Below are 113,684 nucleotides of genomic sequence, written 5' to 3'. Positions count from 1 at the left end.
CCGGCGTCGGCGGGTCTGCTGCGCGAGATGGCGCCGCATCTGGTCGAGATCCACGGGCAGCATGACGAGCGCGGGCTGCTGAATGCGCGCGGGCACCGGGCGTTGCTGGATATTTTCGGGCGGACCGAGCCTGGGGCTACGGGCAAGGCGTATGCGGGTTTTCGTGCTGCCGAGGCCGAACTGGCCGCCGCCCGCGCGGATATCGAGACGGCGGCGCGGGATCGCGAGTGGCTCGAGCATACGGTTGCCGAACTGACCGCGCTGGCGCCTGTCGCGGGCGAGGAGGAGACGCTGGCGGATACGCGGCGGTCGATGCAACGCGCGGAGAAGATTGCGGACGATCTCGCCGCGATCGACGATTTCCTCGAGGGCAAGGACGGCGGGATGGCGAAGCTGCGCCAGGCCGCGCGCGTGCTGGAGCGGATCGCGGAGGACCATGTTGCGCTCGGCAATGCGTTGGCGGCGGTCGATCGCGCGGTGATCGAGGCGTCGGTTGCGGAGGAAAGCCTGCGCGATGCGCGGGCCGAGATGGCGTATGATCCGCGGGCGCTGGAGGACGACGAGGCGCGGTTGTTCGAGCTTCGGGCGATGGCGCGCAAACACCGCGTGCAGCCGGACGACCTTGCGGCGCTGGCAGACGAGATGCGCGCGCGGCTGGAGCGGCTGGATGCGGGCGAAGGCGGGATCGCGGTGATCGAGGCGCGTTTGGTGGCGGCGCGGAAGGCGTTTGATACGGCGTCCGATGCTCTGACGAAGCGGCGGCTGGCGGCGGCGAAACGCCTCGACGTGGCGGTGGCGGGTGAGTTGGCGCCGTTGAAGCTGGATGCGGCTCGGTTCCAGACCGTCGTTGCGCCGCTGGGTGAAGAGGGCTGGTCGGCGGCGGGCAAGGACCGCGTCGAGTTCGAGATCTCGACCAATCCGGGTGCGCCATTCGCCGCGCTGACCAAGATCGCGTCGGGCGGCGAGTTGTCGCGCTTTATCCTCGCGCTGAAGGTCGCGCTGGCGGAAGAGGGCGGCGCGTCGACGATGGTGTTCGACGAGATCGACCGCGGCGTCGGCGGCGCGGTGGCGAGCGCGATCGGCGAACGACTCGCGCGGCTGGCGCTGAGCACGCAGCTGCTGGTGGTGACGCACAGCCCGCAGGTCGCGGCGCGGGGGGCGAAGCACCTGTTGATCGCGAAAAGTAGCGACGGCACGGTCACGCGGACCGGCGTGCGGGCTTTGAGCGAGGAAGAGCGGCGGGAGGAGATCGCTCGGATGCTGTCGGGCGCGCAGATTACCGATGAGGCGCGGGCTCAGGCGGAGCGGTTGCTGGAGCGGGCCTGAGGTTTACGGCTCCAGGCTCGACTCGCGAAGCTAATACCGTTCCCCTGTAAAGGCGGGGGTCCAGGGTATCACCCGCAGCGACCATGGCCCTGGACTCCCGCGTTCGCAGGAGAACGGTGCAGCGAAGGGCTGACTTCAGGGCATCGCCTGCCGCGGGTGACCCAAATGGATCTTCAGCACCGGCACGACGATGTAATCGCCGCCGACTTTGCGGAGGCCGTGGAGCGCGCGACTGCCGAACGCGCCGTCTTCGTGGATCGCGGCGCGGACCGGCGCCTGCTCGGCGTGAATCATGTCGTCGAGGCCTGCCGCGCTGGCATCCGACCGTGGCCATAGGGGCTGCTGGACCCGGTCGTCGGCGGAGGAGTCGTCGTTCCAGTCGTAGCCGATCGCCGGGGCGGGCTCAGGCGTGACGTGCGTCTGCTGTGCTGCGGCTGGCGCCGTGCAGAGTAGGACTGACACTAGAGCTGCTATTTTCATCGCACCCTCCCCACTTCCGCCCCGGCGAAGGCCGGGGCTCAGTTGGGAAACGATAGTTGGTGAAGGCGGCGCCTTAATACAACGACCTTGCCAACTGGGCCCCGGCCTTCGCCGGGGTGGTGTTGGGGGAGAGTTACAAAACCCCGCTGCCGCCGGTCGCCGCAAAGGCGCTGCCGCTGGTGAAGCTCGTCGCCGTCTCCGCGAGCGTCACGAACAGCGACGCCAGTTCCGCCGGCTGACCCGCGCGACCCAGTGGCGTGTCCTGCCCGAACTCGCCCATCTTGCCCGGCAGCTGACCGCCCGCGACCTGGAGCGGCGTCCATACCGGGCCCGGCGCGATCATGTTGACGCGGATGCCCTTCTTGCCGAGCTGTTTCGCCAGCCCCTTGGTGAAGATCAGGATCGCGCCCTTGGTGGTCGCGTAGTCGAGCAGTTCCTCGCCCGGATCGACCGAGTTGACCGAGCCCGTGTTGATGATCGACGCACCCGGCTTCATCAGCGGGATCGCCGCCTTGCAAAGGTGGAACATCGCATAGACGTTGGTCTTCATCGTCCGGTCGAACTGCTCGAGGCTGATCTCGGCGATCGACGCCTTCGACTGCTGGTAGGCAGCGTTGTTGACCAGGATGTCGAGCCCGCCGAGTTCGCGTGCGGCGCGCGCGATAAGGTCGGTGCAGAATTTCGCATCGGTCAGGTCGCCGGGGATCAGCACGACTTTCCGCCCCTCGGCGCGGAGCAGCTTGGCGACGTCCTGCGCGTCGGGTTCCTCGGTCGGGTAATAGTTGATCGCGACGTCGGCGCCTTCGCGCGAGAAGGCGATCACCGCAGCGCGACCGATGCCCGAGTCGCCGCCGGTGACCAGCGCCTTGCGACCCTGGAGACGACCGGAACCACGGTAGCTGGTCTCGCCGCAATCGGGGACGGGGCGCATGTCGCGCTGAAGCGCGGGCCATTTCTGGCGCTGTTCCGGGAACGGCGTCGAGACGAAACGCGTCTGCGGATCGGCGAGCGCCGCCTGCCCTTGCGCGAAGGCAGGTGCGGCGGCGGCGGCGAGGCCGGTGACGGCGGCGCCCTTGAACAGGTCTCGGCGGCTGGTGTCGGTCATGATGGCGTGTCCTTGGGAAAAATTCTCTTGGGATGTCAGCGCGCAAGTCGGGCGAATGTTCACCGAGAGTTGATCCAGGTCTTGTCGAATGACGCCCCCCTCCCCTAACCCAACGCGATGACCGACCTTCCCGCGATCGAGACCGAAGCCGCCGCCGAGCTGGAGACGCTCGCCGCGCAGATCGCGTATCATAACGCGCGCTATCACACCGACGACGCGCCCGAGATCAGCGACGCAGACTATGACGCGCTGGTGCGGCGCAATGCGGCGATCGAAGCGGCATTTCCGGCGGCGGTGCGGAACGATTCGCCGAGCCACACCGTCGGTGCTGCACCCGCGGGGCACCTCGCGAAGGTCGCGCATGCCAAGGCGATGATGAGCCTCGACAACGCGTTCGCGGACGAGGAGGTCGAGGAGTTCGTCGCGCGCGTGCGCCGGTTCCTGAAGCTGGCGGACGACGCGCCGGTCGCGCTGACCGCGGAGCCAAAGATCGACGGGCTGTCGTGTTCGCTGCGGTATGAGGACGGGCGGCTGGTCCAGGCCCTCACGCGCGGCGACGGGCAGGTCGGCGAGGACGTCACGGCCAACGTCCGCACCATTGCCGATATCCCTCAAACCTTGTTCCCCCGCGAAGGCGGGGGCCCAGACTGGGCCCCCGCCTTCGCGGGGGAACATAGTGAAGCAGGCATCCCCGCAATCTTCGAGGTTCGCGGCGAGGTCTATATGGCGAAGGACGACTTCGCCGCCTTGAACGCGCGCCTGCTCGCCGAGGCCGAGGAGACCGGCAAAGACGCGCGGCAGTTCGCCAATCCGCGCAATGCCGCCGCGGGATCGCTGCGGCAGAAGGACGCGAGCGTAACCGCAAGCAGGACGCTACGGTTCCTCGCGCATGGCTGGGGCGAGGCGAGCGTCGTGCCGGGCGAAACGCAGGCCGAGGTCGTCGACACGTTGCGCGGCTGGGGTTTTCCGATCGCCGACGGGTTCGCGCGGGTCGAAGGAACGGCCGCGGCGCTCGACGTGTACCGCAAGATCGAAGCCGAGCGCGCCGACCTCCCGTTCGACATCGACGGCGTGGTCTACAAGGTCGACCGGCTCGACTGGCAGGCGCGACTCGGCCAAGTCGCCAAGGCGCCACGCTGGGCGATCGCGCACAAATTCCCCGCCGAGCGTGCGCAGACACTGCTGGAACGGATCGACATCCAGGTTGGCCGCACCGGCGCGATGACCCCGGTCGCGCGGCTGTCGCCCGTCACGGTGGGCGGCGTCGTCGTGACCAACGCGACGCTGCACAATGCCGACGAGATCGAGCGACTCGGCGTGCGCCCCGGCGACCGCGTGCTGGTGCAGCGCGCCGGCGACGTGATCCCGCAGATCGTCGAGAACCTGACCCCCGACGCCGAGCGCGAAACCTATGTCTTCCCGCATGTCTGCCCCGAATGCGGGTCCGCGGCCGAACGCGAGGAAGGCGAGGTCGTCTATCGCTGCACCGGCGGGCTGATCTGCCCGGCGCAGCGAGTCGAGCGGCTGATCCACTTCGCCTCGCGTCACGCGTTCGACATCGGCGGGCTCGGCCAGACGCTGATCGAGGCGTTCTTCCGCGATGGGCTGATCGAATCGCCCGCCGACATCTTCCGCCTGACCGAGGAACAACTCGCGGCGCGGAAGAAAGACGGGCGGGTCTGGGCGGCAAAGGTCATCGCGGCGATCGGGACCAAACGGACGATCCCGCTCGACCGGTTCCTGTTCTCGCTCGGCATCCGCCACGTCGGAGAGATTACCGCGCGCGACCTTGCGCGACGCTATGTGTCCGCACGCGCGCTCGGCACGGTGCTCCGCCACGCGGTCTTCCTGCGCAGCCAGATCGAGCCCGTCATCGGCGAACCCGAGCGGAAATTCATCCTCCGCCGCGACAAGCTGCTGGTCGGCGCGATCGAGACCGCGGGGATCGGCCCCGAGGTCGCGAGCGCCCTCGTCGGCTTCTGCGCCGAGCCGCACAATCGCCGCGTCGTGTTCGACCTATTGCGCGAAGTGAAGCCCGCGGATGTCGTCCACGAAACCCGCGAGTCACCCGTGACGGGCCAGATCCTCGTCTTCACCGGCAGCCTCGAAACGCTGAGCCGCGACGAAGCCAAGGCGCAGGCCGAAGCACTCGGCGCCCGCGTCGCCGCGTCGGTGTCGAGCAAGACCGGCCTCGTCATCGCTGGCCCCGGCGCGGGATCGAAGCTCAAGAAAGCCACCGACCTCGGCATCCGCGTGATCACCGAAGCCGAATGGGCCGAGATCGTCGCCGCCAGTTGAGGCGCGGACCACACTCCCCACATTGGTTCCGGCTGCCCCGAAAGGGTTCGATTGCGTGGCTTTTTTGCAACGCACCATGACCGAGTGTGTCTGTGACACTTCCCGACTCGCCAATGTCACAGAACCGAAATATCCCGCGTGCAGGGGCACGGATGTCCGGTGGGAAAGCCGACATCCAGAGCTACGGGCTCTAAGGGGACATTATTCAGATGCGTACCATGCTTGCTTGCGGCGTTGCATTCGCCGCGCTCATGATTCCGGCTGCGGCCTTCGCTCAGTCGACCGCCACGATCGAAGCAGAAAACCCGGAAATCGTCGTCAGCGGCCAGCGCGGCACGCCAAGCGTCAACGGTATCCAGACGCCCGACACGCCTAAAGCCAAGGCCGTCCTGACGCAGGAACTCATCGAGCGTCGCACGCCCGGCCAGACCATCCTCGATACGATCAACCTCGTCCCCGGCGTGAGCTTCACCAACAGCGACCCTTACGGCGGTTCGGGTGGCCAGTTGCGTATTCGCGGTTTCAGTGGTGATCGCGTTTCGCTGACGTTCGACGGTATCCCGCTGAACGATTCGGGCAACTATTCGATCTACTCGAACCAGCAGCTCGATCCGGAATTGATCCAGGAGGTCAACGTCAACTTCGGCGCGACCGACGTCGACTCGCCGACCGCCAGTGCTTCGGGCGGCACGGTCAACTATCGTTCGCTTACGCCGACCGACAAGATCAGCGCGGCTGGCGCATTCTCGCACGGCACGAACGACATGAACCGTGCGTTCGTGCTGCTGAACACCGGTACCTTCACGTCTTTCGGCACCAAGGCATGGCTGTCGGCCAGCACGCAGACCTATGACCAGTTCCGTGGTTACGGGAAGATCAACAAGCAGCAGTTCAACGGTAAGATCTATCAGCCGATAGGCAGCGGCCGCGACTTCATCTCGGTCGCGGCGCATTACAACCAGAACCGCAACAGCTCGTACAGCAACCCGACGATCGCGAACATCCGCACCCGGCTCGCCGCTGGCGGAACGACGATCCCAGCCGCCACCGCGATCACGGCTGCAAACCCGTACACGCTCGACCTTAGCAATTCGCAGTACGATTATGTGTTCGACGACACGTCGCCCACGTATCTGTACGACCGCAGCTGCAACCTGGCATCGGCTGCCGGCGTTCGCGGCACGGTGCAGAACGATCGTAACTCGTGCAACAATGTCGCCGGCACCGCGATCAACCCGTCGAACACCGGCAACGTCCGTGTCAATTCGCGCTTCGGCATCACCGACAAGCTGACCTTCACGTTCGACGGTGCGTACAGCTTCACGCGCGCGAACGGCGGCGGATCGACGCTGATGGCCGAGAGCAACGCCGGGGCAACGACCGCCAACGGCACCTATGCGCAGCAGTACCAGCGCGTCGGCGCCGGCATCGCAACGGGTGCGGATCTGAATGGCGATGGCGACCAGCTCGATTTCGTCCGCGTCTACTGGCCATCGAACACGCGTACGCAGCGTTTCACCGCGATCGCCAATCTGCGCTACGAGTTCGACTCGCATCACGCGGTCCGCCTCGCCTACACCTGGGATCGCGCCCGTCACCGCCAGACCGGCGAAGCTAGCTTGCTCGACCCGTTTGGCCGCCCCTATGAAGTGTTCAGCGCTCTGGACGGCGAAGGTCCCTATGCGGTCAATGACGCCGCCGGGAACGTCCTGAACAAGCGCAACCGTCTGTCCTACGCGATCCTTCACCAGGTGTCGGGTGAGTATCGCGGCACGTTCTTCGAGGACAAGCTGGACCTGACGCTCGGTGTCCGCGCACCGTTCTTCCGTCGCAACCTGTCGAACTATTGCTACACCATCCCCGGCAACTCGAGCGACGCGTACTGCACGTCGCAGACCGCCGCTCAGGTTGCCGCAACCCCGGCAACCGCCGGGTTCGGCCTGCCGTACAAGAACCGCATCAAGGCCTATAATGCGGTGCTTCCGAACGTCGGCTTTACCTACAACATCTTCGACCATCTCGGCATGTTCGGCAGCTATGCGAAGGGCGTTTCGGTTCCCAAGACCGACAACCTCTACTCGTTCGACGACGTGAAGATCGCGCCGGTCGCCGAAGTGAAGCCGGAAAAGACCGACTCGTTCGATCTTGGTCTTCGCTACAGCTCGCGGATCATCCAGGCACAGGTCGCCGCCTGGTACATCTCGTACAAGAACCGCATCATCAGCTCGACCGTGCAGCTCGAGGGTGGCGGCACGCAGAGCCTCGATCGCAACGTCGGCAAGGTCGAGAGCAAGGGCATCGACGCCAGCCTCGGCATCCAGCCGATAAAGCACATCTCGCTGTACGGGTTCGTCTCGTACCTCGACTCGGAACTGAAGAACGACGCAACCGATCCGATCACGGGTGCGATCATCGTTGCGACGAAGGGCAAGTTCGTCGTCGAGACGCCTGAGTGGCAATATGGCGGTCGTGCCCAGGTTTCGTTCGAGCCTGTCTCGGTCGGCGTGCAGGTCAAGCGGACCGGCAGCCGCTGGGTCACCGACGTCAACGACCTGAAGTCGGCGGGTTACACGATCGTCGATCTCGACGCGCGCTTCGACATGAAGCGGTTCGGCCTCGACAACACGTTCTTCCAGCTGAACGTGTCGAACCTGCTGAACGAGCGCTATTTCGGCAACCTGAGCACGAACACCATCGCATCGAACAACCCGCGCTTCACCTTCGGTGCACCGCGTACGTTCATCGGATCGGTGCACTTCGGCTTCTAAAATATAATTAAACTAGTCGATCGAATTGGCCGCCGCTTCCTTCGGGATGCGGCGGTCTTTTCGTTTTGCGGCCTAGCGCTCTGCCAGACCGTTCGGCTTTTGCGTGTGCCTTGCGCGGCGTGTAAGACGGTGGGCCAATGGCTAATTCTTCCGTCCCGCCCCCCGGCTCGTCCGCCTTGAACTCGACTCGGCGCCTGCCCTTCACCGCGCGGCCGTTCTTCGAGAACAAGGCGCGGGCGTTCTGGATCCTGCAGGCGGTCGGGTGGAGCGGGTATCTGCTGCTGCGCGGCGTGGTGTCGATCTCGAACGGGCTGTCGCTCGACGGGGTGATCCCGGTGATCGTCGAGGCGATCGTGGGGTATTGCATCACGCTGCTGCTCTCGACGATGTACGGCCAGTATCGGCGGATGAACCGGCTTGTCGGCATTTTCCTGACGATCGCGACGCTCGCCGCCGCGACGTTCCTGTACGCGGTGCTCGACGCGTTCACCTTCTCGTTCATCGCGACCGCAACGCCGGGGGTGACCCTCACGCGGCTGCTCGGGTCGGTTTATGTCACGTTCACGGTGCTGTTCGGGTGGTCGGCGCTGTATTTCGGGATCAACTTCTACCTGATCGTCGAGCAGCAGATCGACCAGATGGAGCATCTCGAGAACCAGGCGTCGTCGGCGCAGTTGGCGATGCTGCGCTATCAGCTCAATCCGCATTTCCTGTTCAACACGCTGAACTCGATCTCGACTCTAGTGCTGCTCAAGCAGACCGAGCGGGCGAATGCGATGCTCAGCCGGCTGTCGTCGTTCCTGCGCTATACGCTGGCGAACGAGCCAACCGCGCACGTCACCGTCGCGCAGGAGGTCGACCAGCTGAAGCTGTATCTCGAGATCGAGAAGATGCGCTTCGAAGATCGGATGCGACCGAAGTTCGACATCGATCCGCGCGCCGAACGGGCCCGACTGCCGTCGCTGCTGCTGCAACCGCTCGTCGAAAACGCGATCAAATATGCCGTCACGCCGCAGGAGGAAGGCGCCGAAATCTGCGTCGAAGTGCGGCTCGCCGGGGAACGCGTGCAGATCGCCGTATCCGATACCGGTCCGGGCTTGATCGAGGGCCGGATCGGTTCAAGCCAATCCACAGGCGTGGGGCTCGCTAATATTAGAGACAGGTTGGCTCAGGCATATGGGCCCGACCACCGTTTCGAAACCCGCTCCACGCCCGCTGGCGGCTTCTCGGTCGAGATCGAGATTCCGTATCAGCTTGAAGACGTGAACAGAGAGGCCGCATGACCATCCGTACCATTCTCGTCGACGACGAGCCGCTGGCGATCCAGGGGCTGGAACTCCGACTCCAGGCCCATGAAGACGTCGAGATCATCGAAAAATGCTCGAACGGCCGCGAGGCTATCCGCGCGATCAAGACGCACAAGCCCGACCTGGTCTTTCTCGATATCCAGATGCCGGGGTTCGACGGGTTCTCCGTCGTGCAGGGGCTGATGGAGGTCGAGCCACCTTTGTTCGTGTTCGTCACCGCCTATTCGGACCATGCGTTGCGCGCGTTCGAGGCTCAAGCGGTCGATTACCTGATGAAGCCGGTCGAGGAATCGCGGCTGGCGGATACGATCGAGCGGGTTCGGCAGCGTCTGTCCGAAAAGCGCGGCGTCGAGGAAGTCGATCGGTTGCGCGAAGTGCTCGCCGATGTCGCGCCGGATGCGGCGGCGGACATGCCGGATGGGGATGCCGTGTCGGCGAACCGGTTCGAGAAGCTCATCAACATCAAGGATCGCGGGCAGATTTTTCGCGTCGATGTAGACACGATCGAGCGGATCGATGCGGCGGGCGATTACATGTGCATCTATACCGGCGATAATACGCTGATTTTGCGCGAGACTATGAAGGATCTGGAGAAGCGGCTCGATCCGCGCAGGTTCCAGCGGGTGCATCGGTCGACGATCGTGAACCTGGATCTGGTGAAGCAGGTTAAGCCGCATACCAATGGCGAGTGTTTCCTGGTGTTGAATTCTGGTGCGAGCGTGAAGGTTTCGCGGTCTTATCGTGATGTGGTGGCGCGGTTCGTTCACTGAGTTCGAGCCCGTCGTCCTAGCCGCGTCCCCGTCATCCTGACGAACGTCAGGATCCAGAGTCATTGAGGGCAACGCTTGTTACCCTGGATCCTGACTTTCGTCAGGATGACGGACGCGGGGGGTTTGGTCGGGGCGAACTTTCGGGAGCGCGCTCTTCCCCATCTGTCCTTGCCGATCGAGGTCCCGACTTTCGTCGGATAACGGGGGTGCGCTTCGTTAGCGAGCGCTTCCCCCGCTTCCCGTGGCCATTAACCAGTCCCTAAACCCCGCGGCCTAGAGCGGGGGGATGAAGACGTCGGGTTACGGCCTTTATCCGCATGCGCTGATCAGCCTGCCCGCTCTGGTGATGGCGACGTCGTGCGTGCCGGCGGATCGGCCGGCGGCGATCGCCCGGGTCCAGCCGGAGCGGAACTCGCGAGCCTTGCTGAGCCGGATGGCGTTGCATGTGCCCGACGACATCTCGGCGAAGATCGCGACGGCAGCGCCGGATGCGCCGTTTGCCGCTGCTACGCCGTTCGTGGCTCCGCCGTTTTTGACCTCGAACTTCGTCGATGACGCTAGCCGTGCCGCCGACTGCCTGACTGCGGCGGTGTATTACGAGGCGCGGTCGCAGTCCGAGGATGGGCAGCGGGCGGTGGCGCAGGTAGTGTTGAACCGGGTGCGCGACCGGGCTTTTCCGAACAGCGTTTGCGGGGTCGTGTACCAGGGGGCCGAGCGGCGGACCGGATGCCAGTTCAGCTTTACCTGCGACGGTTCGATGAACCGCGCGCGGGAGCCGGGGGCTTGGGATCGCGCGCGGGCGGTGGCGAGCGCGGCGCTTGGCGGGAGCGTGTATGCGCCGGTCGGGGCGGCGACGTCGTTTCATACTACCAGTATCCTGCCTTGGTGGGCGTCTAGTCTTGCGCGGATCACGACGGTCGGGGCGCACGTGTTCTATCGCTGGCAGGGGGCGCTGGAGCGGGCGCTGACGTTTCGGCAGGCTTATGCCGGGGTCGAGCCTGGGGTTCGGGGTGTTGGTTTTTCCGGTGGTGTTGTGACGGCGGTTGCGGCGCAGGTTTCTGGGGTTTCGGTGCATTATGGCAATCGGGACGATGTTGCGGAATCGGGTGCGGAGCCGGCCGATGCGCTGCATGGGGTGACGGTGCACCGGGGGGTGTTGCGTTCTGGCTCGGCGATGGCGGGCGCGGCGGTTGTGCCGACGCGGTTGGTTTCGGGGGTGCGGGTTCACGTTGGTGGGCGGGCGGCTGCGATGATCGGCAGTGGTACCGCGGACGACGCGGTGGTGTCGGACGAAACCTAACCACTCCAAGGACACCACCCCGGCGGAGGCCGGGGCCCAATTGGGAAACGTTGCTAACGGCGGATGGCGTTCCCTTACGACCACCTTTCCACTTGGGCCCCGGCCTTCGCCGGGGTGGGAGTAATGCGGGATAGTTTTGGGGGCGAGACTGCCCCTTCTTGTTCCCCCGCGGAGGCGGGGGGCCAGGGTATCGCGCGGTGGCGTTTGTGATCCTGGGCCCCGCCTTCGCGGGGGAACTAGCCCCGCTCGATCGGAGGCTTCGGCCCCCGGAAGGCCTAAACCCCTCCCCTCGCAAAACCATGCTGCATCTGCTAACGGGACGCGCATGCTGAACCTGAACAATATCACGGTGCGCCTGGGCGGACGCGTTATCCTCGATGGCGCCACGGCCGCGTTGCCGCCGGGCTCGCGCGTCGGGCTGATCGGGCGCAACGGCGCCGGCAAGTCGACGATGGTGCGCGTGATCGCAGGGCAGTTGGAGCCCGACGACGGCTCGGCGGACATGCCCAAGGGCGCACGGATCGGCTACCTCGCGCAGGAAGCGCCGCACGGCGTGAAGACCCCGTTCGAAACCGTGCTCGAAGCCGATCTGGAGCGCGCCGCGCTGATGATCGAGAGCGAGACGAGCGAGGATCCCGACCGGCTCGGCGACGTGTACGAGCGGCTGATCGCGATCGACGCCTATACCGCGCCCGCCCGCGCGGCGCAGATCCTGCTCGGTCTCGGGTTCGACGAGGACATGCAGGCGCGCACGCTCGACAGCTTCTCGGGTGGCTGGAAGATGCGCGTTGCGCTTGCCGCGCTGCTGTTCTCGCAGCCGGACCTGCTGCTGCTCGACGAGCCTTCGAACCATCTCGATCTCGAAGCGGTGATGTGGCTGGAGGACTTCCTCAAGGGCTACAAGGCGACGATCGTGGTGGTCAGCCACGAGCGCGATTTCCTCAACAACGTGGTCGATCACATCCTGCATCTGCAGGGCGGCAAGATCACGCTGTATCCGGGCGGCTACGACGCGTTCGAGCGCCAGCGCGCCGAGCGTCTTGCGCAGATCGAGGCGGCACGCGCCAACCAGGCGGTGCAGCGCGAGAAGCTGCAGGAATATATCGCCAAGAATTCCGCGCGCGCGTCGACCGCGAAGCAGGCGCAGTCGCGGCAGAAGATGCTGTCGAAGATGCAGCCGATCGCCGAGAGCTATAACGATCCGACGCTGTCGTTCGGCTTCCCCAACCCGACCGAGCTGCGGCCGCCACTGATCACGCTCGACATGGCGACGGTGGGCTATGCCGACGTGCCGATCCTGAAGCGGCTCAACATGCGGCTCGATCCCGACGACCGTGTCGCGCTGCTAGGGCGCAACGGCAACGGCAAGACTACGCTCGCGCGGCTGCTGGCGGCGCAGCTGACGCCGATGGACGGCGAGATGTCGTCGTCGGGCAAGATGAAGGTCGGGTATTTCACCCAGTATCAGGTCGAGGAACTCGATCCGACCGATTCGCCGATCGAGCATATGTCGCATCTGATGAAGGGCGCGACCCCGGCCGCCGTCCGCGCGCAGTTGGGGCGGTTCGGATTCTCGGGCGACAAGGCGACGACGCGGGTCGGCAAGCTGTCGGGTGGCGAGCGGGCGCGTCTGGCGCTGGCGCTGATCACGCGCGATGCGCCGCATCTGCTGATCCTCGATGAGCCTACCAACCATCTGGACGTCGATGCGCGTGAGGCGCTCGTGCAGGCGCTCAACGCGTATACTGGCGCCGTGGTGCTGGTCAGCCATGATCGGCATATGCTGGAGCTTACCGCGGATCGGCTGGTGCTGGTCGACGACGGGACGGCGAAGGAATTCGACGGCAGCCTCGACGATTACATCGCGTTCGTCCTGAAAGGCGATGGCGGCAAGGGCGATGCGGCGTCGAAGGCCGACAAGAAGGCCGGGAAGAAGGCTGCGGCCGAGGCGAAGAGCAACGACGCGGCGTTGCGGAAGGCGCTGCGCGAGATCGAGGAGCAGACCGCGAAGTTCACCAAGGAGCGCAATGCTCTGGACCGCGCGATGGTCGATCCGGCGACTGCGGAGCCGCGGTTCTCGCGGATGTCGATGGGGGATCTGAGCAAGCGTCGCGCCGAGGTGCATGCGAAGCTCGAGGCTAGCGAGGCGAAGTGGCTTGAGGCTAGCGAGGCTTTGGAGGGAGTCGAAGCTTAAGCTTCTCCTTACGCCCCTCCCTGGAAGGGAGGGGTTGGGGGTGGGTCGGGTTCCGCGTGTTCAGGCGGTTGCGGCTCAAGCTGGCCTACCCGCCCCCGACCCCTCCCTTTCAGGGAGGGGGGAAGATCGGGTCAGCCCTCGTCGGTATCCGCGCCTGCTGCAGGCCGCTCGAACCAGGCCTCGACCGGGCCGACCAGCTTCAGCGTCAGCGCGTTGCCGTTGCGGTCGACCTTCTTGCCGAGCGCGACTCGGATCCAGCCTTCCGAGATGCAATATTCCTCGACGTCGTGGCGGACTTTGTCCTTAAAGCGGATGCCGATGCCGCGTTCGAGCAGGTCCTGCTGGAAGAACGGGCTGCGCTGGTTGATCGACAGGCGATCGGGGGGCGTGTCGCCGGTTGCGGCCGGGGTGGCGGCGGCTTCGGTCTCGGGGGTGTTTGGCGTGTCGGTCATGGTCGCGCGTCTAGCGGCAAGCACCGGGCACGCGCCAGAAAAAAGGCACCGGACGCAAAAGAGGCGCCGGGATTGCTCCCGACGCCTCCATGCAACCATTCGATCGGATCAGCTGCAGACCTGCACCGAGACCCGGTCGCCATAATAGGGGTCGACGCGCCACTCGTTCCAGCACCGCGGGCGGTAATCCTCGCGGTAGTAGGTGCGGACCGGCGGGCTGTAATACGCCACCGGTGGCTGCGCGTAATAGCCGCCATTGTAATACCCGCGGTCGTAGTACCGATTGCGGTTGTTGCTGCTGGCGATCGCCGCGCCGACACCCAGGCCGAGGATGCCGCCGAGCACTGCTGCGCCGGCCGCATTGCCGCCGCCACGATGGCCGTGCCAGCCGCCGCCGTAGCCGCGCCCATAGCCGCCGCGCCCCCAACGCTGCGCGTCGGCCGGTGCTGCTGCCGTCAGAGCCGTTGCGGCAAGTGCCACGCTAAGGCCCGCTTTCTTGAAAAATCCGTTCATCTCTTCCGAACTCCGTTACTAGTTACGCCCGGTCCGCTTGGGACAAACGCATAAGTGTCCGACCGTGTTTCAGGATTTAGGCGATTCGGCCTGAACTGGTTCGGAACGGCTTGTTAACCCACGGTATAGCTGGCGGAGGTGGTCCCGTGCGGGGACACGGGCGGCGCGGCACTGCTGGGCAATGTTTACGAATATCGGATAGGGTGCGGCGATGCGCAGGATGATGACGACGCGAGCGATCGCCTTTGCCGTGCTCGGCGGGAGTGCGGTGCTGATCGGTGGACTGGCCTTGTCCGGGTCGCCGGTGAAGGTACGGGCGGTCGAGGCGCCTGCTCGGGTGGCCAAGGCTCCGGTGGCGCCGCTGGTTGCGAAGGCGGCGCCGAAGCCGGTTGCGGTCGCTGCGGAGGAACCGGCCGATGCGTATGTCGTGAAGCGGGTGCTGAACGTGCCGGAGCCTTTGCGGCATGGGGCGTATTACTGGGATACCGCGGGCGTGCCGGAGGGGCCGATCGTCATCACGGTCGACCTGGTGGCGCAGACCTTGTCGATCTTTCGCAGCGGGTACGAGATCGGGACGGCGGCGGTGATCTATGGCGCGGATGAGAAGCCGACTCCGCTGGGGGTGTTCAAGATCACGCAGAAGGACGCGCATCATGTGTCGAACCTGTACGGCGCACCGATGCCGTATATGATGCGGCTGACCAATGATGGGGTTTCGATCCATGGTAGCGCGTTGATGGATGGGAAGTACGCGACGCATGGGTGTGTCGGGGTGCCGACTGCGTTTGCGAAGCTGATTTTCGAGCAGGTTAAGCTTGGGGATCGGGTGATCGTTACGAGTGGGGAGATGTTGTCTCGGGGTGGGCGGATTACTGCTGCTTGAGGGTGGGGGCGGCAGTGAGCGGTAGCGCTCCGTGCCCTCACCTTTCGCCGCCTTTGGCGTCTCTTCCTCTCCCGACGGGAGAGGAATTTGGGAACGCCTCTGAGTCTCAGCAGCAGGCACCTCCCCGGCGTAGGCCGGGGTCCAGTTGGGGGACGTCGCTAACGAAGGGCAGCGCCGAGTTACTGCGACCTTTCCACCTGGGCCCCGGCCTTCGCCGGGGAGGTGCACCTATTAAGTCCTGACCGCTTGCGTTGCCGCCAGCATGAATGCTGCCCTCGGGCCTTCTCGCACAAAGAAAAAGGCCGGAGGTTTCCCTCCGGCCCTTCTTCATTTCCGAACCAGCGCGACACGGCAAAGCCGCGTCGTCGGACCTCGCTTGAGCGAGGCCGGCCGAGCGCCTGAGGCTCAGCCGGCTTCGCCTTTGCTGGCCTCAGGCGCTCTGCTTAGCCCGGCTAGCCCGCTTGCGCTCGTTCGCATCGAGGAAGCGCTTGCGCAGGCGGATCGACTTTGGCGTGACTTCGACCATCTCGTCGTCGTCGATGTACGCGATCGCCTGCTCCAGCGTCGCGCGCTTCGGCGGGGACAGGCGGACCTGGTCGTCCTTGCCGCCCGAGGCGCGGAAGTTGGTCAGCGCCTTGGTCTTCATCGGGTTGACCTCGAGGTCGTCCGGCTTGGCGTTCTCGCCGACGATCATGCCCTCGTAGAGCGCCTCGCCGTGGCCCACGAACAGGATGCCGCGCTCTTCGAGCGGACCCAGTGCGTAGTTGTTCGCCTCGCCCGAACCGTTCGAGATCAGCACGCCATTCTTGCGGCCCTCGATCGCGCCCTTGTGCGGACCGTACTTCTCGAACAGCCGGTTCATGATCCCCGTGCCGCGCGTGTCGGACAGGAACTCGCCATGATAGCCGATCATCCCGCGCGACGGCGCCGAGAAGGTGATGCGGGTCTTGCCGCCGGTCGACGGACGCATGTCGGTCAGCTCGGCCTTACGCGTGTTCATCTTCTCGACAACGGTGCCCGAATGCTCCTCGTCGACGTCGATGATGACGGTCTCGTACGGCTCGGTCTTCTTGCCGTTCTCGTCTTCGCCGAACAGCACGCGGGGACGCGAGATGCCCAGCTCGAAGCCTTCGCGGCGCATCGTCTCGATCAGCACGCCCAGCTGAAGCTCGCCGCGACCGGCGACTTCGAAGCTGTCCTTGTCGGCCGCCTCGGTCACCTTCACGGCAACGTTCGACTCGGCTTCGCGGAACAGGCGCTCGCGGATCATGCGCGACGTCACCTTGCTGCCCTCACGGCCCGCCATCGGCGAATCGTTCACGGCAAAACGCATCGACAGCGTGGGGGGATCGATCGGCTGCGCGTGCAGCGGCTCAGTCACCGTGATGTCGGCGATCGTGTCGGCAACCGTAGCGACCGAGAGACCTGCCAGCGAGATGATGTCGCCGGCCTTGGCTTCGTCGACGGGAACACGCTCGAGACCACGGAACGACATGATCTTGGACGCACGACCGGTCTCGATGATCTTGCCGTCGTTATCGAGCGCGTGGATCGCCTGGTTGGTCTTCACGGTACCCGAATTGACGCGACCGGTGAGGACGCGGCCGAGGAACGGATCGCGATCGAGCAGCGTGACGAGGAAGGTGAACGGCACGCCGGCGACTTCCACTGCCGGAGGTGGCACGTGCTTCACGATCGTCTCGAACATCGGGATCAGCGTGCCTTCGCGCGCGTCCATGTCGGTCGAGGCATAGCCGTTGCGACCCGATGCGTAGAGCACGGGGAAGTCGAGCTGGTCGTCGTTCGCGTCGAGCGACACGAACAGGTCGAACACTTCGTCGAGCACTTCCTGGATGCGCGCGTCGTTGCGATCGACCTTGTTGACGACGACGATCGGCTTCAGGCCGAGTGCCAGCGCCTTGCCGGTGACGAACTTGGTCTGCGGCATCGCGCCTTCCGACGAATCGACCAGCAGGACGACGCCGTCGACCATCGACAGGATGCGCTCGACTTCGCCGCCGAAATCGGCGTGGCCGGGTGTGTCGACGATGTTGATGCGGATGCTCTCTGACTCGCCGGGAGGGGTCCAGTCGACCGAGGTCGGCTTGGCGAGAATGGTGATGCCACGCTCTTTTTCGAGGTCGTTCGAATCCATTGCGCGCTCTTCGACGCGCTGGTTGTCGCGGAAGGTGCCGGACTGGCGGAAGAGCTGGTCGACCAGCGTCGTCTTGCCGTGATCGACGTGCGCAATGATCGCCACGTTGCGGAGGCTCATGAATGTATTCTCTTGATCGAGGAACGGGGTTGGCGCGCGCCATAGCGTAATTGTTGCGCCGCGGGAAGATGCAGCGGGATTTCGTCGCCTTTAGAGGGAACCTCCGCGGCGCTTGTATGTTCCGGCGGCGAGAATAGCACGGGGATCGCGGACCGCCAGCATTGCCCTCAGCGCGGCGTGTTTGTCGGGTGCGGCGGCATAGTAACGCTGCCAGATCCGCAGCCCCATCCAATAGCCGAGTTCGGGCGGCCAGCCGGCGGGCGGCGTGGAGTAGTTGCCGATCCAGCGGGCATAGGCCTTGGCTTCGGGCGAGCCTTCCTCGGGGTCGTCCTTGTCGGTGAGCTTGCGGGTGAGCGCGATGTCGGCCTGCATCTGGCGCCAGAGTTCCCCTTCGCGCGGGGTGGCCCAGGCGGCGCGGGCGGCGTCGGGCTCCTCGCCGGTGACGATCTGCGCGATGAAGTCTGCGGCGCCCTCGACGAGGATCGCGGTGAGCAGGGGGTCGCGGGCGAGCGTCATGCCGGCGTCCTGCTGGAAGGAATGCACCGTCTCGTGCGCGAAGAAATGGCGGAATGTCTGGCGGAGTTTCTCGGGCGTGGGTGACATGCGGCAGAGGACTTCGAGCCCGAGCACCTGCGCGCCGGGCTTGGCGGTGCCGCCGGAGGTGTTCGCGCCGAAGACTATATAGACCTGCGGGAGCTTCACGTCGGGGAGCGCGCCATGCAGGCCGAGATAGATCGAGCGCAGATCGGTGGTCGCGGCCTTGGCGGCGGGGAGGCAGGTCTTGATCACCTGTGCGTAGCGGGTGGGGTTGGCGGCGATGGCGCGCGCGAGATTGTCCGCGTCGACGATCCGGCCGGGGGTGAAGACGCCGATCCCGAAACTGCCCTTGTCGAGATAGTCGCGCTTGAGTTGCGCGGCGGTGGGCTTGCCCTTGGTCCTGGCGAACAACGCGGCGAAGCGGTCGGCGTCTTCGGTGTGGATAGTTGCGGTGAGCGGGTCGGCTGGTGGAGGACGATTCGTGGCGGCCGCGGGGAGGAGAGCGAGCGCGAGGATCAGCGGGCGGAGCATGGTGCAGAGTATCGCGTGTTTGCGGGGGCGTCAGTCTCATTCGGCTAGTGATGTGCCCAGCGCGTCACCCAAGCCGTTCCCCCGCGAACGCGGGGGCCCAGGGTCACGAGCGGTGACGTCCCTGGCTCCTGGGCCCCCGCGTTCGCGAGGGAACAAGAAGAAGCGCCCTGCCCTCCAATCCCTCCACCCCGGCGAAGGCCGGGGCCCAATTGGAAAGGTGCCAATAATGGAGCACCGCCATCCGTCAGCAACGTCCCCCAATTGGGCCCCGGCCTTCGCCGGGGTGGTGGCCTAGGTTAACGGCATAATCCCGGCATGGCGGGTGCGTCAGAACCCCTCCAGCACGATCTTCCCCTTGGCCGTGTGACTCTCGATCCGCTCATGCGCCTTGCGCAGGTTCGCCGCATCGATCCTCCCGAAATTCTCCGCCAGCGTCGTCCGGATCGTCCCCGCATCCACCAGCCGCGCGACCTCGTCGAGCAGCCTGCCCTGCTCGCCCATGTCCGCGGTCTGGAACAGCGAGCGCGTGTACATCAGTTCCCAGTGCACCGAGATCGACTTCTGCTTGAGCGGCACGATGTCGAGCGCCTTCGGATCGTCGATCAGCGCTAGCCGGCCCTGCGGCGCCAGCAGCTCGCCGATCTCGGCGATGTGCTCGTCGGTATGCGTGGTCGAGAACACGAACCCCGGCGCGCCGAGCCCCAGCGCCTCGACCTGCGCGGCGAGCGGCTTGCGGTGGTCGATCACGTGATGCGCGCCGAGCTCCTCGACCCAGCCACGCGTCTCGTCGCGCGACGCGGTGGCGATCACGGTCAGGTCGGTGAGCTGCCGCGCGAGCTGGATCGTGATCGAGCCGACCCCGCCTGCCCCGCCGATGATCAGGATCGCGTTCGCTGCGCCGGGGACGGGTTTGCGCACGTCGAGCCGGTCGAACAGCGTCTCCCACGCGGTGACCGAGGTCAGCGGCAGCGCTGCCGCCTGCGCCCAGTCGAGCGACGCCGGCTTGTGGCCGACGATGCGTTCGTCGACGAGGTGATACTCCGAGTTGGTACCCGGCCGGTCGATCGCGCCTGCGTAGAACACGTCGTCGCCGACCTTGAACCCGGTCACGTCCGGACCGACCGCGACGACGACGCCCGATGCGTCCCAGCCGAGCACCTGCGGCGTGCCGTCCGAATCTTCGCGACGCTGGCGGATCTTGGTGTCGACCGGGTTGACCGACACCGCCTTCACCTCGACCAGCAGGTCGCGCCCCGCCGCTTCGGGCTTGGGGAGGTCGAGGTCGACGAGCGACTGCGGATCGTCGATCGGGAGCGACTTGGTATAGCCGATGGCGCGCATGCTGGAACTCCTGTGATGTCGCCGACAAGCTGTCCACGCGCGCGCCAGGTTTCAAGGAGAGCGGTTGGCAAGCCTGAGTGTATTATCTATATACGCCACTTGAACGCGGGGCGGGTTGCAGCCACGATGCCCCACCGAACGGAGAGACAAGCATGGCGACGACCCCGAACACGCTGACGGAAGAGCCGGGCCTGGTGCTGACCCCGCCCGATCCGGTGCCCACGGTCGCGGCCGCAAAGGCGTCCGGCCTCGTGCCCGTCGATGCCGGAGTGAAGTCGCAGCTCGAGGAGCGCGTGTTGGGCTTCGTCACCGATCTCGTCGCGCAGGACGTTAATTCGCCCGAATTCGGCAAGCGGGTCGACGCGATCACCGCGATGGGCGCGAAGGAAATCCGCGACGCCGCCGGCCAGTCGAACCGCTTCCTCGATCGCCCGGTCAAGGCGATGGATCAGGAGACCGGCGTCGGCAAGGACCTCGCCGAACTGCGCCGCGTCGTCGAGGACCTCGATCCGGGCAAGAAGGGCAATCTCACCGCGCCGCAGAAGCTGTTCGGGATCATCCCGTTCGGTGGCAAGATGCGCAATTATTTCGACGGCTATAAGTCGTCGCAGACGCACATCGCGCAGATCCTGAAGAGCCTCGGCTCAGGCAAGGACGAGCTGCTGATGGACAATGCCGCGATCGATACCGAGCGCGCCAATTTGTGGGCGGCGATGGGCCGGCTCGAGCAGATGATCCATCTGTCGAAGACGATGGACGCCAAGCTGGAGGACGTCGCGAACGATCTCGACCACACCGATCCCGCCAAGGCAAAGGCGATCCGCGAGACGGCGTTGTTCTACACGCGCCAGCGTACGCAGGACCTGCTAACCCAGATGGCGGTGACCGTGCAGGGCTATCTCGCGCTCGATCTGGTCAAGAAGAACAATGTCGAGCTGGTGAAGGGCGTCGATCGCGCCTCGACCACGACCGTCTCGGCGCTGCGGACCGCAGTGACGGTGGCGCAGGCGCTGACCAACCAGAAGCTGGTGCTGGAGCAGATCACCGCGCTCAACACGACGACCGCGAACATCATCGATTCGACCGGCAAGCTGCTCAAATCGCAGACCGCGCAGATCCATGAACAGGCCGCGTCGGCGACGATCCCGCTGGAGACGCTGCAACGCGCGTTCCAGAATATCTACGACACGATGGACGCGATCGACGTGTTCAAGCTCAAGGCGCTCGACTCGATGAAGACGACGGTCGGCGCGCTGTCGAACGAGGTCGATAAATCCCGTGGCTATATCGCGCGGGCTGAAGGCGCGACGCAGGGTCAAGGTGGGGGCCAGCTGGGCGGACCGTCCGCCAGCCCGTTCAAGCTGGAGGCGATGTAACCCTCGTGAGCGAAGTCGACGACGCCATCGCCAGCGCCCGCGCCTCCTGGTCGCGCATTTCCGACGACCGGACGGGCACCGTCATCGCACGCTCGCCATCGCGGGGACGGGCGCGGCAGACGCAGGCGATCGGCAAGCGGCTGACCCGGATCGCGGTCGCCGACGTGTCGATCCTGATCGCGGCGATGGTGATCGGCTGGATCGTGCCGCTCGGGATCGGCGGCGCGATGTTGGTGATGGCGCTGCTGGTCGCCGCCACGGTGTTGTTCGCGGTCTGGCCTGCGGAACGCGCGCCCACGCCCGAGCGCCTCGCGGCGGTCGACATCCGTGCCCTCCCCGCGCAGACCGAACGCTGGCTGGAAGCGCAACGCCCCGCCCTCCCCGCACCCGCGATGAACTTGGTCGACAAGATCGGCCTGCGCCTCGAAACGCTGACCCCGCAACTCGCGACGCTCGACGCGAACACGCAGGAAGCGGTCGACGTGCGGAAGCTGATCGGCGAACAGCTCCCCGCCTTCGTCAAGGATTACGAGAAGGTGCCGGCATCGCTGCGCACCACGCCGCGCAATGGACGCTCGCCCGATGCCGAACTGGTCGACGGCCTGAAACTAATCGAGCAAGAGATCGGCGAGATGACCGCCCGCCTCGCACAGAGCGACCTCGACAACCTCTCCACCCGCGGTCGATTCCTGGAGATGAAATACAAGGATTGAGGCGGTGAAGCGCACCCGGCTCAGCGTCTGCCGCAGGAAGGCGCGCTTCGTCGCCGAAGCCGACGCGCTCTTGGTCGCGCAAACCGGCCGTGTGCCACTCCGGGCCTATCGCTGCGACCGGTGCCTGCACTTTCACCTGACCAGCCGGACGAAGGGCAAACGTGCGTTACAAACCGGGTCGATGATTCCGCGCGAAAGCTCGAGTTAGAACATGCTCACACGGCCTTTTGGTCAATGCGTGGTGACGGGAACGTCGTTCCCGCTCAAGCCGGTACCGAGAATACTGACTTTGCAGGAGATCATATGATTGACAGGCGTCTGATGATTGGCGGTTTGATGGCCTCAGGTGCAATGTCGGCTGTCGCGTCGAAAGCCGCGGGGCGAACCAGTACTGGCCGCTTGATGTCGGTCAGAGGCACCAGGTTGTGGGTCGATGACAGCGGGCCAAGAAATGCTCCCGCGCTCGTCTACATGCACGGCGGCCCCGGCGTCGGCGCGCTCGACTTTGAAACATACATGAAGCCCGTGCTGGCGGATCGCATTCGCCTGATCAGTATCGATCAACGCGGCGTGCTACGTTCCGACGCGCTGGCGAAAGACTTGAAAGTCAGTCCCGAGGACATCGTGGCCGATTTTGAAGATGTTCGGAAGCAATTGGGAGTAGAACGTTGGCAAGTGCTCGGCCACAGCTTCGGCGGCCTTCTTGCCGTCCGCTATGCTCTTGCGCATCCCGCTCGTGTAACGCGACTTTCGCTTGAAAATCCGGCCTACGACGCGACCGCGACATCACACTGGTTAGCCGCCGCCGCAGCGCAGGCATTGAATGGTATTGCGCCGGAAGCCGCTGTTACGGCCGATCGATTGGCGAATCCGACGACCGTCGTCGATGCAAGCTTCTTTGATAAGCTTGGATCAGTGATGGCGGCGCTAGGCCCTCGCAGGCAGGATCTTTTCATCGCTCAATCAAAAAAACCGCGACATGTTTTCACGCTTGGCCAAGGCATCCGGCTTGACCGACGCTCGCTGGGAACAGGGACAGGTTCCCGGCCTGGCGCTTTTGCGCTCACCGGATTTCTACGCACCGATGATTCCGCGGATCAAGGAGATCGAGTGCCCGATGCTTTACGTTCGGGGCAGCGGCGATCACACGACCAGCCCGAACGAGATTGCAGCGCTTCTGGCAGCGAAGGCAAAGATGGTGACCGTTCCAAATGCCGGTCATTTCATCCATGTAGAGGAACCCGAGGCGCTAGCCGAATTACTGGTCTCGTAGTGGCAAAGCCATGCCACTACGGTTGACACCGATAAGTGTCGTACCGAGACGAGCGATATTTGGGCATCATCCCTCTGACGGGACTTGCGGCAATGTACAATTACCGGCCACCGCGAATATGGACATAGTGCATCAGACTATAGTTTGGGCGTTATTGGGCCACCTACCCAGCTGAACGAACGATCCTGTACGCCGATCACCGCCCCAAAGCGGCCGTTCAGCATTTCATCTAATTCCAAATATTCATTTCAGCAGGTTTTGGGCGCGATCAGCGAGGCGCTCGACTGCGTAGCCGTGTATTCCGGGCGCAGACGTCAACACACCGAACGCCTGGGGCCGCGGCTTGTTGAATACCAGCGGTGCACCCAGTGCGTCGCTAACCACCGCACCCGCTTCGCTCGCGACGAGGATAGCGGCGGCGATGTCCCATTCGTTGCCCCAGCGGAGCGTCGCGACGAGGTCAGCTTCGTCGGCGGCTACCATGGCTATGCGTAGGGCGATCGAATTGGGTTTGTGGACCATGACGAGGTCTCGGTCGGCTTTGGGGAGGGCATCGACGGGCGTGCGGCTGCCGGCAAAGTCGGTGCGGTCGCCGGCCTTGAGCGGCACGCCGTTGCGCGTCGCACCCTGCCCCATGACCGCGTGCCAGCGTTCGTCGCGGGACGGCGCTTCGAGGATGCCGATCACTGGGCGGCCACGGTCGACCAGCGCGACCGAGACGCACCAGCCGGGACGGGCGCGGATATAGTCGCGCGTTCCGTCGATCGGGTCGACCACCCAGAGCAGGTCGTGGGCGAGGCGGTCGGCGTTGTCGGCGGTTTCCTCGGACAGCCAGCCGGCCTCGGGGAGAAGAGTCGACAGGCGGGACTTGAGCATCCGGTCGATCGCGATGTCGAGTTCGCAGACCGGGCTGCCGGGGGTCTTTTCCCAGCGCTGGAAGTCGGTGTCGAAACGGTCGAGCGCCATCGCGCCAGCCGCCGCGGCGATCTTAGCGACCGCATCCGCCATCGCGCGCAGCCATGCCGGCGACCGCTCCGGGGATCGCCCAGAACTGGGCCGCCGCTCAGCCACTCGCCACCGTCATGCCCTCCACGCGCAACGTCGGCACGTTGACGCCGTAGCGGAATTCGAGGTCGTTGGCGGGCGTCATCGCGAGGAACATGTCCTTGACGTTGCCGGCGATCGTGAACTCGGCGACGGGCGTGGTGATCTGGCCGTTCTCGATGCGGAAGCCCGCTGCGCCGCGGCTGTAATCGCCGGTCACGCCGTTCGCGCCGCCGCCCATGAGTTCGGTGACGTAGACGCCCGACTCGATGTCGGCGATCAGCGTTTCGATCGGCACATGGCCGGGCTCCATGAAGACGTTGCTCGTCGACACGCCAGGCCCGCCGCCGACACCGCGCGCGGCGTGGCCGGTCGGTTCGAGACCGAGCTGCCGCGCCGAGGCGGAGTCGAGCAGCCAGCGTTCGAGCATCCCGTCCTCGATGATGTCGCTCGGCGAGACGGGCAAGCCTTCGCCGTCGAACGGACGCGAGCGCAGGCCGTGCGGGCGGTGCGGATCGTCACGGATGGTGATGCCGTGCGCGAACACCTGGCTGCCGAGCGAATCGAGCAGGAAGCTGGTCTTGCGCGTGATCGCCTGGCCGGAGATCGCGCCGAGCATGTGGCCGACGAGCGATCCGCCGACGCGGCGGTCGTAGACGATCGTGGTGGGGCCGCTGACGAGACGGCCGGGGTTGAGGCGCGCGACCGCCTGTTCGCCGGCGCGGCGGCCGATCGCTTCGGGGGCTTCGAGATGCGCGCGGAGACGGGCGCTGCTGTGCGCATAGTCGCGCTGCATGCCGCCGCCTTCGCCTGCGAGCACGCTGGCCGATACGCCGTAGCCGGTCGCGGCATAGGCGCCGGCGAACCCGTGGCTGGTGGCCAAGGCCCAGACGCTGCGCGAGGCGCTGGCGCCGCCGCCTTCGCTGTTCGAGACGCCGGGGACGGCGCGGGCGGCGTCTTCGGCCTCAAGTGCGGCGTCGCGGAGTTGCTCGGGGCTGGCTTCGCCGCCATCGTCGAGGCCGAGCATCGGGGTGATGCCGTGGAGGAGGCGATCAGCTGGGGCCAGACCTGCCCACGGGTCCTCGGGGGCTTCGCGCGCCATCGCGACCGCGCGTTCGACCAGCGCATCCATCGCGGCGGTCGACAGGTCGGAGGTGGAGACGCTGGCGGAACGCTGGCCGACGAACACGCGCAGGCCAAGATCCTCGCTCTCGGAGCGGCCGATATCCTCGAGCTTGCCGAGGCGGATCGACACGTCGAGCGCGGCATCGGCGGCGAAGACCGCGTCGGCGGCGTCGGCACCCGCCGCCTTCGCGCGCTGGACGATGTCGTGGGCGCGGTCGCGGGCTTGGTCTGGGGTCAGCATATCAGCGACTTAAGGATGCAGGCTCGTGCCGACAACCACGCAGGCGAGGAACATGAGAAGTCCGGCGAAACGGTTCGCGCGGAAGCGGGCAAGCGCGGCGGTGCCCGCGCCCTCGTGCGTGTCGGGTTTGAGCGTGACGACCTGCCAGGCGAGGTGGAGCGCGACGGGGACGAGCGCGGCGATCGCGAGCGGGTCGGGGCGGACTTGCCAGAACGCTGCGGCCCATAAGGCGACGGCGGCGACGTAGAAGATGCCGACTCCGGCCTTTACGTGGCTGCCCATGCGGAGCGCGGACGAGCGGATGCCGATCATCGCGTCGTCCTCGCGGTCCTGCAGCGCATAGATCGTGTCGTAGCCGATCACCCACGCGATCGACCCGGCATAGAGCAGCCACATCGGCGTATCGAGCGACCCGGCGATATCGCTCCAGCCGACCAGCAACGCCCAGGAGAAGACGATACCGAGCCACGCCTGCGGCCACCAGGTGATGCGCTTCATGAAGGGGTAGGCGGCGACGGGGGCGAGGCTGGCGAGTGCGACGATCGCGGCGAAGAAGGTGAGTTGGAGGAGGACCGCAAAGCCGATCAGGCAGAGCGCGACGAGCCAGACCCAGGCGAGCTTGATCGAGACGAGGCCGCTCGGGATCGGGCGGGCGCGGGTGCGCGCGACCTGCGCGTCGAGGTCGCGGTCGACGATGTCGTTGAACACGCAGCCTGCGCCGCGCATCGCGATGCTGCCGAGGAGGAGCCAGAGGATCAGGTCCCAACGCTGGACTGCACCACCGGCCAGTGCGACGCCCCATGCGCCGGGCCAGAACAGCAGCCACCAGCCGATCGGGCGGTCGAAGCGGGCGAGCAGCGCGAGGCCGCGGAGGGTTGGCGGGAGGCGGCCGACTAAACCCCTGTGCTCGCTGTCGGGGACGATTTCAGCGTGGCTCGGCTTGGTCTGCATGATGGGGGCGTAGGAAGACGGGGTTTGGCGCGCAAGCCTTTGCCGGGTACCGGTGAGGCGTGACGCGTTCGGACCCTCCAGCATGATTGGCCTTTCGGTCGCGGTCGGCCGCTTCGTCGAGGCGTTGTTCTGGGGGATCTTCCGGGTCGCGGGCGCGGTCACGGGGGTGCTGATCCTTGGCGTTGTGGTCCTGGTTGTGACTTGGGTGATCGCGCGAAAAATGTGGGCGCGGCGGAGACGCTGAGCTCCCCTTCTCGCGAAGGCACGTCCTCAAATCCTCCCCGTCACGGGGAGGGGGACCGTTCGCCATCGGCGAAGGGTGGAGGGGGATCGCCGCGAGCGATACGCTGGTTTAGGGCGAAGCACGCGCCGCAACCCTTGTGGAAGACGCTGAACGCTAGCGTGACGCTTGCGGAAGCCCCCCTCCACCAGCTTCGCTGGTCCCCCTCCCCGTGCCGGGGAGGATTTGCTAGAGGCGAGTTATGCCTGCAACTCCCGCCTGGCCGCCGCAATCCACGCCGCGCCTCTTCGTCGATACGCCGCTCGCACCCGGCCCGCTCCACGTCGATGGGCCGGCGGCGCATTATCTCGTCGGGGTGATGCGGATGAAGATCGGTGATCCGGTGAAGCTGTTCGACGATCGGACCGGCGAATGGCTCGGGGTCGCGGCGAGCGTCGGCAAGCGCGACCTGGTGCTCGACGTGACCGAAATGCTGCGGCCGCGCGAGGACGTGCCCGATCTGTGGCTGTGCGCCGCACCGCTGAAGAAGGGCCGGGTCGACTGGATGGCGGAGAAGGCGTGCGAGCTTGGTGTCGCTAGGCTGCAGCCGGTAGTCACGCGGCGGACGATCGTCGACAAGCCCAATACCGAGCGCCTGCGCACGCAGATGATCGAGGCGGCCGAGCAATGCGGGCGCACCGCGCTGCCCGAGGTGGCCGAACCGGTGAAGCTTGCCGCATTGCTTCGCGATTGGCCCGAGAACCGCGCGCTGTTCTTCGCCGACGAGACCGGCGGCGTACCGGCGCTGGAGGCGATGCGCGCACGTCCCGGCCCGGCGGCGATCCTGATCGGGCCCGAGGGTGGCTTCGATGGCGACGAGCGCGAGGCGATCCGCGCGCATCCGCAAGCGGTTGGAATCGGTTTGGGGCCGCGCATCCTGCGGGCGGAAACTGCGGCGGGAGCTGCCGTCGCATTATGGATGGCGGCGGCGGGCGACTGGTAGGCGTCCCGGCCTCCACGAAGACATCCCTACCGATTGGTCCGAATCCCCTCTAGCACCCTCGTTCATCGACGCGTAAGGCGCGGCGATGACGACGATTCCCGCTCCGAAAAAGACCAGCCCGACGATCGAGTCGCGCGACCAGTTGATCGCCAGCTTCGCGGGCGGCGAAAAGCCGAAGGATGCGTGGCGGATCGGCACCGAGCACGAGAAGTTCGTCTATGCGAACGGCGATCACCACGCGCCGTCCTATGACGAGCCGAGCGGCATCCGCGCGTTGCTCGGCGAGCTGGAGCAATATGGCTGGAAGCCGGTCATGGAGGGCGGAAACGCCATCGCCATGTCGGGGCCCGACGGCAGCATCAGCCTGGAGCCCGCGGGCCAGTTCGAACTGTCGGGCGCGCCGCTCGACTCGTTGCACGAAACCTGCGCCGAGACCGGGCGCCATCTGGAACAGGTGAAGGCCGCGGGCGAGAAGCTCGGCATCGGCTTCCTGGGGCTCGGCATGTGGCCGGACAAGACGCGTGCCGAACTGCCGACGATGCCCAAGGGGCGTTATGCGATCATGCTGCGGCACATGCCGCGCGTCGGCAGCATGGGGCTCGACATGATGCTGCGGACCTGCACGATCCAGGTGAACCTGGACTACGCATCCGAGGCGGACATGGTGAAGAAATTCCGCGTCGGGCTCGCGCTCCAGCCGCTGGCGACCGCGCTGTTCGCGAACTCGCCGTTCACCGAGGGCAAACCCAACGGGATGCTGTCGTATCGCAGCCATATCTGGTCCGACACCGATCCGCATCGCACCGGCATGCTGCCGTTCGTGTTCGAGGATGGCTTCGGCTACGAGCGCTACGCCGAGTATGCGCTCGATGTGCCGATGTACTTCGTCTACCGCGAGGGCAAGTATATCGACGCCGCCGGGCTGTCGTTCCGCGATTTCCTGAAGGGCGAATTGTCGGTGCTGCCGGGCGAGAAGCCGACGCTCGACGACTGGACCGATCATCTGTCGACCGCGTTCCCCGAGGTGCGGTTGAAGACCTTCCTGGAGATGCGCGGGGCCGATGGCGGGCCGTGGAACCGGATCTGCGCGCTGCCGGCGCTGTGGGTCGGGTTGCTGTACGATCAGGGTGCGCTCGATGCGGCGTGGGACCTGGTCAAGGACTGGACGATCGACGAGCGCCAGGCGTTGCGCGATGCGGTGCCGAAGCTCGCGCTGAACGCGCCGATCGCGGGTGGCGGGAAGCTGCGCGACATTGCGGGACAGGTGCTCGACATCGCCGGTGCCGGGTTGTCGGCGCGGGCGCGGTTCAACCGGGCGGGCGACAACGAGACCGGCTTCCTCGATCCGCTGCGCGAGATCGTCCGCAGCGGCAAGGTGCCCGCGGAGGTGCTGCTGGAGCGCTATAACGGCGCATGGAACGGCGACGTCTCCAAGGTCTACGACGAAGCCAGCTTCTGACTGCTCCCCTCCCGCTCGCGGGAGGGGTCGGGGAAGGGCGTGGCCGCAAGCGTCGGCGCAAAGTGTAAGAAAGCCCCTCCCCTAACCCCTCCCGCAAGCGGGAGGGGGATTAGCCGCGCAACCTTGCGAACAGCCGCGGCACCAGGCCGTTGCGCGACATCCACTCGAAATACACGCGATAGTCCGGGTCGAGCTTCAGATGCCGCTCCTCGGTCTTCGCGCGCCAGTAATACACGCCGCTGACCGCCGCCATCAGCAGCGTCGCGCGCGCCGCGTCGACCATGCTGCCGAGCGTCAGCACCGGGATCGTCGAGATCCACCAGAACAGGTTCTTCGACAGATATGCCGGATGCCGCGACACCGCGTACGGCCCATGCGTCAGAATCCCCCGATTGGTCAGGTTCGAGAAGCGGAACCCGAACGCCATCGTCGCCCAGGCATAGATTGCGGTCAGCCCGACCAGGACCGCGCCGATCAGCGCCAGCAGGATCGGATGCCCCTGAAACCAGTATGCCCAGTCCGACGTGCCCGGATGATAATCGAGCGGCCCGCCCGTCGTCATCAGGATGAACGGCGGATAGCACATCAGCGCAGGCATCCACGCCGCAGCGAACGGATTTGCGCTGCGAATGTGCGAATCGAGCGGCCGGAACGTCAGCAGATACCCGACCGTCGCGAACGCCACGTCGATCAGGAACATCAACGTCACCAGCCAGCTCGACAATGCTACCGGATCGCGCAGCACCGCCGCCGCATCCCCCCGAACGAACTCGCCAAACCCCGGCGGCACGATCGCCAGCATGAAGGCGAGGAAGAACGTCTTCACCCCCCATGCGCGCAGATGGCCGTAGATCGCCTCGCGGTCGACGCCGGCCTGCCCGGTGAACCACGCGCCGAGATGCCAGGCGCCGTCGCGCGGCTCGACGAGATAGCGGTCGATCCACAGCACGTACGGGATCGACGCGACGAACAGGATCGGTGCGGCATTGGTGAAGCACCACATCGCAAACGCGAAATTGCCCTGCCAATAAAACCGCCCGGCGCCATAGATCACCGCGATCCCCGCCCAGGTTGCCCACAGACCGGCCAGCTTGGTCAGGCTGGTATCGAGCGTCTCTCGCCATGGCCTGCCCGCGGACCACTCTATCCCGGTGCTCGGGCTCCGGTGGACCTTGTCGACCAGCAGCGACCAGACCACCATCGGCAGCCCGCACGCCGCGACGTTGACCAGCGCCGAATAGGGCCCGTCCATGCCGAAATGCCGCGCGAACGCGATCCAGGCGAGTACGCCGACCAGTCCCGACACGCCCGCTCCATGACTGACCGCGGATCGCGGACGCGGATCGGTCTTGGCCGGACCGGCAAGCTGAACGTCGTGATCCATGACGGTCGTCATTAGCGTGGATTGGTAAGCAAGCCATGAAGCATGTTGCCGCCGATGTTGGCAGAAGCCTCCAGATGATTTTGGTCAGTTCGGTCGCCGCCCTGTCTTGGCAACGACGAGCGCGAAAAACGCGCAGACCATAAGGCTGCACCTGTTCGATTTCGGGACTTGCATGACCCCGAATTCACTCGCGAACCCCAAGTCCGCCGTTACGTTCCGGTCTAGGAGACCGCGATGTTACAAAGACTTATCGGACGTGCAAAATGCCTCATCGGCATACATCGCCGGTCTCGCAGACATACGGTCTTCAAAGGCAGGGGCGAAGACACCAGTATCTGTCGCTATTGCAGGACACCGATGCGCAGCACCCCCGCAGGCTGGATCATCGAGAAATCGGACTGACACAGTTATAGAGCGACACACAGCGCGAACGTCACTGCCAGCGGCCCGGATCGTCCCCGCGAACCGGATCGTCCGGCCGGAACTAGCATCGATTGATCGGATAGGTGGCGGAGCGGGTGGGATTCGAACCCACGATACGCTTTTGACGTATACTCACTTTCCAGGCGAGCGCCTTCGACCACTCGGCCACCGCTCCGCATTGCTCTGGAAGCGGGTCTGCTAGTGCGGGTTTCGCGCGCGCGCAAGCGATTGCGTGCGGGGACGGCCTCGGGCAGTCTACGGGGATGTTGAATATCCTTCTCGCCGCCATGCTCGCACAAGCCGTTCCGGTCGCCGCGACGCTCCCGTCCGATCCGGTTGCGGCGGACTGGGTCGCGGTGCCGGACGACGAGCTGGTGGTGTTCACCCTGGCCAATGGGCACCGGTTCACAGTGCGGCTCGCGCCTCGATATGCGCCGGTGCACGTCGCGAACATACGCAAGTTGGCGCGTGCGCATTGGTGGGATGCGGGGACGAGCGTGTACCGCGTTCAGGACAATTACGTCGCGCAATGGGGTGATGCGACGGAGAAGAAGGCGCTTGTTGAAGGTGTGGTCGCGAATCCACCGGCGGAATACTCGCATGCCGGACCGACCACCGTGGCGCGGCTGTCGCAGCGCGATCCTTATGCCGAGTGGGCGGGGTATAGTCGCGACGGGTGGCCGCTGGCGGGCAATGGCGCGACCGAGTGGGTGCCGCATTGCTACGGGATGGTCGGCGTCGCGCGCGATCTGGCGCCGAGCACGGGGAGCGGCGCCGAGCTGTATACCGTGATCGGGCATTCGCCGCGTGCGCTGGATCGGAACATTGCGGTGGTGGGCCGCGTGATCGACGGGGTTGAGTGGCTGTCGTCGCTACCGCGCGGGACGGGGGATCTGGGGTTCTACAAGACCGAGGGGGAGCGTAGCCCGATCGTGTCCGCTCGCCTTGCTCGCGAACTGCCTGCCGGCGAGCGACCGCGGTTCGAGTATCGCGCGGCGGACAATCCGCGGTTCGTGGCGTGGATCGCCTCGCGGGAGAACCGGGCGGGGCCGTTCTTCACGGTGCCTGCCGGGGGCGCCGACATCTGTGCCGCGCTGCCCCCGGTGCGTAAAGCGCCCTAGTGGATGACGGGCGGCTTGCCGAACAGGCCGGCGTTATAGTCCTCGATCGCGCGGACGATCTCTTCGCGGGTGTTCATGACGAAGGGGCCGTGTGAGACGACGGGTTCGCCGATCGGGTCGGCGTGGCCGTAGAGCATCGTGGCGGGGGCTTCGGTCGTGACGGTGATGGTGTCGCCCTCGTTGCCGAACGTGGCCAAGTGATGCGGCTTGATCGGCGTCCCGTTGGCGGTAGGAGCGCCGGCAACGACGTAGAAGAAGACCGCTCGGCCGGTTGGGGCCGGCAGGTCGACCTGGGCGCCGGCTTCGAGTTCGACGGTCATCATCGCGACGGCTGTCAGCGATTCGAACGGGCCCTGTCGTCCGGCAAACGTGCCGGAGATCAGGTTCACGGTGCCACCCTCGACCGGGATCGCGGGAATGTCCTGGCGCTGCAGGCCGGTATAGGCGGGCTTGGTCATCTTGAGCCGGCCGGGGAGGTTGACCCAGAGTTGCAGGATCTCCAACGGGCCGCCGTCGCGCTTGAATGAGGCGGGCGAAATTTCCGCGTGGATCAGGCCCGAGCCTGCGGTCATCCACTGGACGCCGCCCGCGCGGATGACACTCTCGTGGCCGCCGCTGTCGAGATGCGCCATCTCGCCCTTGAGGATGAAGCTGACCGTCTCGAAGCCGCGGTGCGGATGCGGGCCGAACGGGAGGCCGGTGTTGCCGGGGCGATAGGTCTGCGGACCGTGATGGTTGAGGAACAGGAACGGATCGACCTGCGGCAGGCCGGGACCCGGTAGCGGGCGTCGTGTCACCAGGTCGGCGATGTCGTCGCGCTGGGCGGGATACTGGTTGAGGACGTGGCGCATGTCAGGAGGCCTCGCGGTCGGCAGCGGTGGGACGGGCGATGTCGGCGAGCAGGTCGTCGATGCCGGCCAAGAGGAAGTCGAGCGTGCGCTGGTCGGTGAAGCGACCGTCCGCGATCTTCTCGTGTACCGCGCCGACGACGGCTTGGGGACGCAGGACGGTGCGGGCGCCAATCGAGGCCAAGGTCTCGTTCAGTTGCGCATGCGCACGCGCGCCGCCGACCGCGCCGGGCGACGACGTGAGCGTGAAGACGGGCTTGCCCGTGAGCGTCGCTTTGCCATGCGGGCGTGAGGCCCAGTCGAGCGCGTTCTTCAGGACGCCAGAGATGCCGTGGTTGTATTCGGGGGAGGCGATGACGATCCCATCGGCCGCGCCGATTGCCGCGCGCAGGGCTGCGACGGCGGCGGGGGGCGTGTCGGTGTCGGTGTCCTGATCGTAGAGGGGCACGTCGTTCAGCGCGAAGACCGTCAGCGCGGCCTTGTCGGCGATAGCGTCGCCTAGCGTGATCAGGATCGCGGTATTGTACGAGCCGCGGCGCAGGCTGCCTGAGATCGCGAGCAGGACGGGAAGGGCCATGGGAATTCCTTTAGTTGAAGCGGTAGCCGGAAATCGCGGTTTGCAGCACGCGCTCGCTGTAAACCTGCGTGCCGGCTTGGTCGGAAGCGCCGGCAGCGACCATCAGCGGTAGCAGGTGCTCTTCGCGGGGGTGCGAGAGACGACCGGCGGGGGCTTCGGACCAGCCTGCTAGCGCTTCCGCCCGGGCGGTTGGTCCGGCCTCGACCGCGGCGGTCAGCCATTGGTCGAAGGCTTCGGACGGTGCGGTGAAACGCGGGTCGCCGTAGCCGCGCATGTTGTGGAAGCTCATGCCCGAGCCGACGATCAGCACGCCTTGGTCCCGCAGCGGGGCAAGCGCGCGGCCGGCGGCGGTGTGGAGTGCCGGGTCGAGATCGCGGTCGACAGACATTTCGACGACCGGAATGTCTGCGTCGGGGAATGCTACCTTCATCGGGATGAAGACGCCGTGATCGAGTCCGCGGGTCGGGTCGACATTGGCGGTCAGGCCGGCTTTGCGGAGCAGGTCGGCGGCGTGGCTGGCCAAGGCTGGGTCACCGGGCGCGTTGTAGCGCAACTCGTAGGTATGCGCGGGGAAGCCGCCGTAATCGTAGATCAGTGGCGGCGTTGCGGCGCCGGTGAAGGCGAAGCCGCGCGTTTCCCAGTGGCCGGAGACGACGAGGATCGCCTTGGGCTTTTCGGGTAGCGAGGCGGCGATCGACCGGAGGTACGCGGCCATGCCGGTCCAGCTTCCCGCAGGGTCGTCCATGAAGAAACAGGGCCCGCCACCGTGCGGAATGAAGAGCGTGGGCTGGCGGGTGTTTGTCATGGTCTTGAGGTAGGCGGCGGTGGCGGCGACCGGAAGGCCGCGAATGGCAACGCTGCGTTGCCGGCTAGCGCGGCGGTCAGGTCCAGTAGAGAATGCGTGCCTGGGGGAGCTTGGTGGCGATCTCGTCCTGGAAGAAGCTGCGGAGCGCGCGCATCGTGTCGGTGTCGTAGACGTATTTGACCGAGCCGAACTTGGTGCGTTTCTCGGTGCGGTTGGTCATGCTGAGGTCGAGCGACGAGCCCGGGTACCAGGTTTCGAGCACTGCCTTCGATCCGGGGGTGTAGCGGTGGGTGATCAGTTCGATCGTCACGTCGGGGACGTCGGCGAGCACCCTGCCCGCCTCGGCGAGCAAGTCGCCATACGCCTCGCGCCAGCCTTCGGCTGCGATGATCGGGGCGACGGTCAAACCGATCTTGTAGCCCGCGTCCGCCATTTTCCGTAGCGCGAGCAGGCGGGCTGCGACCGGGCTGGTGCCGCCCTCGAAGCGCGCATAGGCGGCGGGGTTGATCGAGGCGCGCATGCGGGTGCGGCCGCGATGGTCGAGACCCAGCAGTGGCTCGACCGCGTCGAACTTGGTAGTGAAGCGCAACTGTACGTCCGCCTCCCACGCGCCGAAATGCGCGATCAGCGCGGAGAGCGATCCGGTGACGTGCTCGATGCCGAGCGGGTCGGTGTAGCAGGACGCCTCGAACGTCGTGCCCTCATGCGCACGGGCGGTCGAGCGCGACGTGACGGTGCCTTGGCCGAGGTGCGCGGGAAGTTCGGCGAGGATCTCGGGCAGGTTCGCGTAGACGCGCGTAATCGGCGGGCCTTTTAGCGAGCCGGCAAGGTAGCAATAGCCGCAATGCGCGGGGCAGCCCTCGGCGAGGTCGATCCGCCAGTCCGCGCTGGGGGCGATCGGCTGGAGCTTGCGTTTCGAGGGCGGCGCGACGACCAGCGCGAGCGTTGCCTTGGCTTCGGCATAGGCGCGGCGGGAATCGTCGGGGAAGTCGAGCTTGAGGCGGTCGCTGGGGAGCGTCGTGACGGGCACGCCCAGCGCGGTCGCACGCGCGGCGATCTCGGCACCGTGCTCCCAGGTCAGCGCGGACGGGGTCGCTAGCAATCGCTTTGGCTGCCAGAGTCGTGAGGGTTTTGGTGCTGGCATCGAACGACAACGCGCGCCTTTGCCCAAGCGTTGCGGCTATTTTACCGGGCGTTTCTCGAGCTTTCGCGCGAGCGTGCGGCGGTGCATGCCGAGACGGCGCGCGGTCTCGGAGATGTTGAAGTCGGTTTCGGCGAGCGTGGTATGAATGCGCTCCCATTCGAGCGTCTTGATCGAGGTCGGGCGTTCGGACAATTCGGTGTCGACGCTGCCCTCGGTGCGGTCGAACGCGGCTTCGATGTCGTCGGTGTTCGAGGGTTTGACGAGGTAGTGCGAAGCGCCGAGCTTGATCGCCTCGACCGCGGTGGCGATGCTGGCAAAGCCGGTGAGGACGACAACGAGGATCTCCGGGTCGTGTGCGTGGAGCGTCTGGACGCAGACCAGGCCGGACGCGCCGCCCAGCTTGAGGTCGACGACGGCGTAACGGGGCGTGCGCTCGGCGAGTTGCTCGACGAGTTCCTCGTGGCTGGCGGCCTGCATCACTTCATAGCCGCGGCGTTCGAACGAGCGGCGGAGCGTGCGGGCGAAGGTCTCGTCGTCCTCGACGATCGCCAGGAGTTTCGGTTCTGTCACGGCGTCCGTCACGGTGCTTGTCATGACAGGGCGATCGCGGAGAGAGGCATGGTGATCGTGACTTCCGCGCCGCCGCCTTCGCAGTTCACCACTGACACACCGCCGCCGAGCTTGCGCATGACGTTGACCGCCAGGAACAGGCCGAGGCCATGGCCGGGTTCGCGCTTGCTCGACTGATAGGGTTTGCCGAAACTGGCGAGGCGTTCGTCGCTGAAGCCCGGGCCACGGTCGCGGACGATCAGCGCGAGGTCGCCGTCGGTGCGTTCGCCGCGAAAGGCGACCCAGTGCGGCGAGGCTTCGGCGGCGTTGTCGAGCACGTTGGCGATGACCTGTTTGAGCGCGGGGTCGGACACGACCTGCGGATCGTCGCCGACTCGGGTGGTATAGTCGAAATCGACCGATGGGTGCACCGCGCGCCATTCGTCGACGATCCCGTCGAGGAGCTGGTGGAGCGGCATGATCTCGGGGGCCTCGCCGCGCGCTTCGCCGGCCGAGAGCAAGATGCCGGTGACGATCGCCTTGCAGCGCTGGACCTCGGACTGCATCTCGACGATCTCGGCCTGTAGGTCGGCGTCCTGCGCGAGCGTCGGCATCCGGCGCCAGTCGGCTAAGATGACCGCGATCGACGCGAGCGGCGTGCCGAGCTCGTGTGCGGCCCCCGACGCGAGCAAGCCCATGCGGACGATGTGATCCTCCTCCGCGGCCTGCTGGCGCAGGTCGGCGAGGCGGGTGTCGCGGGCGCGCAAGTTTCCGGTGATGCGGGTCATGAACAGCATCAGCAACGTCGCGATCAGCATGAAACAGAGCAGCGAGCCGATCGTGTAGAGCAGGAAATACTCGCCGCTGTAATCGGGGGGCAGGATCAGCGGGCGGTAATAGAGCGTGAGCACGCCGAAACAGGCGGCGGTGACGGCGACGATCGCCCAGCTCGACCAGCGATCGAGCAACACCGCGCCGAGCACGACGTGGAGCAGATAGAGCGAGATGAACGGATTGGTCGCGCCGCCCGCCAGATAGAGCTGCGTGGTGAGCAGGCCGACGTCGAACAGCAGCGCGAGCAGGAGCTGGATGTTCGCGCCCTTGCGCCAGCCGTAAAGCGGCATGCTGGCGAGGTTGAGGCCCACGGCAGCGGCGAGCGCGGCCATCATCGGAACCAGCGGGAGATCGAAGCCGAGGCCGAAGCGCGCGAACAATATGGTGACGAACTGGCCGGCGACCGCGATCCAGCGCAGCGTCACGAGCTGGCGCATGTTGGCGTTGCCGGTCGCGTCGGTGCGTGCGGTCGCGAGCGCCAGCCAGCGTTGCCAGCCCTGGCGTGCCGCCTCCGAGGTCATGCCGCCTCTTGCCGCTTGCGAGCATCCTGGCGGACGAACACGACGAACGCGCCGATCGTCATCGCGGCGAGCGCGAACCAGGTCAGCATGTAGACCAGGTGGTTGTTGGGGAAGGCGATGATCGTCAGGCCGCCGACCGGGGCGGCGGTGCCGGACTTGTCCGCGTCGACGAAATAGGGCGCTACGTTCGACAGGCCATGCGCGCTGGCGATCGCGGCGACGTCGCGCGAATACCATTTGCCGGCAGTGGGATCGTTGTGGCGCAGGAAGCCTCCGCCGGGCTCGGTGATGCGGAGATAGCCGGTGATCGTGATGCGGCCGCTGGGCTTGGTATGCACGACACGTTGCTCGGGCGAGACGTAGCCGCGGTTGACGAGGACGGTGAACCCGCGATCCGTCCGCAACGGCGTCACGACCCAATAACCGCTGCCGAGTGCGGTGGCTGCGCGGACCAGCGTTTCGCGATTGTTATCGAAAGTGCCGTCGAGCCGGATACGGCGATAAGCGTCGGTGGTGGCGGTGATCGCGCCCCAGGAGGCGGGGCCCGGCGGGGCGACCGGCGCGGCGTGAGCGCGCACCGCGACCTGTTCGATCAGGTTGAGCTTCCAGGTGCGGCGCTCGACCTGCCAGATGCCGAGCGCCATGAACCCGGCGAACAGCAGCAGCGCGACCAGGCCTGCGACATAGACGGCAGGGCCCGGTCGCGTCTTCATCACATGTCTGCCGCGGCCTGCATCGGCATCATGTTCGTGTTCATGTGGTACATCACCCAGATCGATCCGCTGAGCGTGATGACGACGAGGATGATCGTGAAGATCAGCGCCATCATCGTCCAGCCGCCTTCCGACTTGCCGCTCATGTGCAGGAAGTAGATCATGTGGACGACGATCTGCGCGACCGCGAACACCATCACGACGAGCGCCGCGGTCGACGGATCCTTGAAGGCGCCGGTCATCACCGCCCAGAACGGGATCGCGGTCAGGATGACCGAGAGGAAGAACCCCTTGAGGTAGCTGCCACGCGTGCCGTGTGCGGCGTGATCGTGATCCGCATGCGCGTCGTGCGTGTTTGCGTGGGGGTCGCTCATCGTAGGGTGCCCATCAGATAGACGAAGGTGAAGACGCCGATCCAGATGACGTCGAGGAAATGCCAGAACATGCTGAGGCACATGAGACGGCGCTTGTTCGCGGCGATCAGGCCGTGCTTCTGGACCTGGACCATCAGCGTGACGAGCCAGATCAGGCCCATCGTGACGTGGAGGCCATGCGTGCCGACCAGCGTGAAGAACGACGACAGGAACGCGCTGCGGGTCGGGCCCGCACCCTCGTGGATGAGGTTGGCGAACTCGTACATTTCGATCGACAGGAACGCGAGGCCGAACAGGCCGGTGAAGACCAGCCACATCTGCATGACGCGCTGGCGACCTTCCTCCATCGACAGCATCGCAAAGCCGTAGGTGATCGACGAGAACAGCAGCATCGCGGTGTTCACCGCCACCAGCGGCAGCTCGAAGATCTCCTTCGGGCTGGGTCCGCCGGCATAGCTGTTGCCGAGCACGGCATAGGCCGCGAACAGCACCGCGAAGATGAGGCAATCACTCATCAGGTACATCCAGAAGCCCAGCATCGTGCTGCTGCCTTCCGGATGCTCGTGCTCGTCCAGTTCGTAGAACGAGACCTTCTCGGTCTCGTTCAGGCCGTCCTTCATGGGTATTGCGGACATCGCGTCAGGCTCCCTGGGTCGCGAGCTGGCGGGTGCGCGCGTCCTCGCTGGCGATCACGTCCTCGACGGGGATGTGAAAGTCGCGCTTGTAGTTGAAGGTGTGGAAGATCGTCGTCGCGAAGATGCCGACCAGCGTGAGCCCGGCGAGCCACCAGATGTACCAGATCATCGCGAAGCCGAATGCCACGCTGAGACCGGCGAGCACGACGCCCGTGCCGGTGCCGCTCGGCATGTGGATCGACTTGAAGCCGGTCACAGGCCGCTCGTGCTTGCGCTCCTTCATGTCGTACCAGGCGTCCAGATCATGGACGATCGGCGTGAACGCGAAGTTGTACTCCGGCGGCGGCGACGAGGTCGCCCACTCCAGCGTGCGGCCACCCCAGGGATCGCCGCTGTGATCGGCCAGCGCCTCGCGGTTGCGGATGCTGACGAAGATCTGGAGCAGGAAGGCACCGATGCCGGCTGCGATCAGGGCTGCACCGAAGGCGGCGATGACGAACCAGATCTGCAGGTTCGGATCGTCGAAATAGCGCATCCGGCGGGTCACGCCCATCAGGCCGAGCACGTAGAGCGGCATGAAGGCGAAGTAGAAGCCGACCACCCAGCACCAGAACGATACCGTGCCCCACTTCTTGTCCAGCTTGAAGCCGAACGCCTTCGGGAACCAGTAGTTGATGCCGGCGAACATGCCGAACAGCGTGCCGCCGATGATCACGTTATGGAAATGCGCGACCAGGAACAGCGAGTTGTGCAGCACGAAATCGGCTGGCGGCACCGCGAGCAGCACGCCGGTCATGCCGCCTATCGTGAAGGTCACCATGAAGGCGATCGTCCACATCATCGGCAGTTCGAACCGGATCCGTCCCTTGTACATCGTGAACAGCCAGTTGAAGATCTTGGCCCCGGTCGGGATCGAGATGATCATCGTGGTGATGCCGAAGAACGAGTTTACGCTCGCGCCCGACCCCATCGTGAAGAAGTGGTGCAGCCAGACGAGATAGGCGAGGATCGTGATGACGAGCGTTGCATAGACCATCGAGCTGTAGCCGAAGAGGCGCTTGCCCGAGAAGGTCGAGGTGACCTCGGAAAAGATGCCGAACGCCGGCAGGACCAGAATGTAGACCTCGGGGTGACCCCAGATCCAGATCAGGTTGACGTACATCATCGGGTTGCCGCCCGAGTCGTTCGTGAAGAACGCAGTGCCGATGTAGCGATCGAGCGACAGCATCGCGAGAACCGCGGTCAGCACCGGGAAGGCGGCAACGATCAGGATGTTGGTGCAGAGCGACGTCCAGGTGAAGATCGGCATCTTCATCATGGTCATGCCGGGTGCGCGCATCTTGACGATGGTCGCGACCAGATTGACGCCGGACAGCAGTGTCCCGATGCCCGCGATCTGCAAAGCCCAGATATAATAATCGACACCGACGTCGGGCGAATACGCCAACCCTGAGAGGGGCGGCATCGCGAGCCAGCCGGTCCGCGCGAACTCACCGATGAACAGCGACATCATGACGATCACGGCACCGGCCGTGGTCATCCAGAAGCTGAAATTGTTGAGGAACGGGAACGACACGTCGCGCGCACCGATCTGGAGCGGGACGACATAGTTCATCAGGCCCGTGACCATCGGCATCGCCACGAAGAAGATCATGATCACGCCGTGTGCGGTGAAGACCTGGTCGTAGTGATGCGCGGTCAGGTAGCCTTCAGACCCGTTGAACGCCATCGCCTGCTGCGCACGCATCATGATCGCATCGGAGAACCCGCGCAGCAGCATGACGATCGCGAGGATCATGTACATGATCCCGATCTTCTTGTGATCCACGCTCGTGAACCACTCGTTCCAGAGATAGCCCCAGACCTTGAAATAGGTCAGCGCGGCGACGAGCCCAAGCCCGCCGATCGCCACCATCGCGAAGGTGGCGACGACGATCGGTTCGTGCAGCGGCAGCGACTCCAGGGTCAGGCGGCCGAAGATAGTCTTCAACAGGGTGTCGTTCATGATGATTTCTCTAGCCGTTCGCGACGGGGCGCGTGCCCGGCATGGTGGAGGGGGTCAGCCCGTTCTTCTGGGGCATCAACATCGTGTGATTGCGGTTGGACTGCGAGCCGGGCGCGCTGTTGGCGCCGTCCTGTTTTATGTCGGCCGGCGCGGTCCAGTGGTTGCCGCTTCCCTTTTCGTCCGCGTCCTTCATCAGGGCGCCTTCGGGATGACCGGTGTCCTGCGGGCCCTTGCCGCCATTGACTCCGGGCATCGCCATGCCGGCGTGCGAGTCCCCCCCGCCTTTGCCGCCGTGCATCATCTGCGACATGCAGACCTTGCCGGGCTGGACGCACTGCTCGACGACCAGCTTGAACATGTTCGCCTCGACCGCATTGTAATAGCGGACCGGGACCTTCTCGCTCGGCTTCTCCAGCTGGAGATAGCTCGCGCGGTTCAGACCGCCCCCACGCTGTTTGACCTGGTTGACCCAGGCCTGGAAGCCCGCGTCGCTGACGCCGTGGAAGCGGAAGCGCATCCCCGAGAAGCCCGCGCCGCTGTAGTTGGACGAGAAGCCCTCGTAGTTGCCTGGCTTGTTGATCACCGCGTTCAGCGTCGTCTGCATGCCGGGCATCGTGTAGATCATGCCGGCGAGCGCAGGAATGTAGAACGCGTTCATCACCGACGACGAGGTCATCTGGAAACGGATCGGACGATCGACCGGCGCGGCCAGTTCGTTGACCGTGGCGATGCCGTATTCCGGATAGATGAACAGCCACTTCCAATCGAGCGCGACCACCTGAACCTCGAGCGGCTTGCCGACGCCGTTCGCCAGCTGCTGCTTGTCGACCAGGTTGCCGACCGGCACGTTGTTCGCGAGCGTAGGCGCGTCGGGCTTGATCCGGCCGAGCGGGCGGTACGGATCGAGCAGATGCGTGCTGGTCCAGGTCAGCGCACCGAGCGCGATGATGATCAGCAGCGGGATGCCCCAGATCAACAGCTCGAGACCGACCGAGTGATCCCAGTTCGGCTCGTACTTGGCGGTCTTGTTCGACTGGCGGTAGCGGAACGCGAACAGCAGCGTGAGGCAGATCACCGGAACGATGATCAACAGCATCAGCCCGGTCGCGATCAGCACGAGATCGCGCTGTTGCACTGCGATATCGCCCGAAGGCGACATCACGACCCAGTTGCAGCCGCTGGTGAGCAGCGCAAGCGGCAGCACGGCCAGCCATTTTTTCGCGCGGGAAACGGTTTTCTCAACGATCATGCGGATCCCCTACGCCTCGCTTTCGCCGCGCTACAGTGGACAATTTGTCCAATGGGCGCTGCACTGCAACATCGGCATGGCTTTATCGTCGCCCGGAGTAGCATAGATCACCCCTGCCCGCATTGGGCGCGGGAGATTGGCGCGGAATATATCTGCCCGCATCCGCCGGAACAGCGTATCATCGGGTTCGCGCCCTGAAGAGCGAGTTGAAGAATGAGTGCAAACACAGTCCCCGAGACGAGCTTCGAAGCCGACGCTCGCAGTATCCACAGCGACGGCGAGCACGTCACGCCCGGCGTGATCGCGATCGGCGTGGTGATCGGCCGTACCTCGGAATTCTTCGACTTCTTCGTGTATGCGATCGCCTCGGTGCTCGTGTTCCCGACCCTGGTCTTCCCGTATGTCGACCGGTTGCAGGGCACGCTCTATTCGTTCGCGGTGTTCGCGCTGGCGTTCATCGCCCGCCCGATCGGCTCGATCATCTTCATCGCGGTCGATCGTGCGTACGGCCGCAGCGTCAAGCTGACGATCTCGCTGTTCCTGCTCGGTACGTCGACGGTCGCGATGGGATTCATCCCCGGCTATGACCAAGTCGGCAACTGGTCGGTCGCGATCCTCGCGCTGCTGCGTATCGGCCAGGGCGTCGCGCTTGGCGGCGCGTGGGACGGTCTCGCCTCGCTGCTGTCGCTGAACTCGCCGGAAAAGCATCGCGGCTGGTACGCGATGCTGCCGCAGCTGGGTGCACCGATCGGCCTGCTGGTCGCGAGCGGTCTGTTCGCGTTCTTCGTGGCCGCACTGCCGACCGAGGATTTCTTCTCATGGGGCTGGCGCTATCCGTTCTTCGTGGCGTTCGCGATCAACGTCGTCGCACTGTTCGCGCGTCTTCGCCTGGTGGTGACGCCAGAGTTCGAAGAGATGTACGCCAAGCGCGAGCTGGAGCCGGCACCGGTCGTCGAGACCGTGCAGTCGCAGTGGAAGGCGATCTGGCTCGGCTCGTTCGTGCCGCTCGCGAGCTTCGCGCTGTTCCACATGGTCACGGTGTTCCCGCTGTCGTGGGTCGTGCTGTTCACGCGTGAGGCGCCGGCGCGCTTCCTGGTGGTCGAAGTGATCGGCGCGGTGATCGGGATCGGCGCGATGCTGGTATCGGGGCTGCTTGCGGACCGGTTCGGGCGTCGCACGATGCTCGGCACGATCGCGGTGCTGATCGCGGTGTTCGCGATCGCCGCACCGTCGCTGCTCGATGGCGGCGACGTCGGCGAGCGCCTGTTCATGGGCATCGGCTTCCTGTTGTTCGGCCTGTCGTTCGGCCAGTCCTCGGGCGCGATCGCCTCGAGCCTGTCGCCGCAGCACCGCTACACGGGCTCGGCGCTGACGACCGATCTGGCATGGCTGTTCGGTGCCGGGTTTGCCCCGTTGGCTGCGCTGCTGCTGACGAGCAAGCTGGGTCTGGCGGCGAGCGGCGCGTATCTGTTCTCGGGCGCGGTGTTCACGCTGATCGCACTGGGGCTCAACAAGCAGCTTGCCAAGCGCGACATCGCGCGATGATTGGTCGGGGCTGACGGACTTATCGCTCAGCCCCTCTCTGAACTTACGAAAACACCACCCGAGCTGACGAGCCCCACCCCGGCGAAGGCCGGGGCCCAATTGGCAAGGCTGCAGTAACGGAGCGCTGTCCTTAGTTAGCACCGTCCCCCAATTGGGCCCCGGCCTTCGCCGGGGTGGTGGCGATTAGGAAGGTGCGGGCGCCCCACAAGAACCGTTCCCCCACGAAGGCGGGGGTCCAAGAGCCACCAGCGCCTCTGCCTGTAACCCTGGACTCCCGCCTTCGCGGGAGAACAATAGTTAACGGGTCGTCATTCAAACCCGCTTGCGATCCAGTCCCCAGGACACAGCCCAGATCGCAAACCCGCCAAGCGCCAGCGCGGTCCCGACCCACCCGGTCGACGGCAACCCATACCCGCCCGCGATCGCCAGCCCGCCAAGCCAGGGCCCAAGCGCATTGGCGGTATTGAACGCGGAATGGTTGAGCGCCGCGGCCAGGGTCTGCGCCTCCTCCGCGACATCCATCAGCCGCGTCTGCAGGATCGTCGACAACCCGCCCCCGCAGCCGATCAGCACCACCACCGGCAGCATCGCCCACAGATGCGGCGTCGCCGGCGCATAGAGTGCGAGCGCCCCTGCCCCGAACAGCAAGGTGATCCCCGCCGCCGGCATCAGCGCCACGTCCGCAGCCTTGGCGCAGACCAACGTGCCGATCGTCATCCCGACGCCGAACAGTGCAAACGCAACCGGCGTGAACGCGGACGACACCCCCGTGACCTCGGTCAGCGTCGAGGCGAGATAGGTGTAGACGCAGAAGATCCCGCCGAACCCGACTGCGCCGATGGCGAGCGTCAGCCACACCTGCCCGTTACGCAATGCCGCGAGTTCGCCCAGTGGGCTCGCATCCTTGGCAGGCCGCAGGACCGGCGCGAACCGAAACAGCATCGCCACCGTCGCGGCCGCGATGATCGCGACGATCCCGAAACCCCAGCGCCAGCCGAACCACTGGCCGATGCCATTCGCCAACGGCACGCCTGCAATCGTCGCGATCGTTAGCCCGAGCATCATCCGCGACACCGCCCGCGATCGCTTCTCCCGCGGCACCATCGAAGCCGCGACCAGCGACCCGACCCCAAAATACGCGCCATGCGGCAGGCCGCTCAGGAACCGGGCGAGCAGCATCAGGTGATAGGTCGGCGCGAGCGCGGACAGGCCGTTGGCGATCCCAAGGAACGTCATCAACCCGATCAGCAACACTCGCCGCTCGATCTTCGCCGCCAGCACCGCGATCATCGGCGCACCAACCACCACGCCGAGCGCATAGGCACTGATGACGTGCCCCGCGGTCGGTTCGTCAATCCCGAGTCCGCGCGCGAACTGCGGCAACAGGCTCATCGCCGCGAACTCGGTGGTGCCGATCGCGAACCCGCCGACGGCGAGCGCTAGCAACGCCATGCGCGTATCGACAGGTTTCATGGGGTATCGCTTTCGTAAGGTCAGGGCCGCCGCAGAATGCTGCGTCGCAGCAAATGCCTCTATCAGCCCGGGCGTCGCATCTTGAACAAGGAATCCTCCGTGATCGCAAAGTAATCCGCGGGGCCGCCGCCGCGCAGGATCGGGTTCGCGCGGGCGGTCTGATAGACACCGTCCTCCAGCATCGCCGAGTCGATGTGGATCGCGACCGCCTCGCCGAGCACCAGCCACTGGTCGAGCTCGCGGCCCTCCTTGGTTTCCAGGCGGATCAGCTGGGTGAGCTTGCACTCGAACTGCGCGCGCGACGCGGCAACACGCGCCGGCTTCACCTTTGTCGACGCAGCCATATCCAGCTTGGCGAGCGCGAACTCGTTGACGTCGGCGGCGACGTTCGCGGCGGTCGTATTCATCGCCTCGCCGAGATCGCGGGTGACGAGGTTCCAGACGAACTCGCCGGTCGCCTCGATATTGGCGACGCTGTCCTTCCAGCCCATCGACGAGAAGCCGATGATCGGCGGGGTGTAGTTGAACAGGTTGAAGAAACTGTACGGCGCGAGGTTGGCGACGCCGTCGGGGGATACGGTGCTGACCCAGCCGATCGGGCGCGGCGCGACGATCGCGTTGAGGGGATCGTGCGGCAGGCGATGGCCGTTCGTGGGCTCGTAAGAATGCCATTCGGTCATACATGTATTCCTGCTAGGTCACGGTCTGACTGCCTATAGCGAAGGTCGAGCATGAACGATCCCACTGCCCCGATTGTCATCAAGCGCCACCGGATGGCGACGCGCGTCTGGCACTGGGTGACGGTGGTGACGATGTTCATCATGATCGGCAGCGGGATCGGCATCCTCAAGGCGCATCCGCGGCTGTATTGGGGACGGTACGGCGCGAATTTCGATACCGCGTGGACGACGCTCGACCAGTGGCCGAGTTGGCTGGTGTCGCTGCTCAATCTACTGACGATCCCGGCGGGCTACAATTTGGCGCTGTCGCGGCGCTGGCATCTGCTGTTCGCGCTGGTCCTCGCCTTCGCGTTGCTCGGGTTCATGATCGTCAGCCTGGTCAACAAGCATTTCCAGCGCGATCTGCGCGTGCGTGCGGCGGACCTGTCGCCGCGCGAAGTCGTGCACGACGTGAAGGAGCATCTCGCGTTCCGCTTTCACGATCCCAGGAAGCCGGGCGCGTACAACATCCTTCAGAAGCTCTCGTATGTCGCGACGATCTTCGTGCTGATCCCGGTGATGATCCTGACCGGGTTGACGATGTCACCGGGGATGGACGCGGCATGGCCGTGGCTGCTCGAAGTGTTCGGCGGCAGGCAGTCGGCGCGATCGATCCACTTCATCGCCGCGACCGGGCTGGTGCTGTTCATCATCGCGCATCTGGCGCTGGTGATCCTGGCGGGGACGTGGAACGAGGTGCGCTCGATGATTACCGGGCGCTGGAAGGTGCCCGCCCACCCGTCGGAGGACGTCGCATGAGCTCGCTGATTACCCGCCGCTCGCTCGTCATGGGCGCGACCATCGGTGCAGGCGCGCTGCTCGCTGGCTGCGACAAGATCGCCGCGAACCCGGAGGCGCGGAAGATCCTGTTCATGGGCGAGGACATGAACCGCGGGCTGCAGCGCGCGCTGAGCAACCGCAACGCGCTGGCGCCCGAGTTCAGCCCCGCGCAGATGTCGCCGATCTTCCGGTCGAACGGCACGAGCAATCCGGGGACCGCGGATTACACCGAGATGGTCGTCAACAACTTCGCGGATTACCGGCTGAAGGTCGGCGGGCTGGTCGATCGGCCGCTGTCGGTCTCGCTCCCGCAACTCCGCCAGATGCCATCGCGGGCGCAGATCACGCGGCACGATTGTGTCGAGGGCTGGAGCGCGATCGGCAAGTGGCAGGGGCCGAAGCTCGGCGCGTTGCTCGATGCCGCCGGCCTGAAGAACACCGCACGCTACATCGTCTTCACCTGCGCCGACCTGTACAACGGCGCGAACTATTACGAGTCGGTCGATCTGGTCGATGCATTCCACCCGCAGACGATCCTCGCCTGGGCGCTCAACGACCAGGTGCTCGACGTCGCGCACGGCGCGCCCGTCCGGCTGCGGGTCGAACGGCAGCTCGGCTACAAACATGCCAAATACGTCATGGCGATCGACGCGGTCGCCAGTCTCGCCGGGATCGGCAAGGGCAAGGGCGGCTATTGGGAAGATAACGTGGATTATGACTGGTACGCAGGCATCTGAGCCGCCCCGAGGGGTAGCGCAATTCCGTACCAGTCATTAGCTAACGCGGCATGGCCCTTTTCGATCGTTTCCTGGCGCGGCAGGTTAAAACCGGCGAACTCACGCTCATCCATGCGGACGGCACGTCCAAGCATTTCGGCAAGCCCGATGCCGCGTATAACCCGGTCACGATCCGGCTGACCCAGCCCGGCGTCGCCGGCGCGATCGTCCGCCATCCTGCGCTCGGCGCGGCGGAGGCGTTCATGGACGGCCGCCTGGTGATCGAGCGCGGTGACATTCGCGATCTGGTCAACCTGCTCAAGGGCAACAGCCCGTGGGAGCGTGGCGGTGGCCTCAATCCGTCGTTGCCGATCAAGCTGCTCGACAAGGTCGTCCACCGCGTCGACCGCGTCAACATGGCGCGCCGGTCGAAGAAGAACGTCGCGCATCACTATGATCTGTCGGATCGGCTGTACGACCTGTTCCTCGATGCGGACCGGCAATATTCCTGCGCGTACTTCACTGACGCCGGCAACAGCCTGGAGCAGGCGCAGAACGACAAGAAGGCGCATATCGCTGCCAAGCTTGCGATCCAGCCGGGCATGCGCGTGCTCGACATCGGCTGCGGTTGGGGCGGGATGGCGCTGTACCTGCACGCGAAGACCGGCGCCGAAGTGCTGGGCGTGACGCTGAGCGAGGAGCAGTTGAAGGTCGCGCGGCGTCGCGCCGAGGAGGCTGGCGTCGCCGACAAGGTGAAGTTCGAGCTGATCGACTACCGCGCGCTGACGGGCAGTTTCGACCGGATCGTCTCGGTCGGGATGTTCGAGCATGTCGGCCCGGCGCACTACAAGGCGTTCTTCCGCAAGTGCCGCGACCTGCTGACCGACGACGGCGTGATGCTGCTCCACACGATCGGCCGGATGGGCGGGCCCGGTGTCACCGACACTTTCACGACCAAGTACATCTTTCCGGGTGGGTACAACCCTGCTCTGTCGGAGATCGTGAAGGGGTATGAGGGGCTGCGGATGTTCCCGACCGATATCGAGGTGCTGCGGGTCCATTACGCGCTGACGATCGACCTCTGGTATGATCGGACGGTGGCCGCGAAGGACGCGATCGTCGGGCTGTACGACGAGCGGTTCTACCGGATGTGGACGTTCTATCTGGCGGGCGCCGCGGCGGCGTTCCGGACCGGGGGGATGGTCAACTACCAGCTCCAGCTGTCGAAGAGCCGGATGACGCTGCCACTGACGCGCGATTACATGATCGAGGGTGAGCGAGCGTTGCGGGAAGGGTAATCCGCCCTCGCCACGGCCCCTGTATCAAGTCGGCCAGAGCCGGAGCTCGATTTCCTAACCTACTTGTTCCCCCGCGGAGGCGGGGGCCCAGGACCAAGCAGGGATACGGTACTTAGCTGGGCTCCCGCGTCCGCGGGAGAACAACGGTGTTAGCCGAATGGAGTTAGCGCGGGCCCTGCACGTCGGCCTTCGCCGCGGCGCGCTCGTTGCCGCCGATCTTGCCGTCCTTGTTCGCGTCGTACTTCGCGAAGGTCGCCGCGAGCAGCGCCTGCGCCTCGGCCTGCGTGACCTTGCCGTCCTTGTTCTTGTCCGCGCTGGTGAACCACAGATCGGCGAGACGCTTAGCGTGCACCGGATCCGGACGGCCCGGCCCAACCTTCATGTTGCCGATCCGTGCCTGCACTTCGGCGCGCGTCAGGACGCCGTCCTTGTTGGTATCCGACGCGGCGAATTCGGTCTTGAACTTGGCCGAGGCGGACGCGCGGGTTTCCTGCGCAAGCGCCGGAGTCGCAAGGCCGGCGAGGACGAGAAGGGTAAGGCTTTGGCGTAGCACGGTGGGTAAACTCCAGAGGATTTGCGGCGCGAATAGACCGGCTCGGTTGTACGCGCCATTAACGCCGGAATTGCATGGCGCGGTTGCATGCACGGCGCTCAACGCATAGGGGCGCGGGCATTGGATATTGCCCAAAGGATCCTGCCCGTGACCGATCAGATCAACCGCGTCGTATTGGCCTATTCCGGTGGCCTGGACACGAGCGTGATCCTGAAATGGCTCCAGCAGACATATAACTGCGAAGTCGTGACCTTCACCGCCGATCTCGGCCAGGGCGAAGAGCTCGAGCCGGCGCGCGCGAAGGCCGAGATGATGGGCGTCAAGCCCGAGCACATCTTTGTCGACGATCTGCGCGAAGAGTTCGTGCGGGATTACGTGTTCCCGATGATGCGCTCGAACGCGCTGTACGAGGGGCTGTACCTGCTCGGCACGTCGATCGCGCGGCCGCTGATCGCCAAGCGCCAGATCGAGATCGCCAAGATGGTCGGTGCCGATGCGGTCAGCCACGGTGCGACCGGCAAGGGCAACGACCAGGTCCGCTTCGAGCTCGGCTATTACGCGCTGTCGCCCGACATCAAGGTCATCGCGCCGTGGCGCGAATGGGATCTCACCAGCCGTACCAAGCTGATCGAGTTCGCCGAACAGCACCAGATCCCGGTCAGCAAGGACAAGCGCGGCCAGGCGCCGTTCTCGACCGACGCGAACATGCTCCACACGTCGAGCGAAGGCCTCGTGCTCGAGAACCCGTGGGACGAGGTTCCTGACTATGTCTACTCGCGCACGGTGAACCCCGAGGACGCGCCCGATACCCCTGAATACATCACGATCGATTTCGAGCGCGGCGACGGCGTCGCGATCAACGGCGAGGGCATGAGCCCGGCCACCCTGCTGTCGACGCTAAACGACTATGGCCGCCGCCACGGCATCGGCCGTCTCGACCTCGTCGAGAACCGCTTCGTCGGCATGAAGAGCCGCGGCATGTACGAGACGCCGGGCGGCACGATCTATCACCTCGCACACCGCGGCATCGAGCAGCTGACGCTCGATCGCGGCGCCGCGCACCTGAAGGATGAATTGGCGCCGCGCTATGCCGAGCTGATCTACAACGGCTTCTGGTTCAGCCCCGAGCGCGAGATGCTGCAGGCGGCGATCGACCACAGCCAGGAGAAGGTCTCGGGCACGGTTCGCCTGAAGCTCTACAAGGGCGGCGTGTACGTGGTCGGCCGCAAGTCGCCGAACTCGCTGTATTCGGAGAAGGTCGTGACGTTCGAGGACGATCAGGGCGCCTATGACCAGCGCGATGCGGCGGGTTTCATCAAGCTGAACGCACTGCGCCTGCGCCTGCTCGGACGGCGCGATCAATAGGGGCGACCCGTAACCCGTCCCCTGTTGGACCTCTCGTAATGCCGAAGTTTGCGGGGAAGATCGTCAACTCGTCGTGCGCGCACTTGTCTAGTGCGCCCACCCGCCCCTAGGGTTCGACGATATGATTACTCAGGGGGAAAAGCTGCATTGGTGGCAGACGCGCGCATTCGTTGCCGCGGTTGCGATCGCATCGATCATACCGTTGCTGTGGCCGGAAATACCGCCGCTGGTCGACTTGCCCGGGCATATGGGCCGGTACCGCGTCCAGCTGGCGATCGCCGACAATCCCTGGTTGAATCAGTGGTATAACTTCCGCTGGCAGATGATCGGCAACCTCGGCATCGACCTGTTGATCGTGCCGCTCGCGCCGATCTTCGGCTTGCAGCTGGCGGTCAAGCTGATCGTCATGGCGATCCCGGCGCTGACCGTGACCGGGCTGCTGTGGATCGCGCGCGAGGTGCACGGGCGAATCCCCGCGACCGCGTTGTTCGCGCTGCCGCTTGCCTACAGCTATCCGTTCCAGTTCGGATTCGTGAATTTCGCGCTCGGCATGGCGCTAGCGCTCAACCTGTTCGCGCTGTGGCTGCGGATGGGGCGGCTCGACCGGCGGCAGCTGCGGACCATCATTTTCGTCCCCGTCTCGTGCCTGTTGTGGCTGTGCCATACGTTCGGCTGGGGCGTGCTGGGCGTGCTCGCCTTCTCCGCCGAGCTGATCCGCCAGCACGACATCCGCCGTGACAGCGATCCCAAGAGCTGGGCGCATGGCTGGTTCAAAGCGTGCATCCAGGCGGGGCTGAACTGCCTGCCGCTCGCGCTGCCGATGGTGATGATGATCGTCTGGCGCTCGGGTGATCATGTCGGCGGCAAGACGCAGGACTGGTTCAACTGGCGCTGGAAGATGAACTGGATCACGATGGTCCTGCGCGATCGGTGGATGACGTTCGACATCGCGTCGGTGACTGTCTTGTTCGTGATCCTGTTCCGCGGCGTGCGCGACCAGACGATCGAATATTCGCGAAACCTGAGCCTGTCGGCACTGTTCCTGGCGATCGTGTACATCCTGTTGCCGCGGATCGTGTTCGGCTCGGCCTATGCCGACATGCGGCTTGCGCCGTTCATGCTCGGGATCGCGGTGATCGCGTTGCGGCCGCGACACGGGCTGTCGCTGCGCGGCGCGGCGGTGCTTGCTGTGCTGGGCTTTGCGTTCTTCGGCGTGCGGCTGGCAGGGACGACGGTCAGCTACCTGATGTACGATCGCAGCTACGACCAAGCGATCGCGGCGATCGATACGGTGCCCGAGCGATCTCGCGTCGTGTCGTTCGTCGGGCGGCGGTGTCGCGACGACTGGGCCTATTCGCGGCTCGAGCATGTGCCAGCGCTGCTGCTGGAGCGGCGGCTGGCGTTCACCAACGACCAATGGTCGATGGCCGGCGCGCAGTTGATGACGACGCACTATCCGGCGGCGAAGGGCTTTGCGCACGATCCGTCGGAGATCGTCAGCGACATCAAGTGTCGGGGCCAGTTCTGGCGGCCGATCGAGGTGGCGCTGGAGAAATTCCCGCGCGATGCGTTCGATTACGTGTGGCTGATCCACCCGCCGAAGTTCGATTCGAAACTGGTTCGCGACCTGACGCTAATCCGGCGCGATGGCACCAGCCTGTTGTACCGCGTCAACCGGGTTGCTGCTGCTCGCCCCGCCGGAACGGAGTAAGCTCGCCAAGATATTCCTGCTGCTCGGCGACGGCTTCGCGTTCACGGAGCAGATAGTCGGCGATCGCGCGGCGGAAGCTCGGGTCGGGGATGTAGTGCGCGGAATAGGTCGCGACCGGGGCATAGCCACGCGCGAGCTTGTGTTCGCCCTGCGCGCCCGCCTCGACGGTCTTCAGGCCGCGCGCGATGGCCGCGCCGATCGCCTGGTAATAGCAGAGTTCGAAGTGGAGGAACGGCACCTCCTCCGTCGCGCCCCAGTATCGGCCGTAGAGCGTGTCGTCGCCGATCAGGTTGAGTGCACCGGCGATCGGTACGCCGTCGCGCTCCGCGAGGATGAGGAGCACGCGGTCGCCCATCGTCTTGCCGATCTGGTCGAAGAAGCCGCGCGTGAGGTACGGCTGGCCCCATTTGCGGCTGCCGGTGTCCTGGTAGAACACCCAGAACGCGTCCCAGTGCTCGGGCGTGATCTCGGCACCGACGAGGTGGCGGATCGTGAGGCCTTCGACGGCTGCGGCACGTTCCTTGCGGATCGCCTTGCGCTTGCGACTGGCGAGAACGGCGAGGAAGTCGTCGAAGCTGGCGTACCCCTCGTTCTTCCAGTGGAACTGCGTGCCCAGGCGGATCAGCCAGCCTGCCGCCTCGAACAGCGGCACCTCGTTTGGGTCGATGAAGGTGGCGTGCGCGGAGGACAGGCCGCTCTGGTCGGTCACCGCTTCCAGCGCGGCGATCAGCGCGGGGGCCTGATCGCGGTCGCGGAGCAGCAGGCGTGGGCCGGGAACCGGGCTGAACGGCGCGGCGATCTGGAGCTTGGGATAATATTGCCCCCCTGCCCGCTCCCACGCGTCGGCCCAGCCCTGGTCGAAGACGTATTCGCCCTGACTGTGGCTCTTGGCGTAGGCGGGCGCGATTCCCGCTGGCTTGCCGTCGGGACCTTCGACCACCACCGGCAGCGCCTGCCAGCCGGAACGGCCACCGACGCTTTTCGAGGCTTCGAGCGCGGACAGGAAGGCGTGGCCGACGAACGGGTTGGCGGTGCCGGAGCACGCCTCCCAGTCCTCGGCCGCGATCGAGGTGACGCCTTGGGCGATGCGGGCTGTGACGGCGTTCATTGCCGCCTTAGGTAGAGACGCGAGGGCGCGCCTCCAAGAGCCATAGGGGAGACGCGAAAGCGCGCCTCCAAGACGGTCAGGCGGAAACTTGAACGATCGCGTCGACCTCGACAGCGGCGCCGAGCGGGAGGACAGGAACGCCGACTGCCGCGCGCGCATGTTTGCCGGCATCGCCGAACAGCGCAACCATCAGGTCCGAAGCGCCATTGGCGACTTTCGCCTGGTCGGTGAAATCGCCGGTCGAGTTGACGAACACGCCGAGCTTCACGATCCGCTCGACGCGGCCGAGCGTGCCGAGCGCCGCCTTCATCTGTGCGACGAGCATGAGCGCGCAGAGCTTGGCAGCCTCCTGCGCGTCTTCGAGCGACACGCCGTCTCCGACGCGACCGGTAACCAGCGCGCCGTCCTTGAACGGCAACTGGCCCGAGATGTGGAGCATGCCGTTCGCCAGCACGGTCGGGACGTAGGACGCCACGGGTGCGGCAGCCTGCGGGAGGGTGAGGCCCAGCTCTTCGAGCTTGCGGTCGATACGATCGGTCATGGAGGAGGTATCACCACAGCGGCGGGGGATGGGTCAAGTGGGGGCTTCTGCTCCCCTCCCTGGAAGGGAGGGGCTGGGGGTGGGTCGGTTGCCGCATCGATCGGAACGGTCGCGACCAAAGCCGGCCTACCCACCCCCAACCCCTCCCTTTCAGGAAGGGGGGAATGGTGTGTTCGTGGTGATGTGAATGGCTCAGGCGTCCGCCGGCAACCCAGCCTCGAACCGCGCAGCAATCCAGTCGGCCGCCTCGCGCCAATCGTCGATCCGCGCGTGGGCCTCGGGCGCCTTTGGCACGCTTACCGCCAGCGTCGGCTCGGAGACCATGTGCAACCGGTGCACCCCCGGCGCGTGCTTGGCGACCGACTCGTGATGCACCGCGAGATCGTCGACGAACACCGTCACCGGCGAGCCATATTCCTCGACCAGCCGCGACACCGGGGTGCCCTTGCCGCCCTGGTTGCACTCGACCCGGTGCTCGATCCCGAACTTCGCCAGTTGCTCGATCCGGGGCTGGCGGCATTCGTCCTGGAGGTTGGTGAGGATGACGATGTCCGCCACCTGTGCGAGCCGCTCCAGCGCCTCGACCGCATGCGGGACCAGCGTCTGGCGGTGCATTTCGGCGGGGAAGAACTCGCCGAGCATCGCCCACATATCCTCGCGCGACGGCGGCGGGCCACCATCGCGACGCGTCATCGCGGTCGAGAAATCGCCGTGCTGGATCTGGAAGTCGATGTCGTGACGCTCGTCGAGCCAGACGCTGAAATGCTTGACCATGTGCAGCAGCACTTCGTCGCAATCGCTGATCAGCAGCGGCCTCATGCTTCAAATTCTCCCTGGTCCAGTTTGGCGTGTGCGCGGACGAGTGCCTCTGGCTTCACACCCAGCGACTCGGCGCAGGCAATCAGGTCCGGCTCGTGGTTTTCGAGGAAGCCGAGCGCCGCGGACAGCACCGTCGGGTCGCTCGCCCGAGCGCGGAGGTCATGCGGCTCAAGGCCGGTCACCGACAGCAATCGCATAGCGCGATCGGGCTCGACCAGCGTCCATACCAGCGCGCGCAGGGCGAGCGCTTCGGCGTCTTCGTTTGAATCACGGTCGCGCATTGCCTATCGTGCCCTCTTTCCGGATAAGGTGCGGCGGTGACAAAGAAGGTGCTCGTTGTCGAGGACAACGAACTCAACCTCAAATTATTCTGCGACCTGTTGCACGCGCATCAGTTCGACGTCGAACCCGTGCGCGACGGCCGCGAAGCCGTTGCGAAAGCGCGGGAATTCGTGCCTGACCTGATCATCATGGACATCCAGATGCCGCACGTCACCGGCTATGAGATCATCCTCGAACTGAAGGCGGATGAGGAGTTGCGCGCGATCCCGGTGATGGCCGTGACGGCGTATGCCGGGCGCGAGGACGAGGAGCGGATCCGGGCGGCGGGCGCGGACTCGTATGTGTCGAAGCCGATCAGCCTGGCGCGGTTCATGGACGCGGTCGGGGCGCTGATCTGAGGTGGGGGGGGGCCGCGCCGTTTGCATCTACCCGTCATGCCTCGCCCCATAATCAGCTGCCTTAATCCCCACTCCCGTTCGTGCTGAGTAGAGACCGAGTAGCTTCGCAGAAGCGTATCGAGGGCTCGTATCGAAGCATAGGCTCCACCCGCCAACCTATCCTTCGATACGCCATCTCGATACGCCGCCTACGGCGACTACTCGACGGCTACTCAGGACGAACGGGAAGGGGGCCCCTGCCCCACACCGTCACCCTAGCGAAAGCTGGGGTCTCCCCGACACGGGGGCACCCTCGCAGCGGGAGATCCCAGCTTTCGCTAAAATGACGGGCGTCCGAGCACAAACGCCAAAAGCCGCGGAGTTACCCGCGGCTTTCCGGATCTTCACAATCGGACGGCGGTTCGCACCGCCGGCCGGATTACTTGATCTTGGCTTCCTTGAACTCGACATGCTTGCGCACGACGGGATCGTACTTCGAGAAGGAGAGCTTCTCCGTCTTGGTACGGGGATTCTTCTTGGTGACGTAGAAGAAGCCGGTGTCAGCGGTGCTGAGCAGCTTGATCTTTACGGTGGTCGGCTTGGCCATGAGCCCAATTCCTATGGCTTGAAAATGCGAAAGCGGCGAACTGACGCCGCCGCTCCATCAGGGGCGGCGCATGGCGGACGGAGGGAGCGAAGTCAAGCTTTACCCCATCGCCGCACGCCAGGACCGTTCATTTAACCCGCTATTCACTGTCCGGGGCGCATTGTACCGTCAGATAAAGGCAGGAGCGGGATCGTGGGGCAGGCGCTGGTTCGAATCGACGACATGATGGCGGTGAAGGCCGATCTCGCGGCGCGAATCGCGGCGATCGATGTCCGAGCGCCCTATTCTCGCCCCTGCGACATCGCCACCGAGATCGATGCGATCCGCGTGATCGCGCATACCAACGGCCTCAACCCGGCGGTGACCGTCGCGCACTTCCTCGATTCGGCCCTGTCGCGCGGCGAGCATGGCGCGCTGATGCATGGATGGCTGTCGATCCTGCGCGATGCGGTCGGGTGCGAGCGGCAGGACGTCCAGGCTTGCCACGCGTTCGCCGCGGCGTGTTCGGTGCGCCTTGCGGGATAACCCATGGACGCCTTGATGGCGGCGCTCGTTGCGGCGGCGCTCGCGCAGGTCGGCGATCGGACGGCTTGGCTCGCGGCGATCCTGTCGGACCGATACCGAAAGCCGGGTCTGGTCATCGCGATGGCGGCGCTGGCGCTGCTCGCGGCAAGCGGCTTGGCGGCGGCGCTCGGCGCGGTGATCGGGCCGAAGCTTGCCCCCAATGCGCAACAACTGATGCTCGCGCTCGCGCTGCTGTTGCAGGGCGGCGGATCGTTCTTCCCGGCCAAGGCACCCGACCGGCTCGACCGTTGGAAGATCGGCGCGATCGCCACCACCGCGCTCGGCCTGTTCATTCTGGCCTTCGGCGACGGTGTGCAGTTCATCGTCCTGACGCTCGCCGCGCGGACGCCCGTCCCCGCGCTCGCCGCGATCGGCGCGACGATCGGCTCGCTGGTCGTGATCGTCCCCGCTGCACTGATGGGTGAGGCCGCATGGCTGAAACTGCCGCTCAAGCCGCTGCGCATCGCGATCGGGATCGTATTCCTGATCTTCGGTATCGTTCTCGCGCTCGGCGCCTTGCGATTGGTCTAGCGATCGGGTGGTCTAGCAATCGGGAGCAATTCGGTGTTCGAATCGTTCACGCAACGACTTTCAAACCGGAGCTAGACATGGCCGACATCAACCCCGCCCTCGACACACCGACCGACCTGCCGAGCAACAGCACCAAATCGGTCGCCGACGCGCTGAACGCCGCGCTCGCCGATTGCTACGCGCTGTACCTCAAGACCAAGAATTTCCACTGGCACATGTCTGGACCGCATTTCCGCGACTATCACCTGTTGCTCGACGACCAGTCTGCACAGATCATCGGCGTGACCGACGCGATCGCCGAGCGCGTGCGCAAGACCGGCAACACGACGCTGCGCTCGATCGGCGACATCTCGCGGCACCAGACGATCGCCGACAACGACATGGCGTTCGTCGGCCCGACCGAGATGCTCGCCGAACTGCGCGAGGACAATCTGAAGCTCGTCGAGCAGTTCCGCATCGTCAAGGACGCCGCCGACGCCGCCAAGGACAACGCTACCAGTGGCATCGTCGACGAATGGACGGATCACGCCGAGGAGCGTGCCTGGTTCCTGTTCGAGGCGAGCCGCAAAGCCTGATCGTTACGGTCAAGGAACAAACCGGTCGTCGCGCCGGTTGAGCGATCCTATCGAAAACAGGAGGCCGTCATGCTGAAGCTCGCAATCACTTTTCTCGTCATCGGCGCCGTTCTCGCGCTGCTCGGCTTCGGCGGTATCGGCGGTGCATTCATGGGCATCGCCAAGATCCTGTTCTTCATCGCGATCGCACTGTTCGTGGTCTTCCTCGTGCTCGGTCTGCTCGCGGGCAAGGGCATCAAGAACGCGGTCGACTAACCCAAGCGTCTAACCCTGACGACTGACGCGAGCGATCCGCGTCACGCGCAAACGACCGTCGTCGGGACCACCCGGCGGCGGTCGTTTCGCGTCTGCATCCCTTCGGGCGGCAGGCGCGTTGAACGACGATGCATGCTTTTGCCGCCCTGCTCGACTCGCTCACCTACACCCGGTCGCGTAACGCGAAGCTGAAGTTGATCGCGGATTATCTGCGCGCGACGCCCGATCCGGACCGTGGCTGGGCGATGGCGGCGCTGACCGGTGATCTCGATCTCAAGGGCGTGAAGTCGGCGGTGATCCGCGGGCTGATCGAGGAGCGCGTCGATCCGGTGCTGTTCCGGATGAGCCGCGATTATGTCGGCGATACCGCGGAGACGGTCGCGCTGCTCTGGCCCGAACCGACGGTGCCGATCGATCCCACCCCCTTGTCGATTACCGACGTCATCGAGCGGCTGGCGGCGTTGTCGCGTGCCGATGCGCCGGGTGCGCTGGCGGACATGCTCGACCGGTCGGATGCGGAGGAGCGGTTCGCGCTGCTCAAGATGGCGACGGGTGCGCTCCGGATCGGCGTGTCGGCGCGGTTGGCGAAGACCGCGCTGGCGGATGCGTTCGGGCTCGATGTCGATGCGGTCGAGGAGGTGTGGCACGGGCTCGATGCGCCGTATCCGAGCCTGTTCGCCTGGGCCGAGGGCACCGGCGCACAGCCCACGCCCGCGGACGTCCCGGTGTTCCGGCCGTTCATGCTGGCACACGGGCTCGAGGATCTGCGCGTCGATCTTGCCGACTATGCCGCCGAGTGGAAATGGGACGGCATCCGCGTCCAGATCGTCCATGTCGGGGGTGAGACGCGCCTCTACAGCCGCACTGGCGACGACGTGACGGGCAGCTTCCCGGAGATTGCCGTCGCGTTCCGGACGCCGGGAACGGTCGACGGCGAACTGCTGGTGAAGGGCGAACATCAGGGCGGGACGCTGGAGGATGGCGGCGGGGCGGCGAGCTTCAACGCGTTGCAGCAGAGGCTTGGGCGCAAGACCGTGTCGGCGAAGATGCTGGCGGACTATCCTGCGTTCGTGCGGCTGTATGATCTGCTGATCGATGGCGAGAAGGATCTGCGTCCGCTACCCTGGACCGAGCGGCGGAAGCGGTTGGAGGCGTTCGTGCCGCAACTCGACTCCGAGCGGTTCGATCTGAGCGTCGTGATCGAGGCGGACGACTTCACCGCGCTGGAGGCGATCCGCGCGACCGCGCGCGATTCGGCGATCGAAGGCGTGATGCTCAAGCGCCGTGATTCGCCGTACGTCGGCGGACGTCGCGCCGGGCTCTGGTATAAGTGGAAACGTGATCCGCTGACCGCCGACTGCGTGATGATGTACGCGCAGCGCGGGTCGGGCCGGCGATCGTCCTATTATTCGGACTATACCTTCGGCTGCTGGACCGAAGAGGGCGAACTGCTCCCCGTCGGGAAAGCCTATTCGGGGATTACCGACGAAGAGCTCAAAATGCTCGACAGCTTCGTGCGCAACCATACGCAGAACAGGTTCGGGCCCGTGCGCGAAGTCGAGAAGACGCTGGTACTGGAGATCGCATTCGATTCGCTGCACGAGTCGAAGCGGCACAAATCGGGCGTGGCGATGCGCTTTCCGCGGATCGCGCGGATCAGGACGGACAAGCCCGCAGCGGAGGCGGACCGGATCGAGACGCTCAAGCGGATGATTACGTAATCCGCGCGTCATCGAAGCGGGCGGCGGTGCAGGCTATCGCGCCCGATCTTGATACGCGTAAGGATCGTCCGGTGAAAAGTTCGAAACACCCCCGCACGGTAGCGGCACGACGCTGGCGGCGCGGCGCGTGGGTGACTGGCATAATATCCGCGATCGTCGTGCTGTTCGTCTACCTCGCGGGCTATTTCGACCGCGATCCGGTGCACGTGTATCCGGCGATTGGCGTCAGCGCGTCGGGACCGCCGCCGATCGCGGTGGTGAATTTTTCAGGCGACATGGGGCTGCGGTTCCTGCTCGGCGCGTCGACCTCGCGGGGGTTGACCGAGCACGGCATCCCCGTGGTCGGTATCACAACACCGGCGTTGTTTGCACATCATCGGACGCGGACGGAACTCGATGCGATCATCGCGGACGGCGTGCGGACGGCGCTGGCGCGGACGGGTGCGAAGCGGATCGTGGTGATGGGGCAGTCCTACGGCGCGGATATCGTCCAGACTGGGCTAGTGAACCTGCCGAAGGACATGCGTGCGCGTGTGGCGGCGATCGTCTTGATCCTGCCCGGCGACATGGTGTTCTACCGCGCCGACCCTTCGGGGCTGCTCTACGATCACGGGACGCCCGACAGCATGGGAGGGACGACCGGCAACCGGCTGACCTGGGCGCCGGTGACGTGCATCTACGGGCTGGAAGAGACCGACAGCCTGTGTCCGCTGCTGACAACTGCGAACGCGCGAAAGGTCGGGATGCCGGGGGGGCATAATATCCATCACGATGCTGATGGGTTGCTCGGGCATGTGCTCGCCGCGATCCGCGTAGTGGCGCCGGGGGCTGGACGGGGGTTCTGAGGAACTCGCCATCTACGAAGCGATCCTCTCCAGAGGCGCGCGCCTGATTCCTTTTGCGAGGATGACGGGGTTCAGATGACGGCGGCTGAAGACAGCGTTCAGGAGGCGGTCGGCGACCCCGCAATGTTCTCCCGCGAAGGCGGGAGTCCAGTCTGGGCTCCCGCCTTCGCGGGAGAACAAGTAGGGGTGCGCTACCGGGGGACCGCAACTCCACAGAGCCTATTGGGGCGTGGCGGCGATCTTGATCTCGAAGAGCGTCGGCCAGTATTTGCCCGTCACGAACAGCCGATCGGCTTTCGCATCCCAGGCGATGCCGTTGAGGACCGCCTCTGGATCGGTCGCAGCGACTTCGGCGACCAGTGGGCGGAGGTCGATCACCGCGGTCACCTTGCCGGTCGCGGGATCGATGCGAACCAGGAAACCGGTGTGCCAGACGTTGGCGAGCAGCGCGCCGTGGACATATTCGAGTTCGTTGATGTCGCGTAACGGGCGGCCGTCGATGGTTACGGCGACGCGCTTGCGCTCGGTCAACGTCAGCGGATCGCGGACGATGATGTCGGGGCTGCCATCGGACTGGAGCAGCGAGACGCCGTCGCTGGTCAGCCCCCAGCCTTCGCCGGTGTAGCGGTTCTGTCCCTTGGGTTTCAGCGTGCGGACGTCCCAGCGGTGCGCGATGCCGTCATGCCAGGTGAGGCTGACGAGCTGGTCCTTCCACAGCGCGAGGCCTTCGCCAAACTGCGCAGGGTCGATTCGCGTCCTGGCGAGGATCTTGCCGTCCTGGAGCGAGACGCGGCGGACGTCGGATTGCCGCTCCTGCCCCGTGCTCTCGTACAGCGCACCGTCGTGCCAAAGCAGCCCTTCGGTGAATGCAGTACGGTCGTGCGGATAGCGCGCGACGATCGTCGCCGAGAACACCGGCACGCGGGTCGGCTCGCGGGGAGCCGCGACAGCACCCTGCCCGGCCTGCGCCACGGACGACAGCGAGGACGATGAAACGAGAACGGCCGGTCCCGCCAAAGCGAAACCGGCCGCAATCATTATCCTACCGAACACGGTACGATCAGCGTTCTGAGTCAGACAGCTATCAGCCGCCTGCGCTCAGGTTCACCGCTGCGTACTTGCCGCGACGATCGACCTCGAGCTCGAACTCGAGCTTGTCGCCCTCGTTCAGAGTCGACATGCCGGCGCGCTCGACGGCCGAGATGTGGACGAATGCGTCAGGCTGTCCGTCGTCGCGCTGGATGAAGCCGAAGCCCTTCATGGCGTTGAAGAACTTGACCGTACCAGTCGCCTTCTCGCCGGTGAGCTGACGCTGTGCGCCACCTGCACCACCGTCACGGTCGCGATCGCCACCACGGGGCGCGCCCGGGCCAGCATCACGGTCACGCGGCGGGCCGCGATCGGTAACGGCCATCGGCTCGCCATCGATCTTCAGGTCGGTTGCCGAGATACGGCCGCCGCGGTCGACGAGCGTGAAGCCGAGCGGCTGACCCTCAGCGAGAGCGACCATGCCGGCCTGCTCGACGGCGCTGATGTGGACGAAAACGTCCTCGCCGCCATCATCGCGAACGACGAAGCCAAAGCCCTTCTGCGCGTTGAAGAACTTTACGACGCCCGTGCCTTCGCCGACAACCTGGGGAGGCATGCCGCGACCACCGCCGCCGCCGCCACCGCCCGAGAAGCCGCCGCCACCGCCGCCGCCGCCGCGGTAACCACCGCCGCCGCCGCCGCTGCCGCCACCGAAGCTGCTGCCGCCGCCGTAGCTGCTGCCACCGCCGCCACCGTAGCTCGAGCCACCGCCGCCGCCATAGCTGCTACCGCCGCCGCCGCCGAACCGATCGCCGCCACCGCCAAAGCTGCTGCCGCCGCCGAACTCGTTGTCGCCGCCGCCGAAGCTGTCGCGCTTGTCGCGGCCACGCCCGCCACGGTTCCCGCGGCCACCTTTATCGAAACCCATAAGCTCTGTTCGTCTTCCCGGTTCGCCCGCAAATTTCTCAAAACCCTTGTGCCGGACGACGAACGCAGGTTTTCCAGCGCGAAACCTTTTGCGCCTTGAGGGGACCCTTAGCGCAAAATACAAGCCGTCGCGAATAGATTCTGATCCGAGGGCGCTCGATTTGGATCGATACTGGCGCAAGTGTCGCGCGCCAGCCACGACTCGTCGCATCAACGATCGCAAAGCCTTCTTGTCGCCTGATTTGGATCGGTGACGCATATAGAGGCATTGAGCGTTAAGCTTCGGGCGGCTACGGCCGGCGCATGACAGTTCATCTCCACGAAGGCGACATTCCCGCCGACCTGTTCGCGGCCGGCGCCGCGATCGCCGTCGATACCGAGACGATGGGGCTGATCACGCCCCGCGACCGGTTGTGCCTCGTCCAGCTTTCCGATGGCGGCCCCGACGAGCACCTCGTCCGATTCGCCGCGGGTGCCGGCTACGACGCACCAAACTTGAAGGCGCTGCTGGCCGATCCGGCGCGCGTGAAGCTCTTTCATTTCGGCCGGTTCGATATCGCGGCGGTCCAATATTATCTCGGGGTTGTCGCGGCACCGGTATATTGCACCAAGATCGCATCGCGGCTGGTGCGGACCTACACCGATCGTCACGGTCTCAAGGAAATCGTCCGCGAACTGCTCGGCCAGGACATCTCGAAGCAGCAGCAGTCGTCGGACTGGGGCAGCCCCGAACTGTCCGAGGCGCAGAAGGATTACGCGGCATCGGACGTCCGCTTCCTCCACCGGCTGCGGACCGAGCTCGACAAGCGATTGATTCGCGAAGGCCGGATGGAACTAGCGCAAGCGTGCTTCGACTTCCTGCCGACTCGCGCCGCGCTCGATATCGCCGGTTGGCCCGAAATTGACATTTTCGCACACGCTTGATGGACGTTCCGCCCCCCTCACCCGTCGCCCGTCGCGTCCGTAGCGCGCGACAGGACTGGGCCGCGCCCGGTGGCAGCCACGATCGGTTCGTGGCGATCGCCCGCGTCGGCCTGCCGACCGCGATCGGCGTGCTGGCGGCGTTCCTGGTGATGGCGCCGCTGACGGCGGGCGGCGACGTGTCGTTCCTGCTCGACAAGAACAAGGTCGACGTCGCGCAGGAGCGGATGAAGACGCAGGCGGCGCGCTATCGCGGCGAGGATACCAAGGGCCAGGCGTTCACGCTCGACGCCGCCTCGGCGATCCAGAAAAGCTCGGCCGAGCCGATCGTCCAGCTCAATCAGCTCGCCGCGCAGATCCAGCTGACCGACGGCCCCGCCAATATCAAGGCGAACACCGGCCGCTACGACATGGACACCGAGAAGGTGCAGTTGTTCGGTCCGCTGAACGCCACTGCGGCGGGCGGCTACAACCTTAAGACGACCAACGCGACGATCGACATGAAGGCGCGCACGCTCGAAAGCGGCGGGGCGGCGACCGGCACCGTCCAGCAGGGGACGTTCAGCGCGAACAAGCTGCGTGCGAACCTGGAAGAGCGGACCGTGACGCTCGATGGCAATGCGCGCTTGCGGATCATCCCCAGAGGGCCGAAATAGCCGTCATGCGCGCTCCCCACATCCTTGCCGGCTTGTCTGCCGTTCTGCTCTCCACGACCGCGGTCGCGCAGCAGGCGCACAATTCCAACGCCCCGATCGATTTCGGCGCGAACCATATCGAATTGCAGGACAAGGCGAACCGCGCCATCCTGTCGGGCAACGTCGCGGTCAAGCAGGCCGAGATGACGCTGAACTCGGCGCGGATGACGGTGGCGTATACCGGCCAGGTTATCGGCGGGAACCCGCAGGTGTCGCGGCTCGACGCGTCGGGCGGCGTGATCGTCAAGCGGCCCGACCAGACGGCGCGGAGCCAGTATGCGATCTATGATCTCAACCGGCGCGTCATCACGATGCTCGGCGCGGTCACGCTGACGCAGGCGGGTAACACCGTGAACGGCGGGCGCCTGACGATGAACCTCGACACCGGGCGGTCGGTGATCGACGGCTCGTCGGTCGCAGGCGGTAGCGCGGGCGGATCGGCGGCGAGTGGTGGCACCGTCGCGCAAACGGGCGGCCGCGTGACCGGCACCTTCTCGGTCCCCAAGCGCAACTGAGCGCGTGAGCATGTCGCGAGGGCTTCCCTCAGACGGCGCGCTCCTGCATGTTTCCTGCCAATCGTCTGCCGAGCGTTCGGCGGCACCATTCATGCCGAGTGTTCGGCGACTGATTATTGCGAGGGCCTGATCCCATGGACGCCACCACGCTGCCCCCGATCGAGGACGTCGCCCCGATTTCCGAGCCTCCGGTGAACAACGGGCTGCAGGTCGTCTCGATCGCGAAGTCCTACGACAAGCGCGTCGTGCTGACCGACGTGTCGGTGTCGGTCGGGCGCGGCGAAGTCGTCGGGCTGCTCGGGCCGAACGGCGCGGGCAAGACGACGTGCTTCTACTCGGTGATGGGCTTGGTGAAGCCGGACTCGGGCCGGATCATGCTCGACGGCGAGGACATCACGAAGCTGCCGATGTACCGGCGCGCGATCCTGGGCCTGGGCTATCTGCCGCAGGAGACGTCGATCTTTCGCGGGCTGACGATCGAGAAAAATATCCTGACCGTGCTGGAGTTGTCCGAGCCGGACAAGGCGGCGCGCCAGCGGAAACTCAACACGCTGCTGGAGGAGTTCGGTCTGACTCGGCTCCGTGCTGCACCCGCGATGGCGCTGTCGGGTGGCGAGCGGCGGCGTGCGGAAATCGCGCGCGCGCTGGCGGCGGACCCGTCGATCATGCTGCTCGACGAGCCGTTCGCGGGCATCGATCCGATCTCGATCGCCGACATTCGCGACCTGGTAAAGGATCTGAAGCGCCGCGACATCGGCGTGTTGATCACCGATCACAACGTCCGCGAGACGCTCGAGATCGTCGACCGCGCCTACATCATCTACGACGGCCGGGTGTTGTTCTCCGGCTCGCCCGAGGAACTGGTCGCAGATGCGAACGTCCGGCGCCTGTATCTCGGCGAAGGCTTCTCGCTTTAAGCCGATGGATACGCCACTTTCTCCGTTCGCCCTGAGCGAAGTCGAAGGGCTGCCGCGCGAGCCGGTGCTTCGACTTCGCTCAGCACGAACGGACGGGGTGGCATGAGCCTCGCCCCTCGCCTGGACATCCGCCAGTCGCAGTCGCTGGTGATGACCCCGCAGCTCCAGCAGGCGATCAAGCTTCTGGCGCTGTCGAACCTCGAGATCGAGGGGTTCATCGCCGAGGAAGTCGAGCGCAATCCCCTCCTCGAAGCCAGCGCCGCCGAAGACAGCGACGCCCCCGACCGCGAGCCCGCCCCCGAAGTCCGCGACGAACGAGTCGCCGCCGACGAACTGGTCGCGGGCACCGGTAGCGGCGACGAACCGACGCTCGACGTCGACTACGCCACCGAAAGCCACCAGCAGGACAGCGTCGCCGACGGCGGCAGCGGGATGGACGGCGCGCTGTCGATGACCGGCGCGAGCGCGGGGAGAGCGGGCGGCGAGGACGGCCCCGATCTGGACGCGTTCGCCGACACCAGCCTCAGCCTCGCCGATCATCTGCTCGCGCAGGCCGGCCCGGCAATCCCGCACGAAGACGCGTTCATTGCCGCGCATCTGATCGACCAGATCGACGAGGCGGGATACCTGACCGTGTCGCTGCTCGACATCGCCAACCGGCTCGGCGTGCCGCTGGTGCGTGTCGAGGGGGTGCTGGCGACGATCCAGACGTTCGATCCGACCGGCGTCGGCGCGCGCGATCTTTCGGAATGCCTCGCGTTGCAGGCGAAGGAAGCGGATCGTTACGATCCGTGCATGGCGCGGTTGATCGACAACCTCGACCTGCTTGCGCGCGGCGAACTGACTCGGCTGAAGCGGATGTGCGATGTCGACGACGAGGACATGGCCGACATGATCCGCGAATTGCGCGGTTATGATCCGAAGCCGGGGTGCCGATACGGGGGCGAACCGGCGCAGTCGGTGACGCCGGACCTGTTCGTGGCGCGGACCAAGGCGGGCTGGGCGATCGAGATCAACGCCACCACGCTGCCGCGTGTGCTGGTGAATCGGAGTTACTACACCGAACTCTCGGGCGGGCAGCAGGACAAGGCGTCGAAGGCTTGGCTGAGCGATTGCCTCGCGAGCGCGAACTGGCTGGTGAAGGCGCTCGACCAGCGCCAGCGGACGATCATCAAGGTCGCGACCGAGATCGTGAAGCAGCAGGAGGCGTTCTTCCTGAAGGGTGTCGCGCATCTGCGACCGCTGACGCTGCGCCAGGTGGCCGACGCTATCGAGATGCACGAATCGACCGTCAGCCGCGTGACGAGCAACAAATACGTGTCGTGCGCACGCGGGCTGTACGAGCTGAAATACTTCTTCACGAGCGCTATCCAGTCCGCGGACGGCGGCGAGGCGGTATCGGCGCAGGCTGTAAAGTCGGCGATCAAGGCGCTGATCGATACCGAAGGTGCGAAGATTCTATCGGATGACACGCTAGTGGAGTTACTTAACGGCAAAGGGTTCGACATCGCGCGCAGGACTGTCGCCAAGTACCGTGAAGCCTTGGGCATCGGAAGCTCCGTACAACGCCGCCGGGCGCGTACATTAGAGGGCGCGGCCTAAGCTTGCCTTTCGTTACGATAGGCCTAGCGTCGGGCCTGTCATCTCGGGGGGGCCCAGAACGATGTACGACCAAGCCACACGCGACTTAAGCGCTCCGGCAGCCGAACCAGCGATATTGCTGGCGACGGAGCCCGATGGCGCGCCGCGTATCGCGGTTCTCGACATTTTGCGCGGGATCGCGATCCTGGGCATCTTGTTCATGAACATCAACGACATGGGCGGCTCGCTCTGGGCGATGTTCGGAGATTTCCGCAATCTCGGCTGGACCCAGGCCGACCAGGTCGCGTGGTGGCTCCGCGAAGTGATCGCGAACGGCACCGCGCGCTGCATGCTCGAACTGCTGTTCGGCGCGGGGATGGTGATCCTCACCGATCGCGCCGCGCTCAGCCTCGGCAAGCGAGTCGTGATGAAGCGCTATTACCTCCGGAACGTGGTGCTGCTCGGGTTCGGCATCGTCCACCTCTTCATCCTGTTGTGGCCCGGCGACATCCTCCACAGCTATGCGATCGCCGCGTTGGCCGCGTTCCTGTTCCGGCGGATGCGCCCGCGCTGGCTGATCACGATCGGGCTGGTCGCCGCCGTCGCGCAATTCGGTGGTGCGGGATATTTCGCCTATTACCAGCCGCAGCGGGAGCGATCGCAGGTCGCCGCGGTCGACGAGGCGCTCGCGGCAGGTCGACCGGTAACCGCGGACGATCGGAAACTGCTCGCGAAGGCCGCAACCGACGACGCCAAGCGCGCGAAGAGCAAGGCCGAAAGCCATGCGAGGATCGTCGCGGAGGACAAGGCGCGTACCGGCAGTTTCGCGACTTGGGCCGCGATGCAGTGGAGCGTCACGGTCACGCTCCAGTCGCAGGGGTTCGAACTGATCGTCTTCTGGGAAGCCGTCAGCGTGATGCTGATCGGGGCCGCGCTCTACAAGCTCGGCATCCTGCAAGGCTTGCGATCGCGCGGATTCTATCTGCGCATGACGCTGATCGCCTATGCGGTCGCTATCCCGCTGCGGATCGTCGGTGCGATCGAGCAGACGCGGTTCGACGATGCGCCGAAGACGATGTGGGCAACCGTCGAAGTCGCGCGCGAGGCGATGACGCTCGGCCATGTCGGTGCGGTATGCCTGCTGCTCGGCACGGGGTTCGGTGCCACGCTGTTACGGCCGTTCATCGCGGCCGGGCGGACCGCGCTGTCGATATATATCCTGCAGACGATCGTGTGCCTGTGGATCCTGTTCCCGCCGTTCGGCCTCGCGTTATACGGCACGCTCGGCTGGGCGGGGCTCATGGCGACCGCGCTGGCGATCAACATCGCGTTGTTGCTGCTCGCCAACGCCTATGTGCGGCGGTTCGATATCGCTCCGGTGGAGTGGGCATGGCGTTCGCTGGTGGAGGGACGCGCGCTGCCGTGGCGCAAGGCGACGTTGCCGCCCTTCTCCGGAGAATTACGCCCGGCGTGAGGTCCGAGGGCTCAGTCGTCCTCGTCCTCGAACCCGACCAGCGCGAGCGCGCGTGCCTTGATCTGGCGAGTCATGCACCAGTGGACCAGCGCATCCTCGCGGCCGTGCGTGACCCAGACTTCACGTGGCGCGATCTCGGTGAGCGTAGCGATGAGTTCGTCCCAGTCGGCATGATCGCTGAGGATCAGCGGGAGCTCGACGTTCTTCTGGCGCGCACGGCCCCGGACACGCATCCAGCCGCTCGCCATCGCGGTGATCGGATCGGGCAGCCGCCGCGACCAGCGATCGTTGAGCGCGCCGGGCGGGCACATCACGACGTGTCCCGCCATGTCCGCCTTCTTCGCGTCCGCCACCGGGAGCAATTCGCCGAGCCTGACGCCGTGCTCCGCATACAGGTCGCAGAGACGTTGCAGCGCGCCGTGGATGTAGATCGGTGCCTCGTGACCACGTTCGCGCAATTCGGCGATCACGCGTTGCGCCTTGCCGAGCGCATAGGCGCCGACGACGACGCAGCGATCGGGGTTGGCGTGGAGCGCGGCAATCAGCTTGTCGATCTCGTCGCCGGTGTCGGGGTGGCGGAACACCGGCAGGCCGAACGTGGCTTCGGTGATGAAGACGTCGCATTTGACGGGCTCAAACGGGGTGCAGGTCGGGTCCGCGCGGCGTTTGTAATCGCCCGACACGACGATCCGTTCGCCGCGATAATCGAGCACGATCTGCGCGGAGCCGAGCACATGCCCGGCGGGGACGAAGCCGATGTCCACCTCTCCCATCCGGATCGTTTCGCCATACGCGACCGGGTGGCCGGCTTGCGGACCGTAGCGCGCATCCATGATCGCGAGCGTCTCGGGTGTCGCCCAGACGGCTTCGTGGCCACCGCGGGCATGATCGGCATGGCCGTGCGTGACGAGCGCCTTGGCGGTCGGGATCGAAGGGTCGATCCAGGCGTCGATCGGCTTGACGAGGATGCCGTGCGGATGCGGTTCGAGCCAGTCGCCGAGTTTTGCCATGCCAGTACTACGCGTGAACCGGGTCCGCGGTGCCAGCATTGTCTTGCGCCCAGTGTCCCGTACGATGCTCGCGCTCACCGGGGGATGTCGCATGAACGATACGATAGAAGACCCGGTCGACCGGCGAAGCGTGCGAGCACGGGTCGGCGTCTCCGCGCTCAACCTGATCCTGCCCGGACTTGGGCTGATCCGCGTCGGCGATCGGCGCGGCGCGGCGCTGACTTTCATGGCGCAGTTCGCACTCGCCGCCCTCGTGACGTTCGGGTTGGGGCACCTTCCCATCTCAAGTTACGGTGTCGCGGTAGCGGCGCTGGTGCTGGTCATCGCGTTGTTCGGTGCCGTTTACGTCGTGCCGATCATACTCACATGGCGCAAGAGCAGGCTCCGCGGCCCCAAACCTTGGTGGTCGCGCTGGTATGCGCTGGCGCTGATCGCCGTGGCCGTGCTGGGCGTTTGGGAACGCGTCCCGCCGATGATGCACCATTTCTACAAGCCGTTCTACGCGCCGTCCGACAGCATGGCGCCGACGATCGGCAGCGGTGACAAGTTCGTCGTCGACATGCGCTGGCGTGGGCCGCCGAGACGCGGCGACGTGATCGTCTTCCAGGCGGCCGACAGCGTCCGCGTCAGTCGGATCGCGGCGATTGCGGGCGACAGGATCGCGATGCGCGCTGGCCTGCCGATCGTGAATGGGGTGGCGGTCGCGCAGCACGCAGAAGGCAGGATGATGGTCGACGATATCGAAGGCCGACATCCTGCGACGATTCTAAAGGAACGCCTGCCGGGCGAACGATCCAGCCATCGCATATTGGACACGGATACGTCGCTGTTCGACGACACGCGGGAGGTCACCGTCCCGCCGGGCCATGTCTTCGTGCTCGGCGACAATCGCGATCGCTCCGCCGACAGTCGCGTGCCGCTCGAGCAACAGGGCGTCGGGATGGTGCCGACGACGACGATCATCGGCCGCGCTATGTACCTGTATTGGAGCATCAATCGCGCGAAGATCGGCGATCGGCTCGACCGCTAGACGGTACGAGCCCCCGAGCTTGCCGCCGTGTTCCGAAGCGGAAGTACCTTCGGAATGCCGCCGGTTTCGGATCCCAGCGACGGGCGTCAGCGGCGACGGCCTACTTTAATCGTCGCGACGATCGCGTCCATCTGGGCCGCGGCTACCGCCTGGGTCGGCGCGTTGCGTGCCGGCGCTGCCGCCGCCTTAACCGCGTAGGTGACGCGGTCGATCGCGTAGCAGGTGCCGTCGACGACGGTGCGCAGGTTCGTCGCGTTGACCTGTTGGCTCATGCCCGCGTCGCCGTTGGAATACACCGTCCAGCGGTGACCGCCGAGCATCCGGTTGGGCAGGCGCCGACCGCTTCCCGACTTCAGCCCCGCGGTGCCGCAGATCGCGACGACCGCGGCGCTGCGGCTGAAACCGACCTGCACCATTTCTGTGACCTGGCCTTCGCCGTCGCTCGGCTTGGCGACCTGCCAGAAGCGGACGATGCCGACGCCGCGACCGACCGGGCTGCCGTCCCAGATCTGGCGCCAACCGGCGTTCATCAGGGCCCGGCCGGCGAAATTGCGCGTCGGGGTCAGCGCCGACGGATGGGATAGCCGGACCATGCCGCCCGCCCCGAGGAAGGACTTGGTCGCCGCACTGGCATTGGCGAAGGGAAGAAAAGCGAGCAGTGGCAGTGGCAGCAAAAAGCGAAGAAGCGTCACCAATCGTCTTTCATATAGAGAGGCTTGGCAGTGTGCCGGCCGTTTGCGCCGCGTCCATAGCGGTGCGGCGCAACGCCCCCATATGACGATGATGCGTGAACAGGCCGTGAGCGACCTCCCCCCTCCCCTCGAAAACTGGTTCGCGACGCGCGGGTGGCGGCCGCGGCGGCATCAGCTCGAGATGCTGGCGGAAGGCCGTGCTGGGCATCACGCGCTGCTGGTGGCGGCGACCGGGGCGGGGAAGACGCTTGCCGGGTTCCTTCCGACGCTTGCCGAGCTGATCGAGGCGCCGACGAATGGGCTCCACACGCTGTACGTCTCGCCGCTGAAAGCGCTTGCGGTCGACGTGCAGCGCAACCTGCTGACGCCGATCGACGAGATGGGCGTCGATATACGCGTGGAGACGCGGACTGGCGACACGCCCTCCGACCGGAAGGCACGGCAGCGGATCAAGCCGCCGCAGATTCTCCTGACGACCCCAGAGTCTCTGTCGCTGCTGCTGAGCTATCCCGACAGCATCACGATGTTCGAAAACCTCCGCACGATCGTGGTCGACGAGGTGCACGCTTTCGCGACCGGCAAGCGCGGCGACCTGTTGTCGCTGTGCATGGCGCGACTTCAGAAGATTTCGCCGGGGATGCGCCGCGTCGCGCTGTCGGCGACGGTCGCGGATGCGGACGGCTATCGCGCGTGGCTCGCCCCCGATGGCGATATCGATCAGGTCGCGATGGTCCGCGGCGAGCCCGGCGCGGATCCCAACATCGCGATTTTGCTGCCCGAGGGCCGCGTGCCGTGGTCGGGGCATTCGGGCCGCTATGCCGCCGCGCAGGTGATGGCCGAGATCGAGGCACACGAGACCTCGATCGTGTTCTGCAACACGCGCAGCCTGGCCGAGCTGATCTTCCAGGATCTGTGGAAGGTAAACTCGGGGAACCTCCCGATCGGCGTCCACCATGGCAGCCTCGCGAAGGAGGCGCGGCGGAAAGTCGAGAATGCGATGGCCGAGGGGAAACTGCGCGCGTTGGTCGCGACGTCGAGCCTCGACCTGGGCGTCGACTGGGGCAATGTCGATTGCGTGATCCAGATGGGCGCGCCGAAGGGATCGTCGCGGCTGTTGCAGCGGATCGGGCGCGCCAACCACCGGCTCGACGAATCGTCGCAGGCGATCGTCGTGCCGGGCAACCGGTTCGAATATCTCGAGGCGCGCGCGGCGCTCGACGCGGTCGAGGCGGGCGAACTCGATGCGGATATCTTCCGCGTCGGGGCGCTAGATGTGCTCGCGCAGCACGTGATGGCGTGCGCCTGTGCGGCCCCGTTCCACGAAGCTGCGTTGCTCGACGAGATCCGCTCAGCCCTCCCCTATTCCGCGCTGCCGACCGAGACGTTCGAGCGCGTGCTGCATTTCATCAGCGACGGCGGCTATTCGCTGAAAGCCTATGATCGGTTCAAGCGGCTGACCAAGGATGCGGACGGGACGTGGCGCGTCAGCCATCCCAAATTCATCGGCCAGCATCGGCTGAACGCGGGCATCATCGTCGAGGCGACGATGCTCAACGTGCGGTTCGGCAATGGCCGCGTGCTGGGTCGCGTCGAGGAGGCGTTCGCGGCGCAGTTGAGTCACGGTGATACGTTCTTCTTCGCCGGGTTGAGCCTCGAGGTGATGAAGATCGATCTCGAGGATCTGGTCGTTCGCGCGACGTCGAAGCCGGCGCGGATTCCGACCTATGGCGGCAGCCGGATGCCGCTGTCGACCAACCTTGCCGACCGCGTCCGTGGCTTCCTGGCGCATCCCGGCGAATGGGCGCGCTTCCCGGACGACGTGCGTGAATGGCTGGAGATGCAGGCGTATCGATCGGTGATGCCCGAGCCCGGCCAGCTGCTGGTCGAGACGTTCCCGCGCGAGGGGCGGCACTACATGGTCGCGTACAGCTTCGAGGGGTGGAACGCGCACCAGTCGCTCGGCATGCTGATCACGCGGCGGATGGAGACGCAGGGGCTGAAACCGCTCGGCTTCGTCGCCAATGATTACGCGCTGGCGGTGTACGGGCTGGAGAAGATCACCGATCCCGCCGCGCTGTTCTCGGCGGATATCCTCGAACATGAGTTCGTCGAATGGGTGCAGCAATCGCATCTGTTGAAGCGCGCGTTCCGCGAGGTCGCGGTGATCGGCGGGCTGGTCGAGCGCCAACATCCGGGCAAGCGCAAGACCGGCAAGCAGGTGACGTTTTCGACCGACCTGATCTACGACGTACTGCGCAAATACGAGCCGACGCATCTGCTGCTGGAGGCGGCGTGGGCGGACGCGCGGGCGCGCATGACCGATGTCGGGCGGCTGGCGTCGCTGCTCGATCGCGCGGCGGCGACGATGGTGCATGTCGATCTGGAGCGGGTGACGCCGCTCGCGGTGCCGGTGCTGACGCTGATCGGGCGCGAGAAGATCTCGACGAACAGCTCGGACGACGCGCTGCTGATCGAGGCGGAAGCGATGATCGCGGATGCGATGCGGCCTGATTGAGGGGCTACGGCTGCCCACGTTGAAACACCACCCCGGCGAAGGCCGGGGCCCAATTGGAAAGGTGGTCGTAACGGAACGTTGCCCTCCATTAGCAATCTCCCCCAATTGGGCCCCGGCCTCCGCCGGGGTGGTAGCGTTTGGGAGGGACGTTCGGGCTTAACAACGGTAGTTGCGCATGTACGAAATCGGGCGCAGCATTTGCAGCATGCACAGGTGGCTAGCCCCTCTACTGCTAGCCATTGCCGCCCAGGCTAGCGCTCAGGACGCAGCCTCTCCACGCCCCGATGCTGCACCTCCGCCCAGCGCAGCATCGGCAACAGAACCCGACCCCGCCACGCTCCTGTTCGGTGACGACCAAGCCCGGATGACGGTGCCGGTCACGATCGCCGGCGCAGGACCGTTCGCGTTCGTCGTCGATACTGGCGCCCAGCGGACCGTCATCGCGCGCGAACTCGCCGCAACGCTCGGGCTTGCGCCAGGCCGCATCGTCCGCGTGACCGGCATGACCGGATCGAGCGCTATCGGCACCGTCGTCATCCCCTCGCTGAATGTCAGCGTGATCGGCAGCGCGGCGATCGAGGCGCCGGCGATCAGCGCGATCAATCTCGGTGCGCGCGGGCTGCTCGGAATCGATGCGTTGCAGGCTCACGCGGTGGGAATCGACTTCGACACCAACACGATGACCGTCACGCCCTCGCGCAAACGGCAGAGCCGCGAGCGCGCGGGCCCCGACGAGATCGTCATCCGGGCGCGCAGCCTGTTCGGGCAGCTCGTCGTAACCGATGCCTATTGCAACGGCATCCGCATCCGCGTGATCCTCGACACCGGCACCTCGGTCAGCATGGCCAATGGCGCGCTCCGCCGGAAGGTGACGCGCAAGGGACTGGGCAGCGCGGGGGCGTCGCAGCCCGTGTCGCTCACCGGCGTCACCGGCGAGACCGTGATCGCCGACTATACGACGATCGACCGCGTCACGATCGGCAGCCTGACGCTAGGCGACCTGCCCGTGGCGTTCACCGCCGTCGACGCACCGCCGTTCCGCCTGTTCGGCCTCGCCGAGCGACCCGCGATGCTGCTCGGGATGGACGTGCTGCAACTGTTCCGCCGCGTCGACATCGATTTCGCCAACCGCGAGGTACGGCTCACCTTACCACGCGAGACGCGCCGTCGTGGCGAGCTGCGCCGCTGAGGTTGCGTCCTGGTGCGTTCGCTGCAACTCTCCCGCCGGAAACGAAAAAGGGGATGACGATGCGCGCGACTGGCTGGCTACTCACGGCGGCAATCCTGACGACACCATTCTCGGCACAGGCGCAATCGCGGCCCGACCAGAAAGCGTTCCTCGGGCTCTACAAAGAGCTGGTCGAGACCAACACGACGCTGTCCGCGGGCAGCTGCACGCAGGCGGCGGCGCAGATCGGTGCGCGGCTGAAGACGGCGGGTTATGCGGACGCCGACATCACCTATTTCTCGGTGCCCGAGCATCCGAAGGACGGCGGGCTGGTCGCGGTGCTGAAGGGGTCGGACGCGTCGATCAAGCCGATGCTGCTGCTCGCGCATCTCGACGTGGTCGAGGCCAAGCGCGAGGACTGGGTGCGCGATCCGTTCAAGCTGATCGAGGAAGGCGGTTATTATTACGCGCGCGGCACCGTCGACGACAAGGCTCAGGCGGCGATCTGGTCAGACGCGATGATCCGCTTCAAGACCAGCGGGTACAAGCCCAAGCGGACGATCAAGCTCGCGCTGACCTGCGGCGAGGAGACGACGTTCGCGTGGAACGGCGCGCAGTATCTGGCCAAATCGAAGCCCGACCTGATCGCTGCGGAGTTCGCGCTCAACGAGGGCGGTGGCGGGCGGCTCGACGACAACGGCAAGCGCCAGTTGCTCGCGATCCAGGTCGGCGAGAAGGCGGCGCAGAACTATACGTTTCTCGCCACCAATCCCGGCGGGCATAGCTCGCAGCCGATCCCGGAGAACGCGATCTACGAGCTCGCCGACGCCGTGAAGGCGGTGCAGGGCTACGAGTTTCCGGTGAAGTTCACCGACACGACCAAGGCGTTCTTCGCGGCGAGTGCGAAGGCGATGCCGGGCGAGATGGGGGATGCGATCAGCAAGCTGCTCGCGAACCCCGAGGACAAGACGGCGGATGCGATCGTCAGTCGTGACAAGGCGATGCACTCCACGTTGCGCACGACGTGCGTGGCGACGTTGCTGAACGCGGGGCATGCGGAGAACGCGTTGCCGCAGCGTGCGACGGCCAATATCAACTGCCGGATCTTTCCGGGCGAGACGGTGGAGGGCACGCTCGCCAAGCTGAAGGAGCTGGCGGGGGCCAAGGTGACGGTGACGGCGAACCAGCCGGTGCGGCCGACCGCGATCCCGCCGACGCTCGACCCGAAGATCATGGGGCCCGTGACCAAGGTGGCGGCGAAGCACTTCCCCGGCCTGCCGATCCTGCCGTTGATGTCGACCGGGGCGACGGACGGGATCTTCTTCGAGGCGATCGGGATTCCGGTTTATGGGGCTCCGGGGGTGTTCATCGACAAGGACATGGGGGGTATTCATGGCCTCAACGAGCGCATCCGGGTGGCTTCGCTGTATGACGGTCGGGATTATCTGTTCGACTTGGTGAAAGCGTTCGCGGGGTGAACGCTACGCCCCTCGCCCCTTCGGGGAGAGGGAGGGAGGAGCCTTAGGCGACGGAAGGGAGAGGGGCTTGGGGCTCGAGACGGTGCCCGACAACGCCCCTCTCCCTTCCCACGGCAAGTGCCGCGGGCCCCTTCCCTCTCCCCGGAGGGGCGAGGGAGCACGCGCTTCCCCTCTTGAAACGTCCGCCTTACTCTGAGCTTAGACGGTGACCTGTTCGCCTAGCTCCAGCACCTTGCCCGGCGGGATCTTCAGGAAGTCGGTCGGATCGCTGGCGTTGCGCTGCAGGAAGAGGAAGATCCGGTCCTGCCAAGGCGGCATCCCCTTTTCCGCATCCGGTTTCAACGTGTTGCGGCCGATGAAGAACGAGGTGCGCATCGGGTCCAACCCAAGCTGTTCAGTCTTGTTGCCGATGCCGAGATCGCGCGGCACGTCCGGAGATTCCATGAACCCGTAGGTCAGCACGACGATCGAGAAATTCTCGTCGACCCGTTCGACCTTCGCCCGCGCCGCCTCATCGACGAACGGGCGGTCGGCGGTACGAATGCTGACGATCAGGTTGCGCTCGTGGAGCACCTTGTTGTGCTTCAGATTATGCAGCAGCGCGCCGGGTGTCGCGTGCGGGTTGCCGGTCAGGAACACGGCCGTTCCCGACACACGCTCGGGCGGACGCTTTTCCAGCGCCGAGGCGAGATCGCTCAGCGGGATGCTCTGGCGCTTCTCGAACGCACTGACGATCTTCTTGCCGCGCACCCAGGTGAAGATGATCAGTCCGATCGCGGCGGCGATGACGAGTGGCACCCAGCCGCCCTCGATGACGCGGAGGATGTTCGCGCCGAAGAAGATCAGGTCGAGCGTCAGGAACGGCAGGATCGCCGCGAGCGCGAGCGGGCGCGACCAGTTCCAACGGTGGCGGACGACGATGTAGGCGAGCAAGGTCGTGACGACCATCGTGCCGGTCACCGCGATGCCGTACGCGGCCGCCATCGCCGACGACGTCTTGAACTGGATCACCAGCACCAGCACGCCGATCAGCAACAGCCAGTTGATCGCCGGCAGGTAGATCTGGCCGGCGAACACCGCGGAGGTCTGGCGGATGCGCAGGCGGGGGAGCAGGCCGAGCTGGATCGCCTGCTGCGTCAGCGAGAATGCACCGGTGATGACCGCCTGGCTGGCGATGACCGTCGCGAAGCCAGCGAGGATGATCAGCGCGGGGCGCAGCGATTCGGGCGCCATCAGGAAGAACCAGTCCTGATTGACGAACGGCACGCCGCGCGCCGCCGCATCCTCGAGCCGAGACAAAGCGAATGCGCCCTGCCCGAGATAGTTCAACGCCAACGCCGGGAAGACGAGGAAAAACCAGCCGATGCGGATCGGCAGCTTGCCGAAATGGCCCATGTCGGCGGTCAGCGCCTCCGCGCCGGTGACGGTCAGGAACACCGCGCCGAGCACGAACAGCCCGGTGACGCCGTGCGTGGCGAGGAACGAGATGCCGTAGGTCGGCAGGAACACGCGGACGATCGAGGGCTCGTCGGCGATGTGCCAGATGCCGAGCGCGCCGATTGCGACGAACCAGAGGATGCAGACCGGGCCGAACAGCTTCGATACCTGCGCCGTGCCGCGCGACTGGATCAGGAACAGCCCGATCAGGATGCCGATCGTCAGCGCGCGGACGACGCCTTCGTTGAAGATGTGCGCGGCGCTGGGGATCGTCCGCAGGCCTTCCATCGCGGAAAGCACCGACAGCGCCGGCGTGATGATTGCATCGCCGTAGAACAAAGACGCGCCCGCCGCGCCGAGCACGATCGCGATCCGCGATCGCATGCCGAGCGCGCGACGGGCTAGCGCGGCCAGCGCTAGCACGCCGCCCTCGCCCTGGTTGTCGGCGCGCATCAGGAAGATGACGTATTTGACGGTGACGACGAGGAACAGCGACCAGAGCGCGAGGCTCAGCACGCCAAGGATTTCGGTCGGATCGATGCCGCCCGCGGACGTCTGGCCGAGTGCCTCGCGGAACGCGTAGAGCGGGCTGGTGCCGATATCGCCGAACACCACGCCGATCGCGCCGACGGTCAGCGCGGCGAGTGCGGGGTGCGGATGCAGATGCGCCGCCGACAGATCGCCAGGCGTTTCCGGTACAGCGGCAGTTTGGGGTGTTCCGGCGACGGACGTCATGGCGCGAAGAGCGCTCCTCCTGAGGGGACGGCGCGCTTTACGCCGATTGGGGGCATGCGCAAGCCCCACCCGGTTCGCGACGATGGCGGCTTGATTCGGTGCGGCGGGGGCGGCATGGCGGGCGGATGGTTCCCTTTTCGTTCGGCGGGCATGCGCTTCTGGCGTTGGCGCAAGGCGCGCTGTTCTGGCCGGAGCGGCGTGCGCTGCTGGTCGCCGACCTGCATTTCGAGAAGGCGAGCTGGTTCGCGAAACGCGGCCAGATGCTGCCGCCGTATGATTCGATCGCGACGCTGGCCGATCTCACCGCGCTGGTCGCCGCAACGGGCGCGCGCGAAGTCTGGTGCCTCGGCGACAGCTTCCACGACAGCGACGGCTGCGAGCGGTTGCCGCAGCGCGCGCAGGACATGCTGCGGGCGATGACCGACGGGACGCGGTGGACGTGGATCACGGGCAATCACGATCCGGCGATCCTCGATCGGTGTGGCGGGGAGGTGGTAGACGAGGTGGTCGTCGATGGACTGGTGCTGCGGCATGAAGCGGACCGGGCGGAGACGCGGCCGGAGCTGTCGGGGCATTTCCATCCGAAGCTTCGGTTGCGCGTGCGGGGGAAGCAGGTGGCGCGGCGGTGTTTCGTGGCGACGGCGACTAAGCTGATCCTGCCGGCGTTCGGGTCGCTGACTGGCGGGCTGGACGTGGACCATCCGGAGATCGTGCGTGCGGTCGGGGTTGGGGCCGAGGCTATGGTGCCGGTGGCGGACCGGATGCTGCGGTTCCCGGTTGCGGCCTGAGGTTCCTACCGGTCACCCCGGAGCAGTGCGATGCTTTCCTGTCGAAACATCGCCCCATCCCTCCTTGTTCTCCCGCGAAGGCGGAAGCCCAGTCTGGGTCCCCGCCTTCGCGGGGAAACAAGCTATCTAGATCCAGTGGTTCACTGGGGGCCCGCTAACAGAATTCAACTCGAAATCGTCGGAAACGCCGCGCGGAAGGCGGCCACCTTCGGCTTGTCCCACGCCACGACGTACGGATGCGTCGGGTTCCGATCGTAGAAATTCTGGTGATACGCCTCGGCCGGATAGAACGTCCCCGTTTCCAGCTTCGTCACGATCGGCCCGGAGAACGCATGCGTGGCACCGAGTTGCGCGATATACGCGCGGGCGACCTGCGCCTGCGCAGGCGACTGCGGGAAGATCGCCGAGCGATAGCTGGTGCCGCTGTCTGGACCCTGGCGGTTCAACGTCGTCGGATCGTGCGCGATCGAGAAATACACGCGGAGCAACGTGCCGTAACTCACGACGCGGGGATCGTAGGCGATCTTGATCGCTTCGGCATGCTTGGTCGTCTCGGCGGAGACCTGGTCGTAGGTCGCGGTCGCCTTGGTGCCGCCGGCATAGCCGGTCGTGACGGCCTTCACGCCCTTCACATGCTCGAACACTGCTTCCATCGTCCAGAAGCAACCGCCGGCAAGCACCGCGGTCTGGATACCGGGCGCTGCGGGGAGGTCGGTCTTGACGGCGGGGATGACGACGGCGCGGGCGCCCTGCGCGGTGCCGGTGGCAATAAACGCACCGGCGATACCGACGGCGGCGAGCGTGGCGAGAAGCGGCTTTTTCATGTTTTGATACATGGGGTTGCGCTTGCGCTTCGCTAGGCCGTCGGCGCAGTTATCAGGTGGCGGTTATCGCGCGGTGGCCGAGACGCTGTGCTCGAAATGGCTGGCGAAGGTCTGGCGGGCTTCGGCGGGCTGCAGTGCGAGCAAGCCGATGGCGCCGAGGACGAAACCGCCGCTGAACTGCCAGAAGAAACTCGACTTTACGATGCTGCGCATGATGCGATCCCAATGAAACCCAGTGATGGCGCCGACCGGATAGGTCAGCGTCAGTTACGGACCGGCATGTCGTAGAGATGCCGGCCAACCACAATGTCGTTTTTAGAAACTCTCGATTAACGCGCCGTGGCCGATGCGTTCATCGTGCAGCAGGCATCGCCCGACAGGGTTGCCGGAAGATGTCGCCGCGTGTCTCGAATGTTGCCGGCAGATGCTTGCGATCCTCCCCCGCCAGGGGGAGGTGTCGCCGAAGGTGACGGAGGGGGAGGATTACATCTTACTTCAGCGCGGCGCAGGCCGTCTGGATGCGCGTGCACGCTTCGCGGAGCAGCGCGTCCGAGGTAGCGTAGCTGATCCGGAACGCCGGCGAGAGGCCGAACGCAGCACCCTGCACCACCGCCACCTTGGCGTCGTCGAGCAGATAGCCGACCATCGCCTCGTCGGTGTCGATCAGGCGGCCGTTCGGCGTGGTCTTGCCGATCAGCTCGGCGAACGATGGGTAGACGTAGAACGCACCCTCCGGCGTCGGGCAGTGCATGCCATCGATCGCGTTCAGCATCGACACGACCAGATCGCGGCGGCCCTGGAACGCGGTGTTGCGCTCGGCGAGGAAGGACTGGTCGCCGTTGAGGGCGGCGACAGCGGCGGCTTGGGCGATCGAGCACGGGTTCGAGGTCGACTGCGACTGGAGCTTGGCCATCGCCTTGATCAGCCACGAAGCGCCTGCGCCGTAGCCAATCCGCCAGCCGGTCATCGCATAGGCCTTCGAGCAGCCGTTGACGGTCAGCGTGCGCTCGAACAGCTCGGGGCATGCCTCCGCGATCGTCGCGAACTTGAAGCCGTCATAGACGATGTGCTCGTACATATCGTCGGCGAAGATCCAGACGTGCGGATGCCGCGCGAGCACCGCGCCGAGCGCCTTCAGTTCGTCGATCGTGTAGCCGGCGCCGGTCGGGTTCGACGGCGAGTTGAGGATCACCCACTTGGTCTTCGGCGTGATCGCGGCGTCGAGCGCGGCGGGGTCGAGCTTGTAGCCGACCTCGGGACCCGCCTTGACGATCACCGGCACGCCACCGGCGAACTGCACGACGTCGGGATAGCTGACCCAATACGGCGCGGGGATGACGACCTCGTCGCCCGGATCGATCGTCGCGACCATCGCGTTGAACAGGGTGTGCTTGCCGCCGACGTTCACGCTGATCTGGTCGGTGGTGTAGGTGAGATTGTTGTCGCGCGCGAACTTGGCGACGATCGCCTGCTTGAGCTCGATCGTGCCGTCGACGTTGGTGTATTTCGTCTTGCCGTCGCGGATCGCCTGGATCGCCGCCTCTTTCACGAAGTCCGGCGTGTCGAAATCGGGTTCACCCGCACCAAGCCCGATCACGTCGACGCCTGCGCGCTTCAGTTCGAGAACGCGCGAGGTGATCGCGAGCGTCGGCGAGGGGCTGATGCGGCCGAGCGCGGCGGATGCGTGCATGGTGTAACCTTTGCGGTTGTCCGCGAACATCGTCGCGGAATTTGCGGGCGCTATACGCGCCGATCGGTCGAATTCGCAACCGTAACGATGGCGGGAATGAGCCCGCGGACTGCATTTCCGATGAAGAATCCGGCGGTCAGGTCGGCTCGGGTTAGCAAGGCTTCGGTTGCGCGGCCCGATTCAAGGAGGTCGGCTCGCAATATACCGGGGAGCAGGCCATGCCGTAGTGGCGGCGTGACGAGTGCTTCGCCGCGCTGGACAAACAAGGAGGTGAAGCTGCCTTCGGTGAGGAAGCCGTCGGCGTCCTCGAACACCACCTCGAACGTCCCCGCGGCTTTCCGCGCGTCGTCGTAGAAGGCGCGGGCGCTCGTCTTGTGGCGGAGGCGGAAGTCGGTCGCGGGCACCGGCAGCGGAACGATCGCAACGGTCGCTTGCGCAGGCGAGTGCGGGAGCGGTGCCGCCTCGATCGCGATCGCGCCCGATGGGCTGAGCAGCAGGCGGATGCGGCGGGGTCCGCGCAGCCGGAAGGTTGCGGCCTGGAGTTCGTTGCGCGCAGTGTGGCGGTCGAAGGTGAAGCCCAAGGCCTCCGCACTCGCCTTCATCCGCGCGAGATGCGCTTCGAGGCGGGGCAGACCGTCCTCGGGATCGAACGCCATCGTCTCGATCAGGTCGAAGCGGCGCTGGCCGGCGGTGACGAACGCGCCTTTTGCGTGGCATTCGTTCCACTCTGCGTCGGCCGCGCTGTCGGCAACGATGCCCGAGCCGAGACTCATCGTCGCCGCGCCGTTCTGGATCGCCAATGTGCGGATCGCGACGTTGAAGATCGCGTCGCCGTTCGCGTCGAACCGCCCGATCGCGCCGGTATAGATGCCACGAACGCGCGCGTGCTCGACCTCGGCGATGACCTCCATCGCGCGTTGTTTCGGCGCGCCGGTGATCGATCCGCAGGGGAACAGCGCGGTCAGGACGTCGACTGCGTCGCACGTGGGTTTCACCGTCGCGGTGACGGTCGAGGTCATCTGGTGGACGGTCGGATAGGTCTCGACGGTGAACAAATCGGGCACCGCAACGTGGGTGGCGACGCGCGACAGGTCGTTGCGCATCAGGTCGACGATCATGAGGTTTTCGGCGCGCTGTTTCGGGTCGGCCGCGAGATCTTCGGCGAGCGCGCGGTCGGCGTCGGGGGTGTCGCCTCGCGGTGAGGTGCCCTTCATCGGGCGGCAGGTGAGCGTGTCGCCGTCGAGCGCGAAGAAGAGTTCGGGGGACAGCGACAGGAAGCGCGTCTCGCCGGTGTCGATCAGCGCACCGTATCCCGCCTTCGCCTGGCGCCGCAGCCGGGCGTAGAGCGCGATAGGGTCGCCGACGAACGGCACGGTGGCGGCAAAGGTGAGGTTGGCTTGGTAGATGTCGCCAGCCGCGATCAGGTCCAGCACGCGCGAGAGGCTGGCGTCGTAGGTCTCGCGGTCGATCAGCGGCTGCGGCGCACCGGTCCAGGCGCCGGCGGGGTCGGGGAGCAACGCGGCGACGTCTTCGGGCGCTATCGTGTCGTACTCGGCGAACAGGCCGAACCAGAGCAGCGGGCCTTTGGTGCGGACGTCGACCGGCCTTGAGGCGAGTGCGGCGCCGGCTTCGTAGGTCAGGTAGCCGGCGGCGTGTAGCCCTTCCTCGCGAGCGTCGCGGAGGGCGTCGAGTGCGGGGCGGACCTCGGCAAGCGTATCGGCGCGGACGATCCGGACGGGATCGCGGTACACTCGCGCCGGGGCGCCTGCCGCGCGGGCGTCATCGAGCAACACGTAGGGCGCGGTCCACATCGCCTTCACTGTTGCACGGGCGATGGGGTAAACCGCAAGCGGCGATTGCTCCAACCGACGCGCCATCCTATTTCGAGGCCATGACAAATCCTCCCCTCCGCGCTGCGCCCCCGCTCCGTGCTGCCATCGTGCCCGTCACGCCGATCCAGCAGAACTGCACGATTATCTGGTGTACCGCGACGATGAAGGCGGCGGTGATCGATCCGGGCGGCGACCTGCCGCGGATCATGGCGGCGGTCGAACAGGCGGGGGTGACGGTCGAGAAGATCCTGCTCACCCACGGCCATATCGATCATGCGGGGGGCGCCAAGCGGCTATCGAACGATCTCGCCGTACCGATCGAGGGACCGCACGAGGCGGATCGCTTCTGGTTGCAGCGGCTCGATCAGGATGGGCCGAAATACGGGATTTCGGGGGTCAATTTCGAGCCCGACCGGTGGCTGGTCGAGGGCGACACGGTGGCGGTCGGGGATCTCGTGCTCGACGTCTACGAAACTCCCGGCCACACCGAGGGTCATGTGATCTTCCACCACGCGCCGTCGAAGTTCGCGCAGGTGGGGGATGTGCTGTTCCAGGGGTCGGTCGGGCGATCGGACATGCCCGGGGGCAATCACGAGACGCTGGTGAAGTCGATCGTCGAGAAGCTGTGGCCGTTGGGGAGCGATACGAGCTTCATTCCGGGGCATGGGCCGGCAAGCACGTTCGCGCATGAGCGGGCGACGAATATGTTCGTTAGCGATCGGGCGCTGGCGGGGTAGCTTTCTACCGTTCCCCCGCGGAGGCGGGTCCAGAATACCAAGCGGTGGCGCCTGCAACCCTGGGCTCCCGCCTTCGCGGGAGAACAATAAGAGTCGCCATCCTCCCAATCACTCCACCCCGGCGAAGGCCGGGGCCCAGTTGGGAGAGGTAGATTGGCGTAGGTCGCGCTCCGTTACAGCGACCTTTCCAATTGGGCCCCGGCCTTCGCCGGGGTGGTTGCCAGCGTGAGGAACGGGTCTTCTACTTCCGCTCCCCTGCCGTCTCAGCTCGCACCGACTTGAACTCCGATCCGTCGCGCCATTCCGGCCACAACCGGCTGTTCGCCAGCTTCGTGCCGATCGTCTTGAACAGGTCCACATCCTGCGCAGCACCACGCAGGTCCCAGTCGGCGCCCCATGCGTCGCACGTCTGGTGATAGCATTTCATATAGCCGTCCAGCCAAGCCTGCCCCGCAGTCCGGCCACCCTTGACCAGATCCGGCGCCCCACTGATCGCCATCAGCAGTAAGGTCGGCACGCCGCGCCGTGCGACCGAGAAATGGTCGGCGCGGTAGAACAGCCCGCGTTCGGGGAGCGCCTCCGACGTCACGACGCGACCTTGCGCCTTGGCGGCATCGCCGAGCATATCCTCGAGGCTGTTCTGGCCCGCGCCGACCAGCATGACGTCCTTCGCCGGCCCTGCGGTCTCAAGGATGTCGAGCGTCAGGTTGGCGACCGTCTTGGCGGCCGGATAGACCGGGTTTACCGCATAGGTCTCCGAGCCGAGCAACCCGCGCTCCTCGCCGCTCCACAGCGCGAAGACGAGGCTGCGGTCGGTGCGGGGCGCCTTGGCGAAATTGCGCGCGAGTTCGAGAACGCCCGCCACGCCGAGACCGTCGTCGTTGGCGCCGGGGCGGATGGTGCGGCCCTGCGCATCGGGCGCGCCGATCCCGTAGGCGTCCCAGTGCGCGCCGAACATCACGACTTCGTCGGGACGTGTCTTGCCGGGAAGCTTGGCGAGCACGTTCTGGCTCACGGCGGTGTCGTGCTTGACCGGCAGATCGGTGGTGAACGCCTGCTTAAGCGCGACCGGGCGGAAGTCGCTCCGTCGCGCCGCCTTGCGCAACGCTGCCAGGTCGAGGCCCGAGGCCGCAAACAACCGGGTCGCCGCGCCGCCTTCGAGCCAGCCCTGGAGCATTACCCGCGACTCAGGGTCGTTCCGGACGATGTCGTAATTCTCGCCGGCGGGGACGGTGACGGTGTTCCAGCCGTACCCCGCGCCCGCCGCGTCGTGGACGATCAACGCGCCGACCGCGCCACGTCGCGCGGCCTCCTCGTATTTGTACGTCCAGCGGCCGTAATAGGTCATCCGGCGGTCGCCGAACTTGCCCTTCGCATCGTCGCCTGTGACCGCCTCGAAATCGGGATCGTTGACGAGGAACACGGCCACCTTGCCCTTGAGGTCGAGGCCCTTGAAGTCGTCCCAGCCGCGTTCGGGCGCGCTGACGCCGTAGCCGACGAACACCATCGGTGCGTTTGCAATGGCGACACGGTCGACGCCGCGGACCGTGCTCAGATAGAGATCACGCCCCTGCACCAGCGCGGTATCACCGGCGCGGACGGTGCCCGAGCCCATCCGAGTGTGGACGAGCGGCACGGGCTGCGTCCAGCTGCCGTTCGGCCCGCCGGGTTGCGCCTTCATCGCCTTGAACTGCGCGATCAGCCACGCGATGGTCTTGGTCTCACCGGGGGTTCCGGGCGCCCTGCCCTCGAACGAGTCGGAGGCGAGCGTCTTCACGTCGGCGGACAGTCGGTCGGGCGAGACCTGCGCGACGGCCGGTGACGCAGCCAGCAGCGTGGCGGCGGTGAGAAAGCGAAACGCGCTCATGCCTGCGACCCCGACGGCACGACCTGGAACGTCTTCGCGGACGGCACGCTGTTCGCCTGATACGCGATCGCCAGCGCCCACCCGGCCAGCACCGCCATCAACGCCCAGGTCGCCAGAGCGCCCCCTGCCCGCGGCACGCTCGATGTCGTCCGGTCCATGCCGAACGCGTGAGCGATTCGCGCGATCACGAACACCGCGCCCGCAATCCACAGCCAAAGCGTCGATCCGCCGGCGAGCTCGATCAGCCCGATCAGGATCAGGATGAACGGCGCGTATTCGGTGAAGTTGGCATGCGCGCGCATCCGCGCCTGCAGGCGCTGGTTGCCGTCGTCGCCGATCAGCACGCTCTCCTTCACGCGCATCGGCACGATTCGGAAGGCGAGCCACAGGTTGACGACGGCGGCAGCCGCGGCGATCGTCAGGGTTACGGGTAAAATCACGGCATTGCCTCTCGTTGGATGTCGCCGGGGTCCTGCCACTCGCGACCAATGGTTGCAACGCGGGGTGAAATCGCTATAGCGCCACGCTTCGCGAGCGTCAGGCCGCATGGGTTGCTTCAGGCGGCCGGCATTCTTGTCGGTTGCCTGTGTCCCGTGTCCGGACGTACTCGGAGCCCCGACCTTTAGATTGAACAAGGTGCCGAAATGGCCGTCCCCAAAAGAAAAACCTCGCCCTCCAAGCGCGGCATGCGCCGTGGTCACGACTCGCTCACGATCGCGTCGTTCCAGGAATGCCCCAACTGTGGCGAGCTGAAGCGTCCCCACAACCTGTGCGGTTCGTGCGGTCACTATAACGGTCGCGAAATCCTCTCGATCGAGGGCTGAGGCTTCCGTCCGGAACCTCTAACTTGAACGAAGGATAAGCGATGCCCGACAGCGGCTGGATCGCGGTCGATGCGATGGGTGGCGATGACGGGCTGGCAGTGATGCTCGCCGGTGTCGCCCGCGCGCGTCATCAATTCGAGGGCATGCGCTTCCTGCTGGTCGGCGACGAAGCTGCGATTCGCGAGGGGCTGAAGGCTCATCCGAACCTGTCGCAGCATTCGGAGATCGTCCACGCGCCGGAAGTCGTCGGGTCGAGCGATAAGCCGACCCAGGCGATTCGTCGCGCCAAGAAGACCTCGATGGGCATCGCGATCGACCTGGTGAAACAGGGTCGCGCCGCCGCTGCAGTGTCGTCGGGCAATACCGGCGCGCTGATGGCGATGGCGAAGCTGTCGTTGCGGATGCTACCCGGGATCGACCGGCCGGCACTCGCGGCGCGTCTGCCGACGCTCGGCGACACCGACATGGTGATGCTCGACCTCGGCGCGAACACCGAGTGCGATGCGCGCAACCTCGTCCAGTTCGCGATCATGGGCGCCGCCTATGCGCGCACCGCGCTCGACATCCCGCACCCCCGCGTCGCGCTGCTGAATATCGGCAGTGAGGACATGAAGGGCACGGACGAGATCCGCGATGCGGCAGCTCAACTGCGCGCGACGCCGGCCGTGGACATGCAGTTCAACGGCTTCATCGAGGGCGACCGTCTGTCGCGTGGCGAAGTCGACGTCGTCGTGTGCGACGGATTCTCCGGCAACATCGCGCTAAAGACCGCCGAGGGCACCGCGCGATTCGTCGCCGACCTACTCAAGCGCGCGTTTCGTAGTTCGGTCCGGTCGAAGCTCGGCTTCCTGATCTCGCGGCCGGCAACCGAGTTGCTGCGCGATCACCTAGATCCCAACAATCATAATGGCGCGGTATTTCTCGGGCTCAACGGCATCGTCGTGAAGAGCCATGGCGGCGCCACCGAGCGCGGCGTCGCGACCGCGATCGGCAATGCCGCGAAGATGGTCCGCAACGATCTGGTCCGGCGCATTGCCGACGATCTCGGCAGCGTGGAGAAGGCGGCATGATCCGTTCGGTCGTCATCGGCACCGGCTCCGCCCTGCCCGCGCGCCGCGTCTCGAACGCCGAGCTGGCGGAACAGGTCGATACGAGCGACGAGTGGATCGTCGAGCGCACCGGTATCCGCTTCCGTCACATCGCCGGCGAAGGCGAGACGACCGCTACGCTCGCCGCCGACGCGTGCCGCGCGGCTTTGACCGCGGCTGGGATCGAAGCCGACAGCATCGACCTGATCGTGCTCGCCACCGCAACACCCGACCAGACCTTCCCCGCCAGCGCCACCAAGGTGCAGGCGATACTCGGCATCGACGACTGCGTCGCGTTCGACGTCGCCGCGGTCTGCTCGGGCTTCCTGTACGCGGTGCAGGTCGTCGACAGCATGATCCGCAGCGGCGTCGCCAAGCGCGCGCTGGTGATCGGCGCGGAGACGTTCAGCCGCATCCTCGACTGGGAAGACCGGACGACCTGCGTGCTGTTCGGCGACGGCGCTGGCGCGATCGTGCTGGAGGCACAGGACACCGCGGACGAAGGCGGTCGCGGCATCCTGACCACCAAGCTGCACGCCGATGGCCGCCACAACGAGCTTCTCTATGTCGACGGGGGCGTTTCGACGACCGGCACCGTCGGCAAGCTCCGCATGAAGGGCCGCGAGGTGTTTCGGCATGCGGTGACCAACTTGGCGTCGGTGATGACCGAATCGCTGGCGATGGCTGGCTTGTCTTCGGACCAGGTCGACTGGGTCGTGCCGCACCAGGCGAACGCGCGCATCCTCGACGCCACCGCGCGGAAACTTAGCCTTGCGCCGGGGAAAGTCGTAGTCACCGTCGACCAGCATGCCAACACGTCGGCTGCCTCCGTACCGCTCGCGCTGGACGTCGCGGTACGCGACGGACGCATTCAGCAAGGCCAGATCGTCGTCCTAGAGGCGATGGGTGGCGGGTTCACCTGGGGCGCTGCGGTTATCCGTTTCTAAACCGGTCAGAAAGTGATCGATCCGCTTGTAGAACAAAAGTTCTTCCGGTCGCCTTCCAGCTTGTGTAGGAGAGACCCCGAGACTGGGAGCTTGTGAATGACGATGACCGGTACTTTGACGCGGGCCGATCTGGCCGAGTCCCTCCACCGCGAGGTTGGATTGTCGCGTTCGGACTCATCAAAGATCGTCGAACAGATCCTTGCGGAGATGTGCGGCGCGCTGTCCGAAGGCGAGAACGTCAAGATTTCGGGGTTCGGCACGTTCGTGCTGCGTGACAAGGGCGAGCGCGTCGGTCGCAACCCAAAGACGGGGATCGAAGTGCCGATTGCACCGCGTCGCGTCCTGACGTTCCGCGCGAGCCAGATGATGCGTGAGCGCATCGTCGGTGCCGACTAATCCAGCAATGCCCGATGGTGCCGATGATTCCCCTGGCGATCTTGCAGGTGACAGTGGTCAAGATACAGATCTCGTCTTAGCCGGTACCGGCGACACAGCGTCGGCGACCGTTCCCGGAAAGGCTCCCGTTACAGGCAAGACTGGCGCAGCGTTCCGAACGATCGGCGAGCTATCGCGCGAGACTGGCCTGCCACAGCATATCCTGCGGTATTGGGAGACCCGGTTTCCGCAACTGCGGCCTCTGCAACGCGCGGGCAACCGACGTTATTACCGCGCCGAGGATGCGGTACTGGTCCGGCGGATCGATACGCTGCTCAACCGCGAGGGCTATACCGTCCGCGGCGTGCAGCAATTGCTTGCAGCCGAAAAGGCAACGCCCGACACGATCGAGCCGGTCGTTCCCGCGCTCCGTGCAATCCGCGCACTTCTGGCGAACGCGCTGGCCGAAGACGGCCGGCGGGCATAACATTCGGTCGATAATGGGGCGAGGGGAAGGACGATGCCCTCCCCTCGCCGATCTCAACCCTCGCTGCCGAGCGTCTTCTTGGCAGCATCGAGTGCCGCCTTGCCGCCCTTGCGAACGGTCTTCACAGCATCGTCCGATGCCTTCTCGATCGTTGCACCGGCCTTGCGACCTAGCCCGATCGACTTCGCCATTGCACGGCGCGCTTCCGAATAGGTCGCGGCGACCATCGGATAGTCAGCCTTCAGGTTGAAGCGCTCGCGATACTGCTCCGGGGTCAGGCCGTTGGTCGACAGGTGACGACGCAGTGTCTTGTACTTCTTGCCGTCGAGCATCGAGATGATGTGATCCGGCGACGCAAGCGACTTGCGGACCGACACGGCCGGCTCCGACGCAGGCGTTGCAACAGCCTCAGGTTCGACATCGCCATTCCCGACGAGCTTCTCGACCGCAGAATGCATCGCGACTAGGAACGCCGGCACGTCGTCTGCCGCGGTGCGCGTATTGGGGTTGGCAAGCCATGCTGCCGTCAGTTCGGCAGCGAGTTCTACGGTATTAATTGTATCAGTCACACTATGTCCTTGAATTCGTGATGCACCCCTGGGAGCAGGCGCCTACAGCTTTTGTTTGCAAATGAACACCAGTGTTTATCATACGTCCATTATTACGTTTTGTTCATTTTGCGGAGCAAATATGGTCATTAAACCGATGCGCTCCGGCGTCACGTCGTAGATATCCTGACTATAGTCAGCGTGGCCAACACATCGGAGAACGCAGACATCCAGTGGAAACCTGGCCACGAACATTTTGGATCCTTGCCCGTCTCAATCGGCGCGTGATCTGAGGGTCGCTGATCCAGCGGATTATGCGCAAGCAAAGCCTACTTACTGCCATGAGTTTTTTGTTACTCAGACATTGATATTTTCAATATCGCGAACTGACCCATTGCCCCTCGACCGAACTCGAATCGGAGGTAGGTACTGGCATCGAACGGCCTGAGCGGGCGTACTTGAGCGGTGCTGGGCCGAGCACGATTCTACGGTATAATGCGCAGGATCGACGGCGGCGGTCATGGGGGCGCGGAACGATGGTCGGCATATCAAAATGGGTCGGTAGCCTTGCAGCTGGCAGTGAGCTGCTCGTGTTGGCATCGATCGCCGGCTGCGGCTCACCCGAAGACGCCCGTGCAGACAATGGAGCGCATGGTTTCGCACCGGCTGGAACCGCCACGGTCGCGTTGGCCCCAGTGACCGTGAACGCCGCCGTTGCAGATGCTCCCACGCGCTTGATATCGCCGGTGGACGTCGCCGATGACACGCTGTGCGAGGCTGGCGAGACGCCCTTCTTCTCTTGCGAGATAGGCGCCAAGCGCGTGTCGGTATGCGGCGGCCCCGCGGGCACGGCCTATCGCTACGGAACGCCCGGCAAGGTAGAGCTTAGCTCGCGCAGTCTAACCTTCGCCAATCGGGGCTATTCGGGTGGCGGAGAGTCGCAGATCACCGCCAAAAACGATGATTACACCTACACCGTGTACGACAGCACCGTGCGCACCTCGTTCAGTAACGACGGCAACGCCCCGCAATTTTCGAGCGGACTGGTCGTCGCACGTAGTGGTCGCGTCGTTTCATCGAAAATGTGCAAAGACGAATCGTCGGTAAAGGCGGATGCGGAACAGGCGCTGCCGGCTGGCAACTTCGTCGAGCACTGAGCTTGGCAGGATGCGGCGTACAGGAGTATTCGTGGCCACCTGGCCGCGACTACACAGGGTCCCGCATGAAGCCGAACTTGGAGATATAGGTCACGGCCGACGTTTCGCAAAATGCGGCTGATTGAGCGAAACACAGTTCCAACCCACCCATTGTTGGCTGAGCCTATTCTCTTCCATCTATGTCATTTCGCTTACGCCCAATTACGGACGCTTGGTCAAACCTCGGAATACACTCATGGTCACAGTGCGCCTCGAACGAGATGGACCGAGCCATAAAATTGATGGTGGAACCGAGCGGAGCAGTGGAACGCATCCCCGCGGGCGCGAGATCCGCCATCCGCTACGAACCGCCAGCCGATCAAGAAGACACGTCATTCGCTGAGTAGCGCTCGGCCATGATCCGATTCTGGGCTGAAGGCGGCGATTACGAATTAGTGACCAATGGTGAGGCAGTCCTAACCTGATGACTGTTCACGCCCATAGCCGGACGTTCATGGTCGATCTGTCATCGCCCGAAACTAGACGTTGATTGGTCCGCTTGGTCGTGGGAGGATGTGGCATGGGGCGTTCGATTATTGCTGCACTCGCGATGATAACGGCACCAGCCTTGCTACTGGTTTTCGCTGCCCACACGGGCCTGTTCTCACATCGGTCTGTGGCTCTCGCCTACATCATGCTTTTTCTAGCATGGCTTACAGGGATGGGAGCCATTCGGATGGCCGGATGGTCGCACCGGGTCACTGCCGGGATGATGGTCGCTTACACCATCGTCGCTATTCCTGCGTTGCCATTCGCCGGGCTTCTCGCAGTCTGCTCCACTGGTGACTGCATCTAAGTCTAAGTCCGCTTTGCCGCTGCGTTCGCTTCAAAGCGGCCAGTCCGCTTACCTCCCATTGCGGTGCCGGTCACGGCGCCTACATCGACGCACGCGTACTTTTCCCTTTCTCCATGCTCCTCACGCGGCTCGAAGGCGAAATCGGGCCGGTCGTCATAGCCGTGGGCCTGCTCCAGTTTCCCATATACGGCGTACTGGTCGGTCGAGCCGTCGCGCTGCAGACAGCCACGCCCTTCGTGCTCTCGACGACAGCGCATCTCTTTGCCGTCCTTATCTGCTTCTCGGTACTACTCCCCGGCTTTTCATAGACCGCGAACGTCCGCTTACCTCCCAATCAAGCCATCCACGGCGACAAAGGCCAAGAGATATGCGTCCGGTAGAACCGGAAGATCAACATCAATCGAAACTAGACTGGCGTTTTGCTTACCAACCATTTCCGTTCTGGCGCGATACCGAGCACGCGCCGGTTCGCTCGCCGTACATTTTGGACACACTGTCGTCTTCGGGCACTCGTACAGCATCATCGACATGTGGTTTTGCAGAAACAACCAAGTACGTCGTCTCCTCGGCAGACACCTGGTCCTGGCCGACGGATCCGCGCACCAAGGTCTTCATCCGCGCCCGGTGGTATAGACAGGATCGCTCGCCAGTGAGATTTCCGTGCTTGAACTTGAGCGTCATCGGTCCGCAACGACTGTCGGCACTGCGCGTTTTTTCGCCGTTCAACATCGCGCGCACCATCACCTCTAAAGACCCTTCGGGAATGCAGCGTTCCCATCGGATCTGAGACGAACGGCCGATCCCGCCGCTCTGCAGTTTCATGAACCGCCATTGGCCGCCGGTGGGCTTGTTCCTGTTTCCTTGGACCACGATGTCGGGCCCGCTGGCGGCGGACGTTGCCGCGGGCGCGCTGGTGGGCGCGAGGTTGGCCAACGTAGGTGTCGGCGTCGAGCGTAACCGCGTTGGCGACGGTGCTGCGTCTTCGGGGTCGGGCTCCGGTGGACGCCGTTGTCCCGATACGAACAGGTCGATGCTCGCGTCCATGCAGCGCTTGGCCGGGCGCGGCTCGCGATACCCCGCCGTTACGCACCGCCTCAGCACGGCGCACATGATGCGGTCGACCCTGGCATCGCCGCTGCTCACCGCGACATCGCAGCGGCGGAGATACGGGCCGTTGAGCGCGTAATCGAGCCGGACCAGCCGCATGCGTCGACCGACCACGACCACATCGTGGCTCGCGGCCACGTCTTGCATTCCGGAGGCCACCGTCGACAACGGGAGTATCGCCATCATGATCGCACCGATCCGCAAGCCAAACTCCTCCCCCGACTGACGTTGCTAGAGGCTGTGCCTCCGCGAGCCGATCTTCAACCGATAGTTCACCGAACGCTGTCCGACCAATGTCCTCCCATCAGCGAACCATCGAGCATTGCCGGTCCGCCAACGGCCGATAGCCGGAGGGTTTGCACGGAGCAGGTTCGCCCCAGATCCAGCTCGAGCCGACATAGCCGAGATAGACGCGGCCGAAGACGTCGGGATCGGCGCCGATCACACTGACCTGATCGAGTGAACCGACCGGGAAGTCGGTGAGCCGCTGCCAGCTCGCGGCGTTGTCGACAGAGCGCCATATCCCATACTCGCCGGTTACGCGCCCCGACAGGAACAGCGTCGGATAGGTCTTGCCCTTGGCCGCCTTGCCGAACGCGATGTCGTCGACGCGAGTGACACCGGGGACGACCTGCCAGGTCTTGCCGCCGTCGATGCTACGACGCAGGCCGGTATCGCTGGTGTGCTCGAACGCGGAGGTGAAGAACAGGTTGCCGGGGTGGCCGGGGACCGAACGGAGCTTTGCCGCGAGTTCGCTCGACGGCGCGAGTTCGCCGTCGAAGACCTTGTCCCAGCCCACGCCGCCATCGGTCGTCCGCCACAGGCCCTGAAGACCGGCGTTCGCGCCACCGCCGCTATGGTAGAGGTAGAAGGTGCCGGGGACGGCCTTGTCCGCGGTCAGCGTCTTGCGCTGCATCCACTGCGCCTGGAACGATCCGGGGGTATCGCCGCTCGCGCCGGGCAGGCGGACCGGGGTCCAGCTGCGGCCGCCGTCCTTGGTGTAATAGGGCTGGCGGTTGAACGCGGGTGCCCAGATGATGTTCTGCGGATCGCCGGAAGAGACCGCGATCGTCCCGAACGACATCCGCCAGGGATCGTCGTCCTTGGTGCCGGGGGGTGTCGGCAGCGTCGCGAACTTGGCCCATTTGCGGCCACCATCGGTGCTGGTGCCTGCCATCACCGCGTTGCCGTCCTCCGAACAGCACCCCATCCGTGCGTCGGACGCGTTGCTGACGACGAAGCCGGGTTTGGCCGGCGTCCAATCGAGTTGCGGGACGGTCATCAGCGCACGCTCCCCGGGGCCGAACGTGGTCGAATAGGCGTTGAGATCGTCCTTCACATGAATCCCGAAATCCCAGCCGGCAAAGATGGGCGAGCCACCGGTCGGCTGGATCACGTCGTTGGCGACGAGTTCTTCGATCCCCCGAGTCTGGCTGACCCAGTCGAGCGCCCCCGTGCCGGGCGGCACGTCGGCGTAGAACACTCCCATGCCCGCCGCGACCCAGACCCGGTTCGGGACGACGGGATCGAACATCATGTCCGCGGTCGTGAAGAACGGCGCGTTGGCGACGCGCAGCCAGGGGGGATCGCCTTCCCCGGCCTTCGCGCTGTGCGATACGCTGTTCCAGGTCGCGCCACCGTCTGTGCTGGCATAGCCCTGCCCGCCTCTATCCACGACGATCACCTGATCGGCATGCGGATTGGCGGCGACCGCGGCGTATTCGCGGACGGTCAGGCCGAGGTCCGCGGTGAGATCGCGCCAGCGGCCGTCGCGGTACGACCAGATCGACTTGGTGAGATCATCGACGCCGAAGAACGTGCCGCGGCGATCGAAAATGCCGCGCTGGAGCGTCAGAGGCTGCACCCCGACCGCCGGAAGTGGTCGGAACGTCGCGCCCGCATCGCTCGACACGAACATGCCCGCACCCGATGCGAGCGCGAACAGCCGCCCGGTCGGCTTGCCGCCGGCGGGTCGTTCGAACCACAGCATCGTGCCGGGTGTCTGCGCGCCCGCATCGGGCTTGCGATCCTTGCTGACCGGGACCGAGCCGACATGGGCCCACTGCGCGCCGCCATCGGTCGAGCGCCACAGCCCGGTCGCGGGGGTGCCGAGCAGGACGATATCCGGATTGGTCGGATCGACCGCCATGAACGGGCCGTGCAGGCGGAACTCGCTGTTCGCGTCCCACACCATCGGGAAGGGATTGCCGGCGTTGGGCTGGACCCAGTGCCTGCCGGTATCGTCCGAGCGATAGACCCGGCCCTGCAGCGCCATGTAGATGCGTTGCGCGCGCGAGGGGGCGACGACGATCTCGTACGCGCCCGCCGCGGCGCCGTTCTGCGTACGGATGCTGTCGGGCATCGACGCGGCGGTGACGAGCTGGCTCCAGCGGTTCGCCGACGCGTCCCAGATATATGCGCCATAGACGTCGGTGCGCGCGACGAAGGTCTTGCCCGACGCATCGCTCGACAGGCCGGAGATCATGCCGCCGCCGCCGATCGCGACGTGCTTCCACTGATAGGCCTCGGATGCGACCGGGCCACCCGCCTGCGACAAAGCGGGGGGCGCGGCGTGCGCCTGGTGATCGCCCCCGAACCAGAAGGCGGCGATCCCGGCGGCGAGCGCGAGCAGCATCACGACCCCCAAGATCCACGGCCAGCGACGGCGGCGGGGCTGGACGAAATCCTCGTAGCGGACGGTGCGGCGTACATGTGGTTCCATCGAACTCCCTGCCGATCCCGGCCCCGCGCGAGGGCTGTCAATCATGCGTTCTGGTTGCCAGATAGTAGATCGCGACCGGACTTGTCACGAGATAGCGCCAGCCGAGCCGCACCGGCTCGCGCGCGGCACGGTAGAGCCACTCCAGCCCGGTCGCCTGCATCCAGCACGGTGCGCGCGATACGCCGCCGCCATAATGATCGAACAGCCCGCCACAGGTCCGGATCCACGCGACCCCGCCGAGCAGGTGCCGGTTGTCGACCGCGAACCGCTCCTGCGCAGGGCTGCCCATGCCGATCCACAACACGTCGGCGCCGGACGCGCGGACCTTCGCGCAAATGTCCGGGATCGCGTCCGCCGAGAAGAACCCGTGGCGCGTGCCGACGACCTTCAGGCCGGGGAAACGACTGCGGAGATGTTGCGCGGCGCGGGCCGCGACGCCCGGTCGCGAACCGAGGAAGAAGAAGCGGATGTCGTCGCGCGCGGCGATGGTCGCCGCGTCGAGCAGGAAGTCGGTGGTGGCGATGCGCTCCTCGAGCGGCTCGCGACACAACAACCGGCTGGCGAACACCAGCGGCATGCCATCCGCATCGACGATGTCGGCGCCGTCGATAAGCCGTCGATACTCTTCGTCGCGGTTATAGGCGGCGATCACGCTGCCATTGGCCGAGGTGACGATGCGCGGTTCCGCCAGCATCCCGCCCCGCGCGCGCGCCGTGTCGGCCAGCATCAACGCCGCGAGTTCGTCGCGCCGCAGCCGGGCGATCTTCATGCCGCCAATCGTCGCGGTCCGCACGCGGCCGTCGTCGCCGACCGAGGCGTCGACGGCGTTCGGCGCAGTACTGTGATGATCGCGTTCGAACAGCGGTCGTCTCCCCGTCCAGATCTTACAAGACCGCAAACGTCTGACCTGTATTGAGGATGCTATGCGCGAGCCCACCAAGGCATGGCAAGCCCGAGACGGTAATTACAGACGTCACGGGGCCAGTCGATAGACGTCGTATACTTCATCGCCTGACGCAGTTCGAAGCGTCGCAAGCTTGGTCGTTGCCGTACGGAACTTGGCGATGTCGACCGGATCGAGGATCAGCGGCCCGAACGTGCCGCGATCGATCACTGCGCGCTGCCTTACATCGTCGAGCGACGCGGAGAGCAGGATCACGACCGGCCTGTGGGTTGCCGCAGCGAGGCGGCGTGCGGTGGCGAGCAGCCGGCCCGGGCTCATCGGCGCGGTTTCGGCCAGCGTCATCGGCACTAGCGACGTGAACCGATCGCGCCGCACGGACCAGGTCGGGTTCGCGCCGTAATAGGCGATGCTCTCGATCAGGAAGTCCGGATCCGCAATCACGACCGACTGGGAAAGCCCCTTGGCAGCGAGCAGATCGACGAGCGCCTTCGCCTCGCCCTGCGGCTGCGCCTTCGCCGCCTGGACGACGGCGCGCGCGGTCGCGGGAAGCTGTGCGGCTAGCAACGCGAGAAAGGCGATGCGGCCGATCCGCTCGGCGCGGCGGGCATATACCGTGTCGTGCCAGCCGCCAAACCCCCGCGCCGTCAGCCAGTGCAGCACGACGAAGAACACGAACAGCAGCGCGCCGTGGCGGTAGTGGCCGGGATAGACGAACACGAACAGCAGTTGCAGCCCAGCCAGCGCTGCGATCGCGGCGACCAGGGCGGCGGGGCGACGCGCAAAGGCGGCGACGCTGCCGGTGACGAGCATCGCCGCGAGGATCGTGACCGGCAGGCTGGCGTTGAAGTTGCCGAAGATCCGCTGGAACTCGACACCGGGTATGAGGTGGAGCAGCGTCTGGCCGAAACTCCGGTGCACGGCGGCGGGGGCGTCCTCGACCGACGGATAGACCGATACGAACGCAAGCAGGGCGCCCAAGCCGGCGACGATCATCGCGGTGAGCCATTGCCGCTTCGCCCGGCTCCAGCCCCACCCCTCGCGCGCGATCAAGTCGCCGAGCCAGAAGATTCCGAACGCACCGGCCAGCACGACTGAATGGACGTTGGCATTGCACAGCAGGAACAACAGGCCGCCGAGGATCAGCGGATGAGACCGGTCGCGTTTCCGAACTCCTGCATAGGCCCAGGCGGCGAGGAGCAGCAGCAGCATCGCGAGCCCGTAGTTCCGCGCCATCACGACATAGTCGAACGTCGCGAACCCGCCGAACAGCGTCAGGATCATCACCGGCATGGACAGGCGGGCGACGAATACGAGGATCGCCGCGGCAACGATGCCGATCGCCAACGCGAGGCCCGGCAGGACGAGTTTCGTCCCCAGCAGGTCGGTGCCGAACCGCAGGAGCACATGCCAGAGCAGTGGATGCCCGTAACCGCGCGCCGCCGCCGGCATGTCGAGGATCGACGCCCCTCGCGTCGCGAGGCTGAGCGCGCGGACCTCGTCGCGCCACATCACGTGATGCGCGACCAGGAACGCCACGACCGCGAGCCATATGATGAAGATCAGGAGGCGTAGCGGCCGATGGCATGCCGGCGGTCGAGCGGCGCCATCTTCAGCGGGAAACAGCCCGTCCACCAGCCCCCACAACCGCGCCGAACCGATCACGCGGGCCATCAGCGGCGCGACAGCCGGGCCGGCCTCCGCAACAAGCGCGTCATCCGCCCACGCAGCGCATGATGCGCGCCGGGGCTCGCATTGGACTCGCGATAGGTGATCGCCATCGCGATCAACAGAAAGACTTCGACGAGCGACGCGGTGTTCAGCAGCGTCGATTCGGCCAGATTATGCCCGGCGCAGAAAATGATGATCGCCACCAGCAGCGATCGCCGCGGCTTGCCGATCGACTGGCTGAGCAAAAGCCGCAGCAACGGCCAGATGATCATCACGACGATCGCCAACAGCATGCCGGGCAGGCCGATCGTGACGAGCAGATCGAGGAAGCCGTTATGTCCATGCGCGGCATAGACCGCGACCCAACCGTCGGTCAGCGTCCAGATCGGACTGTCCGGGCCGATCTGCCAGAACGAACTGAAGCCGGCGCCGGTCCAGAGATGCTCGCTTGCATACTCGAACAACAGCGGCCAGATCGCGCCGCGGCCGGTCAAGGCACCGGGATCGTTGACGAAATCGCTCAACGCCGTGAGGTTTACGAACAGGATCTGCAACGCCAGCCCGACGACCATCGCAAGACAGATCCCGACGGCAAAGCGATGACTGGCGTCATAGGGCCGGATCGCAAAACCCATCGCCAGCGCGAGGACGAGCGACAATTCCGACGTGCTCGAATGCGTATAATACAGGAAGATCGTTGCCGCCGCGATCACCAGCGCGGAAACGATTCGCGGAAACTGCCGGTTGTCGAACGTAAAGAACAGCACGGTGAACGCGCATGCCGCACCCGCAACGTTCTTGTGGGGGATGATCCCGCGCCAGTCGCCGACCACCGACGATTCCTCGCCGAACACCTCCGAATGGATGCCGTACGGCGTCAGGAACACCATCAGGTAATTGACGATCAGCACTGCGACCAGGACGTAGCGGATGAGCTTCAGTGCGCGTTCGGGTCCGAGATCGTTGATCTGCCGGAACGTCACCCAGACCACGAGCGCGGTCAGCGAAATACGCCGGAACGAGATAAACGGCGCGATCGCCCAGGTTACCGAGAAGAAGCAATAGGCAAGCAACAGCGCGAGTCCGAGAGGGACGCAGAACAGCTCGCGCTTGCTAAGCATGCCGCTGCCGGCGAGCAGCATCACGAAGATCACGACGTGCAGCGCCTGGTTCACGCCATCGCCCTTGCCGACCGCGCCGCGGAACGCCCATTCCTGGAACCCGGACGTGCCGACCAGCACCAGTGCAAGGAACACCACGAAACAGGCATTGGCGATGGCGTAGCGCCGACGCGTACGCAGGCGCGTCTCGCGTTGCCTTGGCGTGATCGGACCCGATGCGGGTCGTCGCGCTACGTTGATCGCCGTCGCCATGACCTGTTCCTATCGCGCCGGTGCGGCGGGAGCCAGTACCGCCTCGTACCGATCCAGCATTCGCGCGTTCGACGCTTCGGCGCCGAGCCGCGCGGCGAGATCCGCCCAGTGCGACCGGCGTGCGGGATCGTCCTGCAATCCCTGGAGCGCGGTCGCCAGTGAAGCCGGATCCTCGAGTGGCACGACGATCCCGCACCGCGTTCCGTCGCGTGCGGTGATGCCCTCGACCTGCACCGGCACGTCCGACACGACCAGCGGCAGGCCTAGCCGCGCGGCCTCGATCAGCGCGAGGCTGTGCCCTTCGTAGCGGCTGACCTGGACGAAGACGTCGGCGGACGCAGCCTTGGCGAGCGCGGCGTCGCGCGGGATCAGGCCGGCGAACGTCACGCGGTCGCCGAGGCCAAGGTCCGCGACGAGCGCGCGCAACGCCGCCTCGTCCTCGCCGCCGCCGACGATCTCCAGATCCGCGCCCGGCACTTCAGCCATCGCGCGGATCAGCATCGGATAATTCTTCTGGTAGGACAGCCGCCCCAGCGCGACGACGCGCAACCGATCGCCCCCCGCCTTTGCCCGAGGCAAGGCATCGAGGATCCGTTCGACCCGCTCCGACAGCGCGTTGTGGATCGTGAGCGTCCGCGCGCGATAGGTGGCAGGCTTGTGCGCCAGCGTCGCGCCGACCGCGTCCGACACGCTGATGATCCCGGCGACACACGGCAAACTGCCGGTCCAGCCGTCGATCCGGTCGAGCAGGCGGTTATGCGTATCGGTCGGCGAGTGATGCGACAGGAACACGCGCGTCTGCACGCGCGCGATCGTCACCGCGAGCGGGAGCAGCACGTTGGCGGCAGGCATCGCCGACACGACCGCGGCGGGTCGCTCGCGGCGCAGATAGCGGACCAGCGCCGCGAACGTGCGGACGGCGCCAAGCACCGATCGCGGGCGGGCGTCGGCGACGTGGTGCCAGACCGCCATGTCGACGCCTTCGCCATCCGCGTCGGCCGGCGGATAGAGGACGAAGCGCTTCACCGGATGGCCGCGTGCGATCAGTCCCTCGGCGATGTCGTCCCAGAGTTCGCGCAAGCCCCCGGCCGTCGAATGCGTCATCGTAAAGTGGATCGCACCGGTTCGAGCCGTCATGCCGGCCCATCCAGTGCCGCGACGGTGTGCGCCGACAGCCACTCTCGATCCTTGGCATCGTCGCGCACCCAGCGATCGATCATCTCGCCCCATTTGACCGGGTTCTGCATCCGGTGCCACGCCGCTGCCGACCCTTGCGACACCCGCGCATACAGGTCCGGATCGGTCATCAGCCGCGCGATCGCATCGGCCAGCGCGCGCGGCTTGCCGGCTACGAACACCAGCGCGCTCACACCGTCCTCCAGATGCCCGTCGAACATCGGATGGTCCGACGCGATCACCGGCGTGCGCGAGGCAAGCCCCTCGAACAGCGTCAGCGGCAGGCCTTCGGGGAAATTGTGACGGCTGGGAACGATCACCGCATCGGCGTCTTGCATCATCGCCGGGATCGCACCGTTTGGGACGAGCCCGAGGAACCGGACACGGTCCGCAACGCCGAGGCGTGTCGCGAGCGCTGCGGATTTCTCGATTGTTCCCAGACCTGCGACGTCGAGCCGGACATCGAGGCGGTCCTTCAGCAACGTCACCGCGCGGACCAGGTCGCCGACGCCCTTCTTCGCGCTGATCGAGCCTACGAACAGCAGCGTGAAGGGCGGTCCCGACGCATGCGACTTGCTGGTCTGCGCCTCGGGCGTGCGATCGTGCGGGAAATCCCATGCCAGCACTTTGTCCGCACGCACCCCGATCCCGACCAGCGCCTGCGCGGCATTGGCGCCGTGATTGGCGACCAGCGTCACGCGGCGATCGTTGAGCAGCTTCGGCAGCCGCCGGAACCGAACCCAGCGATAATAGGGATTGGCGAACGAATCGGCCATGATCACGCCCAGCCGGACGTCGTGCTCGATCCCCCAGCGGATTAGCGGCAGCATCGGCCCGAACACGATCAGGTGAGTCGGCGCGAACCGCTCGATCAACGCCAGCACCGGTGCGGGATCCTGGTCCGGGTTGGTGTCCGCGCCGATCACCGTCACACCGCTGTCGAGCGTCTCCCAATAGGACGGCGCGAGCGAACACAGGAACCCGACCGCCTCGTGCTTTGCCTGCCACGCGGCGAGCTGGTCGAGGACATAGCCGTGGCCGTAATAGGTCTCGCCACCGGTGGCGCGGCGCAGGCGATCGGCCTCCCGGTAGTCGCCGGCATAATGGACGATCAGCAGGCGGGTCATCCGATCCTCCCAAGGCCCGCCAGCGGCGTGCCGAGCCCGAGTTGCCAACGTGCCGCCAGCATCACCGCGAATACCGCGCAGGCCACCCCGATCGCGAGCGCGTCCTGCCGCCAGAAGCTCATCCGCACGCGGTGCAGGCCGACCGCGATATAGCCATATTGCAGCAGCTCGGTGACCGCGACCGCGACGACCGCGCCGGGAAAGCCCGCGAGCCGGTGGCCGGTCGGCAGCAACACGGCGAGCGTGACCAGCCGCATCACGTTGGCGACGCTCGCATAGAAGGGCCGGCCCGCGCTGAGCAGCAACGCCTCGTTGAGGTTGGACAATACGGCGAACACCGCGCCGCCGAGCAGCACCGACAGCATCCAGCTCGCCGCCTGGTAGCGCGGGTCGTAGATCACCAGGATCAGGCCATCCGCGATCGACGCCGCCAGCGCCAGCGCGGCACAGACGCCGAGCGTGAATACCGCACGCGAGCCGGCGATCGCCGCCATCTGCCCCGCCCGGTCGCCTTCGGAAACGCTGGCAAGTGCGGGGAAGATGATCTGATAGCTCATCCGCCGCGCAAGCGTGGTCGGCAGCTCGGCGATCGCGCGCGCGATGCCGTAGATGCCGAGCAACGCGAGCGGCGCGACCCGGCCGAGATACAGCCGGTCGAGATTGGTCGCGGCGTACATCACCAGCGAGGTGATCGCGATCCACTTGCCGAAATGGATGATCCGTCGGACCACGTCGCGGTCGAAGCGGAGGCGCTGGCCGGGGTCGGGCAGCAGGTAGCTCAGCGCCGAGCGGATCGCGACCGCGAGGACGAGGCCGATGACCGGCGCCCAGACCGAGCGCAGCCACGCCGCCAGCGCGACCTGCACCGCGAACGCCAGCGCCTCGCACGACAATTCGAACAGGTTGCGGCGGCGGACCTCCATCTGCTTGACCAGCACGAAGATCGCGGTCGAGTGCGCGCCACCGATCATCGGCGACAGCGCCGCGACCAGGAAGATGCGGACGTCGATACCATAAGCGTGCGCGAGGTACGGCGCGGCGATCAGGAAGACCAGGCTCAACAGCACGCCACGCAGCAGTTGCAGCGTCCAGGCGGTGTCGCGGAACTGCCGGTCGAGCCCGTCGCGGTGGTGGATGATATTCTGCTCGATCCCGACATCGGTCAGCAGCTCGACGCCGAGGCGGATCGCGTTGACGACCACCATGACGCCCAGGATCTCCGGCGCGAGCAGGTAGGCGAGGACGATGTTGAGCCCGAACTTCAGCCCGGCGGACACGACGAAGGTGCCCGCGGTCCAGACGAACTTGCCGAGATAGCCGGACGCGGTGCTCATCGCCCCGGCGCGGACAGGTCGCGCGCGGCAACCGGCGCATCGGCGGGGCGGCGCGCGCGGACGAGGCCCTGGAGCATGCCGATCGCGATCACGTTCCACGTCACCAGCGAGTAGATCCCGACCCGCAGGCTCCGGCGGCGCATCGTCAGGAACGCCAAGGGCAGCAGCACGACCGCCAGCAAGGCGATCCCCTGCCCCATCGCCAGCGCGACGAGCATCGCCAGCCACCAGCCATAGACGATCACGCTGTAGCGCAACTGGGCGAACCCGCGCAGGACCTGCGACCAGTGCGGCCGCCCCCAGGCGGCGCGGATCACTTCGCCCGGGCCGCCGGCATAGCCGGTGCGCAACCGGCGCCACATCAGCTGGTAGCCGCCGGTCGCGTGGCCGTGATGCTCGACCGCGGGCACGTCGATCCGCGCCAGTCGCCAGCCGTCCGCGCGCAACCGGGCGCCGAGCTCATATTCCTCGAACGCGTGGAGGTTGCGGTCGGCGAAATGCCCGACGCGCTGCACCGCGGCGACGCGGTACAACCCGCCGCAATCGAGCCGGTCGACATCGCCCGCCACCGCGCTCCCCTTCACGCGATCGTTGCGGGCGCGTAGTTCGAATTCGATGCTGTCGGTGTTGACCTCGCGCACCCGGCCACCGACCGCGGCGTGGCGGGGGTTTGCCTCGAGGAACGCGATGCCCGCTTCGAGGAAGTGCGGGTCGAGGACCATGTCGCCGTCGAGCAGGTAGAAATACCGGACGCCGGGGGTCTCGGATGCGGCCTGGAACGCGAGTTGTGCCCCCGTGCCGCAAGACCGCTCGGCAGGATCGGCAAGTTGCGCGATCCGCGTGCCGGGATGTGCCTGCGCCAACGCTATCGTGGCGTCGGACGACCCGCTGTCCGCGAGCACGACCTGCCCGCCGCCGACGCGGTCGAGCGCGGCGCGCGCGCTGCCGATCGCGGCGTCGATATGCGCCGCCTCGTTCAGCGCCTTGATCCCGATTGCGACCGTCACTCTGCCCCCGTATCCCCACGCGAGCGATAGCGTGCCAGATACGCGGACGCCATCGCCTCCGGACTGAAGCTACGGGCGAGGTCTGCGCCGTAGCGTGCCGCGGTGACGCGTGCGGCCGTCGGAGCGTCGATCACCGCCGCCAGTTGCGCACCGATCCCCGCGACGTCGTCGACCGCGGCCTTGAACGGATAATCGGCCGGGATCGCCTCATCGAGGCCCGGCGCATCGGTCGTCACCAGCGCGATGCCGGCCATCAGCACCTCGAGCGGGAGCAGCGCGAACCCTTCGAACCGTGACGGCAGCAGCACCGCGTCATACTCCTGCAGGCGTTCGGACAGGCGCTCGATCGGCACAGTCATCCGAACGTCCCAGCCCTGCAGGCCCTCCGCTAATCCTTGCGCCACCGAGTCTCGCATTGCGCCGGAGCCGGCGATCGTCACCGCTACGTCGCGGCGGGTCGTGCGGGCATGAGCCTCTCGGAGGATAGCAGGCAACAGGTCGGCGCCCTTCTGGTGAACGAGCCTCCCCGCGAACAGCAGTCTGACCGGCCCCGCGGCCCTCTCGATCGGAGAAGCCGCCGGTGGCGACACGCCGTTGTAGATGACGTCGGCGAGCGGTCGGCGGCCGCGCGTGACGATCGCCGCGTCAGCGTTGGCGGCATTGCGTGACACCGCCACCGCGTCGCCCTTGGCGAAGCGCTGCGTCACCCACCGGCCGATGCCGCCCCACGCGATCCACAACTCACTGTTATGGACAGTGCGCAGCAACGGCGTGCGACGGACGCGCCGCGAGATCAGACCCGCCACCGCCAGCGTCAGTTCCGGAATCTCGGTATGGACATGGATCAGGTCGGGCCGCTGCTCGGTCACCGCGCGGGCGAGCGACCGCGCCGCGAAGACCACGCCGCCCGACTTGAACCCGCGCTCCGTGCCGAACCGGAACGGCACGTGCCAGCGCGCCAGCCGCTCGGCCATGTCCTGCCCGACTTTGCTCAGCGGCGACTGGCGCAGCACGGCGAACAAGGAGAAGTCGACCCGGTCGCGCAAGGCGTCGATCAACCCCAGCGCGACGTTCTCGGCACCGCCCATGTCGAGATGCGTGATGACGTGCATCACCCGAAGGCGCGGCGCATCCGCCGCTTGCGAAGGCTCGTCGTTCGTACCCGTCACCAGATGATCCGCCCCCCGCCGCCGTCTGCGCGTAGCAACGCCCGGCAGGCGCGTCCATGCCGGCCCTAGCAGCATGCCGCCACCCGCTATAGACCGACGGCGCAAGTGGGGGCGTCGGTACAAGTGAGCGAGAGCATAGCGACAGGATCGGCCGCGACCGCAGGCACGCGAACGTCGGCGCCGCAGGACGGACGCGCGCTTCGCTACCGGCCGGATATCGACGGGTTGCGGGCGCTCGCGATCCTGCCGATCCTGCTGCTGCACTGCGGCGTGACGAAGTTGCGGGGCGGGTTCGTCGGGGTCGACATCTTCTTCGTGATATCCGGCTTCCTGATCACCGCGATCATGGTGCGCGACATCGCCGAGGCGCGCTTCTCGATCGCGCGCTTCTATCGCCACCGGATCGTCCGCATCCTGCCGGCGCTGCTCGTGATGATGACCGTCACGCTCGCACTCGGCTGCGTGCTCCTGCTGCCCAACCAGTTGCGCGATCTCGGACGGAGCGCGGCGGCGACCAGCGTGTTCGGGTCGAACGTCTATTTCTACCTGACGTCGGACTATTTCGCGGCGGCGTCCGACGCCAAGCCGCTCGTCCATACCTGGTCGCTGGCGGTGGAAGAGCAATTCTATCTGCTCTACCCTGTGTTGCTCTGGTCTCTCCGTGGGCTGTCGCGCCAACGTCTCGCGGAGGTGATCGCCGGCCTCGCACTTGTCTCGTTCGCGATCGGCGGGTGGCTGGCGACGACCTACCCTTCCGCCGCGTTCTTCCTGCTGCCCGCGCGAATCTGGGAATTGTCGCTTGGCGCGCTGGTCGCGCTCGGTGCCGTACCGACGATCGCGAACCGATCGATCCGAGCGACCCTGTGCATCCTCGCCATCGCAGTGATCGCCGCGAGCTGCATCGCGATCAGCAGCGGCTGGCCGTTTCCCGTGCCCTTCGCGCTGCCGCCCGCGGTCGCTGCCGCGGTGCTGCTGGCGTATGGCGGCGAGGGCCCGACGGCACGACTGCTCGGGGCATGGCCGCTGCGGACGGTCGGACTGATCTCCTATTCGGCGTATCTCTGGCATCGTCCGATCATCGCCTTCTACCAGATCCGCCACGGCTCGACGCTCGCGCCGGTCGAGACGGTCGGACTGCTCTGCGCATCGCTTGGCGCAGCTTGGCTGAGCTTTGCGCTGATCGAGCGTCCGGCGAGCCGGCGCTGGCGCAGCGGATCGGGGCTCGTCCCGCATGCCGTCGCGGTCGTGCTGCTCGCGGCGATGGCGATCACCGGGCTGACGATCGCCGCCAAGGCCGACGACATCCGCCCACTCTCGCCGCGCCAAGCACTTGCCGCCAGTTATCTCGGCTGGGACTCGACGGACGCGGGCAAACGGCAATTCAGTACGGATCGCTGCTTCGTCCTGCCGACCGGTCGCCGCTTCTCGCCCGATTGCCTGCGGTTGTCGGTGACCAAGCCCAACATCGCGCTGTTCGGCGACAGCCACGGCGCGCACTTCTCGCAGGCGCTGCACACGCTGCTGCCGGGCGCGAACATCGTGCAGGTGACCGCGGCGGGCTGTCGGCCACTACTGCACGGGAAGGGCTTGCCGACCTGTCGCACTACTATGGACGCCGCGTTCGACACGCTGGATTTCAAGCGGATCGACACGGTCATCCTTTCCGCACGTTGGCTCGACTTCGAACAGCCGGCGTTGCTCGACACGATCCGCTGGCTACGGGCGCGAGGAACGCGGGTCCTGGTGATCGGCCCGTCGGTCGAATACGACGCGGACCTGCCCGCCTTGATCGTGCGATCGGACGCGGACGGCGACTCGACGCTCGCGGACGAGTTCCGCCTGTCCGACCGTATCGCGCTCGATCGCGCGATGGCGGGGCCGGTCCGCGCAGCGGGCGCCGACTACGCCTCGGCCATCGACACCGAGTGCACCGGGGCGACCTGCCGCCTGACCACCGCCGATGGCACGCCGCTACACTTCGATCATTCGCACTTCACGCCCGCCGGCGCTCAGGCTGCGCTGGCGGCGATCCTCGCACGTCACCCGGTCATTCGCCAGCGGTAAGCACCGGGCGATGCTTGCGCTTGCGGCGGCGCAGTTCGCGCATCACGTCGTCGCCCGCCTGCTTCACCGGTGCGGTCCGCTTGTCGTCCATCGTGCAATAATGCGCGAGCGCGACCGCGAAGAAGAAGATCGTGCTGACGATGCCGTCGCGCTCGAACAGGCCGCTCTCGGTGATGTTGTGGCCGATACAGAACATCAGCATCGCCGAGACCAGCGCACCCCGCCCCTTCGCGACGTCCTCGCTCGCGAGCAGTTTCGCGAGCGGCCAGACCGCCATCGCGAAGACCATCAGCAGCAGGCCGGGAATACCGACCGTCACGAGCTGGTCGATATACCCCGAATGGCCGACGGTGATCTTGGTGACATAGCCCTGGCCATATTCGAAGACCGGGCTGTTGGCCTCGATGTTCCAGAACGACCCGAAGCCCGCGCCGAGTAGAGGATGATCGCTGGCATAGTTCAGCAGCGCTCCCCAGATCTGACCGCGGCCGGTAAATGCCTTCGGCTGGAGGAAATTGGACTGGACCATGTCGGCATAGGCGCTGGTCAGGAACCAGAAAACCGATCCGACGATCATCAGGATCGGAATGATGTAGCGACGCAGGCGAATGCTGACCGTCTCGAATACGATGCCGCCGACCGAGGCGAGCACCACCATGCCGCCCGAGGTCTTCGACTGCGACTTGAACAGGAAATACCCGGCCACAAGGATCGCGAAAATGCGGATCGTCGGTCGTATCCGCTTGGCATCGAACAGGAACATGATGATGCACAACGCACACACCGCGCCCGCAAAATTCTTGTGCCCGAGGAAGCCGCGCCAGTTGCCGAGCAGCGCGGTCGCCATGTCTTCGCCGCCCGTGTGCACGCCGACCACGGGGTCCAACACGACGACCAGATAGGAAATCAGGATCGTGGCGAGCAGCGCGTAGCGGAGCAGGTCGACGTTCAATTGATACCCGCCATGCCGAACGAGGCTGAACACCATCCAAGCGACCAGCGTCGTCAGGAACACGCGCCGGAATGCGGTGCCCGGATCGAGCGCCCAGGATATGCTGATCCAGCACCATGCGAGCGCCAGCAGCATCGGCCAGGTGAACGCGACCACCGACTTCGGACTCGCCGAGGGACGGATCGCGAAGATCGTGCCGGCCAGGATCGCAAGATAGCCGATCTGTCGTACGGCGTTCCCGTCGCCGCCATTGCCGCCCTCGACGTTGGTCATGATCGGACCGAGCATCACCAGGGAAATCAGTGCGATGATCGCGATCCGCAGCGGCATCAGGCGATCGCCGACGCTTCTCAGCACCTGCGCTTCGTCATCCGCATTGCCCTTGCCGAGCTTAGCCAACCAGTCGCTGCCCGAATAGGAACCCGGCTTCGAAAGCGCCTTCGCGGTCCCGCCCATGCCGTCGGATCGGTTCGCGCGTTCGGATCGGTTCGCGCCGTCGGGACCTGAAAGCATGCGGAAACTCTCTCGATAGGATGCATCGCAGCTACGACGCGTGCCGAACAGGTTGCGCGATAGCTAACGACGCGGCCGACGATACGCACGCGACCGTCACCTGAGTTCTATCCGTCGCGACGACAGGCGTCCAGCCATCAGCGACCGGCGATATCTTGCCTGTGCTTGCTTTGTTCAGGGTCGCGAACTTTGATTTAGAGCAATCGCAATGAACCGATCTTCATGCGTTCGCACTTCCAATGTCGATTTTTACAATTTAATGGGCTGAAAACGTCTTTGGATGGTTGAACCCGATGTTGCACGTCGTTACGGCGTCCGCAGACAATGGAGTATACTATGGCCGAAGATACCACCGACCTGAATGCCGTCGAGCTGGCAACAGAATTGACGATTGCATGGCTCGGCAACCCGAATACGCGCAGTTCGGCTGATGACGTTCCCGCGTTTCTCGGCAAGATGCATGAGACCGTCGCGACGTTGCTCGGCACCACGACCGAAGCTGCTCCGGTCGAAGCTGCGACCGAATACACGCCTGCCGTAACGGCACGCAAATCGCTCGCGTCGAAGGATCACATCATCTCGATGATCGACGGCAAGTCGTACAAGACCTTGCGCCGTCACCTCGCGACGCACGGCATGACGCCGGCCGAGTACCGCGAACGTTATGGCCTGAAGCCCGATTACCCGATGGTCGCCGAGAACTACTCGGAGAGCCGTCGCGCGATGGCCAAGAAGATCGGCCTTGGACGCAAGCCCGGCCCGCGCAAGACCGATTCGGCACCGGCTCAGCCGGCGACGACGCGCAAGCGCAAGACGGACACTGCCGCCGCCGCCGAATAAGCGACGCAGCCAGTGACGACAAAAAGGACCGGCGCCTCGCGGCACCGGTCCTTTTTTGTTGGGCGTACCGTGGGAACGCGGCGCCGTTACTTGGCGAAGATCCCACGCCTGTAGAGCAACGTGATCGCAACGCGACGATTGCGCGGATCCGCGGGGTCTTTCACGATCAGCGGTTCGCGGTCGGCGACGCCTTCGATCCGCTCGAACCGTTGCTCGGGCGTGCCACCCGCCAGCAGGCGCCGACGCGTCGCCTCGGCGCGACCGGACGAGAGCATCCAGTTATTCATCGCGCGCGGGTCGCCATACGGCACGCTGTCGGTATGGCCGCGGATCATGATCGGGTTCTGCATGCCCTGCACCGAGCCCGCGATCATGCCGATCAACGCCGACGCCTCCGGATCGAGCGCGGTCGTGCCGAGCGCGAACATCGAATAGTCCGCGTCGTCGACCAGATCGATCCGCATGCCGTCTTGGGTCGGCACGAAGCGGACATGGTTTTGCAGCCGCGACAGTTTCGCATTGCCCGACATCTCGCCGAGCACGCGCCGACGCAGAGCCGCGAAGTTCTTCTGGTCTTCCTTGGTCAGAGCATCACGGCTTTTCAGCGAACCCTTGGGCCCCGTCCCGGCCGATGGCCCACCGAGCCCCGCATCGGGAATCGCCAGTTGCGCCATGCTGGTCTGTCCTGGCTTCGGTCCGATGCGATTCTTGTCGAGGATCGATTCGCCGCCGAACAGCCCGCCGCCGCCGATCCCTAGCGACCGCGTGTTGAGAATGGTCGGCGCGAAGTAATCGGCGATGCCCTTGCGCTGTTTCTCGGTGGTCGCACCCACGATCCACAGCAACAGGAAGAACGCCATCATCGCGGTCACGAAATCGGCGTAGGCGACTTTCCACGCGCCGCCGTGATGGCCGCCATGCGCCTCGATATAGATCTTCTTGACGATGACCTTGGGCGGCTGGTTCGTCCCATGAGGCGCGCGCGCGGCCATGTTACTTTCCGCCCATCTTACTTACCACGGAGCCCGTCGAAGACTTCGGCGAAGCCCGGCTGGTTCTTGTGCGCGATGCCCGAGCGTGCGGCCTCGATCACCAGCGGCTGCGGATGACCGTGCAGCGAGGCGATGATGATCTGCTTCACGACGTCGTAGATCGACGCGTCGGCATCGAGCACCTGCTTCAACCGGTTCGCGAGCGGCGCGACGATGCCGTACGCCAGCAGCACGCCCATGAACGTGCCGACCAGCGCCGAGCCGATCATCGCGCCGAGGATCGACGGCGGCTTGTCGATCGACCCCATCGTCTTCACCACGCCGAGCACCGCGGCAACGATGCCCAGCGCGGGCAGTGCGTCGGCGAGGCTCGCGAGCGTACCGTGCGCGGCCTCCTCCTCGTGGTGGTGCGTCTTGATCGAGTGATCCATCACCTCCTCGACCGCATGCACGTCGAGCGTCCCCGACGACACCACGACCAGGCGCAGCGTATCGGCGATCAGGTTGACGAGCGCCTTGTCCTTCAGAAGCTTCGGATATTCCGCGAACACCGCGGAGGACTGCGGATCCTCGACATGCGGCTCGAGCGCGATCGGCCCGTCCATCCGCAGCATCTTCATCAGCTTGCTGACGAGGAAGATGACGTCGAGATAATCCTGCTTCTTGTACTTCGGACCCTTGAAGACCTTCCCCAGGCCAGCGCCGAGGCCCTTCAGCTCCTTGCCCGAATTGCCGATGATCAGCGCGCCGGCCGCGGCACCACCGATGATCAGCATCTCATGCGGGATCGCCTCCATGACGGGGCCGAGCGCGCCGCCGGTGAACGCGAATCCGCCAAACACCATGACGAGCAGGACGACGATGCCGATGACCGGAAACATGGTGTTCGAATTCCCCCAGGGCCGACAGCGGCACTTGCGTCGCCACAGAATTAACCGCCTTTGGTAGCCAACCGGTTACCAAGATGACGTCGCGCGCGATTAAATTCGGATCAGCGCAGATAATCGAACAGCGACAGCGCCGAGAGCTTCGAGAAGCTCGCCTGCGTCGCCGACAAGATCGTCATCGTCTTCTGCAACTCGACCACCGTCGTGGTGATGTCGGTATCTTCCAGCCCCGACCGGGTCGCCTCGCGGTCGGCGGCGACATCGGTCAGCCGCGATGCCTCCAGGTCGACGCGCGCGGCGCGAGCCCCGAGCGAGGCCTGCACCGCCGACACCTGATCCGACGCGGCGCCGATGTCGGCGAGCGACGTATCGAGCGCACTTGCCTTGAAGTCGTCCGATTGCAGCGCGGTTGCGATCGCCGAGAGCATGGCCAGCGTATTTGTACCGCCCTCGATGCTGCCGTCGGGCTTGGTCTTGCCGCCGACGGTGAAGATGCGCGCCGCGGTCTCGTTCGCCTGGACGGTCTGGCCATCGCCGATCGGGATGCCCGAGATCGGCTTCGATGCGAGCGCGTAGGTCCCGCCCGCAGAGACCGCAGGCGCACCGTCGGCGCCGCCGAACAGCGCCTGCCCACGCGAGTCCTTGGCATTGGCAAGGTTGGTGAGCGTCGCGAC

The 113,684-nt window shown here is 65.7% G+C and carries 106 protein-coding genes and 1 tRNA gene (2 of these 107 only partly in view); 50 read left to right on the top strand and 57 right to left on the bottom strand.

The window, feature by feature from the left end; genetic code table 11:
- Positions 1-1,326 carry the 3' portion of a DNA repair protein RecN gene (gene recN, locus O6X71_RS08150; protein ID WP_353465393.1) on the top strand. The gene continues 339 nt to the left of window position 1, outside the view, so only the last 1,326 of its 1,665 coding nucleotides appear in the window; its start codon lies off the left edge, out of view; its stop codon occupies positions 1,324-1,326.
- 135 nt (positions 1,327-1,461) lie between these two features.
- Here recN and O6X71_RS08145 read toward each other — a convergent pair whose 3' ends face one another.
- Complete coding sequence (locus O6X71_RS08145; RefSeq protein WP_353465392.1) at positions 1,462-1,806, bottom strand: hypothetical protein; 345 nt, start codon at positions 1,804-1,806, stop codon at positions 1,462-1,464.
- 133 nt (positions 1,807-1,939) lie between these two features.
- A complete protein-coding gene (locus tag O6X71_RS08140; protein ID WP_353465391.1) occupies positions 1,940-2,911 on the bottom strand; it encodes an SDR family oxidoreductase in 972 nt (323 codons plus the stop codon).
- 117 nt (positions 2,912-3,028) lie between these two features.
- Between O6X71_RS08140 and ligA the strand changes: the two genes are divergently transcribed.
- The 6 genes from ligA (at position 3,029) to O6X71_RS08110 (ending at position 13,548) form a co-directional block, all read left to right on the top strand.
- Positions 3,029-5,209: an NAD-dependent DNA ligase LigA gene (gene ligA, locus O6X71_RS08135; RefSeq protein ID WP_353465390.1), complete on the top strand. Its 2,181-nt coding sequence runs from the start codon at positions 3,029-3,031 to the stop codon at positions 5,207-5,209.
- A gap of 209 nt (positions 5,210-5,418) precedes the next feature.
- Positions 5,419-7,977, top strand: coding sequence for a TonB-dependent receptor (locus O6X71_RS08130; RefSeq protein WP_353465389.1), 2,559 nt, complete (start codon positions 5,419-5,421; stop codon positions 7,975-7,977).
- A 137-nt stretch (positions 7,978-8,114) separates the two neighbouring features.
- Entirely contained in the window at positions 8,115-9,260 is a 1,146-nt protein-coding gene (locus tag O6X71_RS08125) for a sensor histidine kinase (RefSeq protein ID WP_082441718.1), read from the top strand.
- A complete protein-coding gene (locus O6X71_RS08120) occupies positions 9,257-10,054 on the top strand; it encodes a LytR/AlgR family response regulator transcription factor (protein ID WP_031393111.1) in 798 nt (265 codons plus the stop codon). The genes O6X71_RS08125 and O6X71_RS08120 overlap by 4 nt, the downstream gene beginning before the upstream one ends.
- Positions 10,055-10,340: 286 nt before the next feature.
- Entirely contained in the window at positions 10,341-11,354 is a 1,014-nt protein-coding gene (locus O6X71_RS08115) for a cell wall hydrolase (protein WP_353465388.1), read from the top strand.
- Between the two features lie 325 nt (positions 11,355-11,679).
- Positions 11,680-13,548, top strand: coding sequence for an ABC-F family ATP-binding cassette domain-containing protein (locus O6X71_RS08110; RefSeq protein WP_093398706.1), 1,869 nt, complete (start codon positions 11,680-11,682; stop codon positions 13,546-13,548).
- 131 nt (positions 13,549-13,679) lie between these two features.
- On the opposite strand, the gene O6X71_RS08105 is transcribed toward O6X71_RS08110, so the two are convergent.
- Both O6X71_RS08105 and O6X71_RS08100 read right to left on the bottom strand, forming a co-directional pair.
- Positions 13,680-14,000: a DUF3297 family protein gene (locus O6X71_RS08105; protein WP_056066699.1), complete on the bottom strand. Its 321-nt coding sequence runs from the start codon at positions 13,998-14,000 to the stop codon at positions 13,680-13,682.
- Positions 14,001-14,108: 108 nt separating this feature from the next.
- Complete coding sequence (locus tag O6X71_RS08100) at positions 14,109-14,513, bottom strand: hypothetical protein (RefSeq protein WP_353465387.1); 405 nt, start codon at positions 14,511-14,513, stop codon at positions 14,109-14,111.
- A 223-nt stretch (positions 14,514-14,736) separates the two neighbouring features.
- Here O6X71_RS08100 and O6X71_RS08095 point away from each other — a divergent pair, with 223 nt between their 5' ends.
- A complete protein-coding gene (locus tag O6X71_RS08095; RefSeq protein WP_353465386.1) occupies positions 14,737-15,396 on the top strand; it encodes a L,D-transpeptidase family protein in 660 nt (219 codons plus the stop codon).
- Positions 15,397-15,826: 430 nt separating this feature from the next.
- Here the strand turns inward: O6X71_RS08095 and typA are convergent, their stop codons facing one another.
- From typA to O6X71_RS08080, 3 genes are all read right to left on the bottom strand, one after another.
- A complete protein-coding gene (gene typA / locus O6X71_RS08090) occupies positions 15,827-17,671 on the bottom strand; it encodes a translational GTPase TypA (RefSeq protein WP_056051990.1) in 1,845 nt (614 codons plus the stop codon).
- Positions 17,672-17,761: 90 nt separating this feature from the next.
- Entirely contained in the window at positions 17,762-18,739 is a 978-nt protein-coding gene (locus O6X71_RS08085) for a hypothetical protein (protein ID WP_353465384.1), read from the bottom strand.
- A 327-nt stretch (positions 18,740-19,066) separates the two neighbouring features.
- On the bottom strand, positions 19,067-20,080 hold the full coding sequence (locus tag O6X71_RS08080; protein WP_353465383.1) for a zinc-binding alcohol dehydrogenase family protein: 1,014 nt from the start codon (positions 20,078-20,080) through the stop codon (positions 19,067-19,069).
- A gap of 152 nt (positions 20,081-20,232) precedes the next feature.
- On the opposite strand from O6X71_RS08080, the gene O6X71_RS08075 reads away from it, so the two are divergent.
- The 4 genes from O6X71_RS08075 to O6X71_RS20955 all read left to right on the top strand — a co-directional run bounded on the left by O6X71_RS08075 (position 20,233) and on the right by O6X71_RS20955 (position 23,468).
- Complete coding sequence (locus O6X71_RS08075) at positions 20,233-21,456, top strand: toxic anion resistance protein (protein WP_353465382.1); 1,224 nt, start codon at positions 20,233-20,235, stop codon at positions 21,454-21,456.
- A 5-nt stretch (positions 21,457-21,461) separates the two neighbouring features.
- Positions 21,462-22,169 (top strand): hypothetical protein, encoded by a 708-nt coding sequence (locus tag O6X71_RS08070; protein WP_353465381.1) that lies wholly within the window; start codon positions 21,462-21,464, stop codon positions 22,167-22,169.
- Between the two features lie 4 nt (positions 22,170-22,173).
- Complete coding sequence (locus O6X71_RS08065; RefSeq protein WP_353465380.1) at positions 22,174-22,377, top strand: hypothetical protein; 204 nt, start codon at positions 22,174-22,176, stop codon at positions 22,375-22,377.
- A 95-nt stretch (positions 22,378-22,472) separates the two neighbouring features.
- Entirely contained in the window at positions 22,473-23,468 is a 996-nt protein-coding gene (locus O6X71_RS20955) for an alpha/beta fold hydrolase (protein WP_435368459.1), read from the top strand.
- Between the two features lie 217 nt (positions 23,469-23,685).
- Here O6X71_RS20955 and O6X71_RS08050 read toward each other — a convergent pair whose 3' ends face one another.
- Genes O6X71_RS08050 through ubiA form a run of 3 tightly spaced genes read right to left on the bottom strand, consistent with a single transcriptional unit; the run spans position 23,686 to position 26,803 of the window.
- Complete coding sequence (locus tag O6X71_RS08050) at positions 23,686-24,450, bottom strand: 3'(2'),5'-bisphosphate nucleotidase CysQ (RefSeq protein WP_353465379.1); 765 nt, start codon at positions 24,448-24,450, stop codon at positions 23,686-23,688.
- A gap of 55 nt (positions 24,451-24,505) precedes the next feature.
- Complete coding sequence (locus O6X71_RS08045; RefSeq protein WP_353465378.1) at positions 24,506-25,852, bottom strand: TldD/PmbA family protein; 1,347 nt, start codon at positions 25,850-25,852, stop codon at positions 24,506-24,508.
- A 9-nt stretch (positions 25,853-25,861) separates the two neighbouring features.
- A complete protein-coding gene (gene ubiA / locus O6X71_RS08040; RefSeq protein ID WP_353465376.1) occupies positions 25,862-26,803 on the bottom strand; it encodes a 4-hydroxybenzoate octaprenyltransferase in 942 nt (313 codons plus the stop codon).
- A gap of 82 nt (positions 26,804-26,885) precedes the next feature.
- Between ubiA and O6X71_RS08035 the strand changes: the two genes are divergently transcribed.
- From O6X71_RS08035 to O6X71_RS08025, 3 genes are all read left to right on the top strand, one after another.
- Positions 26,886-27,047, top strand: a complete 162-nt coding sequence (locus O6X71_RS08035) for a hypothetical protein (protein ID WP_353465375.1) — start codon at positions 26,886-26,888, stop codon at positions 27,045-27,047.
- A 238-nt stretch (positions 27,048-27,285) separates the two neighbouring features.
- Positions 27,286-28,026 (top strand): 16S rRNA (uracil(1498)-N(3))-methyltransferase, encoded by a 741-nt coding sequence (locus tag O6X71_RS08030; RefSeq protein WP_353465374.1) that lies wholly within the window; start codon positions 27,286-27,288, stop codon positions 28,024-28,026.
- Positions 28,027-28,111: 85 nt separating this feature from the next.
- Positions 28,112-29,485 (top strand): glutamate--cysteine ligase, encoded by a 1,374-nt coding sequence (locus O6X71_RS08025; protein ID WP_353465373.1) that lies wholly within the window; start codon positions 28,112-28,114, stop codon positions 29,483-29,485.
- A gap of 109 nt (positions 29,486-29,594) precedes the next feature.
- Here the strand turns inward: O6X71_RS08025 and O6X71_RS08020 are convergent, their stop codons facing one another.
- On the bottom strand, positions 29,595-30,881 hold the full coding sequence (locus O6X71_RS08020) for a methyltransferase family protein (protein ID WP_435368458.1): 1,287 nt from the start codon (positions 30,879-30,881) through the stop codon (positions 29,595-29,597).
- 495 nt (positions 30,882-31,376) lie between these two features.
- A tRNA-Ser gene (locus O6X71_RS08015) sits at positions 31,377-31,467 on the bottom strand.
- Between the two features lie 88 nt (positions 31,468-31,555).
- On the opposite strand from O6X71_RS08015, the gene O6X71_RS08010 reads away from it, so the two are divergent.
- The gene (locus O6X71_RS08010; RefSeq protein ID WP_353465372.1) at positions 31,556-32,413 is read left to right on the top strand and encodes a peptidylprolyl isomerase; all 858 of its coding nucleotides are present in this window, start codon (positions 31,556-31,558) and stop codon (positions 32,411-32,413) included.
- On the opposite strand, the gene O6X71_RS08005 is transcribed toward O6X71_RS08010, so the two are convergent.
- The 11 genes from O6X71_RS08005 to O6X71_RS07955 form a co-directional block, all read right to left on the bottom strand.
- Positions 32,410-33,264, bottom strand: a complete 855-nt coding sequence (locus O6X71_RS08005; RefSeq protein WP_353465371.1) for a pirin family protein — start codon at positions 33,262-33,264, stop codon at positions 32,410-32,412. The two genes, O6X71_RS08010 and O6X71_RS08005, sit on opposite strands and share 4 nt — an antisense overlap.
- 1 nt (position 33,265) lies before the next feature.
- Positions 33,266-33,838, bottom strand: coding sequence for an NADPH-dependent FMN reductase (locus tag O6X71_RS08000; RefSeq protein ID WP_353465370.1), 573 nt, complete (start codon positions 33,836-33,838; stop codon positions 33,266-33,268).
- A 10-nt stretch (positions 33,839-33,848) separates the two neighbouring features.
- On the bottom strand, positions 33,849-34,643 hold the full coding sequence (locus O6X71_RS07995; protein ID WP_353465368.1) for a DODA-type extradiol aromatic ring-opening family dioxygenase: 795 nt from the start codon (positions 34,641-34,643) through the stop codon (positions 33,849-33,851).
- Positions 34,644-34,719: 76 nt separating this feature from the next.
- A complete protein-coding gene (locus O6X71_RS07990) occupies positions 34,720-35,787 on the bottom strand; it encodes a spore photoproduct lyase family protein (RefSeq protein ID WP_353465367.1) in 1,068 nt (355 codons plus the stop codon).
- 36 nt (positions 35,788-35,823) lie between these two features.
- Positions 35,824-36,357, bottom strand: coding sequence for a response regulator transcription factor (locus tag O6X71_RS07985; RefSeq protein ID WP_056490014.1), 534 nt, complete (start codon positions 36,355-36,357; stop codon positions 35,824-35,826).
- Positions 36,358-36,377: 20 nt separating this feature from the next.
- A complete protein-coding gene (locus O6X71_RS07980) occupies positions 36,378-37,691 on the bottom strand; it encodes an ATP-binding protein (protein ID WP_120300620.1) in 1,314 nt (437 codons plus the stop codon).
- Positions 37,688-38,404: an SURF1 family protein gene (locus O6X71_RS07975; protein ID WP_353465366.1), complete on the bottom strand. Its 717-nt coding sequence runs from the start codon at positions 38,402-38,404 to the stop codon at positions 37,688-37,690. The genes O6X71_RS07980 and O6X71_RS07975 overlap by 4 nt, the downstream gene beginning before the upstream one ends.
- The gene (cyoD, locus tag O6X71_RS07970; RefSeq protein ID WP_332756165.1) at positions 38,404-38,778 is read right to left on the bottom strand and encodes a cytochrome o ubiquinol oxidase subunit IV; all 375 of its coding nucleotides are present in this window, start codon (positions 38,776-38,778) and stop codon (positions 38,404-38,406) included. Before cyoD ends, O6X71_RS07975 begins: the two co-directional genes overlap by 1 nt.
- Positions 38,775-39,413: a cytochrome o ubiquinol oxidase subunit III gene (cyoC, locus tag O6X71_RS07965; RefSeq protein ID WP_353465365.1), complete on the bottom strand. Its 639-nt coding sequence runs from the start codon at positions 39,411-39,413 to the stop codon at positions 38,775-38,777. Before cyoC ends, cyoD begins: the two co-directional genes overlap by 4 nt.
- A 4-nt stretch (positions 39,414-39,417) precedes the next feature.
- Positions 39,418-41,418 (bottom strand): cytochrome o ubiquinol oxidase subunit I, encoded by a 2,001-nt coding sequence (gene cyoB / locus O6X71_RS07960; RefSeq protein ID WP_133020319.1) that lies wholly within the window; start codon positions 41,416-41,418, stop codon positions 39,418-39,420.
- 10 nt (positions 41,419-41,428) lie between these two features.
- Positions 41,429-42,667: a ubiquinol oxidase subunit II gene (locus O6X71_RS07955; RefSeq protein ID WP_353465363.1), complete on the bottom strand. Its 1,239-nt coding sequence runs from the start codon at positions 42,665-42,667 to the stop codon at positions 41,429-41,431.
- A 213-nt stretch (positions 42,668-42,880) separates the two neighbouring features.
- On the opposite strand from O6X71_RS07955, the gene O6X71_RS07950 reads away from it, so the two are divergent.
- Positions 42,881-44,212 (top strand): MFS transporter, encoded by a 1,332-nt coding sequence (locus tag O6X71_RS07950; protein ID WP_353465362.1) that lies wholly within the window; start codon positions 42,881-42,883, stop codon positions 44,210-44,212.
- A 312-nt stretch (positions 44,213-44,524) separates the two neighbouring features.
- Here O6X71_RS07950 and O6X71_RS07945 read toward each other — a convergent pair whose 3' ends face one another.
- Both O6X71_RS07945 and O6X71_RS07940 read right to left on the bottom strand, forming a co-directional pair.
- Positions 44,525-45,685, bottom strand: coding sequence for an MFS transporter (locus tag O6X71_RS07945; RefSeq protein WP_353465360.1), 1,161 nt, complete (start codon positions 45,683-45,685; stop codon positions 44,525-44,527).
- A gap of 62 nt (positions 45,686-45,747) precedes the next feature.
- A complete protein-coding gene (locus tag O6X71_RS07940) occupies positions 45,748-46,365 on the bottom strand; it encodes a flavin reductase family protein (protein ID WP_353465359.1) in 618 nt (205 codons plus the stop codon).
- A 51-nt stretch (positions 46,366-46,416) separates the two neighbouring features.
- Between O6X71_RS07940 and O6X71_RS07935 the strand changes: the two genes are divergently transcribed.
- The 3 genes from O6X71_RS07935 to O6X71_RS07925 are packed head-to-tail and all read left to right on the top strand — an operon-like array spanning position 46,417 to position 49,198.
- Complete coding sequence (locus O6X71_RS07935) at positions 46,417-47,163, top strand: cytochrome b/b6 domain-containing protein (protein WP_353465357.1); 747 nt, start codon at positions 46,417-46,419, stop codon at positions 47,161-47,163.
- Positions 47,160-47,921 (top strand): molybdopterin-dependent oxidoreductase, encoded by a 762-nt coding sequence (locus O6X71_RS07930; RefSeq protein ID WP_353465356.1) that lies wholly within the window; start codon positions 47,160-47,162, stop codon positions 47,919-47,921. Before O6X71_RS07935 ends, O6X71_RS07930 begins: the two co-directional genes overlap by 4 nt.
- A 50-nt stretch (positions 47,922-47,971) precedes the next feature.
- Entirely contained in the window at positions 47,972-49,198 is a 1,227-nt protein-coding gene (locus O6X71_RS07925; RefSeq protein WP_353465355.1) for a cyclopropane-fatty-acyl-phospholipid synthase family protein, read from the top strand.
- A gap of 163 nt (positions 49,199-49,361) precedes the next feature.
- Here the strand turns inward: O6X71_RS07925 and O6X71_RS07920 are convergent, their stop codons facing one another.
- Positions 49,362-49,751: an EF-hand domain-containing protein gene (locus O6X71_RS07920; protein ID WP_353465353.1), complete on the bottom strand. Its 390-nt coding sequence runs from the start codon at positions 49,749-49,751 to the stop codon at positions 49,362-49,364.
- Positions 49,752-49,898: 147 nt separating this feature from the next.
- Between O6X71_RS07920 and O6X71_RS07915 the strand changes: the two genes are divergently transcribed.
- Positions 49,899-51,116, top strand: coding sequence for an argininosuccinate synthase (locus tag O6X71_RS07915; RefSeq protein WP_353465352.1), 1,218 nt, complete (start codon positions 49,899-49,901; stop codon positions 51,114-51,116).
- A 121-nt stretch (positions 51,117-51,237) separates the two neighbouring features.
- A complete protein-coding gene (locus tag O6X71_RS07910; protein WP_353465350.1) occupies positions 51,238-52,827 on the top strand; it encodes a hypothetical protein in 1,590 nt (529 codons plus the stop codon).
- Here the strand turns inward: O6X71_RS07910 and O6X71_RS07905 are convergent.
- The 4 genes from O6X71_RS07905 to O6X71_RS07890 form a co-directional block, all read right to left on the bottom strand.
- A complete protein-coding gene (locus O6X71_RS07905; RefSeq protein ID WP_353465349.1) occupies positions 52,787-53,935 on the bottom strand; it encodes a GNAT family N-acetyltransferase in 1,149 nt (382 codons plus the stop codon). The genes O6X71_RS07910 and O6X71_RS07905 overlap by 41 nt on opposite strands.
- Before the next feature lie 76 nt (positions 53,936-54,011).
- A complete protein-coding gene (locus tag O6X71_RS07900) occupies positions 54,012-54,476 on the bottom strand; it encodes a RidA family protein (RefSeq protein ID WP_056490055.1) in 465 nt (154 codons plus the stop codon).
- Positions 54,477-54,668: 192 nt separating this feature from the next.
- Complete coding sequence (locus tag O6X71_RS07895; protein WP_353465348.1) at positions 54,669-55,295, bottom strand: HAD family hydrolase; 627 nt, start codon at positions 55,293-55,295, stop codon at positions 54,669-54,671.
- The gene (locus O6X71_RS07890) at positions 55,292-55,576 is read right to left on the bottom strand and encodes a DUF3572 domain-containing protein (RefSeq protein ID WP_056054478.1); all 285 of its coding nucleotides are present in this window, start codon (positions 55,574-55,576) and stop codon (positions 55,292-55,294) included. The genes O6X71_RS07895 and O6X71_RS07890 overlap by 4 nt, the downstream gene beginning before the upstream one ends.
- Positions 55,577-55,612: 36 nt before the next feature.
- Between O6X71_RS07890 and O6X71_RS07885 the strand changes: the two genes are divergently transcribed.
- Positions 55,613-55,975, top strand: a complete 363-nt coding sequence (locus O6X71_RS07885) for a response regulator (RefSeq protein WP_353465346.1) — start codon at positions 55,613-55,615, stop codon at positions 55,973-55,975.
- Between the two features lie 418 nt (positions 55,976-56,393).
- Here O6X71_RS07885 and rpmG read toward each other — a convergent pair whose 3' ends face one another.
- The gene (rpmG, locus tag O6X71_RS07880; RefSeq protein WP_055881863.1) at positions 56,394-56,561 is read right to left on the bottom strand and encodes a 50S ribosomal protein L33; all 168 of its coding nucleotides are present in this window, start codon (positions 56,559-56,561) and stop codon (positions 56,394-56,396) included.
- A gap of 192 nt (positions 56,562-56,753) precedes the next feature.
- On the opposite strand from rpmG, the gene O6X71_RS07875 reads away from it, so the two are divergent.
- The 6 genes from O6X71_RS07875 (at position 56,754) to O6X71_RS07850 (ending at position 61,052) form a co-directional block, all read left to right on the top strand.
- Positions 56,754-57,086: a hypothetical protein gene (locus tag O6X71_RS07875; RefSeq protein ID WP_353465345.1), complete on the top strand. Its 333-nt coding sequence runs from the start codon at positions 56,754-56,756 to the stop codon at positions 57,084-57,086.
- Positions 57,087-57,089: 3 nt separating this feature from the next.
- The gene (locus O6X71_RS07870; RefSeq protein WP_353465344.1) at positions 57,090-57,656 is read left to right on the top strand and encodes a TMEM165/GDT1 family protein; all 567 of its coding nucleotides are present in this window, start codon (positions 57,090-57,092) and stop codon (positions 57,654-57,656) included.
- A 77-nt stretch (positions 57,657-57,733) separates the two neighbouring features.
- Positions 57,734-58,231, top strand: coding sequence for a Dps family protein (locus O6X71_RS07865; RefSeq protein ID WP_093398573.1), 498 nt, complete (start codon positions 57,734-57,736; stop codon positions 58,229-58,231).
- Between the two features lie 69 nt (positions 58,232-58,300).
- Positions 58,301-58,486, top strand: coding sequence for a DUF1328 domain-containing protein (locus O6X71_RS07860; RefSeq protein WP_353465342.1), 186 nt, complete (start codon positions 58,301-58,303; stop codon positions 58,484-58,486).
- Between the two features lie 128 nt (positions 58,487-58,614).
- Positions 58,615-60,207: a cisplatin damage response ATP-dependent DNA ligase gene (locus O6X71_RS07855; RefSeq protein ID WP_353465341.1), complete on the top strand. Its 1,593-nt coding sequence runs from the start codon at positions 58,615-58,617 to the stop codon at positions 60,205-60,207.
- Between the two features lie 71 nt (positions 60,208-60,278).
- A complete protein-coding gene (locus tag O6X71_RS07850; protein WP_353465340.1) occupies positions 60,279-61,052 on the top strand; it encodes an AcvB/VirJ family lysyl-phosphatidylglycerol hydrolase in 774 nt (257 codons plus the stop codon).
- Positions 61,053-61,271: 219 nt separating this feature from the next.
- Here O6X71_RS07850 and O6X71_RS07845 read toward each other — a convergent pair whose 3' ends face one another.
- Positions 61,272-62,090: a glutaminyl-peptide cyclotransferase gene (locus O6X71_RS07845; RefSeq protein ID WP_353465339.1), complete on the bottom strand. Its 819-nt coding sequence runs from the start codon at positions 62,088-62,090 to the stop codon at positions 61,272-61,274.
- A gap of 46 nt (positions 62,091-62,136) precedes the next feature.
- On the bottom strand, positions 62,137-63,009 hold the full coding sequence (locus O6X71_RS07840) for a cold-shock protein (protein ID WP_353465338.1): 873 nt from the start codon (positions 63,007-63,009) through the stop codon (positions 62,137-62,139).
- A gap of 302 nt (positions 63,010-63,311) precedes the next feature.
- Here O6X71_RS07840 and O6X71_RS07835 point away from each other — a divergent pair, with 302 nt between their 5' ends.
- From O6X71_RS07835 to O6X71_RS07810, 6 genes are all read left to right on the top strand, one after another.
- A complete protein-coding gene (locus O6X71_RS07835) occupies positions 63,312-63,932 on the top strand; it encodes a ribonuclease D (protein ID WP_353465336.1) in 621 nt (206 codons plus the stop codon).
- The gene (lptC, locus tag O6X71_RS07830; RefSeq protein ID WP_353465335.1) at positions 63,932-64,585 is read left to right on the top strand and encodes an LPS export ABC transporter periplasmic protein LptC; all 654 of its coding nucleotides are present in this window, start codon (positions 63,932-63,934) and stop codon (positions 64,583-64,585) included. The genes O6X71_RS07835 and lptC overlap by 1 nt, the downstream gene beginning before the upstream one ends.
- A 5-nt stretch (positions 64,586-64,590) precedes the next feature.
- Positions 64,591-65,139, top strand: coding sequence for an LptA/OstA family protein (locus O6X71_RS07825; protein WP_353465334.1), 549 nt, complete (start codon positions 64,591-64,593; stop codon positions 65,137-65,139).
- A gap of 134 nt (positions 65,140-65,273) precedes the next feature.
- The gene (gene lptB / locus O6X71_RS07820; protein WP_056490090.1) at positions 65,274-66,056 is read left to right on the top strand and encodes an LPS export ABC transporter ATP-binding protein; all 783 of its coding nucleotides are present in this window, start codon (positions 65,274-65,276) and stop codon (positions 66,054-66,056) included.
- Between the two features lie 102 nt (positions 66,057-66,158).
- Positions 66,159-67,658 (top strand): RNA polymerase factor sigma-54, encoded by a 1,500-nt coding sequence (rpoN, locus tag O6X71_RS07815; RefSeq protein WP_353465333.1) that lies wholly within the window; start codon positions 66,159-66,161, stop codon positions 67,656-67,658.
- Between the two features lie 115 nt (positions 67,659-67,773).
- Positions 67,774-69,111, top strand: a complete 1,338-nt coding sequence (locus O6X71_RS07810; RefSeq protein WP_353465332.1) for a DUF418 domain-containing protein — start codon at positions 67,774-67,776, stop codon at positions 69,109-69,111.
- 11 nt (positions 69,112-69,122) lie between these two features.
- Here O6X71_RS07810 and O6X71_RS07805 read toward each other — a convergent pair whose 3' ends face one another.
- Entirely contained in the window at positions 69,123-70,121 is a 999-nt protein-coding gene (locus tag O6X71_RS07805) for a ligase-associated DNA damage response exonuclease (RefSeq protein ID WP_253072420.1), read from the bottom strand.
- A 91-nt stretch (positions 70,122-70,212) separates the two neighbouring features.
- On the opposite strand from O6X71_RS07805, the gene lepB reads away from it, so the two are divergent.
- Positions 70,213-71,151, top strand: coding sequence for a signal peptidase I (lepB, locus tag O6X71_RS07800; protein WP_353465331.1), 939 nt, complete (start codon positions 70,213-70,215; stop codon positions 71,149-71,151).
- Positions 71,152-71,237: 86 nt separating this feature from the next.
- On the opposite strand, the gene O6X71_RS07795 is transcribed toward lepB, so the two are convergent.
- Positions 71,238-71,846 (bottom strand): hypothetical protein, encoded by a 609-nt coding sequence (locus O6X71_RS07795; RefSeq protein WP_353465329.1) that lies wholly within the window; start codon positions 71,844-71,846, stop codon positions 71,238-71,240.
- An 88-nt stretch (positions 71,847-71,934) separates the two neighbouring features.
- Here O6X71_RS07795 and O6X71_RS07790 point away from each other — a divergent pair, with 88 nt between their 5' ends.
- From O6X71_RS07790 to O6X71_RS07780, 3 genes are all read left to right on the top strand, one after another.
- The gene (locus tag O6X71_RS07790; protein WP_353465328.1) at positions 71,935-74,358 is read left to right on the top strand and encodes a ligase-associated DNA damage response DEXH box helicase; all 2,424 of its coding nucleotides are present in this window, start codon (positions 71,935-71,937) and stop codon (positions 74,356-74,358) included.
- Positions 74,359-74,722: 364 nt separating this feature from the next.
- A complete protein-coding gene (locus tag O6X71_RS07785) occupies positions 74,723-75,547 on the top strand; it encodes an aspartyl protease family protein (RefSeq protein ID WP_353465327.1) in 825 nt (274 codons plus the stop codon).
- 59 nt (positions 75,548-75,606) lie between these two features.
- Entirely contained in the window at positions 75,607-77,004 is a 1,398-nt protein-coding gene (locus O6X71_RS07780; protein WP_353465326.1) for a M20/M25/M40 family metallo-hydrolase, read from the top strand.
- Positions 77,005-77,202: 198 nt separating this feature from the next.
- On the opposite strand, the gene O6X71_RS07775 is transcribed toward O6X71_RS07780, so the two are convergent.
- Positions 77,203-79,176 (bottom strand): potassium transporter Kup, encoded by a 1,974-nt coding sequence (locus tag O6X71_RS07775; RefSeq protein WP_353465325.1) that lies wholly within the window; start codon positions 79,174-79,176, stop codon positions 77,203-77,205.
- A 125-nt stretch (positions 79,177-79,301) separates the two neighbouring features.
- Here O6X71_RS07775 and pdeM point away from each other — a divergent pair, with 125 nt between their 5' ends.
- On the top strand, positions 79,302-79,964 hold the full coding sequence (gene pdeM / locus O6X71_RS07770) for a ligase-associated DNA damage response endonuclease PdeM (protein WP_192975211.1): 663 nt from the start codon (positions 79,302-79,304) through the stop codon (positions 79,962-79,964).
- A gap of 164 nt (positions 79,965-80,128) precedes the next feature.
- Here pdeM and msrA read toward each other — a convergent pair whose 3' ends face one another.
- From msrA to pabB, 4 genes are all read right to left on the bottom strand, one after another.
- On the bottom strand, positions 80,129-80,788 hold the full coding sequence (gene msrA, locus O6X71_RS07765) for a peptide-methionine (S)-S-oxide reductase MsrA (RefSeq protein WP_353465323.1): 660 nt from the start codon (positions 80,786-80,788) through the stop codon (positions 80,129-80,131).
- Between the two features lie 63 nt (positions 80,789-80,851).
- Positions 80,852-81,001, bottom strand: a complete 150-nt coding sequence (locus O6X71_RS07760; protein WP_165895481.1) for a hypothetical protein — start codon at positions 80,999-81,001, stop codon at positions 80,852-80,854.
- 277 nt (positions 81,002-81,278) lie between these two features.
- Positions 81,279-82,478: a pyridoxal phosphate-dependent aminotransferase gene (locus tag O6X71_RS07755; RefSeq protein WP_353465322.1), complete on the bottom strand. Its 1,200-nt coding sequence runs from the start codon at positions 82,476-82,478 to the stop codon at positions 81,279-81,281.
- 50 nt (positions 82,479-82,528) lie between these two features.
- Positions 82,529-84,289, bottom strand: coding sequence for an aminodeoxychorismate synthase component I (gene pabB / locus O6X71_RS07750; protein WP_353465867.1), 1,761 nt, complete (start codon positions 84,287-84,289; stop codon positions 82,529-82,531).
- Between the two features lie 80 nt (positions 84,290-84,369).
- Here pabB and O6X71_RS07745 point away from each other — a divergent pair, with 80 nt between their 5' ends.
- Positions 84,370-85,047: an MBL fold metallo-hydrolase gene (locus tag O6X71_RS07745; RefSeq protein ID WP_353465321.1), complete on the top strand. Its 678-nt coding sequence runs from the start codon at positions 84,370-84,372 to the stop codon at positions 85,045-85,047.
- A 241-nt stretch (positions 85,048-85,288) separates the two neighbouring features.
- Here O6X71_RS07745 and O6X71_RS07740 read toward each other — a convergent pair whose 3' ends face one another.
- Both O6X71_RS07740 and O6X71_RS07735 read right to left on the bottom strand, forming a co-directional pair.
- Positions 85,289-86,914: a M28 family metallopeptidase gene (locus O6X71_RS07740; protein WP_353465320.1), complete on the bottom strand. Its 1,626-nt coding sequence runs from the start codon at positions 86,912-86,914 to the stop codon at positions 85,289-85,291.
- Positions 86,911-87,354 carry an MAPEG family protein gene (locus O6X71_RS07735; protein ID WP_353465319.1) on the bottom strand — a complete coding sequence of 148 codons (444 nt, stop codon included), beginning with the start codon at positions 87,352-87,354 and terminating at the stop codon, positions 86,911-86,913. Before O6X71_RS07735 ends, O6X71_RS07740 begins: the two co-directional genes overlap by 4 nt.
- 204 nt (positions 87,355-87,558) lie before the next feature.
- Between O6X71_RS07735 and rpmF the strand changes: the two genes are divergently transcribed.
- The 5 genes from rpmF to O6X71_RS07710 all read left to right on the top strand — a co-directional run bounded on the left by rpmF (position 87,559) and on the right by O6X71_RS07710 (position 90,635).
- Positions 87,559-87,738, top strand: coding sequence for a 50S ribosomal protein L32 (gene rpmF / locus O6X71_RS07730; protein WP_056054400.1), 180 nt, complete (start codon positions 87,559-87,561; stop codon positions 87,736-87,738).
- Positions 87,739-87,779: 41 nt separating this feature from the next.
- Positions 87,780-88,808: a phosphate acyltransferase PlsX gene (gene plsX, locus O6X71_RS07725; RefSeq protein WP_056054397.1), complete on the top strand. Its 1,029-nt coding sequence runs from the start codon at positions 87,780-87,782 to the stop codon at positions 88,806-88,808.
- Complete coding sequence (locus O6X71_RS07720) at positions 88,805-89,773, top strand: beta-ketoacyl-ACP synthase III (protein WP_353465318.1); 969 nt, start codon at positions 88,805-88,807, stop codon at positions 89,771-89,773. Before plsX ends, O6X71_RS07720 begins: the two co-directional genes overlap by 4 nt.
- 96 nt (positions 89,774-89,869) lie before the next feature.
- Positions 89,870-90,169, top strand: a complete 300-nt coding sequence (locus O6X71_RS07715) for an integration host factor subunit alpha (protein WP_176500395.1) — start codon at positions 89,870-89,872, stop codon at positions 90,167-90,169.
- A gap of 160 nt (positions 90,170-90,329) precedes the next feature.
- Positions 90,330-90,635, top strand: coding sequence for a MerR family transcriptional regulator (locus O6X71_RS07710; RefSeq protein ID WP_353465866.1), 306 nt, complete (start codon positions 90,330-90,332; stop codon positions 90,633-90,635).
- 53 nt (positions 90,636-90,688) lie between these two features.
- Here the strand turns inward: O6X71_RS07710 and O6X71_RS07705 are convergent, their stop codons facing one another.
- Positions 90,689-91,204 (bottom strand): MucR family transcriptional regulator, encoded by a 516-nt coding sequence (locus O6X71_RS07705; RefSeq protein ID WP_353465316.1) that lies wholly within the window; start codon positions 91,202-91,204, stop codon positions 90,689-90,691.
- Positions 91,205-91,719: 515 nt separating this feature from the next.
- Between O6X71_RS07705 and O6X71_RS07700 the strand changes: the two genes are divergently transcribed.
- Entirely contained in the window at positions 91,720-92,340 is a 621-nt protein-coding gene (locus O6X71_RS07700) for a hypothetical protein (protein ID WP_353465314.1), read from the top strand.
- 559 nt (positions 92,341-92,899) lie between these two features.
- Positions 92,900-93,175 carry a hypothetical protein gene (locus tag O6X71_RS07695; protein WP_353465313.1) on the top strand — a complete coding sequence of 92 codons (276 nt, stop codon included), beginning with the start codon at positions 92,900-92,902 and terminating at the stop codon, positions 93,173-93,175.
- Positions 93,176-93,598: 423 nt separating this feature from the next.
- Here O6X71_RS07695 and O6X71_RS07690 read toward each other — a convergent pair whose 3' ends face one another.
- The 10 genes from O6X71_RS07690 to O6X71_RS07645 form a co-directional block, all read right to left on the bottom strand.
- The gene (locus tag O6X71_RS07690; RefSeq protein WP_353465312.1) at positions 93,599-94,486 is read right to left on the bottom strand and encodes a hypothetical protein; all 888 of its coding nucleotides are present in this window, start codon (positions 94,484-94,486) and stop codon (positions 93,599-93,601) included.
- Between the two features lie 100 nt (positions 94,487-94,586).
- Complete coding sequence (locus O6X71_RS07685) at positions 94,587-97,004, bottom strand: WD40/YVTN/BNR-like repeat-containing protein (RefSeq protein ID WP_353465311.1); 2,418 nt, start codon at positions 97,002-97,004, stop codon at positions 94,587-94,589.
- A gap of 37 nt (positions 97,005-97,041) precedes the next feature.
- Positions 97,042-97,902: a WecB/TagA/CpsF family glycosyltransferase gene (locus tag O6X71_RS07680; protein WP_353465310.1), complete on the bottom strand. Its 861-nt coding sequence runs from the start codon at positions 97,900-97,902 to the stop codon at positions 97,042-97,044.
- A gap of 75 nt (positions 97,903-97,977) precedes the next feature.
- The gene (locus tag O6X71_RS07675) at positions 97,978-99,579 is read right to left on the bottom strand and encodes a hypothetical protein (protein WP_353465308.1); all 1,602 of its coding nucleotides are present in this window, start codon (positions 99,577-99,579) and stop codon (positions 97,978-97,980) included.
- A complete protein-coding gene (locus O6X71_RS07670; protein ID WP_353465307.1) occupies positions 99,579-100,949 on the bottom strand; it encodes an O-antigen ligase family protein in 1,371 nt (456 codons plus the stop codon). The genes O6X71_RS07675 and O6X71_RS07670 overlap by 1 nt, the downstream gene beginning before the upstream one ends.
- A gap of 9 nt (positions 100,950-100,958) precedes the next feature.
- Positions 100,959-102,086 (bottom strand): glycosyltransferase, encoded by a 1,128-nt coding sequence (locus O6X71_RS07665; RefSeq protein WP_353465306.1) that lies wholly within the window; start codon positions 102,084-102,086, stop codon positions 100,959-100,961.
- The gene (locus O6X71_RS07660) at positions 102,083-103,252 is read right to left on the bottom strand and encodes a glycosyltransferase family 4 protein (RefSeq protein ID WP_353465305.1); all 1,170 of its coding nucleotides are present in this window, start codon (positions 103,250-103,252) and stop codon (positions 102,083-102,085) included. The genes O6X71_RS07665 and O6X71_RS07660 overlap by 4 nt, the downstream gene beginning before the upstream one ends.
- Complete coding sequence (locus tag O6X71_RS07655; RefSeq protein WP_353465304.1) at positions 103,249-104,586, bottom strand: oligosaccharide flippase family protein; 1,338 nt, start codon at positions 104,584-104,586, stop codon at positions 103,249-103,251. Before O6X71_RS07655 ends, O6X71_RS07660 begins: the two co-directional genes overlap by 4 nt.
- Positions 104,583-105,593: a glycosyltransferase gene (locus O6X71_RS07650; protein ID WP_353465303.1), complete on the bottom strand. Its 1,011-nt coding sequence runs from the start codon at positions 105,591-105,593 to the stop codon at positions 104,583-104,585. Before O6X71_RS07650 ends, O6X71_RS07655 begins: the two co-directional genes overlap by 4 nt.
- Positions 105,590-106,762 (bottom strand): glycosyltransferase family 4 protein, encoded by a 1,173-nt coding sequence (locus tag O6X71_RS07645; protein ID WP_353465301.1) that lies wholly within the window; start codon positions 106,760-106,762, stop codon positions 105,590-105,592. The genes O6X71_RS07650 and O6X71_RS07645 overlap by 4 nt, the downstream gene beginning before the upstream one ends.
- A 123-nt stretch (positions 106,763-106,885) precedes the next feature.
- Here O6X71_RS07645 and O6X71_RS07640 point away from each other — a divergent pair, with 123 nt between their 5' ends.
- Positions 106,886-108,826 carry an acyltransferase family protein gene (locus O6X71_RS07640; protein ID WP_353465300.1) on the top strand — a complete coding sequence of 647 codons (1,941 nt, stop codon included), beginning with the start codon at positions 106,886-106,888 and terminating at the stop codon, positions 108,824-108,826.
- Here the strand turns inward: O6X71_RS07640 and O6X71_RS07635 are convergent.
- Positions 108,810-110,291: an O-antigen ligase family protein gene (locus O6X71_RS07635; RefSeq protein WP_353465299.1), complete on the bottom strand. Its 1,482-nt coding sequence runs from the start codon at positions 110,289-110,291 to the stop codon at positions 108,810-108,812. The two genes, O6X71_RS07640 and O6X71_RS07635, sit on opposite strands and share 17 nt — an antisense overlap.
- 336 nt (positions 110,292-110,627) lie before the next feature.
- Between O6X71_RS07635 and O6X71_RS07630 the strand changes: the two genes are divergently transcribed.
- Complete coding sequence (locus O6X71_RS07630) at positions 110,628-111,131, top strand: MucR family transcriptional regulator (RefSeq protein ID WP_353465298.1); 504 nt, start codon at positions 110,628-110,630, stop codon at positions 111,129-111,131.
- Between the two features lie 86 nt (positions 111,132-111,217).
- Here the strand turns inward: O6X71_RS07630 and O6X71_RS07625 are convergent, their stop codons facing one another.
- The 3 genes from O6X71_RS07625 to O6X71_RS07615 form a co-directional block, all read right to left on the bottom strand.
- Complete coding sequence (locus tag O6X71_RS07625; RefSeq protein WP_353465297.1) at positions 111,218-112,123, bottom strand: flagellar motor protein MotB; 906 nt, start codon at positions 112,121-112,123, stop codon at positions 111,218-111,220.
- 17 nt (positions 112,124-112,140) lie between these two features.
- Positions 112,141-113,004, bottom strand: a complete 864-nt coding sequence (motA, locus tag O6X71_RS07620) for a flagellar motor stator protein MotA (RefSeq protein ID WP_056061555.1) — start codon at positions 113,002-113,004, stop codon at positions 112,141-112,143.
- Between the two features lie 110 nt (positions 113,005-113,114).
- On the bottom strand, positions 113,115-113,684 hold the 3' portion of the coding sequence (locus O6X71_RS07615) for a flagellin (RefSeq protein ID WP_353465295.1). It continues 351 nt past the right edge of the window; 570 of the gene's 921 nt are visible here — the last part of the coding sequence; its start codon lies off the right edge, out of view; its stop codon occupies positions 113,115-113,117.

The sequence above is a fragment of the Sphingomonas faeni genome, assembly GCF_040407505.1.
Lineage (GTDB): Bacteria > Pseudomonadota > Alphaproteobacteria > Sphingomonadales > Sphingomonadaceae > Sphingomonas > Sphingomonas faeni_E.
This window is presented reverse-complemented; position numbering and strand designations above follow the sequence as displayed.

What these genes read in the sequence shown, in the direction of transcription:
- rpoN (WP_353465333.1), top strand. Translation starts at nt 66,159, where the DNA reads ATGAGCCTCGCCCCTCGCCTGGACATCCGCCAGTCGCAGTCGCTGGTG.
- O6X71_RS07930 (WP_353465356.1), top strand. Translation starts at nt 47,160, where the DNA reads ATGAGCTCGCTGATTACCCGCCGCTCGCTCGTCATGGGCGCGACCATC.
- O6X71_RS08005 (WP_353465371.1), bottom strand. Translation starts at nt 33,264, where the DNA reads ATGCGCCACGTCCTCAACCAGTATCCCGCCCAGCGCGACGACATCGCC.
- O6X71_RS08095 (WP_353465386.1), top strand. Translation starts at nt 14,737, where the DNA reads ATGACGACGCGAGCGATCGCCTTTGCCGTGCTCGGCGGGAGTGCGGTG.
- O6X71_RS07955 (WP_353465363.1), bottom strand. Translation starts at nt 42,667, where the DNA reads ATGATCGTTGAGAAAACCGTTTCCCGCGCGAAAAAATGGCTGGCCGTG.
- O6X71_RS08115 (WP_353465388.1), top strand. Translation starts at nt 10,341, where the DNA reads ATGAAGACGTCGGGTTACGGCCTTTATCCGCATGCGCTGATCAGCCTG.
- motA (WP_056061555.1), bottom strand. Translation starts at nt 113,004, where the DNA reads ATGTTTCCGGTCATCGGCATCGTCGTCCTGCTCGTCATGGTGTTTGGC.
- O6X71_RS08050 (WP_353465379.1), bottom strand. Translation starts at nt 24,450, where the DNA reads ATGGCGGATGCGGTCGCTAAGATCGCCGCGGCGGCTGGCGCGATGGCG.
- O6X71_RS08105 (WP_056066699.1), bottom strand. Translation starts at nt 14,000, where the DNA reads ATGACCGACACGCCAAACACCCCCGAGACCGAAGCCGCCGCCACCCCG.
- O6X71_RS08130 (WP_353465389.1), top strand. Translation starts at nt 5,419, where the DNA reads ATGCGTACCATGCTTGCTTGCGGCGTTGCATTCGCCGCGCTCATGATT.
- O6X71_RS07660 (WP_353465305.1), bottom strand. Translation starts at nt 103,252, where the DNA reads ATGACCCGCCTGCTGATCGTCCATTATGCCGGCGACTACCGGGAGGCC.
- O6X71_RS07760 (WP_165895481.1), bottom strand. Translation starts at nt 81,001, where the DNA reads ATGCGCAGCATCGTAAAGTCGAGTTTCTTCTGGCAGTTCAGCGGCGGT.
- O6X71_RS08030 (WP_353465374.1), top strand. Translation starts at nt 27,286, where the DNA reads ATGCCTGCAACTCCCGCCTGGCCGCCGCAATCCACGCCGCGCCTCTTC.
- O6X71_RS08020 (WP_435368458.1), bottom strand. Translation starts at nt 30,881, where the DNA reads ATGACGACCGTCATGGATCACGACGTTCAGCTTGCCGGTCCGGCCAAG.
- O6X71_RS08000 (WP_353465370.1), bottom strand. Translation starts at nt 33,838, where the DNA reads ATGGCCCTTCCCGTCCTGCTCGCGATCTCAGGCAGCCTGCGCCGCGGC.
- lptB (WP_056490090.1), top strand. Translation starts at nt 65,274, where the DNA reads ATGGACGCCACCACGCTGCCCCCGATCGAGGACGTCGCCCCGATTTCC.
- rpmG (WP_055881863.1), bottom strand. Translation starts at nt 56,561, where the DNA reads ATGGCCAAGCCGACCACCGTAAAGATCAAGCTGCTCAGCACCGCTGAC.
- ligA (WP_353465390.1), top strand. Translation starts at nt 3,029, where the DNA reads ATGACCGACCTTCCCGCGATCGAGACCGAAGCCGCCGCCGAGCTGGAG.
- ubiA (WP_353465376.1), bottom strand. Translation starts at nt 26,803, where the DNA reads ATGCAGACCAAGCCGAGCCACGCTGAAATCGTCCCCGACAGCGAGCAC.
- O6X71_RS07790 (WP_353465328.1), top strand. Translation starts at nt 71,935, where the DNA reads ATGCGTGAACAGGCCGTGAGCGACCTCCCCCCTCCCCTCGAAAACTGG.
- O6X71_RS07780 (WP_353465326.1), top strand. Translation starts at nt 75,607, where the DNA reads ATGCGCGCGACTGGCTGGCTACTCACGGCGGCAATCCTGACGACACCA.
- O6X71_RS08120 (WP_031393111.1), top strand. Translation starts at nt 9,257, where the DNA reads ATGACCATCCGTACCATTCTCGTCGACGACGAGCCGCTGGCGATCCAG.
- O6X71_RS07935 (WP_353465357.1), top strand. Translation starts at nt 46,417, where the DNA reads ATGAACGATCCCACTGCCCCGATTGTCATCAAGCGCCACCGGATGGCG.
- O6X71_RS07845 (WP_353465339.1), bottom strand. Translation starts at nt 62,090, where the DNA reads ATGATTGCGGCCGGTTTCGCTTTGGCGGGACCGGCCGTTCTCGTTTCA.
- O6X71_RS07945 (WP_353465360.1), bottom strand. Translation starts at nt 45,685, where the DNA reads ATGAAACCTGTCGATACGCGCATGGCGTTGCTAGCGCTCGCCGTCGGC.
- O6X71_RS08100 (WP_353465387.1), bottom strand. Translation starts at nt 14,513, where the DNA reads ATGAACGGATTTTTCAAGAAAGCGGGCCTTAGCGTGGCACTTGCCGCA.
- O6X71_RS07905 (WP_353465349.1), bottom strand. Translation starts at nt 53,935, where the DNA reads ATGAACGCCGTCACAGCCCGCATCGCCCAAGGCGTCACCTCGATCGCG.
- O6X71_RS07940 (WP_353465359.1), bottom strand. Translation starts at nt 46,365, where the DNA reads ATGACCGAATGGCATTCTTACGAGCCCACGAACGGCCATCGCCTGCCG.
- O6X71_RS07825 (WP_353465334.1), top strand. Translation starts at nt 64,591, where the DNA reads ATGCGCGCTCCCCACATCCTTGCCGGCTTGTCTGCCGTTCTGCTCTCC.
- O6X71_RS07870 (WP_353465344.1), top strand. Translation starts at nt 57,090, where the DNA reads ATGGACGCCTTGATGGCGGCGCTCGTTGCGGCGGCGCTCGCGCAGGTC.
- O6X71_RS08125 (WP_082441718.1), top strand. Translation starts at nt 8,115, where the DNA reads ATGGCTAATTCTTCCGTCCCGCCCCCCGGCTCGTCCGCCTTGAACTCG.
- O6X71_RS07715 (WP_176500395.1), top strand. Translation starts at nt 89,870, where the DNA reads ATGACGATGACCGGTACTTTGACGCGGGCCGATCTGGCCGAGTCCCTC.
- O6X71_RS08080 (WP_353465383.1), bottom strand. Translation starts at nt 20,080, where the DNA reads ATGCGCGCCATCGGCTATACCAAGTCGCTCCCGATCGACGATCCGCAG.
- O6X71_RS07670 (WP_353465307.1), bottom strand. Translation starts at nt 100,949, where the DNA reads ATGGCGACGGCGATCAACGTAGCGCGACGACCCGCATCGGGTCCGATC.
- O6X71_RS07785 (WP_353465327.1), top strand. Translation starts at nt 74,723, where the DNA reads ATGACGGTGCCGGTCACGATCGCCGGCGCAGGACCGTTCGCGTTCGTC.
- cyoB (WP_133020319.1), bottom strand. Translation starts at nt 41,418, where the DNA reads ATGAACGACACCCTGTTGAAGACTATCTTCGGCCGCCTGACCCTGGAG.
- lptC (WP_353465335.1), top strand. Translation starts at nt 63,932, where the DNA reads ATGGACGTTCCGCCCCCCTCACCCGTCGCCCGTCGCGTCCGTAGCGCG.
- O6X71_RS07675 (WP_353465308.1), bottom strand. Translation starts at nt 99,579, where the DNA reads ATGGCCCGCGTGATCGGTTCGGCGCGGTTGTGGGGGCTGGTGGACGGG.
- O6X71_RS07910 (WP_353465350.1), top strand. Translation starts at nt 51,238, where the DNA reads ATGATTACTCAGGGGGAAAAGCTGCATTGGTGGCAGACGCGCGCATTC.
- O6X71_RS07855 (WP_353465341.1), top strand. Translation starts at nt 58,615, where the DNA reads ATGCATGCTTTTGCCGCCCTGCTCGACTCGCTCACCTACACCCGGTCG.
- O6X71_RS08145 (WP_353465392.1), bottom strand. Translation starts at nt 1,806, where the DNA reads ATGAAAATAGCAGCTCTAGTGTCAGTCCTACTCTGCACGGCGCCAGCC.
- typA (WP_056051990.1), bottom strand. Translation starts at nt 17,671, where the DNA reads ATGAGCCTCCGCAACGTGGCGATCATTGCGCACGTCGATCACGGCAAG.
- O6X71_RS07895 (WP_353465348.1), bottom strand. Translation starts at nt 55,295, where the DNA reads ATGAGGCCGCTGCTGATCAGCGATTGCGACGAAGTGCTGCTGCACATG.
- O6X71_RS08035 (WP_353465375.1), top strand. Translation starts at nt 26,886, where the DNA reads ATGATTGGCCTTTCGGTCGCGGTCGGCCGCTTCGTCGAGGCGTTGTTC.
- O6X71_RS07755 (WP_353465322.1), bottom strand. Translation starts at nt 82,478, where the DNA reads ATGCACGCATCCGCCGCGCTCGGCCGCATCAGCCCCTCGCCGACGCTC.
- O6X71_RS07995 (WP_353465368.1), bottom strand. Translation starts at nt 34,643, where the DNA reads ATGACAAACACCCGCCAGCCCACGCTCTTCATTCCGCACGGTGGCGGG.
- O6X71_RS08085 (WP_353465384.1), bottom strand. Translation starts at nt 18,739, where the DNA reads ATGCTCCGCCCGCTGATCCTCGCGCTCGCTCTCCTCCCCGCGGCCGCC.
- O6X71_RS07745 (WP_353465321.1), top strand. Translation starts at nt 84,370, where the DNA reads ATGACAAATCCTCCCCTCCGCGCTGCGCCCCCGCTCCGTGCTGCCATC.
- O6X71_RS07625 (WP_353465297.1), bottom strand. Translation starts at nt 112,123, where the DNA reads ATGGCCGCGCGCGCGCCTCATGGGACGAACCAGCCGCCCAAGGTCATC.
- O6X71_RS07835 (WP_353465336.1), top strand. Translation starts at nt 63,312, where the DNA reads ATGACAGTTCATCTCCACGAAGGCGACATTCCCGCCGACCTGTTCGCG.
- O6X71_RS07925 (WP_353465355.1), top strand. Translation starts at nt 47,972, where the DNA reads ATGGCCCTTTTCGATCGTTTCCTGGCGCGGCAGGTTAAAACCGGCGAA.
- O6X71_RS07860 (WP_353465342.1), top strand. Translation starts at nt 58,301, where the DNA reads ATGCTGAAGCTCGCAATCACTTTTCTCGTCATCGGCGCCGTTCTCGCG.
- O6X71_RS20955 (WP_435368459.1), top strand. Translation starts at nt 22,473, where the DNA reads ATGATTGACAGGCGTCTGATGATTGGCGGTTTGATGGCCTCAGGTGCA.
- lepB (WP_353465331.1), top strand. Translation starts at nt 70,213, where the DNA reads ATGAACGATACGATAGAAGACCCGGTCGACCGGCGAAGCGTGCGAGCA.
- O6X71_RS07665 (WP_353465306.1), bottom strand. Translation starts at nt 102,086, where the DNA reads ATGACGGCTCGAACCGGTGCGATCCACTTTACGATGACGCATTCGACG.
- O6X71_RS08110 (WP_093398706.1), top strand. Translation starts at nt 11,680, where the DNA reads ATGCTGAACCTGAACAATATCACGGTGCGCCTGGGCGGACGCGTTATC.
- O6X71_RS07980 (WP_120300620.1), bottom strand. Translation starts at nt 37,691, where the DNA reads ATGACCTCGGAGGCGGCACGCCAGGGCTGGCAACGCTGGCTGGCGCTC.
- plsX (WP_056054397.1), top strand. Translation starts at nt 87,780, where the DNA reads ATGCCCGACAGCGGCTGGATCGCGGTCGATGCGATGGGTGGCGATGAC.
- O6X71_RS07655 (WP_353465304.1), bottom strand. Translation starts at nt 104,586, where the DNA reads ATGAGCACCGCGTCCGGCTATCTCGGCAAGTTCGTCTGGACCGCGGGC.
- O6X71_RS08075 (WP_353465382.1), top strand. Translation starts at nt 20,233, where the DNA reads ATGGCGACGACCCCGAACACGCTGACGGAAGAGCCGGGCCTGGTGCTG.
- O6X71_RS07865 (WP_093398573.1), top strand. Translation starts at nt 57,734, where the DNA reads ATGGCCGACATCAACCCCGCCCTCGACACACCGACCGACCTGCCGAGC.
- cyoD (WP_332756165.1), bottom strand. Translation starts at nt 38,778, where the DNA reads ATGAGCGACCCCCACGCAAACACGCACGACGCGCATGCGGATCACGAT.
- O6X71_RS07720 (WP_353465318.1), top strand. Translation starts at nt 88,805, where the DNA reads ATGATCCGTTCGGTCGTCATCGGCACCGGCTCCGCCCTGCCCGCGCGC.
- O6X71_RS07990 (WP_353465367.1), bottom strand. Translation starts at nt 35,787, where the DNA reads ATGCCAGCACCAAAACCCTCACGACTCTGGCAGCCAAAGCGATTGCTA.
- pabB (WP_353465867.1), bottom strand. Translation starts at nt 84,289, where the DNA reads ATGTGGACCGCGCCCTACGTGTTGCTCGATGACGCCCGCGCGGCAGGC.
- rpmF (WP_056054400.1), top strand. Translation starts at nt 87,559, where the DNA reads ATGGCCGTCCCCAAAAGAAAAACCTCGCCCTCCAAGCGCGGCATGCGC.
- O6X71_RS07900 (WP_056490055.1), bottom strand. Translation starts at nt 54,476, where the DNA reads ATGACCGATCGTATCGACCGCAAGCTCGAAGAGCTGGGCCTCACCCTC.
- O6X71_RS07950 (WP_353465362.1), top strand. Translation starts at nt 42,881, where the DNA reads ATGAGTGCAAACACAGTCCCCGAGACGAGCTTCGAAGCCGACGCTCGC.
- O6X71_RS07740 (WP_353465320.1), bottom strand. Translation starts at nt 86,914, where the DNA reads ATGAGCGCGTTTCGCTTTCTCACCGCCGCCACGCTGCTGGCTGCGTCA.
- pdeM (WP_192975211.1), top strand. Translation starts at nt 79,302, where the DNA reads ATGGTTCCCTTTTCGTTCGGCGGGCATGCGCTTCTGGCGTTGGCGCAA.
- msrA (WP_353465323.1), bottom strand. Translation starts at nt 80,788, where the DNA reads ATGAAAAAGCCGCTTCTCGCCACGCTCGCCGCCGTCGGTATCGCCGGT.
- O6X71_RS07775 (WP_353465325.1), bottom strand. Translation starts at nt 79,176, where the DNA reads ATGACGTCCGTCGCCGGAACACCCCAAACTGCCGCTGTACCGGAAACG.
- O6X71_RS08010 (WP_353465372.1), top strand. Translation starts at nt 31,556, where the DNA reads ATGTTGAATATCCTTCTCGCCGCCATGCTCGCACAAGCCGTTCCGGTC.
- O6X71_RS07685 (WP_353465311.1), bottom strand. Translation starts at nt 97,004, where the DNA reads ATGGAACCACATGTACGCCGCACCGTCCGCTACGAGGATTTCGTCCAG.
- O6X71_RS08140 (WP_353465391.1), bottom strand. Translation starts at nt 2,911, where the DNA reads ATGACCGACACCAGCCGCCGAGACCTGTTCAAGGGCGCCGCCGTCACC.
- O6X71_RS08025 (WP_353465373.1), top strand. Translation starts at nt 28,112, where the DNA reads ATGACGACGATTCCCGCTCCGAAAAAGACCAGCCCGACGATCGAGTCG.
- O6X71_RS08045 (WP_353465378.1), bottom strand. Translation starts at nt 25,852, where the DNA reads ATGCTGACCCCAGACCAAGCCCGCGACCGCGCCCACGACATCGTCCAG.
- cyoC (WP_353465365.1), bottom strand. Translation starts at nt 39,413, where the DNA reads ATGTCCGCAATACCCATGAAGGACGGCCTGAACGAGACCGAGAAGGTC.
- O6X71_RS07695 (WP_353465313.1), top strand. Translation starts at nt 92,900, where the DNA reads ATGGGGCGTTCGATTATTGCTGCACTCGCGATGATAACGGCACCAGCC.
- O6X71_RS07890 (WP_056054478.1), bottom strand. Translation starts at nt 55,576, where the DNA reads ATGCGCGACCGTGATTCAAACGAAGACGCCGAAGCGCTCGCCCTGCGC.
- O6X71_RS07700 (WP_353465314.1), top strand. Translation starts at nt 91,720, where the DNA reads ATGGTCGGCATATCAAAATGGGTCGGTAGCCTTGCAGCTGGCAGTGAG.
- O6X71_RS07975 (WP_353465366.1), bottom strand. Translation starts at nt 38,404, where the DNA reads ATGAAGACGCGACCGGGCCCTGCCGTCTATGTCGCAGGCCTGGTCGCG.
- O6X71_RS07630 (WP_353465298.1), top strand. Translation starts at nt 110,628, where the DNA reads ATGGCCGAAGATACCACCGACCTGAATGCCGTCGAGCTGGCAACAGAA.
- O6X71_RS07635 (WP_353465299.1), bottom strand. Translation starts at nt 110,291, where the DNA reads ATGCTTTCAGGTCCCGACGGCGCGAACCGATCCGAACGCGCGAACCGA.
- O6X71_RS07840 (WP_353465338.1), bottom strand. Translation starts at nt 63,009, where the DNA reads ATGGGTTTCGATAAAGGTGGCCGCGGGAACCGTGGCGGGCGTGGCCGC.
- O6X71_RS07805 (WP_253072420.1), bottom strand. Translation starts at nt 70,121, where the DNA reads ATGGCAAAACTCGGCGACTGGCTCGAACCGCATCCGCACGGCATCCTC.